Below are 113,211 nucleotides of genomic sequence, written 5' to 3'. Positions count from 1 at the left end.
ACGAGCTCGACATCCCCTTCGACACGATGCGGGTCAAGCTCGGCGGCGGCGACAACGGCCACAACGGGCTCCGGTCGCTGCGCGGCTCCCTCGGCACCGGCGACTTCTACCGCGTCCGGGTCGGCATCGGCCGGCCGCCGGGGCGGCAGGACGTCGCCGACTACGTGCTGTCGAACTTCAACGCGACCGAGCGCAAGGAGCTCCCGTTCGTGGTCGACCAGGCCGCCGACGCGGTCGAGTCGCTCGTCCTCGACGGCCTGGAGAAGACCCAGCAGCGGTTCAACTCCTGACCCGCACGGCTCAGCGTTGGCCCACCGTCGGCGGCGGGTGGTGGATCTGGGTCTCCAGCTCCATCAGGTGGCCGAACGCCGCGACCGCCGCGAGCTGCGAGTTCACGTCCAGCTTGCGCAGCACCGCCTTCACCTGGCTGCGCACCGTCGTCGGCGACACCTCGAAGATCGCCGCGATCCGGGCGACCGAGTCGCCGTCGTACAGCAGGCGGAGCACCTCCCGCTCCCGCGGGGTGAGCGAGCGGACGCGCTCCTGGAGCTCCTGGCGCTCGGCGTACACCCTCCGCCACGACGCGCGCAGCTCCTCGGCGTCCTCCGGCGGCTCGACCTCGCCGCGGGCGGCGGCCGCCAGCACCTCGTGTACGACGGCCAGCGGGGTGTCGCTGGTGAGGACCGTCCGCGCGCCGAACTCGAGCGCCGCCCCCCACAGGGGGCCGCGCGCCGCACCGGTGAGCATCACCCACGGCACGCGTAGCGAGCTCATCACCGAGGCGACGCCGCGGACGCGCGGCCAGCGGTCGAGGTCGCTGATCATCAGGCCGACGTCGAACCGACGGGCCCCTGAGACACGGGGGCCGGGGACCTGGTCCCCGGCCCAGCGCAGGATCGACACCGAGAGTCCGCGGTCGTTCAGTGCGGCCCGGACCGCCTCACAGACCAGCGACTGGTCCGAGGCCACGGCGACGCGCAGCCGAGCGGATTCCACCGCCATCTCCCTCTCCCGACTCCGCAGGATCGCGGTCCCCAGGCCAACCCCACCGACATGCTCCCTACGCCGGAGCGGGCTCGTCTTCACACCGCAGATCTTCGATTGGGGCGCCATTCGGTGATCTGGTAGGACGTCCAACCTCACCGAATTCGGGGAGGGCAGCCGGCGCCGGTCACGCCCGATCGTGTGGACTAGATCAGGGACCTCCGGCCCGTGATGCTCATCAAGTTTCGGTATACGGTCCCCAGCATTCGGTAACGGTTCTCGGGTGCTTAATACGTTCCCGATCACTGATAACCGACGCGATCAGGGGACGGTCCAACGGGCCGTTTTCGGGGGGAAACGGGGCTTTCGGGGAGCCTCGCAGGCAGGGAAGCTGCCCCTGGTCGCCTCGTCCTGGGAGCACGAGTGACAACTCCATCTTCATCACGCCTGCGCTGGAGCTGGAAAGGCGCAGCGCTGGCACTACTGGTCTCTGTCTCACCCACGATCTTTCAGGTGGTGACGGGGCACAACGACGTGCAGGCCGCCACCACCGCGTCGGACGGTCTCACGATCGCCCCGGCCTCCATCGTGGTCGCAGTCTGCCTCTACACGGTGTGGCGGATCTCCTCCGCCACGTCCCCCACCTGGATCGTCGCCGGCGGCGCCCTTCTCGGCGTCCAGTCGGTCAGCATCGCGGCGCTCCAGGTCGCCCATCCGCACCACACCGCCGCCCAGCACGCCTGGATGGCGCTGGCCGACCTGCTGGTGCTCGCCACCATCCTCGGTCTGCGCTGGCTGGTGTGCCGACCGGCTCTCCGACACCGCAACGCCTTCGCGATCGGCGCCGCCGCAGGACTCGCCGTCGGGACGCTGCGGGTCGTCGCGGTCTCCCGCCTGCCGCATCTCGAGCCGACCCTCCCCTACCGGGTGCTCGTCGCGGTCGTCGGGATCTCGCTGGCCGGCACGCTGTGCTGGCTGCTGCTCCGGGCGGCGCCGCTCCCGCTCGTCGTACGCGAACGGCTCGTCGCCGGAGTCCTGCTCCTCACCGCGAGCCACACGGTCACCAACCTCGACGGCGCGGTGCGCGACCCGCTCAACTCCTCGGTCGCGCTGGCCTGCTCCGTGGTCGGCTCGATGGCGTTCCTCGGGGCAGGCATCGGCCTGCTGCGTCGCTCGCTCACCGCCGAGGTCCGGCTCACCCGTTCGCTCCGGACGCGGCTGGAGCTGGTCGAGGAGGACCAGCGCCGCCACCGGGCGCGCATGCACGAGATCGAGTCGATGATGGCCGGGATCATCTCGGCCAGCGAGCTCCTCAGGGATCCGGCGCGGGTACCCGCCGACCGGCGCGCTCACCTCGAGGAGATGATCCACGACGAGCTCGGCCGGCTGGAGCGGCTGCTGCGCCGGCAGCGCGCCGCGCAGCCGACGGTGCCGCTGCCGCGGATGCCGGAAGAGGCCACGGTCGACCTCGACCGTACGCTCCGTCACCTCGCGCTGGCCCACGAGGCCAAGGGGACGACGGTGCGGTGGCTGCCGAGCGGGCGCCGCGTGAGCGGCCATCCCGACGACATCACCGAGGTGCTCAACATCCTGCTGGACAACGCCGCCAGGCACGGTGACGCGGCCGCCTCCGTGTCGGTGCAGGAGGCGCCGCACGCCGTCGAGATCCTGGTCTCCGACAACGGGCCGGGCATCGCGCCGGAGATCCGTGAGCAGCTCTTCCAGTGGGGCGCCCGCGGCCCGTCGTCGCCGGGCCAGGGGATCGGCCTGCACATCGCCAAGGACCTCGTCACGAAGGCCGGCGGCTACCTGAACGTTCGCGACCCGGAACCCGACACGACCGAGCGGCCCGCGGGCGCGACGTTCGTGATCGGCCTGCCGAGACCGGAGGCCGGCGATGGCGTCCTCGCGTAGCCAGGTCAGGGTCGTCATCGTCGAGGACCACGTCCTCTTCGCGGAGTCGCTCGAGCTGGCGCTCTCCGTCGAGGGGTACGACGTCCGGCGGCTGACCCTGCCGACGGAGCCCTGCTCCCCGGGGACGCTGGTCGCGGGCATCCTGCGCCAGCACCCGCGGATCGTGCTGCTCGACTTCGACCTGGGACGGTTCGGCGACGGCGTACGCCTCGTCGAGCCGCTGGCCAAGGTCGGCACCGACGTCGTCGTCGTGACGGCGGCGACCGACGAGGCCCGGTGGGGTCAGGCGCTGCGGCACGGCGCACGGACCGTGCTCTCCAAGTCGCAGCCGCTCAACGACATCCTCGGCACGGTGCGCCGCCTCAACCAGGGGCTCAGCGTGCTCGACGTCCACGAGCGGGAGAAGCTCATCCGCCTGTGGCACCAGCGACGTCATGAGATCGCCGACCTCCAGACCAAGATCGACCTGCTCACCGCGCGCGAGTCGCAGGTGCTCGGCCATCTCATGCGCGGCCGGACCGTGCACGAGATCGCCACCTCGAGCGTCGTCTCGGAGGCGACCGTGCGCACCCAGGTCAAGGCCATCCTCGCCAAGCTCGAGGTGTCGTCGCAGATCGCCGCCGTCGGTCTCGCGCACCGGCTCGGCTGGAAGTCACCGGTCGCCTGAAGGCTTCCCCTGGGGCCCGGACCAGCTCGGCTGGTCCGGGCCCCTCCGTCGTCTCCCGGTGATCCGATCCGTCTGGTCCACTCGTCGCGCTGTTTAGCCGATTTGCGGCATGCCGTCGGGCGCCGTCTCCAGCACCCTTGAGGGGGCGTCGGCCGGGGGGCATGACGCGAAGGCCCGAGCAGATCGGAGGGCCGCTCATGACGACGGTCGCGGTCCGGACCGGCTCGGGTCCCGCACGCACGGTCCTCACGGGCTGGCGGAGCGGGCGCGGTGTCGTCGCGCTGACCGCCCTGCTCGACGTCGGCGCGGTCATGCTCCTGGCGCTGTACCTCGTCGACATCTCCCCGCTCCGCTCGGTCACGGCTGCGCTGCTGTGGGCGGCGGTGCTGCAGGCCACGGTGCCGAGCAGGGTCGGCGACGTCCACACCGCGGTGACCGGCGTCGGCCGGGGCATCGCCGTCGCCGGCCTGGGCTGCTGGGTCGGCGGGGCGATGTTCCACCTCCCGATCCCGGAACGGCGGCTCGTGTTGCTGCTCGCCTGTGCGGCGGTCGCCTCGCTGCTCGTCCGGCTCACCGTCGGCCGGGCGGCCGCGCCGCTCGGCGTCCTCGTCGTCGGGGGCGCGGAGGACCGCGAGCTGCTCGCCGAGGAGCTCGCGCTGCTGAGCGGCGGCCGGCTCGTCCCGCTCGGGCACTGCGAGCCCGTCGACGCCGCCGGCGCCCTGGCCGACCTGCGGCCCGACGCCGTCCTCGTCGTACCCGGGCCCACGCTCGGCGGCCGGCTCGTCCAGCGGCTCACCTGGGAGCTCGAGGCCCACGGCGTACCCCTGCTCGTCGGGACGCGGCTCCACGACGTCGCCCCCGCGCGTACGGCGGCGCTGCGACTCGGGCAGCTCGGCCTGCTCCACGTCGCCCATCCCCGGCACGCCGGCGTGCGACGGGCCGTGAAGTCGCTCTGGGAGCGTACGGCGGCCGCGCTCGCGCTCCTCCTGCTCACCCCGCTCCTGCTCGTGGTCGCCGTCGCGATCCGGCTCGACTCGCCCGGCCCGTCCCTCTTCCGGCAGACCCGGGTCGGCCGCGCCGGGCAGCCGTTCACGATGCTGAAGTTCCGCACCATGTGCGCCGACGCCGAGGCCCGGCTGGCCGAGCTCCAGGCCCGCCCGGACCACGTCCTCTTCAAGCTCGAGCGGGACCCGCGGGTGACCCGGGTGGGGCGGCTGCTGCGGCGGTACTCCCTTGACGAGCTGCCCCAGCTCGTCAACGTCGTACGCGGCGAGATGGCGCTCGTCGGCCCGCGTCCCGCACTGCCGCTCGAGCTCGACAAGTACGACGAGGACCCGCTCCGCCGGCTCGCCGTCACCCCCGGCCTCACCGGCCTGTGGCAGGTCTCCGGCCGCTCCGACCTCTCCTGGGAGGACTCGGTCAGGCTCGACCTCGACTACGTCGACAACTGGTCACTGGGCCTCGACCTCGCCATCCTGCTCCGCACCGTCGGCGCCGTACTCCGCCACCACGGCGCCTACTGACGTTGATTCGGGGGTTCGGACCCGTCGAGTCGGGGGTTCGGACCCGTCGAGTCGGGGATTCTGGTCGGGTCGACCCGACCACAACCCCGGACTGGACCGGTCACAACCCCGGACTCGACCGGTCACAACCCCGGACTCAACGGGCGAGGAGGCCGGCAGCGGCGAGGTCGTCGGCGGCGCGACGGATCGCGGAGAACGGCAGCCCGGCGCGGTCGGCGATGTCGAGCAGCGCGGTGCGGCCGTCGGAGTAGGCGAGCGTCCACAGCATCGCCATGACGGCGTCGGAGGCGGACTTCCCGCCGGTGGTGGGGTAGAGCCCGTAGGCGCCGAGCCGCGGCTCGCCGTACGGCTTGAGGTTGGTGTACGCCGCGTCGTGCTCGAGCACCTCGACGATCTCCTGCAGCGCCGTGAGCGCCTCGAGGAGGTGGTCGTCGGTGACGAGGGTGAGGTCGTCGGCTGAGGTGTGGTACTCCGGGTACTCCCCGTGCGGCGTCCGCGACAGCCGCCCCGCCGGCAGGTCGAAGCCGAGGGCGTTGAACTGCCGCTCGTCGTAGCCGTACGGCGAGTAGTCGCGCAGCTCGCCGCCGTGCGCGCGGACGACGTGGGCGGCCGCGCGGTCGACGGGCCGGTCCCCGTGGCGGGTGCGCTTGTAGACGAGCGGCCCCGGTCCCCCGAGGCCGGTGAGGACGAGCACGTGGTCGAGCCGCGGGAGGACGTCCGCGCTCTGCGAGAGCCAGGTGATCGAGCCGATCGTGCCGGGTGCGAAGAGGAGCCGGAACGCGTGCCGGCGGGGCTGCTCGGCGAGCCATCCGGCCAGCTCGATCGCCACGGTCAGGCCGGCGAGGTTGTCGTTGGCGAGCGAGGGGTGGCAGACGTGGCTCGTCACCAGGATCTCCCGGTCGCCGGGGCCGTCGGTGGCGGGCAGCACGAGCTCGCCGTACGTCAGCTCGCCGGGCTCCAGCGTCGTGTCGACGACGACGTCGAACGGTCCGTCGCCGAGGTCGTCGTACGCCCGCTGGGAGAGGCTGAAGCCCCAGTCGCGGCTGTAGTACGACGTCCGGTAGGGGATCCAGTCCGGGTGCTCCGGCAGGGTGTGGAGGTGCGGCTCCAGCTCCCCGCGCGTCAGCCGGCCCCTGAACGGCACGCTGTAGCTCACCAGGTGGAGGGTGTGGTCGGCGAGGTCGACGACCCGCCTCCCCGACGGGTCGGTGATGTGGGCCTCGCGGACGTTCCACTCCTCCGGCACCGTCCAGTCGTACGCCGGGGTGCCGGAGGGCACGCCCTTCACCTCGAGCGGCAGCGGGACGGGCGCGGTCTCGGCGAGGATCGCGAGGGTCTCGCGTACGCCGTCGCCGGTGATGCTGCGGCAGATCGGGTAGAGCCGCTCCATCCGCTCCCGCAGGCGCTCGGCGAGGTCGCTCATCGCCGCTCAGCGCATCCGGAGCAGGTCGTCCATCCGGCCGGACGTCTGCAGCTCGTTGATCCGCTCGAGCCGGACGAAGGTGTGCTCGAACTCCGCGGTGGTGAGGCCACGCTCGGCCATGTGGCCGGCGAGCTCGTCGATGCCCCGCGGCACCGTCCAGGCCGGCCGGAAGTCCGGCAGCACGCGGTGGATCTTCTCGAACGAGACCTGGTAGTTCCGGGTGTCCGCCGACGCGCCCGGCGCGAACGTGACCGGGCAGCCGAACTTCGCAGCCACCGCCTCCGCGATCGTCCGGATCTGGACGACGTCCTCGTCCCGCCCGACGTTGAACGCCTGGTCGTGGACCGCCTCGCGCGGCGCGGCCAGCACGCACTCCATGGCGAGCGAGATGTCGGCGATGTGGACCAGCGGCCGCCACGGGGTGCCGTCGCTCTGCAGCCGCACCTCGCCCTGCGTGTGGGCGACTCCCGACAGGTTGTTGACCACGATGTCGGCGCGCAGGCGCGGGCTGGAGCCGTACGCCGTCGCGTTGCGCATGTACGTCGGCGAGAACGAGTCGTCGGCGAGCTTGGAGAGCAGCTTCTCGGCGAGGATCTTGGACTCGCCGTACGGCGTCACCGGGTTGGTCTCCCCGGTCTCGTCGACCGGCTCGTCGCCCGCGGCGCCGTACAGCGAGCAGGACGACGCGAAGACGAACCTGCCCACGCCTGCGGCCTTCGCCATCTGGGCGACGTGCTCGGCGCCGTACGCGTTGACGGAGTAGGTCGCCTCCGGGTTCAGGTGGCCGACCGGGTCGTTGGAGATGGCGGCGAGCTGTACGACGGCGTCGAAGCCGCGCAGGTCGTCGACCGTCACGTCGCGCACGTCGCCCGTGCGCGAGTCGTAGTCGGGTGCGTAGCGGCCGAAGTCGCAGCCGTCGTACCAGCCGGCATCGAGCCCGACCACCTCGTGGCCGGCCGCGAGCAGGCGGGGGACGAAGACGGCGCCGATGTAGCCGCGGTCGCCGGTGACGAGGATCTTCATCTGGTTCTCCTAGAGGGCGACGAGCACCTTGCTCGCGTAGTAGGCCTCGGCGTACCGGCTGCGGCACTCCATGCCGCGCACCCGCATGAGGCCGAGGAACAGCTCGTCGTCCCACCAGTCGTGGGCGTGCTGGCTCGGGAAGCTCCGGTTGAGCAGGTCGACCTTGGCGTTCGCGGTGTCGGCGTCGAGCGGGACGTAGTGCGTGGGCGCGGCCATGTCGCCGTCCCACTTCGGGATCTCGTAGTGCAGTACCAGCGCGTCCCGCCAGACCGTCGGCACGAGCGTGCCGACGAGGCGGTGGTCCTGGTGCGCGTCGTCGACCCGCGGCGCGAGGACGAGACCCGGGCGGCACTCGGCGGCGAGCGCCTCGAGGGTGTCCTTGACCTCGTTCCAGTGGTCGGGGAGCCGGCCGTCGGGAAGGCCCGCGAAGTGGGTCTTCACGCCGGTGTGGATCTCCTCCAGCGCGGTGGTCGACTCGGCCACCCGGTCGGGCGTGCCGGTGAGCACCATGGTGGTCAGCCTGAGCTCCGGACGGGTCGCGAGGCGCAACAAGGTGCCGCCGCACCCGATCTCGATGTCGTCGGGGTGGGCGCCGAGGCACAGCACGTCGAGCGGGCCGTCCGGGAGCTGCAGGCCGAGCATGGTCATGACGCTACGAAGCGGACCGGGCCGGGTGGGCGGTACGCCGGCGGCGTACCCAACCTTGGGGAGTCGGCCCCCACCCGGGATCAATGGCCCTAGCCTCCGCGCGCGCACGGGGCGACAGTGCAGGTCATGCGTCCTGCCGATGCCGTACGCCGAGCCCGCGCCGCCGCGACCGCGGCGGCCGTGGGCGCGCTCGCCGTGGCCCTGGCCGGCTGCGGCGCGGACGCCGACTCCGCCCCCGGCACCCCGTCGCCGGGGGCGCCGGTCAGCACCGGCGCCGCGACCACGGCCGGCTCGGGAGGAGGCGGCGGCGCGCCGGCGTACGGCGCCGGGAAGCCCGCCAAGGTGTGCGGCTCGGCGCTCACCCGCGGGCCCGCCACGGCGCCCGCGGGTGCGGTCGTGGTCGGCACCGGGCAGCGGCTCGACGAGGTCGTGGACGCGCACCCGGCGGGGACGACGTACTACCTCACCGGCGGGCGCCACACCCTCGCCGCCGGCGCCTACCGGCAGGTGCAGCCGAAGGACGGCGACGTCTTCGTCGGGGCGCCCGGGGCGGTGCTCGACGGGCGGCAGGACAACCTCTACGCGTTCGGAGGGCAGGCGAGCGGGGTCACGATCCGGACGCTGACGGTGCAGGGGTTCGGCGGCAAGCTGGACAACCGGGACGAGGGGGTCGTCAACCACGACACCGCGCCCGGGTGGCGCCTCGAGGGCGTGACGCTGCGGCGCAACGGCGGTGCCGGCGTCATGCTCGGCTCGCACAGCGTGGTGAGGGACAGCTGCCTGGTGCGCAACGGGCAGTACGGCTTCAGCGCCTACGCGCCCGGCGGCGTCCGCGACGTCACGCTGGTGCACAACGAGATCGCCTTCAACGACACCGCCGACTGGGAGAGGCGGATCGAGGGCTGCGGCTGCACGGGTGGCGGGAAGTTCTGGGCCACCGCCGGCGCCGTCGTACGCGACAACTACGTCCACGACAACCGCGGCGCCGGGCTGTGGGCCGACACCAACGACACCGGGTTCCTCGTCACCGGCAACACGATCACCGACAACGCCGGCTCCGGGATGATGTACGAGACGTCGTACAACGCCCGCATCACCCGCAACACCTTCGCCCGCAACGCGCTCGTCGCCGGGCCGGGCGCGAGCTTCCCGCAGCCGGCGCTCTACCTCTCCGAGTCGGGCGCCGACCCGCGCGCTGGGCGCCGGTTCGGCTCCGAGCTGCTGGTGTCCGGCAACCTCTTCGAGGACAACTGGTCCGGCGTGATCCTGTGGGAGAACGCCGACCGCTTCGCCGGCTCGCCCGCCAACACCTCCTCCGGCGCGACGACGCTGGTCAACCCGAAGGTCGCGACCGAGGCGGCCTGCTCGACGCCGGCGACGGTCAAGACGAAGCCGTACGTCGACGACTGTCGCTGGAAGACCCAGCACGTCCGCGTCACCGGCAACCGCTTCGTCCTGCACCGCGCGAAGATCGAGGGCTGTACGACGAGGTCGCTGTGCGGCATCAACGGCGTCTTCTCGCAGTGGGGCACCTACCCCGCCTGGTCACCGTTCAAGGGCGACATTGTCGAGGACGCCATCACCTTCAAGCAGGGCAACCGCTTCACGAGGAACGCGTACGTCGGCCCGTGGCGCTTCATGGCCCACGAGCTCGGCCAGCAGGTCAGCTGGGCGCAGTGGCGCGCCGCGCCGTACGGCCAGGACAGCGGCAGCAGCCTGAAGCGGTGACGCCGCCCAGGGCCCGGGCGGCGGTGGATCTGCAACCGTTGTCCGCTCGGGATCGGTTGCTGAGGCACCGCTGCAGGCGCCGGAGCCGGGACAGCGGTGAGCCTGCAACCATCCTCGCCCGAGGTTCGGTTGCAGGCTCACCGCTGCCGGGTCGGGCGGCTCAGCAGGGTGCCGGCGACGGCACGTCGATCGGGACGATCGGGCGACCCTTGTCGACCGGCTTGTCGCGCCAGAGCGCCCAGGGGGAGATGCCGCGGCGGTAGAGGCTCTCCAGCTCGGTGCGCTCCTTGAGGGTGTCCATGGGGGCCCAGAAGCCGGCGTACGGGAAGGCGCGCATGCGCCCGTCGCGGGCGGCCTTGATGCAGCCGTCCATGACGAGGTCGTCGCCCTCCTCGAGGTAGTCGAAGATGCCCTGGCGGAGGACGAAGTAGCCGCCGTTGATGGAGTACGGCATGTCGGCCGCCGGGATGAGGCCGCGGACGTTGCCGGAGTCGTCCATGTCGACGACGTGGAAGGAGTCCTGCGGCTTGACCGCGAGGAACTGACCGACCGCGTCGGTCGACTCCAGCGCGTCGACGAGCTGGTCCATGGGAGCGTCGGTGAGGACGTCGCCGTAGTTGGCGAGGAAGACCTCGTCGCCCTCGAGGTAGGGCCGGACGCGGCGCAGCCGTTCGCCGATGGCGGTGTCCATGCCGGTGTCGATGAACGTGATCGTCCAGTCGCTGATGTCGGTGTCCAGCATGTCGACGTGCTGTCCGCCCTTGGTGAGGACGAAGTCGTTGGACGCGGTCTCGCGGTAGGTCAGGAAGTAGTCCTTCACCGCCTGGGCGCCGTAGCCGAGGCAGAGGATGAACTCGGTGTGCCCGAAGTGGGCGTAGTAGCGCATGATGTGCCACAGCACCGGGCGGGTGCCGATCGGCATCATCGGCTTGGGCAGCGTGCTGTTGTCGGCACGCATCCGCATGCCGAGGCCGCCGCAGAAGAGAACGACCTTCATGTCAGGCTCCTTGGATGATCTCGAGGTGCGGCAGGGCGACGACGAGCTTGCCGCCCCACTCGCTGACGTAGGACAGCTGCGCGGTGATCTCCTTGCGGAGGTTCCACGGCAGGATCAGGACGTAGTCGGGGCGCGCCGAGACGAGCGCGCTCTCGTCGTGGATCGGGATGTGCGTGCCGGGCAGGAACTTCCCGTGCTTGATCGGGTTCCGGTCGACGGTGAAGAGCAGCAGGTCGCTGCGGATGCCGCAGTAGTTGAGGAGCGTGTTGCCCTTGCCCGGGGCGCCGTACGCCGCGACCAGGCTGCCCTCGCGGTCGCACTGGATCAGGAAGTCGACGAGCGCGTTGCGGACCTGCTCGACGCTGTGGGCGAACCCGGCGTGGCCGGCGAGCGTGTGCAGCCCCGCCCGGGCCTCGTCGTCGAGCACCTTCTCGACCCGCGCGGACGGCTCCGGCGCGTGCTCGGTCGGCACCGACCAGGTGCGCAGCGAGCCGCCGTGGGAGGCGAGCTCGTCGACGTCGACCACCGTCAGCCCGGCGGCGGCGAGGACCCGCTGGGTGGTGAGCAGGCTCAGGTAGGAGTAGTGCTCGTGGTAGATCGTGTCGAACTCGTTGCCCTCGATCAGCCGCAGCAGGTGCGGGATCTCGATCGAGACCACGCCGTGCTTCCCGGGGGCGTCCGCGACCAGCGCCCGCAGCCCCTTGGCGAAGTCGACGATGTCCGGCACGTGCGCGAAGACGTTGTTGGCGACGACGAGATCGGCCTTGCCGTACTTCTCCGCGATCTTCGTCCCGGTCTCCTCGCCGAGGAACATCACCTCGGTGTCGATGCCCTTCGCGATCGCCGCGGCGGCCACGTTGCCCGCCGGCTCGATGCCGAGGCTGCGGATGCCCCGCCTGACCGTGTGCTGGAGGAGGTAGCCGTCGTTGCTCGCCACCTCGACCACGAAGCTGTCCTGGTCGAGGCCGCGCTTCTCGATCGCCTTCTCCACGAACGCCTCGGCGTGCTTGACCCAGGAGTCGGAGTAGGAGCTGAAGTAGGCGTAGTCGCTGAAGATGTCCTCCGCCGCGATGTACGACGGCAGCTGGACCAGCAGGCACTGCGGGCACACCCGCACGTGCAGCGGGTAGAACGTCTCGCCCTGGTCGAGCTGGTCCGCCGCGAGGTAGCTCTCGCACGGCGGCGACATCCCCAGGTCCACGAAGGTGTGGGTGAGCTCGGCGCCGCACAGGCGGCACAGCGGGTACGACGGATTGGTCGTCGGGTTGGACACGGTTCCCCCTCGTTCGGTCGACACCACGAGGGTCCGCGTCGTACGCCGGGGGGCGGTGCCGCGCCGGGGCCTTTTGCCCCATTTGGGTGAGCGGCCTCTCCGGGCGCCCCATCGGGGTCCGGACTCGGCAACGGTGGACCCATGCACGTCGCCACCACCGCGATCCCGGGCCTGCTCACCTTCGAGCCGGAGCCGCACCACGACGTCCGCGGGTTCTTCAGCAGGACCTTCGACGCGGACGTGGCGAGGGCGGTCGGCATCGTCCCCGAGCGGTTCGTCCAGGACAGCCTGTCGCGCTCCGCGCGGGGCGTCGTACGCGGGCTGCACCTGCGGGTCGGCCGCGGCGAGGCGAAGCTGGTGCGGTGCTCGTCGGGCGCCGTGTACGACGTGGTCGTCGACCTGCGGCCCGGCTCGCCGGCGTACCGCACGTGGGTCTCGTTCGAGCTCTCCGGCGACCGGCAGAACTCGATCTACGTGCCGCCGGGCTGCGCGCACGGGTTCCAGGCGCTGACCGACCCGGCCGACACGTCGTACCGCATCGACCGGCCGCACGACCCGAGCGAGGACCTGACGATCGCGTACGACGACCCGGCGCTGGCCATCCCGTGGCCGCTGGAGGTCAGCGCGATGTCGGAGAACGACCGCGCCGCGCGGCCGCTCGCCGAGCTGGAGGACCGGCTCGCCGGGGTGCTGGCGCCGACGCCCGTCGCGGGCTGACCGGGGCTGCCGGGACCGTGCTGCGGATCGGGGGAGTCGTCGCGCTGGGCGCGGTCGACGTCGTGCTCGGCGCTGCGCTGCTGGTCGCCGACGGCACGCTGGACCGGCCCGACCGGGCGGTTCTCGACGCCCTCGACCCTCACCTGGAGTGGACCTGGCGGCAGATCACCGGCGACGTGGTCGTCGAGCTGCTGCAGCCGGTCGTGACCGGCGGGCTGCTGGTGCTGCTGGCCGTGCTCGCGACCCGACGTACGGGCCGCCGGGCGGGGCTCCTGCACGCGCTCGGGATGGTCGCTGCCGTGACGGTCCCGCTGTTCGTGCTCAAGACGGTGATCGACCGGCCGCCGGTGAGCGGCCACGGCAGCAGCTTCCCGTCAGGCCACGAGGCGTCGCTGATCGCCTACCTCGGGACGCTCGCCCGCAGCCGTACGACGCGGGCCGGCCGCCTGGCCGCCGCGCGGCTCGTCGCCGTGCTCGCGGCGGCCATGGCGGTCGCGCTGGTGGTCACCGGCACTCACTGGCTCAGCGACGTCATCGGCGGAGCCGCACTGGGGTCGGCAGCTCTTCTCGCGGTGCCGGCGCCGCCGGTCCCGCTGCTGCCGGAGCGGCTGCGCCGTCCCCGCCGGCGGCGTGCAGGTGGAGCAGGTCCGGACGAGGGTGCGCCTTCGCCGCGACGCCGTACACGATCGAGTACGGCGGAACGTCCTTCGTGACGACCGAGTTGGCGCCGACGAGGCTGCCACGGCCGATGCGTACGCCGGACCCGACGAAGACGTTCATCCCGAGCCAGACGTGGTCCTCGATGATCGTCGGCCCCTTCACCCGCATGCCCTGCTCGAGCGACGGCTTGTCGGGGTCGCTGACCACGTGGTCGGCGTCGGTGATGTAGCTGCCCTGGCCGATGATCGTGTGGTCGCCGATGACGACGAGCTGCTCGGCGCCGACGGTGACGTTGCGGTTCATCCCGACGCCCTCGCCCAGCAGGATGCGGGCGCCCGCGTTGCCGCGGACGGTGATGCGGCCGTCGAAGATGCAGTCCCTGCCGATGACGAGGCTGCCGTCGCGGAGCATGTCGAGGACGTTGCCGTCGAGCGCGTAGCGCATGTGCACGCCGCGGCGGAACATCGCCCAGTGCAGCCTCAGCTTCCGCCACGGCAGGGTGTCGCGGTGGCGGAGCCGGTGGTGGGCCATCCGGCGGAGGGTGGTCTTGCCGGGCCAGATCTTGCCGGTCGGCGTGACGTACGGCGAGTACTCACCGACGTCGGGTGTCTTGTCATTCATGAGGGCTTCCTCCTCGGCGGGTCAGGAGCGCGTCGGAGAGTCGCGCCCACTGGTCGTCCAGCGCCTCCTGGAGGCGCCGGCACGTCTCTTTCATCCGGGGTTCGTCCGCTTCCTCGACGACACGCTCGATCTGCGTGCGGAGGAGCGCGGGGTCGACGGCGTCGAGCCGCTGGCTCACCCCGGTCAGCCCGAACCTGGCGAGCAGGTCGGCGGCCTTCGGCGCGTAGCCGAGCGACACGGTCGGGCGGCAGGTCGCCAGCCCGGCGACGAGGGTGTGGAAGCGCGCGGCCACGACCACCTCGGCCTGGGCCGTCTCCGCCATCACCCCGGCGAGCGTGGTCGCGGGGGAGACGGTCGGTCGTGGGACGTCATGCATGTGGGGACCACCCGCCGTGCGGGTCGCATGACGTCCCACGAGTCCAGCGACCCGCTCGGCCACGGGTCGGTCGGCGTCGTCACCGGTGACCAGGGTGACCGTGCGGCCCTCCTCGAGCAGGCCTCGGCAGAAGTCGGCCATCGCGGCCTCGAACCGGGCGAGCACCGCCGGGCCGCGGTCGGGGGTGTCCGGCCCGCCGTAGTACGCCATCACCCCGACCACCACGTGGCCGGGACGGACCGGGCCCGCCGCCGGGGTCGGCAGGCCGAACACCAGGTCTGCGGCGACGTCCACCCGGCGTCGTACGCCGAGGGTGCGGACGGCCTGCCGCGAGCGCTCGTCGCGCACGCTCACGACGTGGGCGAGCCGGGCGGTCCAGCGGTGGAAGAACCGGGTGACCGGCTCCTTCGCGACCTCCGCGCCGATGTTGAGCAGGGCGAGCCTGCGGCCGCGCAGGCGGCAGCAGACGGCGAGGACGAAGAGCCAGTACGGCAGCCCCCAGGGCGGCAGCTGCAGTCCGGACTCCAGCGTGCCCGAGCCGGGCACGACGACCGCGTCGGTGCGGCCGACGGCCCGGAAGATGCGCGGGATGTCGAGCAGCCGGCCGCCTGCCTTCATGGCCGTCACCAGCAGGCTGCCCGAGGCGAGGTCGCGGCGGTAGCTCATGATCCTCGTCGCCGGGATGCCGTGGGTCCGGGTGACCTCCGCGGGGTCCACGCACAGGGCGCTGAGCGCGACGCCGTTGCGGTCCGCCCAGGCGTGCAGCGCCTCCAGCGATGCCTCGTTGCCCTGGTTGCCGATGCCCAGGTAGCCGAAGGCCGTCACCCGGACGGCTCGACCAGCATCCCGGGCGCGGACTGCGGGATCGATGCTCTGGGCGGCGCGCGCCCGGCGGCCGCGAGGGTCGACGCGGGAGAGGAGCCAGCCGGCGAGGGCACGGAGGCAGCGGGCCTTCTCGAGCGGGCCGATGGGGGCGTCGCGTACGGCGAGCAGCAGGCCGCCGACGTACTCCGCGTAGAGCCGGGGCATCGGGTGGAGCCACCGGTTGGCGCGGCGCGGGTCGAGGCCGGCGGCGCGAGCGCGACGGCTGGTGGCCCGCTCGCCGCGGCCGGGGTGGTCGCGGCGGTGGTAGAGCACCTCGGGCAGGTGCTGGAAGCGGCCCTGCAGGGCGAGCGAGGCGACCATCACCCGGTCGGGCTGGTGGTAGCCGCCGAGCGGACGGATCCGACGGAACGTCTCGGTCCGGCCGACGGCGTAGAAGTCGTTGCCGCCCGACTCGAGCAGCACGCTGCGGAAGCGGTCGGAGGGACGCGACGCGGCGGTGTCGAGGAGGTACGCCGGCTCGGCGATGACCCGCCCCTCCTCGTCGATGAACCCGTCAGCGGAGTGGACGAGCGCGAGCCCCGGGTCCGCCTCGAGCACGTCGAGGCAGCGCTCGTAGAGCGTCGGGGCGTAGCGGTCGTCGTCGGAGGCATACGCGAAGTAGCGGCCGCGCGCGAGCGCGAGCACGGCGTTGTGGTTGCCGGCCGCGCCGAGGTTGACCGGCTGCCGGACGTACCTGACCCGCGGGTCCCTGGCGGCGTACGACTGCGCGATCTCACCGGTCCGGTCGGTCGAGGCGTTGTCGGAGACGATCACCTCGAGGTCGGTGAAGGTCTGGGCGAGCAGGTCGTCGAGCGCCTGGGCGAGGAACCGCTCGCCGTTGTACGTCGGCAGGCCGATGCTCAGGGTGGGCGCAGGAGTGGGTGCCGTGGTGGCTGTGCTCATGACGCCACCCCCGCGGGCTCGGGCGCGGGAGCGGGTACGACGGCGGGCCGCTCCCGGATCGCACGCCGCAGCTGCCACCACCAGACCGCTACCGCGATGGCGGACCCGACGGCGTAGCCCCAGGCCGACCCCTGGGCACCGCCCGCCCAGGCGCCGAGGCCGCCGCCGACGACGTACAGCGCCGAGCCGGTGAGCTGGGCGAGGAGGCTGCGCTTGGCGACGCCCATGGCGCGCAGGCCGGTCGTCGCGCCGCCCGAGAGACAGCCGAGGCAGACCACGATCGTGCCGGGCAGGATGAGGGCGGCGACGCCGTGCCAGGTGTCGCCGAGGGCGAGCCGGCCGAGACCGAGCGGCAGCACGATCAGCATCGCGATGCCCCACACGGCCGCCAGGGCGGCCTGCCCGGCGCCGAGCAGGAGGCAGAACCGGGCCATCAGCCCGGGCCTCTTGGTGAGGACGTGGTTGGCCTCGGGGACCGCCACCTGCGAGATGCCCATGAGCACCACGAGGAAGGGGCCCATCAGGATCTCGGCGGCCCTGAGCTGGCCGACCGCGACGACCCCGGCGGCGACGCCGACGAAGACGAGCCGCAGCTGCCGCGAGGAGCCGATCGCGAGGTTCTCGACCAGGTAGCGCCCGCCGAGGTGGAGGTGGTCGCGCAGCCACGGTCCGGCAGCGCGCGGCTGCGGCACGATCCCGGTCAGCGCCAGCCCGACGCCGGCGGCGACCGCCGCCGAGGCCCCGAAGACCCCGAGGCAGGTCGCGTCGGTCTCGGTGCCCGTGGCGACGAGGGCGAGGAGGCCGCCGATCAGCAGCCCGGTCCACACCAGGTCCACGAGGATCGCCCGGTCGCCGCGGCCGATGCAGAAGAACGCGAACCGCCAGGCGTCCTGCAGCATCAGCAGCGGCAGGCCGACCCCGAGCACCATGAAGCCGGTACCGAGCGGGCCGGGCAGGGCGAGCCCCGCGACGACGCAGACCAAGCCGGCCACGCAGCCGACCGCCGCCGCGGTCGCCGTCGCGGCGGCGACCGCCGGCCGCCACTGCTCGCGCGGCGCGTTGCTGAACCGCACCATCAGGGTGTCGGTCGCCAGACCCCGTGAGGCGTTCAGCACGACGGCGTACGTCACGAAGGCGAGGCTGAAGACGCCGAAGTCGTGCGGGCCGAGCTCCCGCGCCACCACGAGGCTGACGGCGAAGTTGCTGATGCTGGAGACGGCCTGGTCGGCCACGCCCCAGCCGAGGCGGCGTACGAGTCGCATCCTCATCGGGCGGCACCTGCCCTTTCCCTGAGCTGGTTGTCGAGACCTGTGTGGAGGCGGATCGCCGTGTCGTACGCCGCCAGGAGCTGCTCGAGGTGGGCGGCAGGGGCGAACCGCTCGGCGTGGGTGGCACGGGCGCGGTGGCCGAGGTCGAGGTAGCGCTGCGGCGTGCTGTCGACCTCGGCGAGCACCCGGGCGAGGTCGCGGTGGTCCTCGGCGCGGTAGAGCGTCCCGTCGACGCCGTCGGTGACGATCTCGGGGAAGGACCCCCGCGCGGGCGCGATCGGAGCGACGCCGGCGGCCATCGCCTCGATCGCGACCAGGCCGAAGGTCTCCTCCCACTGCGAGGGCACCACGGCGGCGGTGGCCCGGGCGAGCAGTGTGTGGGCCTCCTCGGGGCGGACGGTCCCCAGCAGCTGGACCGAGTCATGGCGGCGCGCCCAGCGGCGTACGGCGGGCTCGAGCGGGCCGCTGCCCGCGATGACCAGCCGCAGCCGGGACGCCGGGTGGACCGCCCGGAACGCGTCCCACGCGTGGGTGAGGAACCGGGCGCCCTTGGGGGCGTCGAGGCGGCTCAGGCTGACCACGGTGTGGTCCCGCTCGACCGGCACCGACTGCAGCGGAGCGGCCACGAAGTTGTGCACCACCCGCACACGCTCCGGCGGGAGCCGCAGCCCCGCGAGCAGGTCGCGCTGGGAGGCCGAGATGCAGAGGTACGCCGCCACGTGGGTGCGCCACAGCTCCCGGTTGGCCAGCAGACCGGCGGCGATCGGCAGGGTGGCCGCGCGCGAGCCGCGGTAGCAGCCGTGGGAGACCGCGGGGGCGACGCTGCCGTCGGCGCAGTCGTGGCAGGGCCGGCCGTCGCGGAAGAAGTCCCCCGATGCGCACAGCAGCTTGTAGTTGTGCAGCGTCGCCACGACCGGTACGCCGGCGTCACGGCAGGCCAGCAGGACCGACGGGCTGAGCAGCGGGAAGGTGTTGTGGACGTGCACCACGTCGGGGCGCCTGGCCCGCAGCACACCGGCGAGCTCCAGGCGCACGGACGGGTCGTGCACGCTCGTCAGCGGCAGCACCGCCTTGCGGGCCGCGGAGAAGCCGGCGATGTCGTCGCTGTGCCGCTCGAAGGCCGCCACGTGGTGACCGGCCTCCCGCAGCAGGGCCGCCTCGCGGTCGACGACCTGGTTCTCCCCGCTGGGCGCCTGCGACCGGTAGCGCCCGTGGACCTGCAGGATCCGCAACGACCTCATGACACGGCCTCCCGTGGTGGTGCGCTGCTGAGCAGCGAAGCGGCGATGGTGAGCTCGAGGAGGTACGACGACGGTGCGGACAGTCCGGTCTCGGTGATCGACGAGACGATCACGAAGACGACGAGGAACGCGCCGATCGCGCGCTGCGGGCCGCGGACGTGGGTCGCCACCATGAGCATCAGGACCAGCAGGAACGTCCCCTCCACGACCATCCCGAACCAGCCGGCGTCGAGGTAGGTGGCCACCCAGTTGCTGTCGATCGGGAGCCCGTTGAAGGACATGTTCGACATCCCGGAGCCGAACAGGTCGTGCAGGGCCGTGCGCTGCTGCGCGAACACCATGTCCCAGACCTTGGTGCGGCCGGTGAGCTGCCCGATGTTCTGCTCCGACTGGCCGCGCAGCAGCCAGTCGGTGATCCGGGACGCGAAGACGGTGGCGCCGAGGACGCCGATCAGCAGCCCGGTCGCGGAGACCTTCCTCATCCGCGCCTGCGACAGGAACACCGTGGCACCCGCGACCAGCAGGGCGACGAGCAGCGCGAGCAGCGCCGTACGCGTGTGGCTGAGCAGGAGCACCGGCCCGGCCACGACGACCGTGACCAGCGCCGTCCGGGTCGACGTCAGCCGGCAGGCCCAGCCGAGGAAGGTCACCCCGAGGAGGACCGCCGAGTAGTGCCCGACCTGGGTGGCCGGGATCGGCCAGATCACGCCCGACAGCCGTCCGTCGAACGAGCGAGCCGTGCCGGGCGCGGCCACGAGCCCGAGGACGACGCTGCCGACGATCACGCGCAGCGCGAGAAGGTGGCCGCGCAGCAGCGTCAGGTCGCGCCGGCCGAACCAGGGCGTCAGCAGCCAGAGCGTCGCGACGAAGACCGCGAACCGGCAGGCCCGGAAGATCGCACCGGAGACGTACGTCGCCGAGAACGCCCCCGCCAGTCCCGCGATCGGCAGCAGCGAGAGCAGCATCAGGAACAGGCTGGTCCGCACCGTACCCCGGTGGTTGGCGAGCAGCGCGAGCCCGAACCCCGCGACCAGCGCCCCCTGGTTGACCAGCTGGGCCGCCGGCCGCGGGATCGGCAGGATCGTCGTCGCGCCGAGGAACGGCAGGACGTTGAGGAACAGCATCCCCCAGGCCAGCAGGACGAGCACCGGCACCCGGTCGGGGCGTACGCCGGCGGCGGACCGGCCAGGGAGGACCCGGTCGACCAGCCAGCGGCTGACGGCGCCGGGCGCGGTGCCGATCGCCGAGCCGGTTGCCGGGCCGGTTGCCGGGCCGACCGCGGTGTCGGCCCGACGGCGCTCGGGGACGAGGGTGCTCATGTCGTCTCCGAGGCGACTTCCCGAACGCGCCCGTCCGCGGACGCCTCGTCATCCTCCGGCTCGCCCTCGGCCGACTCCTCGGACGACTTCTCGGCAGTTGGCTGCGGCGCGGACTCGACCATCGGCTCGGACTCCGGCTCGGACTCCGGCTCGGACTCCGGCTCGGACTCCGCGGCAGGGTGCTCACCCTCGGGCTCCCCGGCCGCTGCGTCGGCCGTGTCGTGGCGCCGGCGGGCGCCCTCGACCCCCCGTCGCCCGGTCGTCTCGTCGGTGCCGTCGGTGCCGGCGAGCAGTGCGCCGACCAGCGTGAGGCCGGCGGACTGGAGCAGCTCGGCGGACGACCGCAGCCGCTCGGCGCTGGTGCGCCCGGCGGTCACGAGCAGCAGCGCCCGCTCGCCCCAGGAGCCGAGCTCGTCCACCCCGGCGTCGAGGCCGAGCTGCCCCACGGTGAGGACCACGTCGGCGTCGTCCCAGCCCTCCGGCGGCGGGGCGTCGAGCAGGTCCGGGTCGAGCGGGCCGCGGGCGAGGACTCCCTCGGGCCTGACGACCTTCACCGCCGACTCCGTGAGCCGGCGGCCGAGCCGCCCCCGCTGGGTGAGGTCGACGACGAGCACCGACTTGCCGGCGCCGGCCATGGCGGTCGCCGCGGCAGCGGCGACCCGGTCAGCCGCCCGCGCCGTACGCCGGTCGCCGACCGGCGTGAGGAGGGTCAGCAGCCTCGAGGCACCGGGCTCGCTGAGCGTGGCGACCACGCCGCGGGCCAGAACCTCGTCGGCCCGCTGCTGCGAGCCGCGCCTGAGCAGCGAGGCGCCGCCGGCGGCGTACGACACCGGGGCGTCGAGGGCGAGCGCGATCTCCTCGCGGCGGCGGAGCCTGGTCGTCGTCAGCGCGTGCAGCAGCACGAGGCCGACCCCGAGGAACCCGCCGGCCACCAGCCCGGTCGCCGCGGTGAGCAGCACCTGCTTCGGCCGGGACTGCTCCACCAGGCCGGCCGGGTCGACCGCCTTGCTCGCGGCGAGCACCGACTCGATGCTGTCCTCGGTGTCGTTGATCTTCCCCTGCACGTCGCTGACCTGCGCCTGCGCCGACTCACGCTGCTGGAGGATGCCGCTGGCTCGCTCCTGCTGGCTGGCGCTGTCGCTGTTCTTGATCAGGTCGTACTCGTGGGTGTAGCCGTCGATGTTCTCCTGCAGCGCGGCGATCTGCTCCTTGTAGTTGGCGATCAGGTAGTCGGGCTGCTGGCGCATCGTCTCGGCGCGGAAGTCCAGGAACACCTTCGCCACCACCGTGGCCCGGTTGACGGCAGCCTCCTCGGTGGGCCCGGTCACCCGGACCCGGAGCAGGTCGGGGGTGAGGATCGTCCCGGAGACACCGGCCTGCAGGTCCTGCCACTTCAGTCCGAGCTGGGAGGCTGCGCGCTGGGCGACGGTGTTGCTGTCGAGGATGCCCAGGTCGGTCTGCATGGCCGAGGACGGGTCCTGACCCTCGGTGTGGTCGAGGTGCAGCACCGCGGCGGCGACCGGCTCGGGCGGCGAGGCGACGGCGTACCCGCCGCCGAGCAGGAGCCCGGCGATCCCGAAGCCGATCCAGGTACGCCGCCGGCGGCGCAGGGCGCCACGGAGGTACTGCAGGCTCGCGAAGACCGCCGGCGAGCTGTTCGCCTCGGTCGACGCGTCCACCGGGGTCTCGTCCAGTCTCCAGCTCATCGGCCGTGCCTTCCGTGCGTCGTGCCGAACCCGATCGAGGTGACGCCCGTGAGACGGGCCGGCAGCGCGAGCTGCTCGGACCGGTCCTGCTGGGTGATCCGTCCGGTGGTGTGGTCGAGGTCGTCGGGGTCGGCGACAACGACGCCGTCGATCCGCAGCCCGGCGTCGTCGGCGGCCATGGCCGTGCGGGCCAGCTCCTCGGCGGTCGCGGCACCGGCCGAGAGCACGAGCAGCGTGGCGTCCGTCGGCGGTGGTGCGCCCAGCGTCGGTGCCTCCCGGTCGAGCACGACGAGCGAGACGTTCAGGTCGCCGTGGCCGGGCTCGCCGACGTCGAGGCCGCGGCGCAGCTCGGCGCCGTCGCTCTGCCGCAGCGCCGCCCACAGCGCGGTGGCCGACGGCTGCCGCTGGGCGGGCACGATCCTGGTGTGCAGCCCCGTGCTGGCGGCGTACGACGCCGTCTGCGCCGCCACCGCGAGCGCACCCGGGTCGTCGGCGAGGGTCAGCAGGGTGAGGTCGAGCGGTCCGTCCGACGACGACGTCTCCAGGGCCCGCCGCAGCACCTGCCGCAGCGCCCAGGCGTCGGTCGCCTCCGGCTTGTAGTTCGTGAGCAGCCCGGTCCAGCCGGTCACCGTGTGAGGCACCCGGCTGCGCACCGAGGCGACGACGGTGCTGCCGGTCGCGTCGGCGATCGCGTCGCGCGGCCGGAGCCGCTTGTCGCGCCCGGCGAGCAGGGCCACGAGCAGCGCGGCGACGATCAGCGCGAAGCCGGCTCCGCCGAGCCCGTACAGCGCGTTCTGGGTCACCTCGTCGGGCTCGGTCGCGGCGGAGGCGGGCTGGATCAGCTGCGCCGTCGCGTTCTCGCCGGCGAGGTCGGTGAGCTCCTGGTCGATCTCGTTGAGCCGCGAAACCGAGTCGGCCATGTCCGTGGCGAGCGTGCCGCGAAGGGTGGAGTCCCGGAGCTGCTGTGCGCCTGTCTCGCCCCTGATCCGGGTCGCCACGCTCTGCCGCTCCTTGGACAGCTGGTCGTAGTTCGCCTGCTCCCGCTGCTTGCGCTCGAGGATCCGCTTCTGCTTGTTGGCGATCGTCGAGCTGCTGCCCTTCTGGATGTAGTCGATCTCGGCCTGGGCGGCCGCCTTGGCGACGGCGCGGGCGAGATCGGGATCCTCGGAGTGGGCGGTGTACTCGATGATGTTGTCGCCCGGCGTGCTCACCGAGACCAGCCCGCCGACCTGGCCGGCGGTCATGGTGGGGCTGAGCTGCGCGCCCGCCGCGCCGAGGACGATGTCGCTGCCGGCGACGCGGGCCTCGGTCGCCGGGTCGCGGTTCACGAGCTGGCCGCCCGCGTCCTGCTGCGGCAGGAGCACCTGGCTGCTGCTGCTGTAGGTCGTCGGCTGGACCGACGACGCGTACGTGACCCCGGCGGCCGCGCCGAGCAGCGCGGCGCCGACCAGGGCCAGACGATAACGACGCAGAGCCCCGATGCTCTGGCGTACGTCGATGACTTGCTCACCCATGGACGGGTCCCCTTCCCTCCTTGGTGGTGTGCCGACCGTGCCGCCGGCGCATGGTCTGTGCGTTCCCGTCGGCCCCGTCCTCCGTGTCCGGGAGGAACGTGAGCGCCGTGGTGATCTCGCGCGGGCCGGTGATCAGGCCCGTGCCGACGAGGACGGTGGTCGGTACGCGGGTGCCGAAGCGGGGCGAGTACCACCCCAGGACCGGGTCGGTCTCGCCGCGCCGGGTGGACCAGGCGAGGTCGGCGTCGAGCCGCACGGTCGCGCGGCCGCCGGGCCAGGCGAGGACCGCGAGGTCGCCCGAGAGCGTCGCGCGCACGGTCGGGCCGAGGTGCAGGAGCAGGCGTACGGCGTGCTGCCGGCCGTCCTCGGGCGTCAGCAGGTCCACCAGCCTGACCCGCTCCTCCTCGGCGCACAGCGACACCATCCGGTCGTGGCGTACGCCGGCGTACCCCTCGTGGTGGGCGACCCAGGTCCGGATCCCGCCGGTCCTCTCGTCGGCGAGCAGCGCGTCGACCGCCGACCGCGCGGACCGGGTCCACAGGAAGGGCCCGCCGGAGGTCGACTGGTCGAGGCCGTCGACCTCGACGGTGCTGTGCGCGGCGGTGGAGCGGAAGTACGACCGCCACTCCGGCTCGCCGTGGTAGCAGTAGGTGCCCGGGTCGGCGAGCACGTCGACCCCGTCGTACCTCACCTCGACCGACAGCGCGTCAGCGTGGGCGTGCGCCGCCATCGAGCCGAAGCCGTGCGGCCCGCCGTCGCAGCGCACCCAGATCTCCGGGCGCTCACCGCGCGGGGTCCTCAGGATCGCGGCGCCCGCCTCGGCGAACAGGTCCGGTCGGGTCGCCGGGCGGCCGCACCGCGGTCCGCCGTCGGTGAGCGCGCCGACGGCGACGGAGAGGACCGTCGGGGCGGTCGGCGGCCACCAGTCCAGCGCGCCGACGTACGCCGCGCCGGCGGCCAGCAGCTGCGCCCAGGCCTCCTCGGGACCGTCGTCGTCGATCTCACCGTCGACGACGAGCGCCCGGCCCTCGTCGCCGTCGCCCTGGCGCGGCGGCCGGCCGGTGGCGTCCGGGAGGGCGGCGGCGATGTCGAGCATGGTGGTGAGCAGCGCGACGGTCTCCTCGTCGAGCGGGTGGCCGGAGGCCTCGGCCTCGACGGCGGCGACGAGCCCGAGCTCGGCGACGAAGCGGTGGTAGTCGGTCGCGAGTTCGCGGTTCAGTCCGCACTCGAACGTGTTGGCGCGCAGGGCCGCGGACAGCCGCTCGGCGGCGTCGGCGCGCCACTCCTCGCTCTCGGCGAACCACGGGAACGCGCAGGCCGCGGCCAGCCGTCCGGCCTGCTCGGCGACGAGGTGGTTGTTGGCGGAGGAGCCGGTGCTGCGGAAGGACGACAGCCAGCGCTGGTGCCACCACAGCTGCCGCAGGGTCAGCTCGTCGTCCTCGAAGAAGAGGCTCACGCCGGGCCAGTCGTCGAGCAGCCGGCGCACCCACGCCCAGCTGATCAGCCGTACGCCGAGCTCGATCCCGCTGGTCCAGTGGATCCCCGAGAGGTAGGGGTTGGCGCGCATCCAGCTGCGCAGTTGCGTGGCCGCCGCGGCGGCGTACGCCGGTTCGCGGGTGACCCACCACGCGGCCGCGAGGACGGTGAGCTGGTGGTGCCGGGAGAGCTCCCAGACCTGCTTGACGTTGCCGGTGACCGACTCGTCGCGGTGGTCGATGCGGAAGCAGTAGGTGTCCTGCGGCGCGCGCCGGCCCGTCACCGGGTCGAGGAACCAGTCGGGGACTGCGCTGTCCTCGCGTACGACGCCGAGCACCTCCCACTCGCCGGCGAGGACCCGGTCGGCGGCGGTGACCACCGCGGCCCGGGCCTCGGGCGGCACCAGGTCGGCGGTGCCGGGGGGCAGCGGCCGTGGCGCGGGGCGCTCCTGGCGGGTGCCGCGCGGACGGGCCGGCAGGACGGTCCGCAGCGGGTCGCCGTCGGCGAGCGGGCGCACCCGGGCGCCCTGCCACGCGACCTTGCGGCCCGCGTCGGCGGTCCGGGCGGCGACCTCGGCCGGGCTCATCCGGCCGAGGCGGCGCAGGTACCACCCCGCGCCGCGGCTCACGACCGTCCGCCCCTCAGCTCGGTCCTGCCCGGGCGGTCCCCGGCGAGGGTGGCCCGCGTGGTCGCGACCAGCGAGTCGAGGGAGACCGGCATGGCTCCGCCGCCGCGGACCGCCTCCACGAAGGCCACGAGCTCGGCGCGCTGACCCTTGTCCTGGCCGCGCAGGCTGCGGTGTGCGTCCTTCTTGCGGCCGTTCCAGATGGTGACCCGGGTGAAGTTGTCCAGCCTCGCGTTGCCGCCCCCGCCGGTGACGTCGATCGTCTCCTTCGGGAACCGGCTGCTGCCGCCCTCGAGGTAGCTGACCAGCCCGACCGAGCCGTCGGCGTACTCCAGCGTGACGTGCCGGTCGCCGGCGCCCTCCGCACCGACCAGCCCGGTCACGGCGACGGGGTCGGCGCCCACCAGCGCGCTGACGGTGTCGACGAAGTGGCCGCCCTCGCCGGCCCAGCGGCTACCCTCGCGGTCGGCGTCGCGGTACCAGCTGTCGGCACCGAGGGTGCCGGCGTTGACGAGGTAGCGCACGTGCTTCGGCCCGCGGCCGAGACCGTCCCGCAGCTGCCGGACGAGCGGCGCGAACCGCCGGTTGAAGCCGACCATCACCCGGTCGTTGCCGGTCGCCGCGACGGTCTCCAGGATCGCGGCCACCTCGTCCTCGCTGAGCGCGAGCGGCTTCTCGACGAAGACCGCCTTGCCGGCCTCGAGCGCCCGGCGTACGAACGCGGCGTGCGAGTGGTGCCTGGTGACGACGAAGACCGCGTCGATCTCCGGGCTCGCGAGCACCTCCTCCGCGTCGGTCGTGGTGTGCGCGAAGCCGAAGCTGCGCTGGGCGTTCGCGGCCGAGAGCGAGCGGGTGGTCGCGACCGTGTGGAGGTACGCCGCGTCGCCCAGCTGCGCCAGGTGCGGCAGCAGCATCGAGCTCGCGTAGCTGCCCGCGCCGACGAAGCCGATCCGGACGGCGCCCTCGGCGCGACCACCCGGGGAGGGGTGACCGGTCGGGATGGTCGAGCCCCGCCTGGTCTCGACGATCCCGACCGGTTGCTGGCCGTCCGGGTCACCGGTGTGGGGGAGGTCGGTGACCCGGACGAGTTCGGAGGTGCTGGGGTAGTCGAAGAGGAATCCGACCCCCCTCAGGTCGCCCGTGCGCAGCCGCTCGTAAACCTCGGCGGCGTCGGCGACCGGGTGGACGCCGTCGACGAGGCTGGCGACCTCGAGCGACTCGGCGGCGATCAGGTCGAGGAAGCAGGCCAGGTTGCGGCGCTCGGTCCAGCGCACGTAGCCGGCGGGGTAGTCGACCCCGTCGAGCTCGTAGCGGTCGTCGTACCGGCCGGGGCCGTAGGACCGCGAGAACCTGACGTCGAGCTCCTTCTCGTAGTAGTCGTTCCACGGCAGGTCGAGCCGGGTCTTGCCGATGTCGACGACCTTGGCGCGGTCGCGGGCCAGCTTGACGGCCAGCTCGACGGGTCCGTTGGTGTGGCCGCCGGCGGCGAGGAAGACGGCATCGGCGCCGGCGGTTCCGGGCGCGGCGAGGCCGGCGAGGGCCTCCTCGAGCCGTGCGACGCCCTCCTCGTCCGGTCCGGCGGCGAGTACGGCGCCGGCCTTCTCGGCCAGCCGGCAGCGGTCGGGGACGGTGTCGACGCCGACGACGCGTACGCCGGCGGCGACGAGCAGCCGGACGACCAGCTGGCCGACCAGGCCCAGCCCGATGACGCACGCGGTCTCGCCGAGCTGGGGCTCGCCCCGGCGTACGCCCTGCATCGCGATGGCACCGACGGTGGCGAAGGCGGCGTGCTCGGGGGCGACCCCGGCCGGCACCTTGACGCACAGGTTGGTCGGGACCCAGTTGACCTCGGCGTGCAGCGCGAACTCGTTGCCGGCGCAGGCGACCAGGTCGCCGACCGCGAACTCCTCGGCGCCCGCCCCGACCTCGACGACCACCCCGGAGAGCGAGTAGCCGAGCGGAGTGTAGGAGTCGAGCTTGCCCATCGCCTTGCGGTACGCCGCCATCGGGCCCTGCTGGGCGACCGAGTCGAGCACCTTGCGGACCTGGTCCGGGCGGGCCTTGGCCTTGCCGATCAGGGAGAGCCTGGCCTCGGAGACCTTCATCAGCTCGGTGCCCGTGGAGATCAGCGAATAGAGCGAGCGGACGAGGACGCCGCCGGGGCGGCAGGCCGGCTCGGGGACGTCGAGGACGCTGAGCTCGCCGGTCTTGTAGTTCTGCGCGACATGCTTCACGAGGAGACTCCTGCGGTGCGGATCTGGCGGTACCAGAGCTCGAGCGACAGCAGCTGCCACAGCTGCTTGCTGGTGTCGCGGCGGCTGGTGCGCTGGTCGGTGACGAGCCGGTGGACGGCGTCCGCCCTCAGGAATCCGGAGCTCACCAACTCACCCCCGACCAGCACGTCGTCGAGCTGCTCGCGCAGGTCGTGGGTGACCCAGGCGCGCAGCGGGGCGCCGAAGGACGCCTTGGGACGGTCGATGATCTCGGCGGGGATCCAGGCGCGGGCGGCGTCCTTGAGCGCCGCCTTCTGCGTCCGGCCCCGGACCTTGTCGCGACCCTTCATCGCGAAGGCGGCGGCGAAGACCTCGCGGTCGACGAACGGCACCCGCACCTCGGTGGAGGCGGCCATGCTCGCGCGGTCGGTGTAGGTCAGGTTGAGCCCCTGCATGAACAGCCGCGCGTCGGCGAGGCACATCCGGTTGACCGCCTCGTCGTCGCCGTCGAAGGCGGCCGGGTGGTCGGCGTACGTCGCGGCGTGCTCGTCGAGCAGGGCATCGACGCTCGCGCCGAGGTCGGGGTCGACCAGTCCGCGCAGCTCGCTGCCGTCGTACAGCGTGTAAGAGCGGCGGAAGGCCTCCTCCTCGGCGAGGTCGGCGAAGCTGCAGAACCGCTGCGCCCAGCGGACGGTGCGCAGGCCGCGACCGCCGGCGGCGACGGGGAGCGCGTCGACCGTACGGCGTACGCCGCGGCGCAACGGCGCTGGCGCGCGACGGTAGCGGGCGGCGATCAGGCAGGCGAGGTGCTTGCGGTAGCCGCCGAAGAGCTCGTCGGCGCCCATCCCGGAGAGGAGCACCTTGACGCCGGCGTCGCGGGCGGCCTCGCACATGAGGAAGGTGTTGATCGCGGCCGGGTCGCCGATCGGCTCGTCGAGGACCTCCACCATCCGCGGCAGCATCTGGGTGACGTCGGGGTGGAGCTCGATCTCGTGCAGCCTGATGCCGAGGTGGTCGGCGAGCCGGCGGGCGTAGAAGGCGTCGTCGGGCATCGCCTCGAGCCGCTGGTCGGCGGCGCGGAACGCGATCGTCCAGGCCTCGATCGAGGGGTCCTGGTCGTGCGCGAGCGCGGTCACGATGCTCGAGTCGAGGCCGCCGGAGAGGAACGAGGCGACGGGTACGTCGGCGACGAGGTGCGCGATCACCGACTCCTCGATCACGGCGCGCAGGTCGGGCGTGGCGGAGGCCGCCGCCCTCGCCGCCTCCTCGACCGGGTCCCAGAAGACGCCGCGCTCGGTGCGGCCGTCGGCGTGGTGGGTCTCCCAGGTGCCGGCGGGCAGCTGGCTGACGCCCTGCAGCGAGCAGTGCTGCGGCGGCACCCAGTAGTAGAGGATCGAGGCGACCATCGACGCGGGGTCGACGCGCAGCTCCTCGCCGACGGCGGTGGCGAGCGCCTTCAGCTCGGAGGCGAAGACCACGCCCTCGCCGCGCGGGAGCACGTAGAGCGGCTTGATCCCGAGGCCGTCGCGGGCGAGCGTGACCGAGCCGGCCCGCTCGTCGTACACCGCGAGCGCGAACATCCCGCGGAAGCGCGCCAGCGCCGCCGGGCCCCAGGCCCGCCAGGCCTCGAGCACGACCTCCGTGTCGGAGGTCGTCGTGAAGGCGACACCGCGGCCCTCGAGCTCGGCGCGCAGCGCGCGGAAGTTGTAGAGCTCGCCGTTGTAGACCAGCGCCAGCCCGTCCCGGCAGAACGGCTGGTCGGCGCCCGCGGTCGGGTCGATGATCGAGAGCCGCCGGTGGCCGAGCACCATCGCCGCGCGCGGCGTCACCAGCTCGACGACGCCGCCCGCGTCCGGCCCGCGGTGGGCCAGCCGCTCGGTCATGGCCGTCACCAGCTGCTTGCCGTCCTGCTGCTGGAACGCCCCCGCCACTCCGCACATCGGTCAGCCCACCGACCGCTCGCTGGTCGAGCGCCCATCGCTGGTCGAGCGCCCATCGTTGGCCGAGCCGCGAGCGCCAGCGAGCGCGTCGAGACCAACACAGTCGGCTCTCTTGGTCTCGACACCGGTGACTTCGTCCCCGGGCTCGACCAACGTAGGCCGCCGTACGACGCCGCAGAGCTCGTCGAAGACCCGGACGTACGCCGGCGCCTGGTGCTCCCAGGCCAGCTCGTCCTCCACCCTCTGCCGGCCGCGCTTGCCCATCAGGGCGCGCTGCTCGGGGTCGTCGACGAGCGCGACGAGCGCCTCGGCGTACGCCGCGACCGGGTCGGCGGCGCGCGGGTCCGCGTAGACGGCGGAGCAGCCGGCCGAGACCCGGGTCTCCACGAGGTCGAAGGCGACGACCGGGAGGCCGAAGGCGAGGTACTCCATCGTCTTGTTCATCGTCGAGACATCGTTGAGCGGGTTGAGCGGGTCGGGGGAGAGGCCGACGTCGGCGGTGGAGAGCGCGGTGGCGAGATACTCGTCGCTGACCCGCCCCGGCAGGTGCACGAAGTCGGCGAGGCCGCGCCGGTCGCGCTCCGCGACCAGCTCGTCGTGGCAGTCGCCGGAGCCCATCAGCTCGAAGGAGATGTCGTTGCGTCCCATCGTGCGGACGATGTGGTCGACCGCCCGGATGACGACGTCGACGCCGTCCTGCGGTCCCATGACGCCGACGTACGCCGCGAGGTGGGCGCGCCCGCGCCGCAGCGCCGGGTCGGGGTCGACCGCCTTGAGCTTGTCGGGGTCGGGACCGGTGCGTACGACGGTGACCTCCGAGGCCTTCTTTCCGCCGCGCTCGCGGGCGACGGCGGCGTACGACTCGTTGGTGGAGACCACCCGGTCGGCCGTGCGGAAGGTCGCCCGCTCCAGCGCCTCGAGGCCGCGCAAGGGAAGGGCGGGGCCGTCGGGGAAGCGGGAGCGGTAGAGCTCGGGGCACAGGTCGTGGTGGTCGAACACGAACCGGGTGCCGTCGCGGCGCCACAGCCGCCGCGCGATGGGTGCGAAGATGTCCGGCGGGTTGCAGGCCTGCATCACGGAGAACCGGCCGCCGCGGCGGGCCCGGCGGACCATCTGGTCGGTGGCGAGGAAGGACCAGGCGTACTCCAGCGCGTAGCCGGCCGCGCCGCCGCCGGGTGCGTAGCCGGGGTAGGCGAGGACGGTGATGCCGTCGAGGTCGGTGCGGCCGGTGCGGGTGCCGTGGCCGGCGGGGCAGACGACGGTCACGTCGTAGCCGTGGTCGCGGAGCGTCTGCGCCTCGAGCCAGACCCGGCGGTCGAAGGGGACCGGCAGGTTCTGGACGATCAGCAGGACCCGGTTGGCGTGCCTGGTCACCAGCCCACCCCCGCGTAGCCGGCCAGCCGCTCGACGTCGCGGCCGAGACGGCCGACGAGGTCGATGACGTACGGCGGCGCGCCGGCCAGCAGGGCGCTGACCGCGACCGGGTCGGTCGAGGAGACGAGCGCGACCTCGCTGCAGCCCAGCGCCTCCTCCGGCGTGGCGGCGAGGATCCGGGACAGGTGCGGCAGCCGCTGCTGGACGTGCAGCAGGTTGGCGCCGACCAGCCGGTCGGGGTTGATGATCGGGTCCCAGATGCGGACCTCGAAGCCCTTGCCGATGAGCCGCTCGGCGACCTCGACGTACGGGCTCTCGCGCAGGTCGTCGGTGTCGGGCTTGAAGCTGAGCCCGAGCAGCGCCACCGACCGCGCGCCGGTGTCGATCACCCGCTCGACGACGTCCCGGATCACCAGGTCGTTGGTCAGCGCGGTCCCGGCCAGCAGCGGCGCGTCCACGCCGCTGGTGCGGGCGAGGTGCTGGAGCGAGCGGAGGTCCTTGGGGAGGCAGCTGCCGCCGTACGCGAAGCCGGGGCGGAGGTACGTCGGCGCGATGTTCAGCTTGGTGTCGTGGACGAAGACCTCCATCACCTCGCGGCTGTCGACGCCGTAGCCGCGGAAGACCCGGGCCAGCTCGTTCGCGAAGGAGACCTTGGTGGCGTGGAAGGCGTTGCAGGCGTACTTCAGGGCCTCCGCGGTCGGGACGCTCACGTGGTGGATGTCGGTGACCGGGTTCTCGACGGCGAACGCGAAGAGCTCGTCGAGCTGGCCGCGGGTGCGGGCGGAGTCGGTGCCGACCACGACGTACGGCGGCTCGAAGAAGTCGTTCACCGCGCAGCCCTCGCGGAGGAACTCCGGCACCATCGCGGTGCCGACGCTCCAGCCGGAGATCTCGGCGGCGAAGACCGGTGCGACGCGCTCGGAGCCGGTGCCCGGCGGGACGGTCGACCGGATGACGACCGAGTGGTGGCCGGCCCGCGGTGGACTGACGGTCCACATCACCGCGCGGATGTCGGCGAGGACCCGGTCGAGGTGGGCGAGCTCGGTCTGCCCGTGGGCGCCGGACGGCGTACCCACGCAGATGAGCGAGACATCGGCCTGGTGCAGCGCCGCGGCGGCCGAGGTCGTCGCCCACAGTCGGCCGGCGGCGAGGCCGTCGGCGATGAGCTGCTCGATGCCCGGCTCGACGACGGGACTGCGCCCCTCGGTCAGCGCGGTCACCTTGTCGCGGTCGACATCGACCCCGACGACCTCGTGACCACAGCTCGCGAGCCCCGCGGCCGTCACCGTGCCGACGTAGCCGAGACCGAAGACAGCGACCTTCATCTGGTCCTCCCCCACAGTGTTCCGTTTGAGTTGCGAGCACCAAGGTCGCGTGCCGGGAGGGGCGATCCCGGGCGCTGCCCGGAGCGATCCCCCAAAGTGGGGAGCGGCGTCGGTGACCTAGGGTGTGCGCCGTGACCTTCGAGCCCGGGACCCCCACGGACGACGTCCTCGCCGACGACCACCTGCTCGCCGCCTGGCTGGCCGAGACCGCCGGGTGGCGGCTGCTCGAGGTGCGCGGCGAGGGGCTCGAGGGGAAGGCGCTCAAGGACGCCGGCGACCTGGCGGCCCACACGCTGCTGATGGAGCTCGTGGCGGCGTACCGCCCCGACGACGGCGTGCTCTCCGAGGAGGGCAAGGACTCCAAGGAGCGGCTCGGCAAGGACCGGGTCTGGATCATCGACCCGCTCGACGGCACCCGGGAGTTCTCCGAGCCGCCGCGCGATGACTGGGCGGTCCACGTGGCGCTGTGGGAGTCGGTCGACGGCGGCCGGCTCACCGCCGGCGCTGTCGCCCAGCCGGCGCTGGCCGGGACCGACCAGCAGAGCACCTTCCACACCGGCAACCCGCCGGTCGTCCCCGGCCTCGACGGTCTCGAGCACCGGGCCGGCCTGCCGCCGCGGATCGCCGTCTCCCGCAGCCGCCCGCCCGCCTTCGTCGCGTCGCTCGCCGAGGAGCTCGGCGCCGAGCTGGTGCCGATGGGCTCGGCCGGCGTCAAGATGATCTCGGTGGTCCGCGACATCACCGACGCCTACGTGCACGCGGGCGGTCAGTACGAGTGGGACTCCGCCGCCCCCGTGGCCGTCGCCGCGGCCGCCGGCCTCTTCACCTCACGCATCGACGGCTCGCCGCTGCGCTACAACCAGGACGACGTCTACCTGCCCGACGTCGTCGTCTGCCGCCCCGAGCTCGCCGAGCCGATCCTCAGCTTCATCTCCGAGCACGGCATCGAGTGATCCAGGCTGTGTGATCCGGGACGGGGCCGGGTCCGGCCGCGGTCAGGCGCGGCCGATGACGCCCCGCTCGGCGAGGCCGGCGAGCGCGGAGGAGTCGTAGCCGAGCTCGCCGAGGACGAGGTCGGTGTGCTCCCCGAGGGCGGGCACGGGACCCATCGGCAGCTCGACGTCGTGGAAGATCATCGGCGGCAGCAGCGCGTCGAGCGGGCCGACGGGGCTGTCGACGCTGCGCCAGCGGTCGCGGGTGGAGAGCTGCTCGTGGGCCACGACGCCGGCCATCTCGTTGACCTGGGCGGCGGGTACGCCGGCCGCGGCGAGCCGCTCCTCGAGCTCGGCGGTCGCGAACCGCTGGGTCTCGGTGCCGATCAGCTCGTCGCACTCTGCGCGGTTCGCGACCCGCAGGACGTTGGTGGCCAGCCGCGGGTGGTCGGCGAGGTCGGGCCGATCGAGCACGTCGGTGACCAGGGCCCGCCAGCCGCGGTCGTTCTGGACGCCGATCAGGATCTGGCCGTCCTTGGTCGGGTAGGCGTCGTACGGCGCGATCGAGGCGTGCGACAGCCCCATCCGGGCGACCTGCTTGCCGCCGTACAGCCGCATGTAGAGCTGGTGGCCGAGCCACTCGACGGTGGCGTCGAACATCGACACGTCGATCGCGCCGCCACGCCCGGTGCGCTCCCGGCGGAAGAGCGCCGCGAGCACCGCCTGCGAGACGTAGACGCCGGCGGCGATGTCGGAGGTCGGGATGCCGGTCTTCGTGGGCGTCTCGGGCGTGCCGGTGACGGAGATGAGGCCCGACTCGGCCTGGATGAGCATGTCGTACGCCTTGCGGTCGCGCAGCGGGCCCGAGGTGCCGTAGCCGGTGATGCTCGCGACGACGAGGCTGGGGTGCTCGGCGACGAGGTCGTCGGGGCCGAGGCCGAGCCGCTCGGCGGCGCCGGGTGCGGCGTTCTGGACGAAGACGTCGGCGGAGGCGACCAGCCGGCGGGCCGCCTCGCGGCCCTCGGCCGACTTGAGGTCGAGGGCGACCGACTGCTTGCCCCGGTTGAGCCACACGAAGTGGCTCGCCATCCCGCGCACCTCGCCGTCGTAGTGCCGGGCGAAGTCCCCCTCGCCGACGCGCTCGAGCTTGATCACCCGGGCCCCGAGGTCGGCGAGGTGGCGGGTGGCGAGCGGCGCCGCGACCGCCTGCTCCAGCGCGACCACCGTGATGCCGTCGAGGGGGAGCGATGTGAGGGCGGTCATACCGAGCAGCATCGCGGCCCAGTGGCCGGGCCGTCCAATAGCAACGCCCGCAGAGACCGTTCGGCGGTGCCTATCCGAGATTCACAGCCCCGTCACAGCCGCTGGTTCGGTGGTGAGGTTAGGCTCGCCTTCGTGACCCAGACCGAACCTGCCGCCAGGCGTACGAAGCCACAGACCCACCTCGTCGTGACCGCCACTGAGCGGCTCACCCCCGGGATGGTCCGGGTGCGGTTCCGCTCGGAGGACCTGAGCGCCTTCGCGGACAGCGTCTTCACCGACCGCTACGTGAAGCTGGTCTTCGAGACCCCCGACGGGCCGGTCGTGCGCACCTACACCGCGCTGGAGCCCGACGTCGAGCAGGGGACGCTCGCGATCGACTTCGTCGTCCACGGTGACGGCGACGGCATCGCAGCGCCCTGGGCGGCGCAGGCGACGCCCGGTGACACGCTCGCAGCGCGCGGTCCGGGCGGCGCCTACGCTCCCGACCCCTCCGCCGACTGGCACCTCTTCGCCGGCGACGAGTCCGGGCTGCCCGCGATCCGCGCCGCCCTCGCCGCACTGCCGCCGGAAGCGGCGGGGTACGCCGTCCTGGACGTCCCCGGACCCGACCACGAGCAGGAGCTCGCGGCGCCCGCGGGCGTCGAGGTGCGCTGGGTCCACACCGGCACCGACAGCCACCACGCCATGGAGACGGCCACGGGCGCGGAGCCGGAGCTCCTCGCCGTCGTACGCTCCCTCCCGTGGCGCGACGGCCGGGTCCACGCGTTCGTCCACGGCGAGGCGCAGGTCGTCATGCACGGCATCAGGCCCTACCTGCTCAAGGAGCGCGGCCTCCCGCGTGAGGACGTCTCCATCTCCGGATACTGGCGCCGGGGCCGAACCGAGGAGGGCTTCCGGAACTGGAAGCGGGAGCTCGCCGCCGCGGAGGGGTGAGCCTCAGGTCCCGTTCACGGAGAAGTGCTCCCAGTCCTTCTTCGTGTGCCAGTCGCCGCCCCAGCCCCAGCCGACGCTCGCGAACGCGCGCGTGACAGCGTCGCCCGGATGGATCATGCCCGGCTTGTCCTGGTCGCGGTCGACGTACGCCGACGCCAGCTCCGGCAGGACCCGGTCGCCGTCGACGTACGGGTTCTGGAAGGGGTCGACGTCGATCGCGAGCCCGTAGGCGTGCTGGGAGTACGACGTCGTGCCGATCGCAGGCCGGCAGTTGAAGGCGCCGGTGTTGTTGCCGTCGCCGGTCGGCGGCGCGTCCCGCTCGGCCTTCGTGGTGATGTGCATCTGCTCGAGCGGGAAGCGGGCGGCGTACAGCTGCCGGAAGACCTCGACCACGTCGTCGGCCACGCTGCTGTTGACCAGCAGCTCACCGGTGTGGCGGCGGTCGTCGAAGCCCCAGAACGTCAGCCGGATCCAGGACAGCTGCGACGCCTTCACCGGGCAGCCCTCCGCCCAGGTCGAGCGGGCGATCACGTCGGCCGGCGCCCGCTCGACGCGGCTCGCGAAGCCTGACCCGGGCAGCTCCGCGATCTGGTCGGGCAGGGTGAACCGGCGGTTGCGCAGCGCCGCTGGCGTCGGCTCGACCCTGCCGTAGCCGTCGGCGTCCCTCGGGAGCACCCGGGTTCCGAGCCAGTCCGGCGGGTAGGTGCCCAGCGCCGGCGTACCGCTGCTCGACGGGGCGCTCGACGGGCTCTCGCTCGGCGTGCTGCTGGGTGTCGTGCTCGGGCTCGTCGGGCTCGTCGGGCTCGTCGGGCTCCCGGTCGCCGTCCCGGTGATCGTCGCGCTGCTGCTCGGGCCGGCTGACGGCTCGCCTCCGCAGGCGGCGAGGAGGCTGAGCGCGAGGGGTACGACGAGCAGCGGCCTGAGCACGCCCCCATTGAACCCGCCGGATCGAGCACCGACACCCGGCCGTGTCACTCACGGCGGGAGTCGGCGTCGACCTCCAGGACGCCGCTCAGGCCGGCGAGCGACGCCGCCAGCTCCGCGAGCGAGCCGCGGCCCTGCACCTCCATCCACAGGCGTACGACGCCGGGGACGTCGCCCTCCTCCGTGCGGGCGTGCTTCGTGGTGAGGTGGCTGACGGCGAACCCCCGCGTCGTGCACTCCGCGATCACCTCGCGCAGGACGCCGCGACCGTCCTCGTAGCCGAGCGCCAGCCCGGCTGGGGCCAGCCGCGAGCCGGGGAGCCGGCGTACGAGCGCCGTGTAGCCGGGTACGGCGACGAAGTAGAGCGCCGTCGTCGCGACGGCGAGCACCGGCAGCCCACCGCCTGCCGCGGACCCGACCGCCGCCGTGAGCCAGACCGAGGCCGCGGTCGTCAGCCCCGAGACGACGTCGCGGCGTACGAAGATCAGGCCGCCGCCGATGAACCCGATCCCGCTCACGATCTGCGCGGCGACCCGGGACGGGTCGAGCACGACCCCGTCGCCGAGGACGTCGGTGAACGCGTACTTCGACACGAGCATGAACAGCGCCGCCCCCACGCCCACCAGCGTGTGCGTGCGGAGCCCGGCGGCCTTCTGGCGCAGCTCGCGCTCCAGGCCGATGCAGGTCGACAGCACCAGCGCCAGGCCGAGCTCGCCGAGCTGCAGCCAGCCCTGGCCGGTGGGCTCGCCGATCGTCAACAGCTCCATCCCGCTCACCCTAGTCCGGCGGCCAGTCGCCCCCGTCCCAGTCGGGGTAGCGGTCCTGGCCGACAACACTCCGCGACGACGATCTGTGGATGACTCCGGCAGACGGCCGGGCTGTCCGCGGTCGGTCGTAGAATCGAGGTCGCCACCCCCGGTTCGTTCCCGAACGGGGGCTCTCGTGTTGCGTCCACCCCTCATCTTCCGGAGTCACCCGTGCAGCTCTCCGCCCTCGCCGACCACGTCCTCGCCGAGCCCACGCTCGCGGGTGTGCTCACCGATGCCGAAGGCGGGCGGGTGCTCGCCCTCGACGTCACCGGCCCCGAGGCGCTGCGTCCCTTTCTGGTCACCGGGCTCGTGCGCAAGCAGCGCACCGTCCTGGCGGTCACCGCGACCAGCCGCGAGGCCGAGGACCTGGTCAGCGACCTGACCGACCTGGTCGGCGCCGACACCGTCGCCTACTACCCGAGCTGGGAGACGCTGCCCCACGAGCGGCTGAGCCCGCGCAGCGACACCGTCGGCCGCCGGCTCGCCGTCCTCCGCCGGCTGCGCCACCCCGACGCTCACGGTCACGGCGAGCTGAAGGTCGTCGTCGCACCGGTCCGCAGCGTGCTCCAACCGCAGGTGAAGGGGCTCGGCGACCTCGAGCCCGTGGAGCTCGTCCCCCGCCAGGAGGCCCGCCTCGACGACGTCGTACGCCGGCTGGCGGATGCCGCCTACAGCCGGGTCGACCTCGTGGAGAAGCGCGGTGAGTTCGCCGTCCGCGGCGGCATCGTCGACGTCTTCCCACCGACGGAGGAGCACCCGCTGCGGGTGGAGTTCTGGGGCGACGAGGTCGACGAGATCCGCCGGTTCGCGGTGGCCGACCAGCGCGCGATCACCGGCGAGCACGGCGCCGTCGAACGGCTCTGGGCGCCGCCGTGCCGCGAGCTGCTGCTCACCGACGAGGTCCGCGCCCGCGCCAAGAAGCTCGGCGAGGACCACCCCACGCTGATCGAGCTGACCGACAAGATCGCCGCCGGCATCGCGGTGGAGGGGATGGAGTCGCTCTCGCCGGTGCTCGTCGACGAGATGGAGCTCCTGCTCGACCTGATGCCCGAGGACACCCACGTCCTGGTCCTCGACCCCGAGCGCGTGCGCCGGCGTGCCCACGACCTGGTCGCGACGAGCGAGGAGTTCCTGGGTGCGAGCTGGGCGGCGGCCGCGGGCGGCGGCGAGGCCCCGATCGACCTCGGCGCGGCGTCCTACCGCGAGCTCGCCGACGTCCGCGCCCATGCCATCGCTGCCGGGCTGCCGTGGTGGTCGGTGAGCCCGTTCGGCCTCGACGAGGAGGAGCAGGCCGCCCGCTCGCCGTACGACGAGCCGGAGCCGGCGACCGCCGAGGTCGACGTGGCGGGCGTGCCGACCCGCAAGGTGCCCATGCAGCCGGCCACCGCCTACCGCGGTGACGTCGACCGGGCGATCAAGGAGCTCGCGCAGTGGCGCGAGGACGGCTACCGCGTGGTCATCGTCCAGCCCGCGCACGGCCCCGCGCAGCGCAGCGTCGAGGCGCTCGGCGAGCACGACGTCCCGGCCAGGCTGGCGCCGACGGGCGCGACCGACGACGGCTCGGAGCCGTGGGCCCCGGAGGTCAACGTCGTCACGGTCGTGCAGGCGTGCCTGATCCACGGCTTCGTCGACGACTCCACCCGGCTCGCCGTACTCACCGGCGAGGACATCTCCTCCTCAGTTGTCTCCACCCGCGACATGGTCCGTATGCCCGCGCGGCGCAAAAGGCAAGTCGACCCGCTGGAGCTGAAGCCGGGCGACTACGTCGTCCACGAGCAGCACGGCGTCGGTCGGTTCGTGGAGATGCGCCAGCGCGAGGTGCAGGGCGCGACTCGCGAATATCTGGTGCTCGAGTACGGCGCCTCGAAGCGCGGCGCGCCGCCCGACCGGCTCTACGTACCGGCCGACGCGCTCGACCAGGTCACCCGCTACGTCGGCGGCGAGCAGCCCAGCCTCGACCGGCTCGGCGGCTCCGACTGGCAGAAGCGGAAGTCCCGCGCCCGGAAGGCGGTCCGCGAGATCGCCGCCGAGCTGATCAAGCTGTACGCCGCGCGCCAGGCGACCAAGGGCTACCAGTTCGGTCCGGACACCCCGTGGCAGCGCGAGCTCGAGGACGCCTTCCCCTACCAGGAGACCGCCGACCAGCTCACCACCGTCGACGAGGTGAAGGTCGACATGATGCAGCCGGTGCCGATGGACCGGCTGATCTGCGGCGACGTCGGTTACGGCAAGACCGAGATCGCCGTCCGCGCGGCGTTCAAGGCGGTCCAGGACGGCAAGCAGGTCGCGGTCCTCGTGCCGACGACGCTCCTCGTCACCCAGCACCTCTCCACCTTCGTCGAGCGGATGTCCGGCTTCCCGGTCACGCTCCGGGGACTCTCGCGGTTCCAGACCGACAAGGAGGCCCGCGAGGTCATGGAGGGCCTCGCCGACGGCTCGATCGACATCGTGGTCGGCACCCACCGGCTGCTCAACCACGACATCCGCTTCAAGGACCTCGGCCTGATCATCGTCGACGAGGAGCAGCGCTTCGGCGTCGAGCACAAGGAGGCGATGAAGCGGCTGCGCACCTCCGTCGACGTCCTCGCCATGTCGGCGACGCCGATCCCGCGCACGCTCGAGATGGCGATCACCGGCATCCGCGAGATGTCGACGATCACGACCCCACCGGAGGAGCGCCACCCCGTGCTGACCTACGTCGGGGCCTACGAGGACCGCCAGGTCGTCGCCGCGATCCGGCGCGAGCTCCTGCGCGAGGGCCAGGTCTTCTACATCCACAACCGGGTGCAGTCCATCGAGAAGGCCGCCGCCCGCATCCGCGAGCTGGTCCCGGAGGCGCGGGTCGCGACGGCCCACGGGCAGATGCACGAGCGCCAGCTCGAGCAGGTCATGCTCGACTTCTGGGAGAAGCGCTTCGACGTCCTCGTCTGCACCACGCTGGTCGAGTCCGGCCTCGACGTCTCCAACGCCAACACCATGATCATCGAGCGGGCCGACACGCTCGGCCTCTCCCAGCTCCACCAGCTGCGCGGCCGGGTCGGCCGCTCGCGCGAGCGGGCCTATGGCTACTTCCTCTATCCGGCCGAGAAGCCGCTCACCGAGACCGCCCACGAGCGGCTCGCCACCCTCGCCCAGCACTCCGACCTCGGGGGCGGCATGGCGATCGCGATGAAGGACCTCGAGATCCGCGGCGCCGGCAACCTGCTCGGCGGCGAGCAGTCCGGCCACATCGCCGACGTCGGCTTCGACCTCTACGTCAGGCTCGTCGGCGAGGCGGTCAACGACTTCAAGGCAGGTCCGGACGGCGCCGAGCCGGAGCTCGGCGAAGTCCGCATCGAGCTCCCCGTCGACGCCCACCTGCCGCACGACTACATCCCCTCGGAGCGGCTGCGGCTCGAGATCTACAAGCGGCTCGCCGAGGTCCGCTCCGACGATGACGTCGACGCGATCAACGAGGAGCTCATCGACCGCTACGGCGAGCCGCCGCAGGAGGTCTCCTCCCTGCTGCTCGTCGCCCGGTTCCGCGCCCGTGCCCGCCAGGCCGGGGTGAGCGAGGTGACGCTCGCCGGCAAGAACGTCAGGTTCTACCCGGTGCAGCTGCCCGACTCCCGCGTCGTACGCCTCCAGCGGCTCTACCCCAAGTCGCTGGTCAAGACGCAGCTCGACTCGATCCTCGTGCCGCGGCCGGTGTCCTCCGGCTTCCCCGCCAAGCCGCTGGACGGCGTCGCCCTGCTCGAGTGGGCGCGCCAGGTCCTCGACGCGGTCGTCGACCCGAAGGAGGCGACGGTCTGAGGCTGCCGCCGGACCGCCTCTGACAGGATCGGAGCATGACGATGGAGGCCTTCGGTGAGGAGTCGTTCGGCGAGGACCCGTCCAGCGACGACCTGGCGCGCTGGGACACCCAGCCGGGCTGGCTGTCGGACGGCGAGCTCGCGGAGACCCGGGGACGGGTGCCGATCCTGTACGTCGAGGCGGTCCCCGTCCGGATGGACCCCGACGGCCAGGTGAGCGAGGTCGGGCTGCTGCTGCGCGGATCGCCGACGACCGGCACCATCACCCGCTCGCTGGTGTCCGGCCGGGTGCTCCACGGCGAGCGTCTCCGCGACGCGCTCATGCGCAACCTCGAGAAGGACCTCGGCCCGACGGCGTTCCCGGTCCTCCCGCTGTCGACCGTGCCGGCGGCGGTCGCGGAGTACTTCCCCTGGCCCGGCGAGCGCCTCCACGACCCGCGGCAGCACGCCGTGTCGCTGGCCTACGTCGTACCCGTCTCCGGGGAGTGCCAGCCGCGGCAGGACGCCCTCGAGCTGACCTGGATGACACCGGCCGAGGCCGTGTCCGACGGTGTCGCCGCGGAGATGGAGGGCGGCCGTGGCGCGCTCCTGCGTCAGCTGCTCCACCATGTCGGGGCGCTGGACTGATGGCGGACGACCGGGCGGACGACCGGGCTGACGCGGGCCGCGCGTCGGGGGAGGGGCTCGTCGACTTCCTGGCGATGATGCGCCTCATGCGCGAGCGGTGCGCGTGGAAGGCGTCGCAGACCCACGGAACGCTGGCCCGCTTCCTCCGCGAGGAGTCCGAGGAGGTCCTCGAGGCGATCGACGAGGGCGAGGCCACCGGCGACTGGGCGCACCTCGAGGAGGAGCTCGGCGACCTGCTGCTGCAGATCTACTTCCACGCCGCGATCGCCGAGGAGGCCGACGAGTTCACCATGGACGACGTCATCGCAGGCCTGGCCGCGAAGATGCGCCGCCGCAACCCGCACGTCTTCGGCCCCGGGGCCGACGCGGCCTACGAGTCCGGCCGCCGCTACACCATCGAGGAGGTCGAGGAGCTCTGGCAGGCCGCGAAGGCCGCCGAGCGGGAGTGACCGCCGGTCGGCGCATGTGCATGCTCGGACCGCTCCGAGCCGGGTTGTGACAGCGTCGGACGCCGCCTCCGACACGCGCAGCGGAGGTGGCGGAACGTCCTTCGTCGTCGCGTTTGCGCAGGTCAGCGCAGCCTCCGGCAATTAGTTGGTGGCGTTGCTCTGCGCCTCTTCGCTTAAGTGGAGCAGATAAGTACGGTTAGCGCTGTGATCGACACTTCCCGCTCGGAGCAGGCGCTCGTCCCCGGCCCGTGCACTGAGCCCGAGGCCCCCTCCCGCAGGCGTGCCGACCGGGCGCGTCAGGTGGCCGACGTGCTCCGCCTGCAGATCATCCACGGACTGGTCCCCGACCAGACCCTGCCCAGCGAGACCGAGCTCGCGGCGGACTTCGGCGTATCGCGCAACACGGTCCGCGAGGCGCTCGACCTGCTGCGCAGCGACGGGCTCGTCGCGCGGACCCCAGGCGTCGGCACCGTCGTGGTCGGCACCAGGTACCTGCACGGGCTGGACCGTCTCCAGGGACTGGCCGAGACCCTGCGCGGCCACGGCACGGTGATGAACGAGGTGCGTGTCGCCGGCGTCGTCCCGGCGCCCGCGGCGGTGGCGGCCCGCCTCCGCCTGGCGGCCGGGTCGCAGGTCGTCTACCTCGAGCGCCGCCGGTTCGCCGACGGACTGCCGATCTCGCTCGACCTGACGTATCTCGTCCCCGATCTCGGCGAGCCCCTCCTCGACTGCGATCTCGCCGGGCAGGACGTGTTCGCCCTGCTGGAGACGACCGCAGGCGTGCCGCTCGGCCACGCCGAGATGACGCTGGAGGCGACCAGTGCCGACCGTCACTCGGCCGCGTTGCTGCAGGTCCCGAGCGGCGCTCCGCTGCTGCTGCTCGAGCGGCTCACCCATCTCGCCGACGGCCGACCGGTCGATCTCGAGTACGTCCGCCTCCGGGGCGACCGCATCTCGATGCGTGGGTCGCTCGCCCGCGGCCCGGCCGACGCGCCCTGTCCCGTCACCTTCCACCGAACCGACCAGGAGCTCTCATGACCCAGCCCGCCTCGCGCAAGGCCCTCTGCCACGACGGCGCCCCGCCCGCGCATCCGCCCATGGTCATGACGCGCATGGAGGTGCCGGTCGCCATCGACGAGGCGCTCTGCATCGAGGGCTGCAACCTCTGCGTCGAGGTGTGTCCGCTCGACGCGCTCGCGATCGATCCGGAGACCAACAAGGCCTACATGCAGGTCGACGAGTGCTGGTACTGCGGCCCCTGCGCCGACCGCTGTCCGACCGGTGCGGTCACGGTCAACATCCCCTACCTCCTGCGCTGAGCCCAACAGCCCGCGCCGTACACACCCGACAGGAGATCAACGCATGACGACGACGCAGAGCCCGCAGACCACGACGGGGGTGCCGGACCTCCGCGAGCGTCGTGAGCTGCGTTGCGACGTCCTGGTCATCGGCGGGGGAACGGCCGGGACGATGGCCGCCATCACGGCGGCCGAGTCGGGCGCCGACGTACTCCTCATGGAGAAGGCACACGTCCGTCACTCCGGCGCCCTCGCGATGGGGATGGACGGCGTCAACAACGCGGTGATCCCCGGCAAGGCGGAGCCGGACGACTACGTCGCCGAGATCACCCGGGCCAACGACGGCATCGTCAACCAGGGGACCGTCCGGCAGACCGCGACCCGCGGGTTCGACATGGTGCAACGCCTGGAGAAGTACGGCGTCAAGTTCGAGAAGGACGAGTACGGCGACTACCACGTACGCCGCGTGCACCGCTCGGGCAGCTACGTGCTGCCCATGCCGGAGGGCAAGGACGTCAAGAAGGTCCTCTACCGGGTGATGCGCCGGCGCGAGATCCGGGAGCGGCTGACGATCCTCAACCGGGTCATGCCCGTCCGCGTGCTCACCCAGAACGGCCGTGCGGTGGGCGCGGCGGGGTTCGACACCCGGTCGGGCGACTTCGTGGTCGTCCGGGCGGGCGCCGTCATCCTCGCCACGGGCGCGTGCGGCCGGCTCGGGCTGCCGGCCAGCGGCTACCTCTACGGCACCTATGAGAATCCGACGAACGCCGGCGACGGCTACGCGATGGCCTACCACGCCGGCGCCGAGCTGAGCGGGATCGAGTGCTTCCAGATCAACCCGCTGATCAAGGACTACAACGGCCCCGCGTGCGCCTACGTGGCCAACCCGTTCGGGGGCTACCAGGTCAACGCCGAGGGCGACCGCTTCGTCGACTGCGACTACTGGTCGGGGCAGATGATGGCGGAGGTCAAGAACGAGATCGAGTCGGCCCGGGGGCCGATCTACCTCAAGCTCACCCACCTGCCCGACGAGACGATCTCCGAGCTCGAGGGCATCCTGCACCACACCGAGCGACCCACCCGGGGCACCTTCCACGCCGGGCGCGGTCATGACTACCGCACCCACGACGTCGAGATGCACATCTCCGAGATCGGCCTCTGCGGCGGCCACTCCTCCTCGGGGGTGTGGGTGGACGAGAACGCCCAGACCACGGTCCCCGGCCTGTACGCCGCCGGCGACCTCGCCTGCGTGCCGCACAACTACATGATCGGGGCGTTCGTCTTCGGCGACCTGGCCGGAGCCCACGCCAGCGCCCACCTGGTCGAGCCGCCGGAGGAGCTGCCCGAGGAGCAGCTGCGGGCGGCCCACGAGCTGGTCTACCGTCCGCTCCGCAACCCGGATGGGCCGACCCAGGCGCAGGTGGAGTACAAGCTGCGCCGGTTCGTCAACGACTACGTCGCGCCGCCGAAGACGGCGCGGAAGCTCGAGCTCGCGGTCGAGACGTTCACCCGCATGGCGGCCGAGCTCGGCCGGATGAGTGCCCGCACGCCCCACGAGCTGATGCGCTGCGCGGAGGTCTCCTTCATCCGCGACTGTGCCGAGCTCGCCGCGCGCAGCTCGCTGGTCCGGGAGGAGAGCCGGTGGGGCCTCTACCACGCCCGCGCCGACCTGCCGGCCCGCAACGACGAGGAGTGGTTCTTCCACCTCAACGTCCGCCGTCGCGAGGACGGTCGGATGGAGTTCCTGCGCCGTCCCGTGGCGGCCTACGTCGTCCCGGTGGACGACGTCGCGATCCCGGCGGGAGCCCCGAGTGACGTCGCGGTGCTGGCCGTGATCGACGCGAGCACGGAGACCGCCATCGCGGCGCGGGCGGACGCGGCGCCGAGCGCGGCGCGGGTGAGCTCCCCGCGGATGCTCGAGCTGCTCACGCTGGCGGAGAGCGCGCCGGGTCTCGACGAGATGCAGCCCTTCCTGGCCGATGAGGACGCCGACGTACGGCGGGCGGCGGTGGCCACCTTGACCGAGGTCGTTCCTGCTGGTGTCGGCCCGGCGCTGGTGGCGCTGCTCGAGGACACTGACGAGAAGGTCCGTGCCGCGGCGGCAGCGGCGGTACGCGAGCTGGTGGAGGTGCTGCCGGCCGACGACGCGATGCGCACGGCGCTCGTGGGGAGGGCGACGGCGGACGACCCGCGCTCGCGCGTCGCGGTGCTCGACGTCCTGCGGTCACTGCGGCTCGGCGGCCGCGCGGTCTTCGTCGCGGGCGCCGCGGATCCGCACTCCGACGTACGCCGCCAAGCAGTGGCCGGACTCGTGTCGCTGGACGACGTGTCGGGTGTCGCCACGCTGGCCGCCGACCCTGCCCGCGAGGTGAGGGTCGCGGTCGCCCACGGGCTCGGCACCATCGGCCTCGACGACGCGCGGGCCCATCTCGTGGGTCTCGCCGGAGACGCCGAACCCCTGGTCCGGGCCGCGGCGCTGGAGGCGGCGGCCGGCCTGGGCTCCCCTGGAGAGCTGGTCGACCTGTGTCTCGCGGCCCTGGCGTCGCCACACTGGCAAGAGCGCGTCGGCGCCGTACGCGGCCTTGCCGGCTCGACCGCGCCCAGCGCCACCGACGGCCTGATCTCCGCCGTCGAGGACCACCATGCGGACGTGCGCAAGGCGGCGGTGATCGGCCTGGAGAGCCGCGGGGGATCCGCGGTCCGGGAGGCGCTCGAGCGCGCGCTCAAGGACACCGACGCCGACGTGCGCGGCTATGCCCGCCGCGCGCTGCGCTCCTGAGGGGCCGCTACATGCGCCGAGTCGGCGCTACTGCGCACGCTCGGGTGTGCAGTAGCGCCGACTCAGGTGCCTGGGCGGCGCCGTGGCGCCGACTCGGCGTCTCAGGCTCAGGCGAACTTGACGGCGGTCTCGGCGTCGACGCGCGGGAGCCGGTCGAACCAGGGGTTCTCGCCCGGGTGGCCGATGTTGACGACCATGAGGGTCGTCCAGTCGCCCTCGGGGAAGAACTCCTTGTCGATGCCGTCCTTGTCGTAGCCGGCCATCGGGCCGGCGGCGAGGCCCGCGGCGCGGGTCGCCAGGATGAAGGCACCGGCCTGCAGCGCGGCGGAGAAGTTGCCGGCGCCGTGGCGGGCGTCCTCGTCGGCGGCGAAGTAGTCCTTCATCTCCGGACGGATCGGGAAAACGGTGGGGATCTGCTCGTGCCAGTTCTTGTCGTACGCGACGATGGCGGTCACCGGAGCGGCGGCGGTCTTGTCGCGGTTGCCCTCGGCCATGTGGGGGAGCAGGCGCTCCTTGCCCTCCTGGGTGCGCACGAAGACGACACGCATCGGCTGGGTGTTGGCCATGGTCGGCGTCCAGCGGGTGAGCTCCCAGATGTCGCGGAGCTCGTCGTCGGAGACCGGGGTGTCGGCGAACGTGTTGGACGTGCGGGCACCGGTGAAGACGATCTGGCGGCCGCGCTCGTCGAGCTTCTCGAGGGTGATGGTGTCGGTCATGCCGCTGCTAACTCCTGGGCGACTAGGGATATTCCGGCTACTTCGGAAATAAAAGTAACACCAGGAAACGATGGCGACCAAGGTACGATCGGCGCATGGCCAGCAGCAGTGACACCCGTCACGAGCCCACCACTTGCAACGCCGCGCTGACCCGGGCCTTCGGCTTCCTGGGCAAGCGGTGGAACGGCGTGCTGCTCGCCACCCTGACCGGCGGGCCCCTCGGGTTCGCCGAGCTCAAGCGCGGCGTGCACGGGATCAGCGACTCGATGCTCTCCGAGCGGCTCACCGAGCTGTCGCTGGCCGGCCTGGTGGAGCGTACGGTCGACCCCGGCCCGCCCGTCGCCGTGCACTACGAGCTCACCGCGGCCGGCAAGGCGCTGATGCCTGCGCTCGAGGCGATCGGCGAGTGGGCCGACCAGAACCTCCCTGCCGCCGAGTGCCCGGCGGACTGACATCGGCCCACCCCCGTGCGGGAGCGGGCCGATGTCGTACGCCGGGCACCGGACTCGTCAGCGACCGAAGATCCGCCCTGCCGGCCCGAGCCGCAGGAAGACGGTCTCGCCGGTGGCGTCGGAGAGCCCGTCGTTGTCGGTCACGGCGTACACCTTCTTGTCCGCGCCGATCGTGAGCCCCTCGAGCTTCTCCTGGGTCCAGCCGTGCGGAGCCCGGAGCGCCGGGAGCACGTCGTACGCCAGGTGCTTGGTGAGCGGAGCCGTGATCGGGTCGGAGCCGGTGACGCCGTGCTTCGGTACGTCGACGGTGTAGACCCGCTTGATGCGGGCGGTGGTGCCGTTCTGCTTGTCACGCTCGATCACCGCGAGCGTGTCGGTGTCGACCGCGGTGATCTCGGACAGCCCGAGCCAGTCACCGCTGACCGAGGTCGACTCGAGCGGGTAGCCGAACCACTCCCACTGGCCGGTCGCCGGGGTGTAGCGGCCGATCCGGGCGACGTGGCCCTCGAGCTCCTGCAGCTGGGAGTTGGAGACCGTCGGGTCGACCCACAGCGGCCGCTGCGCGGCGACGTACACCTGCTCGTTCCGTCCGCTCCCGACCGCCGTGACGCCCTCGAGGCCCCAGCTCTTGATGTGCGACGAGATCTCGGCAGGCAGCGGGACGCTCTGCAGGATCCGCCCGGTCGAGGAGAGACGCAGCAGGGCGTTCTCGGCCCCCGTGGCGCCCTCGTCGGCGGCCCAGAACCCACCCTGCGGGCGAGCGAAGATGCCCTCGATGTCGATCGAGCCGTCGTCGATCACGGCGCCGTCCGCGTCCTTCACCTCGAGTACGTCCGTGATCCGCGCCGGCGTCCTCGACGTCTCGACGGTGTAGATCCGTCCGGTGGCGTACGCGACGTCGCTGGCGGCGTACAGCTCGTGCGGCCTGCCCGGCACCGCGCTGAGCGCGCCTAGGGCGCCCCAGCCGATCGGGAACCCGTCCTTGCCGGTCGCCGACTCGATCGTCGGGAAGCTCGCCGCGGACGTGCCGAGCCGGTAGACGCTCACCGACGCCCGCACGAGCGCGTCCGCGTCGTCCTCCTCGGAGGAGACGACGAAGAGGTTCCGCTTCGGGATCGGCAGCAGCCCCTCCGGCCCGTTGGTCGCGGGCAGCACCTGCTCGAAGGCCGGCTTGCGCGGGTTCGTCATGTCGTACACCGCGACGAAGTTGCTGCGCTCGGACCCGACGAAGGCGTACGGCGTCCCGCCGATCACGTCGTAGGCCAGGCCCTCCGGCTCGGTGCCCTTGTTGTCCGCCCGGTCGTTGTTGAACAGGCCGTACTTCACGGCCAGCTTCTCGTAGCTGTTCCCGGCGTCCCAGACGACCTTGCCGGTGGCCGCGTCGAAGACCGTCCAGCCACGGGTGCCGCCCTTCCAGTCGCCCTCGTTCGCGGTGGCGACCAGCCCGTTGCCGACCCACTGGATCGCGTCCGGCTCCCGCGGCAGGTCGATCGTGTCGTCCGGGTCGAAGAGGCCGTCGTCGGTGGTGTCGATGCCGGGTACGACGTCGTTGCCGGCGCTCCACACGTGCTGGATCTTCTTCGACCGAAGGTCGATGACGACCACGCCGTTGTTCTCCTGCAGGGTCAGCGCGAGCTGGTCCCGGTCGTTGATGTCGACGTACTCCGGCTCGGCGTCCTCCGGGGTGTCGAGGCCGGCGAGCGTGTCGGCGTCGAGCGTGACCGGGCTCGCGGTCCAGTCGGCCGGGTCGGCGCTGGCGAGGTCGATGACCTGCACGAAGCCGGAGGGCGCCTGCGGAAGGTCGCCCAGGTCGCCGTCGCTGCAGTCGCTGTCCTCGACGTCGTCGGGGTCGACGGTGATCGTCGCGCCGTCCTTGCAGGCGAGCTCGTTGCGCTGGTTCTCCATCGCGATCGCGGCGTACTTCCCGTCCGGGCTGATCGCGATCGAGTCCGGCTGGCCGCCGAGGTCGATCGAGGCGACCTCGGTGTGCGGGGAGGCGAGCGTGACGACGTCGAGGCGGCCCGCGCGGGTCCCGCTGCCGGAGCCGTCGTCGGGGTACGTGCTGTCGTCCACCACGACCAGTGCGACGTCGCCCGCGCTCGACGGGACGATCGACACCGACGTGGGGGAGCCGCCCTTGCCGCCCGAGACGTCGAAGGTACCGAGACCCTTCGGGTCGCCCGGGTCGCTGATGTCGAGGAAGCCGATCCGGCCACCGGCTGCGTCGGTGTAGGCCACGGTCTTCCCGTCGGGCGAGGCAGCGGAGATCTCGGCGACCGTCGGGTCGGCCGGGTCCACGCCGTCGGGGACGTTCTGGAAGACCGGGTACGTCGCCAGCCGGCTGAAGACGGAGGCCGGGCCGTGGGCCTGGCTGCTCGTCCCGTGCTGGGCGGTGGGGTGGTGCGGCGCCTGCTGGGCGGCCGCCGAGGGGAGCGGGAGTCCGAGCCCGCCGTACGAGATCGCACCCGCGGCGATGACCGCGAGCGTCGGACGAAGGTGCATGGGTGTTCCTCTCGGGGTGGAACTGCATCGGGGTGGCGTGGTCGCCGCCGAAACCCTCTTGATCCCGGGCGACGTCGGGGTGACCGGCAGGGGAGCCGTCGGTGAACGTCGGGTGCGCCCAAGGCCCCGGGATCCGGTGCGGCCGGGCGGGACTAGGCTGGCTCGCGCATCCGTCGACCAGCGCAAGGAGCACACAGTGGCAGCGATCGAAGCCGTCGGAGCCCGCGAGATCCTCGACTCGCGAGGCAACCCCACCGTCGAGGTCGAGGTCGTCCTGGAGGACGGCACCTTCGCCCGCGCGGCCGTCCCCAGCGGCGCGTCCACCGGCGCCTTCGAGGCCGTCGAGCTCCGCGACGGCGGCGACCGCTACGGCGGCAAGGGCGTCCACACCGCCGTCGACGCCGCCGAGCAGACCCTCGGCCCGGCGGTCGAGGGCATCGACGCCGACGACCAGCGCGCGGTCGACCAGGCGCTGCTCGAGGCCGACGGCACGCCCAACAAGGCCCAGCTCGGCGCCAACGCGATCCTCGGCATCTCCCTGGCCGTGGCGAAGGCCGCTGCCGCCAGCGCCGGCCTCCCGCTCTACCGGTACGTCGGCGGGCCGAACGCCCACCTGCTGCCGGTGCCGATGATGAACATCCTCAACGGCGGGGCGCACGCCGACACCAACGTCGACATCCAGGAGTTCATGATCGCGCCGGTGGGGGCGCCGACGTTCAAGGACGCGCTCCGCTCGGGGGCCGAGGTCTACCACGCCCTGAAGGCGGTGCTGAAGGCCCGCGGCCTCTCCACGGGCGTCGGCGACGAGGGCGGCTTCGCCCCCGACCTCGAGCACAACCGCGCCGCGCTCGACCTGATCGGCGAGGCCGTCGGCAAGGCCGGCTACGAGCTCGGCAAGGACGTCGTCCTCGCCCTCGACGTCGCCGCGAGCGAGTTCTTCGGCGACGGCGTCTACACCTTCGAGGGAAGCAAGAAGAGCGCCGCCGAGATGACCGCCTACTACGAGGAGCTCGTCTCGGCGTACCCCATCGTCTCCATCGAGGACCCGCTCGACGAGGAGGACTGGGACGGCTGGAAGACCGTCACCGACCAGCTCGGCGGCAAGATCCAGATCGTCGGCGACGACCTCTTCGTCACCAACGTCGAGCGGCTCTCCCGCGGCATCGCGGGCGGTCAGGCCAACGCCCTGCTCGTCAAGGTCAACCAGATCGGCTCGCTCACCGAGACCCTCGACTCCGTCGACCTCGCCCACCGCAGCGGCTTCCGGTGCATGATGAGCCACCGCTCCGGCGAGACCGAGGACACCACGATCGCCGACCTCGCTGTGGCCACCAACTGCGGCCAGATCAAGACCGGTGCGCCGGCGCGGTCGGAGCGGGTCGCGAAGTACAACCAGCTCCTCCGCATCGAGGACGAGCTCGCCGAGTCCGCGCGGTACGCCGGGCTGGGCGCGTTCCCCCGCTACCAGGGCTGACGGCGATCGCAGCCCGCGGTGGGTGGGCAGGCGACTCGCGTGCGCATTAGCGCCGAGTCGGCGGGCCCGTCGGCGAGAATCGGGCACGTGGCTGACCAGCGTCGTACCTCCTCCCGGCTCGGCCGGCTCGCCCGGCGCGGACCCCGCGGCCGCCGCGGCCCGGGTCGGGTCGGGCGGCTCGGCAGGGTCCAGCGCACCGACACCGCCGAGCGGGCCGCCGTCGCCGCCCCGCGGCTGCGGCAGCGGCCGACCGGGCGGCTCGCGATCCTGGTCGTCGTGCTCGCGGTGCTGGTGGTGTCGTACGCCTCCTCGCTCAAGGCCTACCTGCAGCAGCGGCACGACATGGACGCCCTCCAGCAGGAGATCGCCCAGCGGCAGAAGTCGATCGACGACCTGCAGGAGCAGAAGGACCGCTGGAAGGACCCGGCCTACGTCGAGCAGCAGGCCCGCGAGCGGTTCGGCTACGTCATGCCCGGCGACATCTCCTACGTCGCCCTCGACGCGAACGGCAACCGGATCCAGCCCACCTCGAAGCTCGGGAAGCCGTCGGCCGTGGGCGAGCCGACCAAGCCGACCGCCTGGTGGACCGACGCCTGGGGCTCCGTCGAGCTCGCCGGCAACCCGCCGAAGCAGGGCACCGGTCCGGCGACGACGATCAAACCCGACCAGAAGGAGTAAGCGTGATCGATCCCGCTGACGAGGCGGCGATCGCGGCACAGCTGGGACGGCCCCCGCGCGGCATCGCGGGCATCGGTCACCGGTGCCCGTGCTCCCTGCCCGACGTGGTCACCACCGAGCCGCGGCTCCCCGACGGCACGCCGTTCCCGACCACCTTCTATCTCACCTGCCCGCGCGCCGCCTCGCGGATCGGCACGCTCGAGGGGTCGGGCGTGATGCGGGAGATGCAGGACCGGCTCGCCCAGGACCCCGAGCTCGCCGCCGCCTACCGGCGCGCCCACGACGCCTACCTCGGGGCCCGCTACGAGCTGGGCGACGTCCCGGAGATCCACGGCGTCTCGGCCGGAGGCATGCCCGACCGGGTGAAGTGCCTCCACGTGCTCGCGGCCCAGGCGCTCGCCCAGGGCCACGGCGCCAACCCGCTGGGCGATGAGGTGCTCGAGCGGCTCGGCGAGTGGTGGAGCAGCGGCCCGTGCGTCGACCTCGAGCTCGAGGACGAAGAGCAGTGACCCTTCGAGACGGGCGCGGGGCGCCCTCCTCGGGGACCGGCCGGAAGGTCGCGTCGATCGACTGCGGCACCAACACCATCAAGCTCCTCATCGGCGAGCGGACCGAGGACGGGCTCGACGTCGAGGCCCGCGAGATGCGCTACGTCCGGCTCGGCCAGGGCGTCGACCGCACCGGGGTCCTCGCCGACGAGGCGCTGGCGCGGACGTTCGACGCGATCGACGAGTACGCCGCGATGATCCGCGACCACGGCGTCGAGAGGGTCCGCTTCGTCGCGACCTCCGCGTCGCGGGATGCGCGCAACGCCGACGTGTTCGTCGCCGGCGTACGCGACCGGCTCGGGCTGGAGCCCGAGGTCGTCTCCGGTGCCGAGGAGGCCGCGCTGGCGTACGCCGGCTCCGTGCGCAACCTCCGCGCCGCGCCCGACCTGCCCGTGCTGGTCGTCGACGTCGGCGGCGGGTCCACCGAGCTCATCGAGGGGAACGCCCTCGACGCCGGACCCGACGTGGCCGACTCGATGGACATCGGCTCGGTCCGGCTCCACGAGCGCCACCTGCGCTCCGACCCGCCGACGATGGCCGAGGTGGACGCCTGCGTGCGCGACATCGAGGAGCACCTCAGCGCCTCGCCGGTGACGGTGGAGTCGGCCGCGACGGTGGTCGGCGTCGCCGGCACCGTGACGCAGCTGGCGGCCGGGCTGCTCGAGCTGACGGCGTACTCCCGCGAGGCCATCGACCAGGCCGAGTTCCCCGTCGCCGACGTCAACGCGCTCGTCGACCGGCTGGTCCGGATGACCGTCGACGAGCGTCGCGCGCTGCCGTGGATGCACCCCGGTCGAGCCGACGTCATCGCCGCCGGGGGACTGATACTGTCGCGCATCCTGAGGCGCGCCAGCGTCGACCGCCTCATCGTGTCGGAGTCCGACATCCTCGACGGAATCGCCTGGTCCATAACAGACTGAGGCCCACCAACGTCTCTGGGAAAGGCTCAACGTGAAGAAGCTGATCCTCCTTGCCCTCGCCGCCGCCGGCATCGGCGTCCTGGTCAAGAACAAGTCCGAGCAGCTCAAGTCGGGCGCCGCGAGGGTGACGAGCGACCCGCGCGTGCAGTCGGCGCTCGCCACCGCCTCGGAGAAGACCGCCCCGCTGAAGGAGAAGGCCGCGCCGTACGCCGAGGCGGTCAAGGAGAAGGCCGGCCCGTACGCCGAGACGCTGAAGGAGAAGGCCGCCCCGGTCGCCGACACGCTGAAGGAGAAGGCGGGCCCGTACGCCGACACGGTCAAGGAGAAGGTCGGCGCCGCCACGACCGCTGCCCAGGAGAAGCTCCACAAGACCGAGGACCTCACCCCGCCCGACGTGCCGACGGAGGCCGCCGAGGAGGTCAAGGCGGAGGACCCCGTCTCCGCTCCGGAGTACTCCGGCGACCCGCTCACCGACCCGCTGCCGGAGGAGCCGACCGAGGAGAAGCCGGCCGAGAACTGAGCCCACAGCCGGGCCGCGGACCGGGCAGGAGTACGCCGGCGCGGCGCCCGGACCTCACAATGTCCGGGTGACGACCCACGCCATCACCGTCCTGGGCCACGACCGGCCCGGCATCATCGCCGAGACCACCGGACGCCTCGCCGACCTCGGGCTCAACCTCGAGGACTCCTCGATGACGCGGCTGCGCGGACACTTCGCGATGACGCTGGTCTGCGCCGGCGAGGCCGACAGCGAGACGATCGCGGAGACGCTCGCCCCGCTCTCCGCCGACGGCACGCTCACCGTCAGCGTCTTCGGGCTCCCCGACGAGGAGGCGGCCGAGGAGCAGGGGTCGCCGTACGTCCTCGCGGTCCACGGCGGCGACCGCCCCGGCATCGTCGCGTCGGTCGTCGGCGAGGTCGCGGCGGTGGGCGGCAACATCACCGACCTGACCACCCGGCTGTCGGGCGGGCTCTACGTCCTCGTGGCCGAGATCGACCTGCCGGCCGGCACCGACGTCCCCGTGCTCGAGGAGGCGATCGGCCGCGTCGCGCGCTCGCTCGGCGTCGACGCCACGCTGCGCCCCGCCGACAGCGACGAGCTGTGACGCTGAACGAGCGGGTCGCCGCCTGGACCGAGGCGGAGCTGGGCGTCGAGGGGCGGGTCCTCGACGTCGTACGCGCGCCCGACCCGGTCCTCTCCGAGCCCGGGGCCGAGGTCGACCCGACCGCGGCGGAGACCGTCCGGCTGGCGGCCGACCTGGTGGCCACGATGCGGGTCTCGCCCGGCTGCGTCGGGCTGGCCGCCGGTCAGGTCGGGGTCTCGGCGCGGGTCTTCTGCGTCGACGTCTCCGACCACCCGAAGGCGCGCACGCAGCACGGCACCTTCGTCCTCTGCAACGCGGAGGTGGTGGCCGCGTCACGCAACGAGCGGGCCCGCGAGGGCTGCATGAGCGTCCCCGACCTCACCGGCGACGTGAAGCGGGCCGGCCGGCTGACGGTCCGCGGCTACCTCCCGGGCACGGGGGAGGAGGTCACGATCGCCACCGACGCGTTCGAGGCGCGCTGTCTCCAGCACGAGATCGACCACACCGACGGCCTGCTCTTCCTCGACCGGGTCGCCGGTGCCCACGCGGTCTACCAGCGCAAGACCTATCGGTAGCGTCAGAGCCCAGCCCCGGTATCCCAATCGGCAGAGGAAGGCGCCTTAAAAGCGCCGCAGTGTGGGTTCGAGTCCCACCCGGGGCACTCATCAGCCGATCGAACAGGCTTTTGCATCGGCTCCCTCTGCAACTCACAGCGAGTCTTCAGCCACGTCGGGAACGTCTGTGGATGAGGTGTCGTTGACTCGGGTGAGCGGTGCCTAAGATGGCGCCGTCCGGCGAACCGTCAGAGCGACGGTGCCATTCGGCCTTTGAGGGCAAGGCCTCCAAGGAGGAGACCACCATGCAGAGCAACAACCCGGTGTTCCGCAACTCCGAGGGTTTCAGCAAGGCGTCCTACAACGCCTACGGCAACCCGACGTACGCCGGCAACGGCACTGCCTACCCGGGCTACGGCCAGGCGGGCTACACCGACCCGAGCTCCTGGTCTGTCGGCGGTCCCGCCGCGCCCGGCTACGCGCCGGCGCAGGAGCGGATGACGATCGACTCGGTCGTGCAGAAGGGTGCCATCAGCATCGTGCTGGTGGTCCTCGCCGCGGCCGCGACCTGGCTGCTCACCCCCGACGTCCGCAGCGGCGTCGACCTCGGCCCGCTCTCCAGCGCGCTGGTGCTCGGCGGCGGCGTCGCCTTCGTCCTGTCGCTGGTCAACTCGTTCAAGCGATCGGTCAGCCCGGCGCTGGTGGTGCTCTTCGCGATCGCCGAGGGCGTCTCGATCGGCGCGTTCAGCAAGCTGATCGACGGCTACTACGGCGGCGGGCTGGTCGTGCAGGCCGTGCTCGGCACGTTCGCCGCGTTCGCGGGCACGCTCGCGGCCTACAAGTTCCTCGACATCAAGGTCGGCAACAAGTTCCGCACCTTCGTCGTGGCCGCCGTCTTCGGCATGGTCGGGCTGAGCCTGCTCGAGCTGGTGCTCGGGCTGTTCGGCGCCAGCTTCGGGCTCTTCGGTCTCGGCGGCATCGGGATCTTCACCGCGATCGCCGGCCTCGTGCTCGGCGTCTTCATGCTGATCCTCGACTTCGACATGGTCGAGAACGGCGTCGCCAACGGGCTCCCCGAGCAGGAGTCCTGGCGGGCGGCGTTCGCGATCACCGTCAGCCTGGTCTGGATCTACACCAACCTGCTCCGCCTGCTGGCCATCCTGCAGCAGGACTAGCTGCTGCCTGTCTCCGACGGCGGTGGCTCAGCACCCGTCCTGTCCTCCGACGCGGTTGCCGGCGCACCGCTGGGGGCCTCGACCTCGCCGTGCTCCTGGCTGCGGAAGTGGCGCACGCTGACCCAGAGGCGGCGCAGTCGGCCGCGCGGGCGTGGGGCCGGGTCGAGCTCGGTGCCCGGCCGGTTGACCGCGTGCAGCGCGGCGGCGGCGATCGGGATGATCCGACGACCGCGGTAGGTCTCGAGGACGGCCTCCTCGTCGCCGATCACGCCGAGGACGGCAAGCGTGGGCGGGAGCAGGACCTCGGCCAGCGCGGCGTAGCCGGCCGCGGAGGGGTGGAACTTGTCGGCGCCGAAGAAGAACGCCGGCTCGGCCTTGAACTCGTCGCCGAGGATGTCGGCCAGCGACACGGTGTGACCGCCGGCGCGGACGACGTGGAAGGTCTGGCCGGCCGCGATCCGGCGGGACCAGGCGCGGACGACCTGGCGCAGCGGCGGCAGCACCGGCTTGACGGTGCCGAGGTCGGGGCAGGTGCCGACGAGGGCGCGTACGCCGTTGTCCTGCAGCCGCCTGACCGCCTCCACGAGGTGGCTGACCGAGACGCTCGGCCGGACCCGGTTGATCACGTCGTTGGCGCCGACCAGGATCACCGCGACGTCGGCCTCGGCGGCGATCGCCTGCTCGACCTGCGGGTGCAGGTCGGCCGAGCGCGCGCCGACGACCGAGAGGTCGTGCAGCCGCACCGGGCGGCCGGCCTTCTCCGAGACGCCGGTGGCCAGGATCGCGCCCGGGGTGTCCTCGACCCGCTCCATGCCGTAGCCGGCCGCACTCGAGTCGCCGAGCAGCGCGAGCTGCACCGGTCGGCCGGGATGCCGGGCGCCGTACCACCCCGACGGGTTAGGGGCGTGGTCGAGCTGGACCGCGTGCACCGCCCGGTCGGCGAGGAGGCCCTCCGCAACCAGCACGCCGAGCAGACCCGCGCCGCCGAGGACGATCCCGCCGCCGGCGTACACCCCACTTCGAAACGCGTCTGCCTTCCTCACGCGACCACTCTACGGAGCCGCTCACGGGCGGCTCGCAGGCCCTAGTCTGGCCCTGTGGAGTATGTGAATTCGCTCATCGACCTGATCGGCGACACCCCGCTACTGAGGCTGCGGCGCTCGCTCGACGAGCTCGGTGCGGCGGAGGGGCCGCTGGTGCTCGCGAAGATCGAGTACCTCAACCCGGGCGGGTCGGTGAAGGACCGGATCGCGACCCGGATGGTCGAGGCCGCCGAGGCCTCCGGCGAGCTCCGGCCCGGCGGCACGATCGTCGAGCCGACCTCGGGCAACACTGGCGTCGGGCTCGCGATGGTGGCGCAGGAGAAGGGCTACCGCTGCATCTTCGTCTGCCCCGACAAGGTGAGCGAGGACAAGCGCAACGTCCTGAAGGCGTACGGCGCCGAGGTGGTCGTCTGCCCGACGGCCGTCCCCCCGGAGCACCCGGACAGCTACTACAACGTCTCCGACCGGCTGGCGAGCGAGCCCGGCGCATGGAAGCCGGACCAGTACTCCAACCCGGAGAACCCCCGCTCCCACTACGAGACCACCGGCCCCGAGATCTGGCGGCAGACCGAGGGCCGGGTCACCCACGTCGTCGCCGGCGTCGGCACCGGCGGCACGATCAGCGGCATCGGCCGCTACCTGAAGGAACAGAACTCCGAGGTCCAGATCATCGGCGCCGACCCCGAGGGATCCGTCTACTCCGGCGGCAGCGGGCGGCCCTACCTCGTCGAGGGGGTCGGTGAGGACTTCTGGCCGACGACGTACGACCGCGGCATCGCCGACCGCATCATCGCCGTCTCCGACGCCGACTCGTTCACGTTCACCCGCCGGCTCGCGCGCGAGGAGGCGCTCCTCGTCGGCGGCTCGAGCGGCATGGCGGCGTACGCCGCGAAGCAGCTCGCGCAGGAGCTGGCCGCCGAGGGCCGCACGGACGCCGTCATCGTCGTCCTGCTCCCGGACTCCGGGCGCGGCTACCTGACCAAGGTGTTCAACGACGCGTGGCTGGCGCAGTACGGCTTCGCCACCGGCCAGGCCTCGACCCAGACCGTCGGCGACGTGCTTCGCGGCAAGCGCGGCACGATCCCGGACCTGGTCCACACCCACCCCGGCGAGACGATCGCGGAGGCGGTCCACATCCTGCGGGAGTACGGCGTCAGCCAGATGCCCGTGGTGAGGGCGGAGCCGCCCATCGTGGCCGCCGAGGTGGCCGGCTCGGTCTCCGAGCGCACCCTCCTCGACGCGCTGTTCACCGGCAAGGCGCGGCTGACCGACTCGGTCGAGCAGCACATGTCGCCGCCGCTGCCGACGATCGGCGCGACCGAGGACGCGAGTGCGGCGGCGGGCGTGCTGGAGAGCTCCGACGCGCTGCTCGTCCACGAGGACGGCAAGCCGGTCGGGGTGCTGACCCGGCAGGACCTGCTGGGCTACCTGACCGGGGCCTGAGCCGAGCCCCTCCACCGAAGGGAGAGACCGCGCATGAGCGCTGCGACCGAGACCGCACTGGGCATCCTCGACGAGGGCGAGGACGCTCTGCACGGCACCGTCCTCGTCGGCGTCGACGGGTCGAGCGCCGGCGACGCCGCGATCAGGTACGCCGCCGACGTCTGCACCCGCAACGACGCCGAGCTCTGGCTCGCCCACGTCGTGACCGGCTACAGCACGCTGGTGCCCACGGCCGTCGAGGGGCTCGAGGAGGCCGGGCAGGCGGTGCTGGCCCAGGCGATGGCGCTCGCCACCAGCCTCCTCGACCCGTCCCGGGTGCGCGGCGACCTGCTCCACGGCCAGCGCCAGGCGGCGCTGCTGGAGGCGGCCAAGGGGGCGCGGCTCGTCGTCCTCGGCTTCCAGCCGCACTCGAGCCTGGAGCGGCTCGTCACCGGCTCGACCACCACAGCGCTCGCCGCGGGCGCGCGCTGCCCGGTCGCCGTCGTCCCCGACGGCTGGACCGGCAACGACCACCACGTCGTCGGGGTGGGGGTCAAGACCATCGAGACGGCCGCCCCGCTGCTCCGGACCGCTCTCGGCATCGCCCGCAAGCGCGGCGCGACGCTGCGCGTCCTGCACACCTGGCACCTCTCCACGACGGCGTACGACGCGCTCCTGCTGCCCGACCAGCTCGACACCGAGGGGTGGAGCGCCGACATGCGCGCGGCGCTGGAGGAGTCGATCGCGCCGGTGCTCGCCGACTACCCCGACGTGAAGACCGAGCTCACCGTCATCGAGCGGCATCCGGCGGTCGGGCTGGAGGTCCTCGCCGAGGGTGCCGACCTGCTCGTCATCGCCCGCCGCGCGCGGCTCTTCCCCCGCGGCCACTTGGGCGGTACGGCGCGCGCGATGCTGCGCGAGGTGCCGTGCCCGGTGCTCGTCGTACCCCCGTCGGCGGACGCCGAACCGGACCCGCTGGTCTGAGTCCGGGGCGGTCCGCGGGACCTCGGTCCTGTGACCAAAGAGACCAAAGTGCCCCCTGCGAAGGCCCTCGGGCCTGGCACCCGGTTTTACATCACGAGATAGTGGCTGTCGTGGACAGCGTTCTGGACCTCGCACGGTGGCAGTTCGGGATCACCACCGTCTACCACTTCTTCTTCGTCCCGCTCACGATCGGGCTCAGCCTCCTAGTCGCCATCATGGAGACCATCTGGCTCCGCACCCGCAAGCAGGAGTGGCTGCGGCTGACGAAGTTCTTCGGGAAGCTCTTCCTGATCAACATCGCCATGGGCGTGGTCACCGGCATCGTGCAGGAGTTCCAGTTCGGGATGAACTGGTCGGACTACTCCCGCTTCGTCGGCGACATCTTCGGCGCCCCGCTCGCGGTGGAGGCGCTGCTCGCGTTCTTCCTCGAGTCGACCTTCCTCGGGCTGTGGATCTTCGGCTGGGACAAGCTGCCGAGGTCGCTGCACGCGGGCTGCATGTGGATCGTCCACATCGGGACGCTGGCGTCGTCGTGGTTCATCCTCGCGGCGAACTCCTGGATGCAGCACCCGGTCGGCTACCACTTCGACAAGGCCACCGGTCGCGCGGAGCTCGACGACTTCTGGGCCGTCATGTTCAACAAGGTCCAGCTCGGCACCTTCCCGCACGTCATCCTCGCGGCGTACATGACCGGGGCGGCGTTCATCCTCGGCATCTCCGCGGTCCTCTACGTGAAGAAGGCGGAGGCCGACCGGTCGATGTACCGCGGCGGCATGCGCTTCGCGGCCTGGGTGATGGTCGTCGCCGGGATCGGCGTCGGCATCTCCGGCGACGTGCAGGGCAAGATCATGACCGACGTACAGCCGATGAAGATGGCCGCGGCCGAGGCGCTCTGGGACACCTCCGACACCTGCGCGCCGTTCTCGATCCTGACCATCGGCACCCGCGACGGGAAGCACAAGAAGTGGGCCCTCGAGGTGCCCTGCGTCCTGTCCTTCCTCGCGACCGGCCACACCGACCAGCGGGTGCAGGGGATCTACAACCTGCAGAAGGAGTACCGCGAGAGGTACGGCGCCGACACCTCCTCCACGACGTTCTCCTCCGGCGACTACACGCCGATCATCCCGATCACCTACTGGAGCTTCCGCTGGATGATGGGCCTCGGCGTGGTCGGCGCCCTCGTCGGGCTGGGGCTGCTGTGGCTCACCCGCAAGAACAAGGCCCCGACCGCCCGCTGGTTCGCGGTGGTCGCGATCGCCTCGCCGGTGATGGTCCTGCTCGGAAACTCGGTGGGCTGGATCTTCACCGAGATGGGCCGGCAGCCGTGGGTGGTCTTCGGGCTGCTGACGACGAGCCAGGGCGTCTCGCCGGGAGTCAGCGCGGCCGAGGTCTGGATCTCGCTGGTCGGCTTCACACTCGTCTACCTCGTCCTCGCGGTCGTCGAGGTCGGCCTGCTCGTCCGCTTCGTCAAGAAGGGCGCCGACCCGTTCGTCGAGCCGCCCACCCCGAAGTGGCGCGAGTCCGACGAGGACCGCGACAAGCCGCTCACCTTCGCGTACTGAGGAGACCGCCATGGAGCTCACCACCGTCTGGTTCTGCCTCATCGCGATCCTCTGGATGGGCTACTTCGTCCTCGAGGGGTTCGACTTCGGCGTCGGCATGCTGCTGCCGATCCTGGCCCGCGACGAGCGCGAGCGGCGGGTCATGATCAACACCATCGGCCCGGTCTGGGACGGCAACGAGGTGTGGGTGCTGACCGCCGGCGGCGCGACGTTCGCCGCCTTCCCGGAGTGGTACGCCACCCTCTTCTCGGGCTTCTACCTGCCGCTGTTCCTGATCCTGATCGCCCTCATCGTGCGGGGCGTGTCGTTCGAGTACCGCCACCAGCGGCCGGGCGCCACCTGGGCCGGCTGGTGGGACCGCGCGGTCATCGTCGGGTCGTTCGTGCCGGCGCTGCTGTGGGGCGTGGCCTTCGCCAACATCGTGTACGGCGTGCCGATCGACGGTGACAAGGAGTTCACCGGCAACCTGCTGACCCTCCTGCACCCGTTCGGCCTGCTCGGCGGGCTCGTGACGCTCGGCCTCTTCCTCACCCACGGCGCGATGTTCGTGGCGCTCAAGACCGATGGCGACATCCGCCACCGGGCCCGGGCGCTCGCCGTGCGTGTCGGCGTCGTGGCCGCCGTACTCGCCGTGGTCTTCCTGGTCTGGACACAGGTGCACACCGGTGACCTGGCCACGGCGATCATCTTCGCCGTCGCGGCGGTCGCCCTCGTGGCCGGCCTGGGGGCGGCGCTCAAGGCGCGCGAGGGCTGGGCGTTCCTCGGGACCTTCTTCGCGATCGCGCTCGCCGTGGCGGGGCTTTTCGTGGCGCTCTTCCCCGACGTGATGCCCTCGACCACGTCACCCGACTTCTCGCTGACGACGGAGAGCGCCTCGGCCACCGGCTACACGCTGACGGTGATGACGATCATCGCGGCGATCTTCACCCCGTGCGTGCTGGCCTACCAGGCGTGGACGTACTGGGTCTTCCGCAAGCGGATCGCCGTCCACCACATCCCGACCGAGGAGCTCGAGGAGGAGGGCCACAAGGACCACACCGGGATCGACCCCGACCCCGGCGGCGTGGTGGCCTGAGGCCCGCGGATGAGACCGACCGACCCACGGCTGCGGCGTCAGCTGGCGCCGGCGCGGCGGCCGCTCGCCGTCACCGTGGCCGCCGGTCTGGCCGGCAGCCTGCTCCTCATCGCGCAGGCGTACGCCGTCACCGAGCTCCTGCTCGCCGCGCTCGGCGGCTCGGGGCGCGGGGCGGTGGGGGCCTGGGCGCTCGTCGTGGTCGCCGTGTTCGCGGGCCGCGGGATCGCCGGGTGGGTCGGCGACGTCGCCGCCGCGCGCGCCGCGGGGCTGGTGGGCGCGGACCTGCGGCGGCGGGTCGTGGGGGCGCTGCTGCGCGGACGGGGTGCGTCGGGCCCGTCGGGGTCTCTCTCGGTCCTCGCGACCCGCGGCGTCACGGCGGCCGAGCCGTACCTGACGCGCTACGTGCCGGCGCTGGTGCTCGCCGGCGTACTCCCGTTCCTGGTGCTCGTCGCCATCGCGGTCCTCGACCCGATGAGCGGGCTGATCGTGCTCGCCACGCTGCCGCTGATCCCCGTCTTCGGGATCCTCGTCGGCCTCGCGACGCGCGACCGGGCGGAGTCCCAGTGGCGGGCGATGTCGACGCTCTCCGGGCACTTCCTCGACGTCGTACGCGGCCTGCCGACCCTCGTCGCCTTCCGGCGTGCGGAGGCGCAGTCCGCGACGATCCGGGCGGTCACCGAGCGCTACCGCGTGCGCACGCTCCAGACCCTGCGGATCGCGTTCGCCTCCTCGGCGATCCTCGAGCTCGTCGCGACCATCTCCGTCGCCCTGGTCGCCGTCACCGTCGGCATCCGGCTCGCCGACGGCCATCTCTCGCTCGAGAAGGCGCTGATCGTCCTGCTGCTCGCCCCGGAGGCGTACTGGCCGCTGCGCCGTGTCGGTACCGAGTTCCACGCCGCCGCCGAGGGCGTCGCCACCTTCGAGGCCGCCGCCGACCTGGAGATCCCGTCGAGTCGGGAGTCGTGGCCCGTCGAGTCGGGGGTTGTGACCCCTCTCGTCGTCAGCGACCTCTCCGTGACGTACGCCGGCCGGACCTGGCCCGCGCTCGCGCCGGTGTCCGCGGAGATCCCGGCCCGCGGCGTCACCGCGATCACCGGCCCGAGCGGCTGCGGGAAGTCGACGCTGCTCGCCGCGGTCGCCGGGCTCGTCGAGCCGACCGAGGGCTCGGTGCGCATCGGCGCGCGGAAGGCCGCCGACGACGCCGCCTGGCAGTCGGCGTTCGCCTGGGTGCCGCAGCGGCCGGTGTTCGTCCGCGGCACCGTCGCGGACAACCTCCGCCTCGCCGCGCCCGACGCCACCGACGAGAGGCTCTGGGCGGCGCTCGGCGAGGTGGCGCTGGCGCGTCGCGTCTCCGAGCTGCCCGCAGGGCTGGACACCGACCTCGCCGAGGACGGCGCCTCGCTCTCGGCGGGCGAGCGGGCCCGGCTCGCGCTCGCCCGGGCCGTGCTCGCCGACCGTCCGTGGGTGCTTCTCGACGAGCCGACCGCCCACCTCGACGCGGTCACCGAACAGGTCATCGCGGACACGGTCGTCGCCCTGGGGCGGTCGCGTGGCGTCGTACTCGTCGCCCACAAGCAGGCCCTCGTCGCGCTCGCCGACCGGGTGCTCGGGCTGGAGCCGCCGGAGGTGGTCGACGAGCCACAACCCCCGACTCGACGAGCCACAACCCCCGACTCGACGAGCCACAAGCCCCGACTCGACGAGCCACAAGCCCCGACTCGACGGGGGCGGCTGTGGTGGGCGGCGGTGCTCGGCGGGCTCGCGACGGCGAGCGGGGTGGCGCTGACGGCGCTGGCCGGGTGGCTGATCGTGAAGGCGTCGTACCACCCGGTGATCCTCACGCTGCTCGTCGCGATGGTCGGGGTGCGGACGTTCGGGCTGGCGCGGCCGGGTCTGCGGTACGTCGAGCGGCTGCGGTCCCACGACGCGGCGCTACGGCTGCTGGCCGAGGCGCGGGTGAAGGTGTACGACGCGCTGGTGCCGCTCGTCCCCGGGGCGCTGCCGCGGCGGCGCGGGGACCTGCTGGCCAGCGTGGTGGACGACGTCGACTGCGTCCTCGACGAGGAGCTCCGGGTGCGGCTGCCGGTCCGCAGCTTCGCGATCGCGGCGGCGATGGCGACGGTGGTCGCGGCGCTGCTGGCACCGGTCGCCGGGGCCGTCGTGGGCGGCTGCTGCGTGGTCGGCGGCGCGGCCGCCTTCGTGCTCGCCCGGCGCGGTGCCACGCGCGCGGAGGGCACGCTCGTCGCGACCCGGGCCGAGATCTCCGACGCCGTCGTGGAGGCCGCGCAGGCCGCGACGGAGCTGCGGATGTGGCAGGCGGACACGGGGGTACTGGTGAGGATGGACCAGCTCAGCCTCCGCTCCGCCGCCGCGGCCACGACGGCCGCCCGCTGGCTCGGCGCGGCCCGCGCCGTCGTACTCCTGACTGCCGGGCTCGGCGTCGCCGCGGTCGTCTGGCTGCTCCGCGACGACGTCGCGGCGGGGACGCTCTCGGGGCCGCTGCTGGCGCTGCTCGCGCTCCTCCCGCTCGCGCTCGCCGAGGGGGCCGCCACCGTCGCCGACGCCGGCGGCACCCGAGCGCGCACCGTGGCCGCGGCCGGCCGGCTCGCCGATCTGACCGGGCGCGAGCCCGCCGTCAGGGAGCCGCACGCCGCGGGCCCGGCACCCGTCGACACGACCGTCGCCGCGACGGCCCTGAGCGCCGACCGGGGCGGCCGCGAGGTGCTCGACGGCCTCGACCTCACGCTCGTCCGCGGCGAGCGGGTCGCGGTGGTCGGCGCGTCGGGCTCGGGCAAGAGCACGCTCGCGGCGCTGCTGCTGCGCTTCCTCGACCCCGCCCGCGGTGCGGTGACGCTCGGCGGCCGGCCGCTGGACGAGCTCGCCCTCGCCGACGTACGCCGCCGGGTCGGCCTCGTCGACGACGACCCGCACGTCTTCGCCTCCACCCTGGTCGAGAACGTCCGCCTCGCCCGCCCGGAGGCCACCGACCCCGAGGTCGAGGCGGTCCTGCGCCGCGCCCACCTCGGCGACTGGCTCGACGCCCTGCCCGACGGTCTGCACACCCGTCTCGGTGACGGCGCTGCCGGCGTCTCCGGCGGCGAGCGGGCGCGGCTGGCCGTCGCGCGGTCGCTGCTCGCCGACCAGCCGGTGCTCGTACTCGACGAGCCGGTCGCGCATCTCGACACGAGTACCGCCGAACAGGTGGCGAGGGAGGTCCTGACCGGCGAGGATGGGCGCAGCATCGTCTGGATGTCCCATGCCGAGACCGGCCTGGAGCTAGCAGATCGGGTGGTGAGCCTCGACAGGAGGGGGGTCTCACAGTGAGTACCGCCGTCACTGTCTACCTGCTCGACGACCACGAGGTCGTGCGCGCGGGGCTCCGCACCCTGCTCGACACCCATGACGGCCTCCACGTCGTGGGTGAGGGCGGCACCGCCGCCGAGGCGCTCGTCGACCTGCCGAGGCTGCAGCCGGACGTCGCCGTACTCGACGCCCGTCTGCCCGACGGCTCGGGCATCGAGGTGTGCCGCGAGGTGCGGGCCAACCACCCGAAGATCGCCGCGCTCATCCTCACCTCGTACGACGACGACGAGGCGCTCTTCTCGGCGATCATGGCCGGCGCGGCGGGCTACGTGCTCAAGGACATCCGCGGCAACGACCTCGTCTCCGCGATCCGGGTGGTCGCCTCCGGCAGCTCGCTGATCGACCCCTCGCTCACGACGCGCGTCCTGGAGCGGGTCCGCAACCCGCAGTCGGTCGCGCCCGAGCTGGCCGCCCTGACGCCCCAGGAGCAGCGGCTGCTCGCGCTCATCGCCGAGGGCCTGACCAACCGCCAGATCGCCGACCGGATGTTCCTGGCGGAGAAGACGGTCAAGAACTACGTCTCCAGCATCCTGTCCAAGCTCGGGGTGGAGAGGCGGACGCAGGCGGCGCTGCTCGCCGACAAGCTCCTCCGCCGGCCGGACCGCCCCGACTAGTCGCCGCGGTCAGACGAGCGGCACCCGCCACACGAACGAGGTGCCGTGCGGCTCCCGCGCGGAGACGGTGAAGGACCCGGAGAGCTGCTGGGCGCGGCAGCGGACGTTGCGCAGCCCGCTCTCCGGCACCGTGCCGTCGATCCCGACGCCGTCGTCGCGCACCGTCAGCACCACCTCCCCCTCGTCGACGCACAGCTCGATCTCGGCCGCGCGCGCCATCGCGTGTCGGGCGAGGTTCGACACGCCCTCGCGCAGGACCGGCAGCAGGTGGGCGCGGACGTGCTCGGGCACGACCGTGTCGACCGGCCCGAGCATGCGTACGACGGGCGTGAAGCCCAGTCCGCCGACGTACTCCCGCACGACGCCGCGCACCTCCGCCCGCAGTGAGCCCTCGGCGTGGGTGTGGAGCTCGAAGATCGAGCTGCGGATGTCCTTGATGGTGAGGTCGAGGGCGTCGACCGCCTCCGTGAGCCGTTCCCCGACCTCGGGGTCGGTCGTGCGCTGCCCGAGGGCCTGGAGCTGCAGGCCGGTCGCGAAGAGTCGCTGGATGACCACGTCGTGCAGGTCGCGCGCGATCCGCTCGCGGTCCGTGAGCACCGCCAGGTCGGCGCGGTCCTCGACCGCATGGACGCGGTCGAGCACGAGCGCCGCCTGGTCGGCGAAGCGGATCCACAGCGCGCGCTCGTCCTCGCCGGAGAACACCATCGGCCGGTCGAGGAACACGCAGATGGCCGCCCGTCCGGCCAGTGCCGACCTGAGGGGTACGACGTCGGCGTACAGCCCCTCGACCTCGTGCTCGCACACGCCGTCGAGGACCAGCGGCAGCAGATCGTCGAGGGCGAGGGTGCCGGCCCGCACGCGCTCCTCGTCGACAGGCTCGGCCGCCATCGCGGCGACCGGGCCGTGCTCGTCCCGGCTGAGGACGGAGACGGCGCGGGCGCGGGTGACGTCGCGGACCGCGGTGCAGATCCGGGCCAGCGCGGTCCGGTGGTCGAGCGGCGGGCGTAGTGCCTCGTTGATCTCGGCGGTGGCCTCGAGCCACTGCCGGCGACGCTCGCTGAGGCCGTAGGCGCGGGCGCTCTCGATCATGTGGCCGGCCGCGGCGGCGAGCGCCGTCACCAGGGTCTCGTCGAGGTCGCCGAACTCCGCGCCGCCGGCCTTCTCGGTGAGGTAGAGGTTGCCGAAGACCGTGTCCCGCACCCGCACCGGGACCCCGAGGAACGAGCGCATCGGCGGGTGCCCCGCCGGGAAGCCGTGGACGGCGGGATGCTCACTCAGGTCGGCGAGCCGCAGCGGGCGCGGGTCGTCGATGACGAGGCGCAGGATCCCGCGGCCGAGCGCACGCTCCGCGATGCCGGCGTGCACGTCGGCGTCGATCCCGTGGGTGATCAGGTCGCCGAGACTGCCGTCCTTGCCGATCACCCCGAGCGCGCCGTACCTCGCCCCGGTGAGCTCGCACGCGGACCTGGTGATGCGGTGCAGCACGCTCCGCAGGTCGAGGTCGCCGGACATCGCGATCACGGCGTCCAAGAGCGCCTGCGAGTGCGGGTCGAGCGGCAGGTTCCGGGTGGTCACGATCCGAGTGTGGACCCAAACCAGTGAGATCGGGGAACGCGGACGCACGGAGGCGTAACGCGCCCGTCACCCACGGGTTGGGTCGCGGCGTAGCGTGAAGGACGTGACAGAAGCCTCCAACGCTCCCATCACCAGATCTGCCACCGGGGGCACTCCCGGATCCGCTCCCACCATCACCACCGTCGGAGAGCTGCGCGCCTCCGGCCACGTCCAGAAGCCGCTGCGCACCGAGCTGCGCGACAACCTCCTCGCGAGGCTCGCGGCCGGCGAGGATCCCTGGCCGGGGCTCCACGGATTCGAGAACACCGTCGTCCCGCAGCTCGAGCGCGCCCTGATCGCCGGCCACGACGTCGTACTCCTCGGCGAGCGCGGCCAGGGCAAGACCCGGCTCCTCCGCACGCTCGTCGGGCTGCTCGACGAGTGGACCCCGGTGATCGCCGGCTCCGAGCTCGGCGAGCACCCGTATGACCCGATCACCCACGAGTCCCGCCGCCGCGCCGTCGAGCTCGGCGACAACCTGCCGGTGGCGTGGAAGCACCGCTCGGAGAGGTACGCCGAGAAGCTCGCCACGCCTGACACCAGCGTTGCCGACCTCATCGGCGACGTCGACCCGATGAAGGTGGCGGAGGGCCGCTCGCTGGGCGACCCGGAGACGATCCACTTCGGCCTCATCCCGCGCTCGCACCGCGGGATCGTCGCGATCAACGAGCTGCCCGACCTGGCCGAGCGGATCCAGGTCGCGATGCTCAACGTGATGGAGGAGCGCGACATCCAGATCCGCGGCTACGTGCTGCGGCTGCCGCTCGACGTGCTCGTCGTCGCCTCCGCCAACCCGGAGGACTACACCAACCGCGGCCGGATCATCACCCCGCTCAAGGACCGGTTCGGCGCCGAGATCCGCACCCACTACCCGCTCGAGCTCGAGGCCGAGATGGCGGTCATCCGGCAGGAGGCGCACCTCGTCGCCGACGTACCCGACCACCTTCTCGAGGTCCTCGCCCGATTCACCCGCAACCTGCGCGACTCCTCCGCCGTCGACCAGCGCTCCGGGGTCTCCGCGCGCTTCTCGATCGCGGGCGCGGAGACGGTCGCCGCGGCTGCGCTGCACCGCGCCACGGTCCAGGGGGAGGACGCCGCGGTCGCCCGCGTCGTCGACCTCGAGACCGCCGTCGACGTGCTCGGCGGAAAGATCGAGTTCGAGTCCGGGGAGGAGGGCCGCGAGCAGGAGATCCTCACCCACCTGCTGCGGACCGCGCTCGCGGAGACGGTGCGGAGCCACTTCCGCGGCCTCGACTTCGCCCTCCTCGTCGACGCGATCGAGGACGGCCGGATGATCACGACCGGCTCGCAGATGGCCGCGCGCGACTTCCTCGCCGGCCTGCCGGTGCTCGGCGAGTCGGAGCTGTACGACGAGGTCTGTGACCGGCTGGGCGCGAGCAACGACGGCCAGCGGGCCGGTGCCATCGAGCTCGCGCTCGAGGGGCTCTACCTCGCGCGCAGGATCGGCAAGGACTCCGCCGGCGGCGAGACGGTCTACGGATGAGGTCGACACCATGAGCAGGTACAAGCGCTACGAGGGCGGCGACCCGCTCGCCCCGCCCGTGGACCTGGCCGAGGCGCTCGACGCCATCGGCGAGGACGTCATGGCCGGCTACAGCCCCGAGCGGGCGATGCGGGAGTTCCTGCGCCGCGGAGGGCGCGAACAGACGGGTCTCGACGACCTCGCCCGCCGGGTCGCCGAGCGTCGCCGCGACCTGCTCCAGCGGCACAACCTGGACGGCACGATGCAGCAGGTCCGCGAGCTGCTCGACAAGGCCGTCCTCGAGGAGCGCAAGCAGCTCGCCCGCGACGTCGAGATGGACGACTCCGACCGCGCCTTCCGGGAGATGCGGCTCGACGCCGCATGGCCTCTTGGGGGCGCGCCCAACACCGCCGCGGCGGTGACCGAGCTGTCGTCGTACGACTGGCAGAGCCGGGAGGCCCGCGAGGCCTACGAGGAGATCAAGGACCTGCTCGGTCGCGAGCTGCTCGACCAGCGCTTCGCCGGGATGAAGGACGCCCTCGAGAACGCCACCGACGAGGACCGCGCCCGCGTCCAGGACATGCTCTCCGACCTCAACCAGCTGCTCGAGAAGCACCGGCTGGGCGAAGACACCCCGGAGGACTTCCAGGAGTTCATGGACAAGCACGGGGACTTCTTCCCGGAGAACCCCCAGGACGTCGACGAGCTGCTCGACTCGCTCGCCCAGCGGTCCGCGGCGGCCCAGCGGATGCTCAACTCGATGTCACCGGAGCAGCGCGAGGAGCTCATGCAGCTCTCCGCGCAGGCGTTCGGGTCGCCGGAGCTCATGGACCAGCTCGCCCAGCTCGACTCCAACCTGCAGGCGCTGCGCCCCGGGGAGGACTGGGGCGGGTCCGAGCAGTTCGAGGGCCAGGAGGGGCTCGGCCTCGGTGACGGCACCGGCGTGCTCCAGGACCTCTCCGAGCTCGACCAGCTCTCCGAGCAGCTCCAGCAGTCGTACGCCGGCAGCCGGCTCGACGACGTCGACCTCGACGCCCTCGCCCGGCAGCTGGGCGAGCAGGCCGCGGTCGACGCCCGCACCCTCCAGCGGATCGAGCAGGCGCTGCGCGAGTCCGGCACGCTCAAGCGCGGCTCGGACGGCGACCTGCGGCTCACCCCGAAGGCGATGCGGCAGCTCGGCAGGTCGCTCCTGCGCGACGTCGCCGAGCGCCTCTCGGGGCGCCAGGGGCAGCGCGAGCTGCGCCGCGCCGGCGCCGCCGGCGACCTGTCCGGCGCGAGCCGGCCCTGGGCGTTCGGCGACACGGAGCCGTGGGACGTGCCGCGGACCATCACCAACGCGGTCGTCCGCGAGGTCGGCGAGGGCTCGGGGGTCGTACGCGGGGTCGGAGAGCGTTCGGTGGTTGAGGAGGGCGCCCCGCGCCCGTCTCGAAACCACGGCGTCCGCCTCACCGTCGACGACATCGAGGTCCAGGAGACCGAGGCGCGCACCCAGGCCGCCGTGGCGCTGCTCGTCGACACGTCGTTCTCGATGGCGATGGACGGCCGCTGGGTCCCGATGAAGCGGACGGCGCTGGCGCTCCACACGCTGATCAAGAGCCGGTTCCGCGGCGACCACCTGCAGCTCATCGGCTTCGGCCGGCACGCCGAGGTGATGGAGATCGAGCAGCTCACCGCGCTCGACGCGATGTGGGACAAGGGCACCAACCTCCACCACGCGCTGCTGCTCGCCAACCGGCACTTCCGCAAGCACCCCAACGCCCAGCCGGTGCTGCTCATCGTCACCGACGGCGAGCCGACCGCCCACCTCGAGCCGGACGGCGAGGTGTGGTTCTCCTATCCGCCGCACCCGCTCACCATCGCCAACGCCGTCCAGGAGCTCGACAACGCCCGTCGGATCGGCGCCCAGACCACGTTCTTCCGGCTCGGCGAGGACCCCGGGCTGGCCCGCTTCGTGGACTCGATGGCGCGCCGGGTCGAGGGTCGCGTCGTTGCGCCGGAGCTCGACGATCTCGGCGCCGCCGTCGTCGGGTCCTACCTCGGCGATCGCGCTCCCTGGGGCGGTGGCGGGTCGTCGTACGGCGACTTCTTCGGCACCCGTGGCTGGTGGGCGGGGTAGGTCGTCGCGTCGGGGTAGTCCGGGACGTTCCGGTCGGTTACTCGCGAGTAGACCGACCGTTTCGTCCCGGACTACCCCGCCGGGCGCGCGGCACACGGCGCGCCCTCAGAACTCGGCGGTGATCTGCGCCAGCCGGAACTGGTTGCCCGAGGGGTCGCGGAAGCCGCAGTCGATGCCGTACGGGCGCTGCTCGGGCTTCTCGACGAACTCGACGCCGCGGGCGGAAAGCTCCTCGTAGTCGCGCTGCACGTCGTCGGTCACGAAGAAGGCGGAGCCGGCGATGCCCTGCGCCATGACCTTCTCGATCAGGTCGTGCTGCTCCTGGCTGAAGACCGGGGCTCCCGGGATCTCCATGAGGACCATCTCGATGTCGGGCTGGTCCTTGGGGCCCACGGTCAGCCAGCGGAAGCCGGGCATCTCGGGGAAGGAGGCGTCCGAGCGGAGCTCGAAGCCGACCTTGTCGGTCCAGAAGGCCAGCGCCTCGGCCTGGTCGTGGACCCAGAGGTGGATGGTGGAGATGGTGATGCTCATGGTGATGCTCCTTCGGGTGGTCCGGTGTGTTCCGGTGTCGAAGGAGACGCTAGGGACGGCGCCGGGGCCGCGTCTTCTCGAAAAGTGCGGTGCTCCGGTCGCGCGTACTTCCGTACGACGCAGCTCGGCAGCGGGAAGCGGCCGGGCACCGGAGGGAAGGCGGCGCGGTAGTCGGCCGGCGTACGACCGAACATCCGCTTGAAGCTGGTCGTGAAGCTGCCGACGCTGGCGAGGCCGACCTCCATGCAGATGTCGGCGACGGAGTGGTCGGTGTTGCGCAGCAGCGCCGCCGCTCGCTCGAGCCGGCGGGTGAGCAGGTAGCCGTGCGGTGTCACCCCGAACGCGGCGCGGAAGGCGCGGGTGAAGTGTGCCTGGCTCAGCCCCGCCGCGGCGGCCAGGTCCGTGACGCCGATCTGCTCGGTGTAGCGAGCGTCGGCGAGGTCCCTGGCACGGAGGAGGTGGCGCTCGATCGGCAGGCTGGCCACGGGCCGAGTATCGCGCACCTCGAGCCCGTCAGGGCGTCTCGACCGGCCCGACGTACGGTTCTCCGGTGAGCGATCCGTCCCTGGGCATCTTCGCGTTGCTCGGGCTGGCGGGGCTGGCGGCCGGGTTCGTGGACGCGGTGGTCGGGGGCGGCGGGCTGGTCCAGCTGCCGGCGCTGCTGCTCGGACTGCCGGGCGCGACGCCGGTCAACGTGCTCGCGACCAACAAGCTGGCGGGCATCTGCGGGACCTCGACGAGCGCGGTGACCTACTACCGCCGGGTCGGCCCGGACCCGCGTACCTTCGTCCCGCTCACCGTGCTCGCGTTCGGCGGCAGCGCGCTGGGCGCGGTCGCGGCCTCCCACCTGCCGTCGTCGGCGTTCTCGCCGATCATCCTCGCCGCGCTCGTCCTGGTCGGCGGCTGGGTGCTCCTCCGGCCGACCCTCGGCGCGGCGACGGCGCTCCGCTTCTCCGGCCACCGGCACACGCTCGCCGCGATGGGGGTCGGCGTCGTGGTCGGCTTCTACGACGGCGCGCTCGGCCCGGGCACTGGGTCGTTCCTGGTCATCGGACTGGTCGGCCTGCTCGGCTACAGCTTCCTGGAGGCCTCCGCGAAGGCCCGGATCGCCAACGTCGCCACCAACCTCGCTGCGCTCGTCGTCTTCGTGCCGCAGGGCGCCGTCGTCTGGAAGGTCGGCGTGGTGATGGGCTTCTGCAACCTGGTCGGCGGCTACCTCGGTGCACGTACGGCGGTCGCCCGCGGCACTCGCTTCGTCAGGATCTTCTTCATCCTGGTCGTGTCCGGGTTCGTCGTCAGGATCGGCGGAGAGGTGGCCGGGCTGTGGTGACGGCGGCGGACGGGACGAGCTACCTCACGATCGCGCGCGACGGCGAGGTCGAGATCGAGGACCGGCGGTCCCGGTTCCGCTGCACCCTCGAGCGGGTCGAGGACGAGGACGCCGCCCGGGCGCTGGTCGAGCGGCTCCGCAAGCAGCACTGGGACGCCCGCCACCACTGCTCCGCGTTCGTCATCGGCCCGCCGCCACAGCCGGTCGAGCGCTCCAACGACGACGGCGAGCCGGCCGGCACCGCCGGCGCACCGATGCTCGAGGTGCTGCGAGGCTACGACGGCGCCGGCGTCTCCGACGTCGCGGCGGTCGTGACCCGCTGGTTCGGCGGCACGCTGCTCGGCGCCGGGGGCCTCGTGCGCGCCTACTCCGACGCCGTACGCACGGCGCTCGACGAGGTCGGCACCCTTCGCCGCGAACTGGTCCGCGAGCACACCCTCACCGTCGCCTACGACGTCGCCGGCCGCCTCGAGACCGACCTGCGGTCCGCCGGCGTCGCCGTCCTCCACCGGACGTACGCCGCCGGGGCGACCTTCCTCCTCGGGACGCCGCCCGCCGCCGAGCCACGGCTGCGCTCGCTCGTCGCGGAGCTCACGGCCGGCGCCGCGCAGCTCGTCCCGGTCGGGGAGCGCTGGGTCGACCGTCCGTGACCGGACTCCGGCGTACGCTCGCCCCATGAGCATCCCGGTGGACCTGAGCGGACTCGACGCGGCGGTGAAGGAGTACGCCGCCGGCTACCTCGTCACCGTCTCCGACGAGGGCACCGCCAAGATCGTGACCGTCGAGCCGAGCGTGACCGACGGCGTCGTCCGCGTCGCGGACCCCGGCAACGGGTCGCGCCGCAACGCCGCCGCCAACCCGAGGGTCACGCTGGTCTTCCCGCCGCGCGAGGAGAAGGGCTTCACCCTGCTCGTCGACGGCACCGCCGCGGTCGAGGGCGACGACGTCACCGTCGTGCCCACCTGGGCGGTCCTGCACCGGCCGGCGATGCACGCCGACGGCCCGCCCCCGCCGCTGCCGGTCTCCGGCGGCACCGCCTGCGGCAACGACTGCCGGCCGGTGGGGTGAGACGGCTCTTGCCCGCCCGTTGCGCTGGGTAGCGTGAGGTCCGTGGCGGAGACACGGACAGAGGAGACGAAGGAACAGACCGAGCGAGCCACGCTGACCCAGCGCTACCGGGCGGCGTACGCCAAGCTGCCGCCGGGGCTCCAGCTGACCGGGCTGATGCTGTGGATGCCGGTCTTCTTCATCTGTCTGTTCTGCTTCTGCTACATCAACGCCTTCCACGCGCCCACCATCAAGGACGCCCCGGTGGCGGTCGTCGGCGAGCCGAGCACGGTCACCCAGCTCGAGCGGACGACCGGGACGATGTTCGCCTACCACGAGGTCCCCGACCGCGCGGCCGCCGACGAGCTGGTCCGCGACGGCGACGACATCGGCGCGCTCGACCTCAGCGACCCCGCCAGGCCGGCCCTGGTCGTCGCCAGCGCGCACTCCTACCAGGCCGCCAACGTCGCCAAGCAGATCCTCACGCCGGTCTACGCCGCCCAGAAGCAGACCCTCACCGTCGAGGACCTCGCCCCGCTGCCGGCGCACGACTCCTACGGCATGACGACGATGTACATGACGCTGTCCTGGTGCATGGGCGGCTACATGCTCGCGATGTTCATCGGCCTGATGGGGGCGCCGCTGAGGCACCGCACCCGGGTCGCGGTCATCCTCATCGGCGCCGCCGGGCTCTCCTTCCTCGCCAACCTGCTGGCCGGACCGGTGATCGGCGCTGTCCACGGCCACTTCCTCCAGCTCTGGGGGATCGCCTACCTCTGGATGGTCGCGATCGGGCTCGCCGTCAACGGGCTGTCGTACTTCTTCGGCCGCTTCATCGCCGCCCCCGCGGTCCTGGTCTTCCTGTTCCTCTCCATCCCGTCCTCGGGGGCGGCGTACCCGGCGTTCATGCTGCCGACGTTCTTCGAGAGGCTGCAGCCGTACGTGGTCGGCTTCGGCATGACCGAGATGATCAAGCGCACGCTGTACGACGTCGGCGAGGGCTACGGGAAGGGCTTCCTGCTCCTCGGCTGCTACGCCGTCGCCGGCGTCGTGCTGATGCTCGTCGGCAAGCCGTGGCGCCAGCGCCGCGAGATCGGTCGCATCCTCGCCGGCCGTACGACGATGTTCATGGACGCCCAGGGCGCCGCCCGGGAGGCGGGCATCGAGGAGCGCGAGCGGGTGCTGGCGAAGTACGGCGAGCGGGCCCACGAGCTGGCCGTCGCCGCGGAGGACGAGGACCGGCTCGCCACCGACGTGATGGTCACCGGAGGTCGGCCGATCGACGGAATCGAGCGCGACGAGAACGGCCCCCGGCATTAGGTTGACGGTCATGACGGAGGAGACCCGGACCGACCCGCCCCTGCGTGCCGACGAGGCCACGACGCTGCGGGCGTTCCTCGACTACCACCGCGACACGTTCCGGTGGAAGTGCGACGGCCTCACCCAGGAGCAGCTCAACACTCCGCTGCCGCCCTCCGACATGACCCTCGGCGGGATGATGAAGCACCTCGCCGTGGTCGAGTCCGACTGGCTCTCGGTGATGCTGCTCGGTGGCCACCTGATCGCCCCGTTCGACACCGTCGACTGGGAGGCCGACGACGACTGGGAGTGGCACTCCGCCGCGCACGACACCCCCGAGGAGCTGCGGGAGATCTTCGACCGGTCCGTCGCCGCCTCGGACCGGATCATCGAGGACGCGCTCGACTCGGCCCACGGCCTCGACCTGCTGTCGGTGAGGGAGTCGCGCCGGGGAGAGGGCAGGTTCGGCCTGCGCTGGATCCTGGTCCACCTGATCGAGGAGTACGCCCGCCACAACGGCCACGCCGACCTGATCCGGGAGTCGATCGACGGCCTCACCGGGGAGTGAGCCGGGGCCGGCGAAGGCCGGTTCCGTGGGCGGGTTTGGGAGACTGGGTGCGTGACCGACGTACGCCAGACGCCTGTGAACCTCCCCGACGGCTGGACCGCCCGGGGGCCCGAGCTCGAGGATCTGCCCCGGCTCGTCGCCCTGCGAGCAGCCGACAAGCAACCCTTCACCGGGTCGTCCTCGGTCGACGAGGAGGCGGTCGAGTCGGAGATCGCGGGGCTCAAGTCGTGGACCAGGCGGCAGCAGGTCGCGGTCGACCCCGACGGCGTCGTACGCGCCTGGGCGACGGTGCACGACCGCGCCGCCGGCCGGACGATGGTGCACCTGTACGTCGACCGCTCGGCCGACCGCGCCGGCCAGGTCGCAGCCGGGCTCTACGACTGGATGGAGGACCGTGCGAAGGCGATCGCCCGGATGCGCGGGCTGAAGGGCACCCAGCTCGACGCCAGCCCGTTCGCCGAGGACACCGTTCAGCGCGACTGGCTGACCGCCGCGGGCTACACGAAGGTGCGGACCTGGCTGCAGATGACCCGGCCGGTCTCCCCCGACGAGGGGACGCCGGGGGTGCTGCCCGAGCCGCGGGCCGGTGTCACCGTCCGCCAGGTCGGGACCCACGAGAACGGCCTGCCGGTCGCCGCCGACCTGCGGATGGTCCACCAGATGCTCGAGGAGTCGTTCGCCGACCACTTCAACTCCTACCGGGAGAGCTTCCCCGAGTTCGTGCAGCGGCTGCGTGAGGACCCCGGCCACCGCTGGGACCACTGGTGGCTCGCGTTCGTCGACGACCCCGAGACGGGCGCAGCGCTGCCCGCCGGTGCGCTGGTGGCCTCGATGCTGCAGCCCGGCGCGGCCGGCAAGGAGGGCAGCTACGTCGAGTACATCGGCGTCAACCGCCGTGCCCGTGGCCGCGGCGTCGCCAAGTCGCTCCTCTTCGCCGTCATCAAGGACGTCGCCGAGCGCGGCGGCGACCGGGTCGGCCTCGAGGTGGACGCCGACAGCCCCACCGGTGCCGACGGGCTCTACACCTCGCTCGGCTGGGCGACCGACTACGTGACCGAGTCCTGGCACAGGGACATCACCACCGGCTGACGGGCCGTCCGGATGGACCTGCGCTACCAGCTCGCGATCGTGACCGGCGCCGGCTCCGGTCTCGGCCGGGAGATCGCCGTCGCGCTGTCCCGCCTCGGCGTCGCTGTGCTCGCGGCGGACCGGGACGCCGACGCGGCCGACGACACCGCGCGGATGGCGCGCGAGGCCCGCGTCGCGGCATGGGCGATGCGCGTCGACCTCACCGACGACGTGGAGCTGCGGCTGCTCGCCGGGCGCGCCCGCGACCTCGGCGGCGCCGACCTGCTCGTCAACAACGCCGGCGGCTGGACGCCCGGCCCGGCCCAGTATCCCGACGCCCCGGCCGAGGCCTGGTCACGCACCCTCGACCTCAACCTGCGTACGCCGATGCTGCTCACCCAGCTCTTCCTGGAGGGGCTGGCCGAGCGTCGGGGACGGCGTACGACGGCGGCGGTGGTCAACATCGCCTCCGACGCCGCGCTGCGGGAGGGGGCCTACGGCTCGCCGGAGTACGCCGCGGCGAAGGCCGGGCTGATCAGGTTCACCACCGCGATGGCCGGTGAGCGAGCCGCCCGCGTCACCGCCGTCGTCCCGGGCTGGATCGGGCTGCCCCGCGCCCACGAGCAGTGGGCGGCGCTCGACGCGCAGGAGCGCGCCGGCCTGCCCCCGCTGATCCCGCCCGCCGAGGTGGTCCGGGCGGTCGTGGACCTGCTGGCCCACGGCCCCGGCGGCCGGGTCGTCGAGCTCGTCGGAGGCTGCCAGCCGCGGGTCCTGGCCTGAGGCCCGTGACCTCTTTAAGGGATTCCTTGATGAGGTCGGCCCGATCCGGGCTCGGGTCGCCGGAACGGGCGTATGGTGCAGTGACCGGCGCCACATGGGGGGTGCCGTGAGTCCCGGAGGCAGACGTGCAGGTGCCCGCGCCGATCGAGTATGCGCGTGCGACGAGCCTCGACCACGCGCTCGGTCTGCTGGAGCGCCTCGGCGGCGAGGCCCGCGTCATCGCCGGCGGCCACAGCCTGCTGCCGATGATGAAGCTGCGGCTCGCCAACCCGGAGTACCTCGTCGACCTCAACGACCTCCACGACGAGCTCGGCTACATCCGCGACGAACCGGGCAACGGCGGCGGCGTCGTCCGGATCGGCGCGCTGACCCGCCACCGCGAGCTGCTCGAGTCCGACCTGCTCGCCGCGCTCTTCCCGATCTTCCGCGACGCCGAGTCCGTCATCGCCGACCCGCCCGTCCGCAACCGCGGGACGCTCGGCGGCTCGCTGTGCCAGGCCGACCCGTCCGAGGACCTCTCCTCGGTGTGCACCGTGCTCGGCGCGAGCTGCGTCGTCCGCGGCCGCAGCGGGAGACGGGTGGTCACGATGGAGGAGTTCTACCGGGGCCCGTACGAGACGGCCGTCGGTCCGGCCGAGATCCTCACCGAGATCCGCATCCCCGTACGCCCCGGCGGTGGCAGCGCCTACGCCAAGGTCCACCGCCGGGCCGGCGACTGGGCGGTCGTCGCCGCCGGCGCCGCGGTCTGGCTGACCGGGCCGCCCGAGGAGCCGGTCATCGTCGACGCCCGCAGCGGCCTGGCCGCCGTCGGGCCGAACACCACCGGGATCGCCGAGATCTCCGCGACGCTCACCGGCCGGCCGCCCGACGAGGAGGCGTTCGCGCTCGCTGCCGAGATCGCCGCCCGGTCCTGCGCGCCGGTCACCGACGCACGCGGCAGCGCCGACTACAAGCGGCACCTCGCCGCGGAGCTCACCCGGCGTACGCTCCGGACCGCCACCGAACGGGCCCGCCTCGCCGCGGCGGCCGACCGCCCCGGCGCGAGCGGTGACCGGGGGTGAGCGGCGTGGAGGTGGCCCTGACCGTCAACGGCGAGTACGTCGTCCGCGACGTCGAGGCGCGGCTGCTGCTCGTCCACCTCCTGCGTGACGTGCTCGGGCTGACCGGCACCCACTGGGGCTGCGACACCTCCAACTGCGGGTCCTGCGTCGTGCTCATGGACGACGAGCCGGTGAAGTCCTGCACCGTCCTCGCCGCCATGGCCTCCGGCCACGACGTACGCACCGTCGAGAGCCTCGAGGTCGACGGCGTCCTCGACCCGGTGCAGCGCGGGTTCATCGAGTGCCACGGGCTGCAGTGCGGCTTCTGCACACCCGGGATGCTGATGTCCGCCCGCGCCCTCCTGGATCGCAACCCCGACCCCACCGACCACGAGATCCGCGAGGCGATCTCCGGCCAGATCTGCCGGTGCACCGGCTACGCCAGCATCGTCCGCGCGGTCCGGTGGGCCGCCGAGCACCGGTCCGCGGGTCAGGAGGCGCTGCGGTGACCGTCATGGAGACGCGCGGCCCGATGGGTCACGGCCGGATGCTGCGCAAGGAGGACCGCCGGTTCGTGCGCGGTCTGGGCCGCTACGTCGACGACCTGCAGCTGCCTGGGATGCTCCACTGCGCGGTGCTCCGCAGCCCGGTGGCACATGCCCGGATCGTCTCGATCGACACCACCGCCGCCGAGATGCACCCGAAGGTGAAGGCGGTCGTGACCGGGGCGGACCTCGAGGAGCGCGGGCTGGCGTGGATGCCGACGCTGTCCGGCGACTACCAGGCGGTGCTGGCCACCGACAAGGTGCGGTTCCAGGGCCAGGAGGTCGCGTTCGTCGTGGCCGAGGACCGCTACGCGGCCCGGGACGCGCTCGAGCTCATCGAGGTGGAGTACGACGTGCTCGAGCCGGTCGTCGACGTACGGCGTGCGCTCGATCCGGACGCGCCGCTCGTCCGCGACGACGTGCCCGGCAGGTCCGACAACCACTGCTTCGACTGGGAGACCGGCGACGCCGCCGCGACCGAGGCCGTCTTCGAGCGCGCCGAGGTCACCATCGAGCAGGAGATCGTCTTCCCGCGGGTCCATCCCGCGCCGCTGGAGACCTGCGGCGCGGTCGCGGACTACGACCGGGTCGAGGAGCGGCTCACGCTGTGGGCCACCACCCAGGCGCCGCACGCCCACCGCACCCTGTACGCGATGTCCACCGGGCTGCCCGAGCACAAGATCCGGGTGATCTCGCCCGACATCGGCGGCGGCTTCGGCAACAAGGTGCCGATCTACCCCGGCTACATCTGCGCCATCGTCGGCTCGATGGTCACCGGCCGGCCGGTGAAGTGGGTCGAGGACCGCACCGAGAACCTCACGGCGGGCTGCTTCGCCCGCGACTACGTCATGACCGGCGAGATCGCCGCCACCCGCGAGGGACGGATCCTCGCGATCCGCAGCCACGTGCTCGCCGACCACGGCGCGTTCAACGGTGCGGCTGCGCCGCGGAAGTTCCCCGGCGGCTTCTTCGGCGTCTTCACCGGCTCCTACGACCTCGAGGCGGCGTACTGCCGGATGACCGCCGTCCACACCACCAAGGCGCCCGGCGGCGTGGCGTACTCCTGCTCCTTCCGGATCGCTGAGGCGGTCTACCTCGTCGAGCGGATGGTCGACCTGCTCGCCGACGAGCTCGGCATCGACCCGGTCGAGCTGCGGCTGCGCAACTTCATCAGGCCCGACCAGTTCCCGTACCAGTCGAAGACCGGTTGGCTCTACGACTCCGGCGACTACGCCGCCGCCATGAACGAGGCCCTCCGGATCGCCGGGTACGACGACCTGCGACGCGAGCAGGCCGAGCGGCGCGCCCGCGCCGGGGAGATCGGGCAGAGCCTGATGGGGATCGGGGTGAGCTTCTTCACCGAGGCGGTCGGCGCCGGCCCGCGCAAGGACATGGACATGGCCGGGATCGGGATGGCCGACGGCTGCGAGCTCACCGTCCACCCGACCGGCAAGGCGGTCGTCCGGCTCGCCGTCCAGACCCAGGGACAGGGACACGAGACCACGTTCGCCCAGATGGTCGCCGAGGAGATCGGCATCCATCCCGACGACATCGAGGTCGTGCACGGTGACACCGAGCTGACGCCGTACGGCCTCGGGACCTACGGCTCCCGCTCGACGCCGGTCTCCGGCGCCGCCGCCGTGCTCGTCACCCGGAAGGTCCGCGAGAAGGCCAGGCTCATCGCCGCGCACCTGCTCGAGGTGGACCCCGACGAGCTGGAGTGGACCAAGGGCCGCTTCGACGTCCGCGGCATCCCCGGCGCCGGGCTGACGATCCAGGAGGTCGCGAAGGCGGCGTACGGCGCCGACGAGCTGCCGCAGGGCGTCGAGAGCGGCCTCGCGGCGCAGCTGACCTACAACCCGGAGAACCTGACCTACCCGTTCGGGGCCTACATCTGCGTCGTCGACGTGGACCCGGGCACCGCGCAGGTGAAGGTACGCCGCTTCGTCGCCGTCGACGACTGCGGCACCCGGATCAACGAGATGATCGTGGAGGGGCAGATCCACGGCGGACTGACCGACGGTGTCGGGATGGCGCTGATGGAGCACATCGGCTTCGACTCCGACGGGAACTGCCTCGGCGGCTCCCTGATGGACTACCTGATCCCCACGGCGCTGGAGGTGCCCGACTGGGAGACCGGCACGACGGTCACCCCGTCGCCCCACCACCCGATCGGCGCGAAGGGCGTGGGGGAGTCGGCGACCGTCGGGTCGCCGCCCGCGGTGGTCAACGCGGTCATCGACGCGCTCGAGCCCTTCGGGGTGAGGCACGCCGACATGCCGCTGACCCCGTCTCGGGTGTGGGAGGCGATGCAGGGGAGGGCGGTGCCGCCGTTCTGATGACCCCCAGCCCCGAGGAGCACCCTGCATGACACCCACCCAGCTGCGCGCCTTCGCGACCGTCGTACGCCTCGGCTCCGTGAAGGCCGCCGCGCGCAGCCTCGGCGTCTCCGAGGCGGCCGTCTCCCTTCACGTGGGCCAGCTGCGCAAGGAGCTCGGCGACCAGCTCTTCACGCGTACGTCGGCCGGGCTGGCCTTCACGCCCGGCGGGCTCCGCCTCGCCAGCCGGGCGGTCGAGCTCCTCGGCCTGCAGGACCGCACCGTCCTCGAGGTCCGCGAGGCCGGCATCGGCCGCCGTCTGCTGCGGCTCGGCGCCGGCAGCCTCTTCGCGGAGCATGCCGCCCCGGGCCTGATCGGCCTCTTCGCCGACCGGGCCGAGGATCTCGACGTGGAGCTCAGCATCCACCGCGCCGGCGACTTCGAGCAGCTGCTCCTCACCCGCACCCTCGACGCCACGATCGGCCCCCGGCCGCCGAGCAGCGACCCCGGCATCCGCACCGTCCACTTCCTCAACTACCAGGTCTGGGCGCTGGCGGCCCCCGGCCACCCGGTGCTCCGCGGCGTACCCGGTGTGGCCGCGCTCCGCGACCAGACCTGGCTGCTCGGCCCGTCCGCCGCCGAGGACTCCGGCGTCGTCCCCGCGATGCTGCACCGTCTCGGCGTACCCGAGGAGCGGCAGCAGATCTTCCAGTCCCACGCCGCCGCGCTCGAGGAGGCCAAGCGCGGCCGCGGCGTCACCCTCGCTCTCTCCTTCGCCGCCCAGCCCGACGTCGTCGCCGGCGCGCTCGTCCGGATCCCCGGCCGCCTCGGCGGCGCCCAGGGCGCCTGGAACCTCTCCCTCCTCGCCGGGCAGCAGGCCACCCCCGCCGCCGAGGAGATGGCCCGCTTCATCACCACCCCCCGCGCCACCCAGGCCATGCTCCGCGGCCGTGCCGTCATCCACGGCCGATTCAAGCCTGCCGTCCACGTGACGCTGTGGTCCTGACCGCCGACCCGGCGGTCGACGTCGGCGGTCGATAAGGGATCTATTGACCGGCCGTTGTCGACGCTTGTGATCGGGAGCACAGTCACGAGCATGGGCAACCCGCGCATGGCCGAGCTGTTCGCTCACGCACCCAAGGAGGGGAAGAGCCCGACGGTCTTCGCCTTCCCCCAGCTCGTGGAGTTCCTCGGAGTCGCCGGCCAGCCGGTGCGGGGCCCGTGGCCGCCGCACCAGCAGGCCCGGCCGGATCCCGACGAGATCGAGTCGCTGCCGGTCGCCGTACCGGATCCGGAAGGCAGGTGAGGGCCCGGTGTATCCCGCTCGCTTCCGCTACGAGGCGCCGCCCACGCTCGACGAGGCGATCGAGCTTCTCCACGACGGCGCGGGCGAGGCGAAGGTGCTCGCCGGGGGACAGAGCCTGGTGCCGCTGCTGAAGCTCCGCTTCGCCGCACCCGAGCTGCTCGTCGACATCAACAGCCTGGCCGAGCTCTCCTACCACCGGATCGAGCCCGACGGCACCATCCGCGTGGGCGCGCTCTGCCGGCACGCCGACCTCGAGCGGTCGAGCGACCTCGCGGCCCGGCAGCCCACGATGGCCGCCGCGGCACCGCTCATCGCCGACCCCGTGGTTCGCACCCGCGGCACGCTCGTCGGCTCGCTCTGCCACGCGGACCCGCAGGGCGACTGGGCGGCGGTGGCGACAGCGCTCGGCGGCCGCGTCGTCGCCCAGGGGCCCGCCGGCCGGCGGGAGATCCCGGTGACCGAGTTCGTGACGGGCCCGTTCCAGACCACCCTCGCGTACGACGAGGTGGCGGTCGAGGCGGTGATGCCGGCTCCCGCCCCCGGGGCGGAGGTGCGGGGCGGGTTCCTCAAGCTGGAGCGCCGGGTCGGCGACTTCGCCACGGCCGGCGCAGCCGTGTCGGTGGAGCTCGCCGGCGGCCGGGTGGTCCGGGCCGGGGTCGCGCTCACCGGTGTCGGCAGCCGCACGCTGCACGCGGCCGATGCCGAGGCGGCGCTCGTCGGCACCGAGCTCGACGAGCGTGCCATCGAGCACGCCGCCGACCTCGCCGCCGGGATCGCCGAGCCGAGCTCGGACCACCGCGGCAGCGCCGACTACAAGCGCCACGTCGTCCACACGTTCGTCACCCGGATCCTGACCCGGGTCGCCCACCAGGGGCCGGAGCAGCTGCAGAGGAGCGTCGCCTGATGACCAGTCTCTTCGAGGAGGTCACCGAGTCCGAGGGGCCGGAGGTACCCGTTCGCCGCGTCACCATCACCGTCAACGGCGGGAGGCGGACCGCCGACATCGAGCCCCGGCTGCTGCTGGCCCACCTGCTCCGCCAGGGGCTGCGGCTGACCGGCACCCACACCGGCTGCGACACCACCAACTGCGGTGCGTGCACGGTCCTGTTCGACGGCCGGCCGGTCAAGAGCTGCACCATGCTGGCCGTCCAGGCCGACGGCCACGAGGTCACCACGGTCGAGGGGCTCTCCAGCTCCGAGCAGCTCAGCCCGGTCCAGGAGGGCTTCAAGCAGGAGCACGGCCTGCAGTGCGGCTTCTGCACCCCGGGGATGATGATCGCCGCCACCGCCCTGCTGGCCGAGAACCCCGATCCGACCGAGGACGAGATCCGGTTCGCCCTCTCCGGCAACCTGTGCCGCTGCACCGGCTACCAGAACATCGTGAAGTCGGTCCTGTGGGCGGCGAGGAGGACGCGAGGTGAGCAGGCGTGACCACGACCGCGGAGCCGACACCCACCCCGGGCGCGGCCGGGCCTAACCGGCCGGACCCGCTCGACGAGATCAAGATCGGCGGCATGGGCGCCAGCCGGCGCCGGGTCGAGGACAACCGGTTCGTCCGGGGCAGGGGCAACTACATCGACGACATCGTGCTGCCCGGGATGCTCCACATGGAGATCCTGCGCAGCCCGCTGGCGCACGCCCGGATCCGCAGCATCGACACCTCGAAGGCGTGGGACATCCCCGGCGTACGCCTCGTGCTGACCGGCGAGATGATGGCCAGCCGCAACCTGGCCTGGATGCCGACGCTGTCGTACGACACCCAGGCCGTCCTCGCCACCGACAAGGTGCGGTTCCAGGGGCAGGAGGTCGCGGCGGTCATCGCCGACGACCCCTACATCGCGAAGGACGCGTGCGAGGCGATCATCGTGGACTACGAGCCGCTGCCGGTCATCGTGAACCCCGAGCAGGCGCAGGCGCCCGACGCGCCGGTCATCCGCGACGACAAGCTCAACCAGCACGACAACACCTGCTTCACCTGGGAGGTCGGGGACAGGGCCGGCACCGAGGCGGCGTTCGCGCAGGCCGACGTGGTGTCGCGGATCACGATGCACTACCCGCGCAGCCACCCCAGCCCGCTCGAGTGCTGCGGCTCCGTCGCCGACTTCGACCGGGCGACCGGGAAGCTGACCGTCTACATGACGACCCAGGCACCGCACATCGTGCGGGCCGCGGTCGCGCTCATCGCCGAGCTGCCCGAGCACATGATCCGGATCGTCTCGCCGGACCTCGGTGGCGGCTTCGGCAACAAGGTGCCGGTCTATCCGGGCTACGTCGTCTCGATCCTGGCCTCCATCCTGCTCGAGCGGCCGGTCAAGTGGATCGAGGACCGGACCGGCAACCTGTCGAGCACCGGCTTCGGCCGCGACATCTACCTCGACGGTGAGATGGCGCTGCGACGGGACGGCCGCATCCTCGGCGTACGCATGCGGACCACGTCCGACCACGGCGCCTTCTTCGCCGACGCCCAGCCGAGCAAGTTCAAGATCGGACTGATGCACTCGGCGTTCGCGGCGTACGACATCCCCTACGCGCACCTCGAGGCCACGGGCGTCTACACGAACAAGGCCCCCGGCGGGGTCGCCTACCGGTGCTCGTTCCGGGTCACCGAGGCGATGTTCTTCCAGGAGCGGATGGTGCAGGCCGCCGCCGACGACCTCGGGATGGACCAGGCGGAGTTCCGCCGGATCAACCTGGTGAAGGACGACGACTTCCCGCACCGGACGCCGTACGGCTTCCTCACCGACTCCGGCCAGTACGAGAAGTGCCTGCAGACAGCCCTCGACGCGATCGGGTACGACGACTTCCGGCGCGAGCAGGAGGAGGCGCGCAAGCACGGCCGGCTCCTCGGGCTGGGGATCTCGACGATGACCGAGCCGCTCGGGGCCGGCAACAGCCGGGAGTACGACATCCTCGGGATCAAGATGTTCGACTCCGCCGAGCTGCGGGTCCACCTGACCGGCAAGGCGATCCTGCGCACCGGCGCGCGCTCGCAGGGTCAGGGCCACGAGACGACCTGGGCGCAGATCGTCGCCCACGAGCTCGGCCTGCCCGCCGACGACGTCGTGGTGGAGGAGGGCGACACCGACACCGCGCCGTTCGGGATGGGCACCTACGCCTCCCGGTCGACCCCGGTCGCGGGCGCCGCCGTCGCGATGGCGGCGCGCAAGGTGCGCGCGAAGGCGCGCAAGATCGCCGCCTACCTGCTGGAGGTCTCCGAGGAGGACGTCGAGTGGGAGCTCGGCCGCTTCCACGTGCGGTCGGCGCCGGAGCGCGGGGTCACCATCCAGGAGTGCGCGATGGCGGCGTACGCCAACATGCCCGACGGCCTCGAGCCGGGTCTGGAGGCCAACGCCTACTACGACCCGCCCAACCTGACGTGGCCGTTCGCCGCGTACGTCTGCACGGTCGAGGTCGACCCCGCCACCGGCGTGTGGGACGTGCTGCGGTTCGTGGCCGTCGACGACTGCGGGGTGCGGATCAACCCGATGGTCGTCGAGGGACAGATCATGGGCGGCCTGACCGAGGCGTACGCGATGGCCTCGATGCAGTTCATCACCTTCGACGCCGACGGCAACTGCATCGGCTCGAACTTCATGGACTACCTGCTGCCGACCGCGTGGGAGACCCCGGGCTTCGAGCTGCACGAGGTCGTCACGCCCTGCCCGCACCACCCGCTCGGCGCCAAGGGGATCGGCGAGTGCGCGACGGTCGGCGGCCCGGCGGCCTACGTCAACGCGGTCATGGACGCCCTGAAGCCGTACGGCGTACGCAACATCGACATGCCGCTGCTGCCCGACCGTGTCTACGGGGCGATCACGCAGCGGCACGACGTGTCCGGGGCGCCGCCGGTGAGGAGCGACGCGTGAGCGGGGAGTCGCGATGAGCGCGTACGACGCCGAGGGCTGGAGCGTCCTGGAGCGGGCCCGCGAGCTGGCGGAGGCGGGCGAGGCGGTCGCGCTCGCGACGGTCGTGTGGCGGCAGGGTCCCTCGTCGGGCCACCAGGGCTCGCGCGCGATCGTCACCGCCGAGGGTCGAGTCGAGGGCTGGATCGGTGGCGCCTGCGCCGAGCCGGTGGTGCTCCGCGAGGCACGCGACGTGATCGGGTCGGGCGAGCCGCGGCTGCTCTACCTCGGGACCGGGTCCGGCGACGAGCCGACGGTCCCCGAGGGCGCGACGTACGTCTCGATGTCGTGCCAGAGCGAGGGCGCGCTGCAGATCTTCGTCGAGCCGGTGCTGCCGGTGACCGACCTGGTCGTGGTGGGGCGGACGCCGATGGTGGCGACGCTGGCCGACCTCGCCGCGGCGATCGGGTGGCGGGCGCGGGCCGTCGACACGCCCGACCTGCCCTCGACGCCGCTCGCCAGACACTCGATCGTCGTCGTGGCCACGCAGGGCCACGACGACGAGGACGCCGTCCGCTGGGCGCTGGAGTCCCTGCCCGACGGGCCGGCGTTCGTGGGTCTGGTCGCCTCCCGGAAGCGCGGCGACGCCGTCCTCGGCTACCTCGCCGACCGCGGCGTCGACCCGGAGCTGCTCCGGCGGGTGCACAACCCGGTCGGTCTCGACCTCGGCCACACCACCCACGCCGAGATCGCCGTCGCCGTCCTCGCCCAGCTCGTCCAGCTGAGGGCCGCGGGCGCCCTGCGGCCGGCCACCGGGCCGTCGCGGACGGAGGAGGCCCTCGACCCCGTCTGCCACATGAGCGTCCCCGCCGACGACAGCCACTGGCCCCTCGAGCGGGACGGGTCGACGTACTACTTCTGCTGCCCCGGCTGCCACGACCGCTTCGCCGAGGACCCGACGGCGTACCTGGTCCCGACGGGCTCGACCACGGAGGAGTGACGATGCTGATCCGGAACACCATCGAGGTCCGCCAGCCGGTGGAGAGGGTGTGGGAGTTCTTCGGCGACGTGCCGCAGGTCGCCGCCTGTCTGCCGGGGGCGACGCTCGACCAGGACCTCGGCGACGACACGTACGCCGGCAAGGTCGGCATCCGGATGGGACCGGTGAGGCTGTCCTTCGACGGCAAGGCCCACATCCTCTCCCGCGACGACGCGACCAAGACGATGGTGATCGACGGCGCCGGCTCCGCGGAGGGCGGCCGTGGCAACGCCGCGATGCAGCTGACCGCTGCGCTGGCGCCGGTCGGCAGCAGCGACACCCGGGTCGGGCTCGACATGGACCTGCAGCTCTCGGGCGCCGCCGCGCAGTACGGCCGCGGGATGGTCAACGACGTCACCAAGGTGCTGATGGGCCAGTTCGCGACCAACATGCAGCGCCGGCTCGATGCCCTCGCGCGCGGCGAGGACGTGTCCGCGCTCGGCGCGGAGTCCGCTGGCGGCCTCGGCATCGCTCTCCAGGCGACGCGGATGGCGCTCGCCCGGGTCTTCCGCCGCTTCTTCCTGCCCTACCAGCCCGCCGCCTGAGGAGGCCCGCGATGACACAGACCGAAGCGAAGCGGAGGTCGCGATGACGCTGTGGTGGATAGGTAATGCGCTCCTTCTGGTTGCCGTCGTACCCGTCCTCGTCGCCCTGCTCAACCGCGTCCTCGCGGCGCTGGAGCGGATCCGCGGCGCGGCCGACGAGATCCTCGCCGGCGGAGGCAGGCTGGCCGGCGAGCTGGAGCACACGCCCGACCTGCTGGCGACCACCGGCAGGACCGTTCACGACGTCTCCGCCGGCGCCGTCCGGTACGCCGGCTCCGTCGCGAAGCTGCTGGACTAGAGGAGGTACGCCATGCCTGCTGCCGCCATCGTCACGATCGTCCTCGGGGCGCTGATCGTCGCCGCCGCCGCGCTCGGCCTGGTCCGGGTCATCGGCCACCTGATGGCCGTGACGCGGACCCTCGACGGGGTGATCGGCGGCGTACGCGCCGTCGCCGCCCGGACCGCGCCGGTCCCGGCCTCGGTGGCGTACGTCAACGACGAGCTGAAGCCGGTCCGCGACTTCTGCGAGGGGATATAGACCATGTCGACCGGATGGATCATCGGCTTCGTCGTCTTCGCCGTGGTCGTGCTCGCGGTCGTCGCGCTCGTCCTGCCGATCCTGCGGCTGGCCCATCGCATCGGCGACCAGGCGGCGGCGATCGACGACTCGCTGCAGGACTCGGTCGCCAACACCGCCGGCCTCGCCGGCCTGCGCACCACCATCGACCACGCCGGGGTGATCGTCGCGGGGCTGGCCCGCGGCCGGGCCCGGCTCGGAGGCTGACATGCAGTCCCACGTCGTACCCCTTGCCCTCTCCCACGCCGACAGGACCGCCTGGTGGGTCGCGATCGTCGTCGGCTTCGTGGTCGTGCTCGCCGTGGCCGGGCTGCTGACGGTGCTGGTCCTCGAGGTCCGCACCATCGAGCGCCGGGTCACCGCGGTCCGCGACACCCTGGCCCAGGCGAAGGCGAACACCGCCGACACGGCGCTCATCGGCCGGACCGCGGCCGGTGTCGAGGCGGTGCTCGCCGAGGGGCTCCAGCACCACCTGTTCCTCGGCCGCGTCCTGGGGAAGGTCCGCTCATGACACTCCTCGTCGTCCTCACCGTCGTCGACATCGCGCTGCTCGTGGCCGGGCTCGCGGCGTACCTGTGGATCGTCGGCGGCCAGCTCACCCGCGTCGCCGACCTCCTCGAGGAGTGCCGCGACATCGTCGACGGCATCGCCGCCGACGCCGAGGCGGTCGAGCCCGGCCTCGAGCACATCAACCGCACCGGCGGCGTCGTCGCCGGCGCGCTGCCGCTGCTCTACGGCATGGCCGAGGGAATCGTCACCGGCGTCACGTACGACGCCGCCGCCGCGCACGCTCCGCGCCAGCCCGCGACCCCGGCGATGGGCCGGCGCCGCTCCCGCCTGCACGACGGCGTCGGCTACGCCCCGGACGGCGAGACGCTCGCGGGCACCCACCGGGCCTGAGGCCGACCGAGCTGCTCACGGATCCCGCCTGGTCGTGAGCGGGCCGGTGGTCGGCGCGGAGTAGGAGCCGATCCACTCCTCCTTCCACGCCGGGCCGTAGCGCTCGTCGTTGCAGCCCGGGCGATAGACGGAGAGCAGCTCGCGGACGACCTCCTCGCGGTAGCGCGGCGTGGCGCCGGGTGGATCGTGGACGGCGACGTGGACGGCCCACTTCGAGCCGGCGCGCCGGACCCAGCAGGGCGCGGCGGGGTGGCGCAGTCCGAGCCCGGACAGGTCCTCGGAGGCACCCGCGTAGATGACGGCGTACCTCTCCGGGTGCCGCTCGGCTTCGGGCCTGATGAGGATCGCGAAGACCCCCGGGCCGGCGGGTGGTGTCCAGCCGGCGAGGATCCGCGGCCCCTCGAACGAGTAGCCCGCGAGCGACCCGAGCCGGATCACGCGCGTCTCATCCCAGCCCCGAGACGGCGCCGGCGAACACCGTGAGGTCGGCCAGGTCCCGCGCCGGCAGCACCGCGTCGACGTACGGCGCGGCGACCTGCAGCCCGAGCGCCCGCGGCTCGCCGGTGTGGGGCGTCAGCCAGATGATCCGGTGGCACTGCCGCGACAGCCGCTGCATCGCGTGCTCGAGGAGCTCCGGGTCGCCGCGGTCGAGCCCGTCGGAGCAGATGACGACGATCCCGCCGCGGGCGATGCCGCGCCGGCCCCAGTCGCTGACGAAGGTCTCGAGCGAGTCCCCGATCCGGGTGCCGCCGTCGAAGTCCAGGACCGCGTGCGCGGCGCGGTCCAGGGCGTCATCGGTACGGCGGTGGCGCAGCTCCCGGGTGATCCGGGTGAGCCGGGTGCCGAAGCAGAACGCCTCCACCCGCGCCGTCGAGCGGTACGCCACGTGGGCGAACTGCAGCAGCGCACGGGAGTGGTCGGCCATCGACCCGGACACGTCGAGCAGCAGCGTCAGCGGCCGCTGCCGGAGCCGGCGGTGGCGGAGGTAGAGCCGGGCCGGCTCGCCGTGCGCGCGCATCGTCTCGCGGACCGTCCGGCGCAGGTCGGGCCGCCGGCCACGGCCGGGCTCGGTGCGCCGGGTGCGTCGCCGCGGGGGAGCGAGCCGGATGGTGCGCATGATCCTGCGCAGCGCGACCACCTCCTCCGGCGTGCACGCCGAGAACGACTTGTGCTTGAGCGTGTCCGCGTCCGAGGCGACCAGGCCGAGGAGCGCCTCGCGGCCCTGCTCGTCGCGCGCGGGTCCGGGCTCGGTCTCGGGCATGGCGAGCGTCGCGCGCGCCTCCGCGCGCTGCCGGCGGGTGTAGGGCGCCCGCTCGTCCGGCGGGAGGTCCTCGTCGAGGAAGTAGCGCAGGAAGGTGTCGTGGTACGCCGGCAGCTGCTCCCGGCGGGTCACCAGCGTCGACCGGCCGGCCCAGTACATGTCGAGCAGGTCCGCCGGGTCGAGCTCGCCGGCCGCCGCGCAGAAGGTCACCACGTCACCCGTGCCGACCGGAAGCCCCGCGTCGCGCAGCGCGTGGCCGAAGCCGACGAGCGTCGGGGTGAGCATCAGCCGCCCGCCACGAGCCGGTCGAGGTCGCTCCGGACGGCCTCCAGGTCGTCGTACTCCTTGATCACCGCGCCCAGCGTGTCCTCGACCGTCTCGGGGTCGAGCTCGGTGGCCCCGACCACGTCGAGGCTGCGCACCCAGTCGATCGTCTCGGCGACACCGGGCGGCTTGGCGAGCTCCATCTCCCGCAGTCGCTGGACCGCTGCCACCACCTTCCGGGCCAGCGTCTCGTCGACCCCAGGCACCCGCGCGCGGACGATCTCGAGCTCGCGCTCGGCCGAGGGGTAGCCGACCCAGTGGTAGAGACACCGCCGCTTGAGGGCGTCGTGGAGCTCGCGGGTCCGGTTGGAGGTGAGTACGACGAGCGGCGGGCGCTCCGCTGCGACCGTGCCGATCTCGGGGATGGTGATCGCGAAGTCGGAGAGCAGCTCGAGGAGGAAGGCCTCGAACTCGTCGTCCGCGCGGTCGACCTCGTCGACGAGCAGGACGGCGCAATCGCCGGCGCGGACCGCCTGCAGCAGTGGCCGCTCGACGAGGAAGCGCGGCCCGAAGAGCGCGTCGACGGAGGTCTCGTCGGCGAGGTCGGCCTCGGAGAGCGCGCGGATCTGCAGCATCTGCCTGGCGTAGTCCCACTCGTAGAGCGCCTGGCTGGTGTCGATGCCCTCGTAGCACTGCAGCCGCACGAGCCGCCGACCGAGGACCCGGGCGAGCGCCTTGGCGACCTCGGTCTTCCCGACGCCCACCTCGCCCTCGAGCAGCACCGGCCGGTCGAGCGTGAGGCCGATGTAGAGGGCTGTCGCGAGCCCTCGGTCGGCGAGGTAGCCACCGCGTCGCAGGGTCTCGGTCAGCTCCGGGACCGAGCCGACCGCCGGTGTGCTCACCCCGGCGCGTCCGGCCCGAGCACGAGGTCGCGGATGGTCTCGGCGTCGCCGGCGAGCTTGCCCTCCTCGGCGAGGCGCTCGCGCCACGCCGCGCGCAGGTCGGTGCCGGGCTCGGCCATGCCGTCGAAGCTGACGTGGCGCATGTTGCGGCAGGTCTTCCCCGGTCCGCAGTCGTCGAGCGCCGTACGGCCTCCGGCCTGGTCGGGGTCCACCTGCCAGACCTTGCGGAGCACGCCCTTGGTCTCGTCGCTCATCGCACGCACCTCCTCACCGTCGACTGTAGGCGCGCTCGGGCGCCGCCGACGCCGCCGGTTAAGGGATGTGTTGACGAGACCTCACCGCGATCGCCTCGGCCACGACGGAGACCGCGACCTCACCCGGGCTCGCGGCGCCGATGTCGAGACCCGCCGGACCGTGAACGCGGGAGAGGTCGGTGAAGCCGCGGTCGGCGAGCCAGCGGGCGCGGGCCTCCTGCATCCGACGCGACCCGAGTGCGCCGATGTAGCCGGCGTCGCTGTCGAGCGCCTCGGCGAGCACGGTGCCGGCCGCGTCGAGGTCGTGGCTCATCACGACGACCAGGTCGTCGGGCGTGAGTCCGGCGGCGAGCCCGGCGACGGTGGCGACATCGCCGCGCTGCACGCTCCAGCCGACGGCGCCGGCCACCGCAGCGACTGCGTCCGCGATCGGGCCGGAGCCGAGCAGCGCCAGCCGCGGCACGGGGCAGAGCACCGTGATGACGCCCTCGTCCGTGCGGAGGCTCGCGCTGGCGCCCCGGGCGATCAGGTCCATCGCGGCCCGCCCGCCGCGCTCGTCCGGCCCGGCGTCGTACGCCGTCACGCCGACCGCGCGCTCGCCGTCCAGCCGGGTCAGGAGGCAGACGGGCTCCCGGGCCACGAGCCGCTTCCAGAGGTCGTCGGGGAGGGTGTCGGCGGGTACGACGAGGCAGCTCACGCTGCTGCCCCGACGGCCCATGGCCCTCGTGTCGAGGGGAGTCAGGTCGAGGGTGGTGAGCCGCGCGCCACCCGCCTCGGCCAGCCGGTCGTCGAGCGCGCCGCCGAGCAGGCTGCCCAGCCGTCCGCCGCCCGGGGTCAGCCCGACCGCCTCGGTCGGGCCGGGAGCGGGCTCGAGGTCGGAGTCGACCACCCAGGCGACGTCGACCCGGGTTCCTGCTCTCAGGCAGGCAGCGACGGCGACGGCGATGTCATACATCCCACCCAGCGTAGGCGGCAGCGCCGGCCCGGGCCGGGCCGATCAAGGGATCCCTTGACCGGCTCCTCGTGACGCTCACGTGACATTCGATGTCGGGCGGATGTCGCATTCGGCCCCCGTGAGACCAGCCCCTTGACCGGCCTCCGGAGCCGCACGAGACTCCGGACATGGGCGACCCCGGCACCGTGGTCGCGGCGGCACTCACCGCCGTCGCGACGGGCTACTGCGTGGTGCGGTGCCTGCTGCCACGGATCCGGTGCAGCGACGCGGCCCACGACGGCCCCTGGGTCGACCTGTGGCACGTCGTCATGGGTGCAGCAATGGTCGTGATGCTGCTGTGGCCGGTCCGCGGGCACGCCGCGCTGGTGCAGGTGGCGGCGTTCGCGCTCGGCGCCCTGTGGTTCGCCTGCTCGGCGCTCGCGCTGCGGTGGGCCGGCGGCCGGGTGAGGCTGGCCGCGACCTCCGCGGTGATGGCGCTCATGCTCGTCCCCGCCGCCTGGGCCGGTCCGGCATCGGCCGCCGAGCCGATGGGCGAGATGGCCGGGATGGCCGGGATGGACATGCCCGGCATGGCGCACTCGGGTGGCGACGCCGCGATGGTGATGCCGCCCGCATGGCTCGGCCTCGTCCTGCTCGGCGTCACGACCGCCGTGATCGTCGAGGCGGTCCTCGCCGGGCTGCGCGACCGGCGGCCCGGGGCGCGACTGGGCGCCGCCTGCGAGGTCGTGATGACCGGCTCGATGGCCTACATGGCGCTGCTCGCGCTCTGAGATCGCGGACATCGCCCGGATATCGCCTCGCAGTCCGGCGTCGGCGTCGCTAGTGTCGCCGCTCGTGCACATCCGCGAGGCGACGGCCGAGGACTGGCCGCAGATCTTCCCGTTCTTCTCCGAGATCGTGGCCGCGGGTGAGACCTACGCCTATCCCGACGGGCTCTCCTCCGACGGGGCGCGCGAGCTGTGGATGCAGGACCACGTGGTCGTCGCCGTGGACGGCGACACCGTCCTCGGCAGCGCCAAGATGGGCCCGAACCGGCCCGGCCGGGGGAGCCACGTCGGCACGGCGTCGTTCATGGTCTCGCCGACCGCGCGAGGACGCGGGGTCGGCCGCGCGCTCGGCGAGCACTGCATCGCCTGGCACCGCGAGCAGGGCTTCCGGGCGATCCAGTTCAACGCCGTCGTGGAGACCAACACCGGAGCCGTACGCCTGTGGCGCTCGCTCGGGTTCGAGATCGTCGGGACCGTCCCCGAGGCGTTCCTGTCACGCGAGCACGGGTACGTCGGGCTGCACGTGATGCACCTGCCGCTCGGCTGAGAGAGTCAGGCGGCGGTCTCCGGGAACGGGATGCCGGTGTTCGCGTGGCAGCGGTACCCGTTGGGGACCCGGTCGAGGTACTGCTGGTGGTAGGGCTCGGCCGGATAGAAGGTCGGCACCGGGCGGATCTCGGTGGTGATCTCCCCGTAGCCGCGCCGGGCGATCTCCTCGCCGTACACCTTCGTCAGCTCGCGGGCGACCTGCTCCTGCTCGGGGCTGGCGTAGTAGATCGCCGAGCGGTACTGCGTGCCGACGTCGTTTCCCTGCCGCATGCCCTGCGTCGGGTCGTGGACCTCGAAGAACCGCTTGACGAGCTCGGCGTACGACACCTTGCTCGGGTCGAAGACGACGCGCACGGCCTCGGTGTGGTTGGTGAGACCGCTGCAGACCTCCTCGTACGTCGGGTTCGGGGTGGTGCCGCCCTGGTAGCCGACCGCCGTCGCGTAGACGCCGGGCACCTGCCAGAACATCTCCTCGGCGCCCCAGAAGCAGCCGAGCCCGAAGTAGGCGACCTCGAAGCCCTCCGGCGCGGTGCCGTCGGCGGGGTCGGCGAGCAGCGGCGTGCCCAGCACGCGGTGCTTGGCGGGCAGGTCGAAGAGGACGTCGTCGCGACCGGGCAGGGTGCGGTCGTCGGGGAAGAGTTGGTTGGGTCGGCCGAACATGAGTACCTCCTGGATGCCGTGGCACCAGTCTGCAACAACACTGGTGACTCGGACGTTCCCGGCGGGGCCGGTCCGGGCCGATCTGGGGCCGATCCGAAGCGGAGCGATTGGACGTTCCGGTTCGAGCGCGGTTGGGTAAAGAAGTCGCCTGTCGTCTACCTGGAGTTCACCTGATGTTGTCCTTGCCCTTCGTCCTCGCGGATCTCGTCGCCGTCGTCGCGCTGGTCGCGGTGTTCTGGTGGCGCAACGGGCGCCGCGAGCTCGTCGTGGCGTACCTGACCGTCAACATCGGCGTGCTCGCCGTCACCGGGGCACTCGCCAACAGCACCATCGGCGCCGGGCTCGGACTGGGCCTGTTCGGCATCCTCTCGATCATCAGGCTCCGGTCGGAGGAGCTGTCCCAGCGCGAGGTCGCGTACTACTTCGCCAACCTCGCCCTCGGGCTCGTCGCCGGGCTCGACGTCTCCCCGGCGTGGCTGGGCATCGCGCTCATGGCGCTGGTCGTCGTGGCGGTCGTCGTCGGCGACCACCCCCGGGTCTCACCGCGCTCCGCGAGCCAGGAGATCCTCCTCGACCGGGCCCAGCTCGACCGCCGCAGGCTCGTGCCCCAGCTGGAGACGATGCTCGGTGCCCGGGTGGTCTCCGTCGACGTCCTGCGCGTGGACATCGTCAACGACACCACGCTGGTCCGGGTCCGCGTCGCCCCCCAGCAGGGCACGCCGGCGAGGGCGGCGCGGGAGACTCCGACGGACGTGGCCGGGAGCGGGGCGGAGCGGGCCGTCGACGCGCAGGCGGGGCCGGTACGTTGACCGCGACCGTCGCCGAGCTCCCGGTCGAGCACCTCGGCGCGGTCGGTCTCGAGGAGCTGGTCGACGAGGCGGCACTGCTCACCCGCGTCGACCGGAAGTACGTCGTCCCGGCGCGCGACGTGCCCGGCCTCGTCGAGGGGCTGCCGGCGGGGACGAGGGTGCTGGAGATCGGGCCGCTGCGGTCGTTCCGCTACTCCTCGACCTACCTGGACACGCCCGAGCTGGCGAGCTTCCATGCCGCCGGCCGCGGCCGGCGGCGCCGGTGGAAGGTCCGGACCCGCACCTACGTCGACACCGACGCCACCTTCCTCGAGGTGAAGACCCAGGGCGGCCGCGGCACGACCGTCAAGGAGCGCATCCCCCACGTCGACCCGGCCGGGAGACGGTCCGGTCCGGTGCTGACGCCCGAGGGAGCGGCGTACGTCGGCGACCAGCTCGGCCCGGAGCTGACGGCGCGGCTGCGGCCCACGCTCGTGACGACGTACGACCGAACGACCTTCCTCGCCGCGAGCGGTGCGCGGGCGACGGTCGATCTCCGGCTCGGCTTCTGGTCGCTCCTCCACGGCGGCCGGCGGGAGTTCCCCGAGATCGCAGTCGTGGAGACCAAGTCGGGCTCGCGGCCCTCCGAGGTCGACCGGCTGCTGTGGCGTCGTGGGCACCGGCCGGCGTCGATCTCGAAGTACGGCGTCGGGCTCGCCGCACTCCACCCCGAGCTGCCCCGGCTGAAGTGGCACCGCGTCCTCCAGCGTCACCTCGGCGTCCCGCGCCGTAGGCTCGCCACGTGAGCGAGCAGGAGCAGACGCAGAAGTCGGGCTTCGAGACCCGGGCGATCCACGCGGGCTACGAGCCGGACCCGACGACGGGGGCGGTGATCCCGCCGATCTTCGCCACCAGCACCTACAAGCAGGACGGCGTGGGCGGGCTGCGCGGGGGCTATGAGTACAGCCGCTCCGGCAACCCCACCCGCACCGCGCTCGAGGGGGCGTTGGCCGCGGTGGAGGAGGGCGAGCGCGCGTTCGCGTTCGCGTCCGGGCTGGCGGCGGAGGACACGCTGATCCGCAGCCTGCTGACGCCGGGCGACCACGTGGTCATCCCGGACGACGCCTACGGCGGCACCTTCCGCCTCGTCGACAAGGTCGAGCAGCCGTGGGGGATCGACTACAGCGCGGCGCCCGTCGACGACGCCGAGCGGATCGCCGCGGCCATCCGGCCCGGGCAGACGAAGCTGATCTGGCTGGAGACCCCCACCAACCCGCTGCTCAACGTCGGCGACATCGCCGCGATCGCCCGACTGGCCCACGACGCCGGGGCGCTGCTCGTCGTCGACAACACCTTCGCCAGCCCGTACCTGCAGCGCCCGCTGACCCTCGGCGCCGATGTGGTGGTGCACTCCACCACCAAGTACGTCGGCGGCCACTCCGACGTGGTCGGCGGGGCGCTCGTCTGCCGTGACCTCGACGTCGCCGAGCGGCTTGCCTTCCACCAGAACGCCATCGGCGGGGTGGCCGGGCCGTTCGACGCCTGGCTGACGCTGCGCGGGCTCAAGACGCTCGCCGTACGCATGGACAGGCACTGCGACAACGCCGAGCGGGTCGTCGACTTCCTCACCAGTCACCCGGGTGTCGGCGACGTGATCTACCCCGGCCTCGAGACCCATCCGGGCCACGAGGTGGCCCAGCGCCAGATGCACCGGTACGGCGGCATGGTCTCCTTCCGGGTCCACGGCGGCGAGGCCAAGGCGCTCGAGGTGTGCTCGCGGACCGAGGTCTTCACGCTCGGCGAGTCGCTCGGCGGCGTCGAGAGCCTCATCGAGCATCCCGGCCGGATGACCCACGCCTCCGTGGCCGGCACCGACCTCGAGGTGCCCGACGACCTCATCCGCCTCTCGGTCGGCATCGAGACCGCCGACGACCTGGTCGCCGACCTCGAGCGCGCCCTTGACTGACGCCTCCTCGGTGGTGTGCGTGGACTTCGGCTCCACCTGGACCAAGGCGCTCCACGTCGAGCCGGCCACCGGCGACGTCCTCGGCGTCGCGAGCGCGCCGACGACGCTGCCCGAGGTCATGGCGGCGTACGACGCCTGCCTGGCCTCCCTCGTCGAGCAGGACGGGCGGGCGGCGACCGCGCGGACCCTCGCCTGCTCCTCGGCCGGGGGCGGCCTGCGGATCGCCGTGGTCGGCAACGAGGAGCTGGTGACGGCCGAGGCCGGGCGCCGCGTCGCGCAGTCGAGCGGCGGCAAGGTGGTGGCCGTCGTCGCGATGGCCGGGGCCGACGGCTCCCGCGACCTGGCGAGGACGCTGGCGCAGACCCGCCCAGACGTCGTGCTCCTCACCGGCGGCACCGACGGCGGCAACAGCGAGGTGCTGCTGTCCGCGGCGAGGGCACTCGCCGACGTCGCGGCGGCCGGGGCCTGGGCCGGTCCCGTCGTGGTCGCCGGCAACGTCGAGGCGCAGGGCCAGGTGAGCGAGCTCCTCGACGGGCTCCCCCACGTGCTCGCCGACAACGTCGTGCCCAGGATCGGTGTCCTCGCTCCCGGGAGCGCCCGGGCGGCGGTCCGGGAGATGTTCCTCGAGCACGTGATCGGCGGGAAGGGGCTGAGCGCCCGGCCGGAGTTCGCCGAGATCGTCCGGGGAGCGACCCCCGACGTCGTACTCACCGGCGTGGAGGTGCTCGCAGAGCTGGTCGGCGACGTGGTCGTCGTGGACGTCGGCGGCGCGACGACCGACGTGCACAGCGTCGTACGACCGGATCCGGAGGAGCGTCGCGAGGAGGTCGTCGCGGTGACCCCGGTGACGCGCACGGTCGAGGCGGACCTCGGGATGCGGTGGTCGGCACCGACGACCGTCGAGGCCGCCGGGCTCGCCGACCTCGCATCGGCGGCGCAGCGGCGGCACGACGAGCCGGGCTGGCTCCCTGCCACCGAGGCCGAGCGCGACGACGAGGAGGCGCTCGCGCGGGCCGCCGTCGGCCTGGCGCTCCGGCGTCACGCCGGACGCTCCCAGGTCGTGGTCAGCCCCCACGGCCGGGTGGTCGAGCGCACCGGGGTCGACCTGCGCCGGGTCGGCCTGGTCGTCGGCTCCGGCGGTGTGCTCCGCCACGGCCGCGCCGGCGTCGCCGAGCGCGTCCTCGTCTGGCCGGACGAGCCGGGGTGGCAGCTCCCGCCGAGGGAGGGCGGCCTGCGCGTCGCGGTCGACGATCAGTACATCCTGGCCGCCGCCGGCCTGCTCGCCACGACACACCCGACCGCTGCGCGGGCGCTGGCGGGGCGGCTCGCCGCGCCGCCGGTAGCCTCGACCTCGTGAGCGAGGACGCTGCCGGACGCGCCGCGGCCGAGCCGCCCGAGGAGGAGCCGCGCGAGGACCACGGGGCCGACGACGAGTCCCGGGCCGACGACGAGCGGGTGACCGGGGAGCCGGTCGACGAGACCGACACCGCCGGTGCCGCTGGCGCCGACGGGCGGGACGGCCGCCGGACCGCGGGCCGGCCGCGCCGTGACCCGGCGCGGGCCGCCGCCGGCGAGAGCCTCGCGGTCCGGCTGTTCCAGCAGTGGAACCAGCTGCGCGAGGAGCGCCAGGAGCAGCTCGCCTCGCCGGTGCCGCTGAGCACGTCGCAGCCGCGCCGCTCGACCATCCCGTACGGCGTCGACCTGGCCGCCTCGTGGGCGTGGCGGTTCCTCGTCATCGTGGCCGCGGGCTACGTCCTGGTGCGCGCCCTCGGCTACCTCGAGCTGATCGTCGTACCGGTCGTGGTGGCGCTGCTCATCGCGGCGCTCGTCGTGCCCATCGTCGACGCCCTCCAGAGGATCGGGGTCCGCCGCAGCATCTCCGCACTCATCGTCGTGATCGGGGTGATCGCGGTGGTCGGCGCGATGCTCACCTTCGCCGGCCAGCAGGTGGCCTCGGGGGCGAGCGACCTCGCCCAGCAGGCCTCCCAGGGACTCGGAGAGATCCGCGACTGGCTGAAGACCGGCCCGCTGCACGCGAGCGAGAACCAGATCGACGACTGGATCAACCGGGCCCAGCAGTCGCTCGCCGACTGGGGCAGCGAGCAGGGCAAGAACCCCGTCTCCAAGGTGACCGAGGTCGGCGGCGTCGCCGCCGACGTCCTGGCCGGGATGTTCATCGTGCTGTTCTCGACGTACTTCTTCCTCGCCGAGGGCGCCGAGATCTGGTCCTGGGTCGTCCGGCTCACCCCGCGCGTGGCGCGTGACCGCGTCGACAGCTCCGGCCGCGTCGCCTGGATCTCGCTGACGCAGTTCACCCGGGCGACGGTGATCGTCGCCGCCGTCGACTCGGTCGGCATCATGATCGTGGCCGCGGTCCTCGGGGTCCCGTTCGTGGCGGCCATCGGTGTGCTGGTCTTCCTCGGCGCCTTCGTGCCGCTCATCGGCGCGACGATCGCCGGCACCGTCGCGGTCCTCGTCGCGCTCGTCGACCAAGGGCTGGTGACCGCGCTCATCATGCTGGGTGGTGTGATCCTCGTACAGCAGCTCGAGGCCCACGGGCTCCAGCCCTTCCTGATGGGACGCTGGGTCCGGGTCCATCCGCTGGCCGTGATCCTCGCGATCGCGACCGGTGTGCTGGTGGCCGGGGTCGCGGGCGCGCTGGTGGCGGTGCCGCTCGCGGCGGCGCTCAACGCCGTCGTCCAGCATCTGGCAGCCGAGGACGAGCTGCGCGAGGAAGAGGCCGAGCAGGTGACCGAGGAGGGACTCGAGAGTGGTTGAGGAAGTGCGTACGCCGGTGGAGCCGCTCTCGCCGGAGGACCTCGACGACGCCCGTGAGCTGCTGCGCGGCAACGCGGTGGTGACGCCGATCCAGACGTCGCGGTGGCTGACCGACCTGGTCGGCGCCCCGGTCGTCATGAAGTGCGAGAACCTCCAGCGCACCGGCTCGTTCAAGGCGCGCGGGGCGTACGTCCGCATCGCCCGCCTGCCCGACGAGCAGCGGGCGAAGGGCGTCGTCGCTGCCTCCGCCGGCAACCACGCGCAGGGCGTCGCGCTGGCCGCCCGCACGCTCGGCATCCACGCGACCGTCTTCATGCCGGAGGGCGCGCCGATCCCGAAGGAGAACGCCACCCGCGGCTACGGCGCCGACGTCGTCTTCGAGGGGCAGTACGTCGACCAGTGCCTCGACGGCGCGCGGGCGTACTCCGAGCGGACCGGCGCGGTGCTCATCCACCCCTTCGACCACCCCGACATCGTCGCCGGGCAGGGGACGCTGGGTCTCGAGGTGCTCGACCAGGTCCCCGACGTACGCACCATCGTCGTGCCGCTCGGCGGCGGTGGGCTGCTCGCGGGCGTCGCCCTCGCCGTCAAGCAGCGCCGTCCCGACGTGACGGTCGTCGGCGTCCAGGCCGAGGAGGCAGCGGCGTATCCGCCCTCGCTCGCCGCCGGCGAGCCGGTCCAGCTCGACAGCATGCCGACGATGGCCGACGGCATCGCCGTCGGCCGTCCGGGCGACGTCAACTTCCCGCTCATCCGCAGGTACGTCGACGAGATCAGGACCGTCTCGGAGGAGTCGATCTCCCGCGCGCTGCTCGCCCTCGTCGAGCGGGCCAAGCTGGTCGTGGAGCCCGCGGGCGTGGTCGGCGTCGCGGCGGTCCTCGACGAGCCCGGCTCCTTCCAGGGACCCGTCGCCGTCGTCCTCTCCGGCGGCAACATCGACCCGCTCCTGCTCGGCAAGGTCATCGGCCACGGGATGGCCGCCGCGGGCCGCTACCTGCCGCTCTCGGTCACCATCCCCGACCGGCCGGGCTCGCTGGCCCGGATGCTCGCCGAGATCGGGGAGCTCGGCGCCAACGTCGTCGAGGTCGTCCACGGGCGCACCAACCCGGCGCTCCGCCTCGACGAGGTCGAGGTCAAGCTCCAGCTCGAGACCCGCGGTGAGCCGCACGCGCAGAAGGTGCTCGAGCGGCTCCGCAGCAAGGGGTACGCCGCGGTCGGCCCCTGACGCCCGTCTGCTGCCGTCAGTCGCAGGTCAGCAGCGGTCCTGCCCAGTCGCCGTGGTCGCTGTTGTTGTCGCCTCCCGAGTCCTCGACGAGGGTGAGCCAGCGGGCTCCGGTCAGGTCGGCGGCGAGATGGGCGGCGGGGTCGTCGACCGTGACGACGCCGGAGTCGGCCGCCACGTCGTCGTCGGCGAGGATCCGGAAGGTGACCGAGCCGTTGGTGGTCTTCTCGTCGTCGATCCCGACGTCTGTCGTGAGCCGGGTGCAGCCTCCGCCGAGGAACCACCGGATCTCGCTGTCGGCGTGCGCCCCGATCCCCTTGTCGTAGACCACCCCGCCGATCGTGATCGGCCCGCCGTCGTGGGCGCCCTGCTCGCCGTTGCTGCGGTCGATCTCGGGCGGCCCCCAGCCGTTGGTCTCGCTGACCCACGCGACGTCCGACAGCGGTGTCGTCCCCGACGGCGGCAGCGTGGGAACGGTGACGGTCAGCGTCGTCCGGAGCGTCTCCCGCTGGTCCGGCTCGTCGCCCCAGCGGTACGCCGCCGTCACGGCGAGGTCGTAGTCGCCCGGCGCCGTGTCAGCCGGAGGCGTGACCGACCAGGTGGCGTCGAACGTGTCACCGGAGGAGACCTTGCCGGCCGTCCGCGGTCCCGGCGGTGCGACGGTCCAGCCATCGGGGGCGGTCACGCCGAGCGTGGCGTCGTGCAGCGAGTGCCGGCCCGCGTCCTCGAGCCTCGCCCGGACGGTCGTGGGGGACCCGGGCTCGGCGACGCCGTCGGCCGGGTCCGTGTCGGCGCTCAGCGCCGTCATCGGGGCGTACCGCCCGTGCCCCTTCAGCGACGAGACGCGGTACATCGCCGTCCCGTGCGCCGGCACGTGCGCGACGATCGTGCCCGCCGACTCCCGCTCGTCGCCGGACCACAGGTCGCGGGCGAGGAACGAGCGGCCCGACAGGCCGACGTCCTGTGCGGTGGTGCGGATCGTCTGCGCGCGGTCGCTCTCGTTGTAGAGCGCGACGGCCTCGTCGCCGTCGGCGAGCGGCTTGGCGAACACCATCGCACCGTCGGCGTCGCTCACGACGTCGGCCTGGACGCCGAGCGGGTCCTGGTCGACCGCGATCACGTCGCGGTTGCCGAGGATCCGCATCGTGGCGTCGTCGGCCTCGCGCAGGTCGGTGCCGATGATCAGCGGGGCGGCCATCATCGCCCAGAGCCCGAAGTGGGTGCGGTACTCAGTGTCCGTCATCCCGCCGTTGCCGACCTCGAGCATGTCCGGGTCGTTCCAGCCGCCCGGCCCGGCGTACGACGCCAACGGCGCGTTCTGGCGGATGATGCTCTTCAGGCTCGACCAGTTGTCCTGGATGTCGCCCGTCGTACGCCACAGGTGGCCGACGTCGGCGCCCCAGGTCCAGGGCTGGAGGTTGCCCCACTCGCACAGCGAGTAGACGATGTCGCGTCCGGTGGCCTCGAGTGCGTCGCGCATCGCCGAGTAGCGGGCGATGTAGCCCTGCTGTGTGTCGGGGTACTGCCCGTGGCTGCCGCAGTTGTCGTACTTCAGGTAGTCCACGCCCCAGTCGGCGAACGTCTGCGCGTCGACCGTCTCGTGGCCGAGGCTGCCCGGGTAGCCCGCGCAGGTGGTGCTGCCGGCGCTCTCGTAGATGCCGAGCCTCAGCCCGCGTGCGTGGACGTAGTCGGCGACCGCCGCGATCCCGTCCGGGAACTTCCCGGGGTCGGGCACGAGCCGCCCGGTCTCCGGGTCGCGCTCGTGGGTCATCCAGCAGTCGTCGATGTTGACGTACTCGTAGCCGGCGTCCTTCAGGCCGCTGCTGACGAACAGGTCGGCGGTCTGCTCGATGAGCTGCGCGTCGACGTTGCAGCCGAACGCGTTCCAGTCGTTGAAGCCCATCGGCGGCGTACGCGCCAGGCCGTCGTCGAGGGCGGCGGCCGGGGCCGCCGTGGCGAGGTCGACCGTGACGCCGCCGGCCAGCATCGCGGCGGCGAGCGACCCGGCGCCGAGGATCGAGGTGAGAACCCGCAGGACGCGCATCGCGACCTCCCGAGAAGGTAAAGAATGTGACGCCCGTCACATTAGAGAGCGGGCGACGGCGAGGGCAAGGCGTCCGCGCTTCTCGACGGTTCTCGTTCACCGACTCCGCGAGTTGTGGTTACCTTGTTAGACTGATCGTTCTGACGTCTCCACGAGGCCGTCGGCCCGAAGACGGGCAAGCCCGCGTGAGCGTCCATGGCGTCGGCCCACACGCTGAATCCATCCGGATTCCGGCCCGGGTACCCACCCCGCCGGCGTCCCGCACCATCCAGACACCAGGAGTTATCTCGCTATGACGCAGTCGACCGAGTCCAGCGCAGCCACCATCTGGCTCAGCAGGGGTGCCCTCGACAAGCTCACGGCCGAGCTCGAGTACCTCAAGGGGCCGCGCCGGCAGGAGATCGTCGGCGCCATCAGCGCTGCCCGCGACGAGGGTGACCTCAAGGAGAACGGCGGCTACCACGCCGCCCGCGAGGAGCAGGGCAAGCTCGAGGGCGAGATCGCCAAGCTGGAGCAGGTGCTGACCAAGGCCGACAGCACCGTCCCGGCGGACGACGGCGTCGTCGCCCCGGGCAAGGTCGTGACCTACAAGTTCGACGGCGATGACGACGACGAGGCCGAGACCTTCCTGCTCGCCTCCATCGAGATGAAGCCGTACGCCGGCGACCTCGACGTCTTCTCCCCGCAGGCGCCGGTCGGCGCCGCGCTGACCGGCGCGAAGGTCGGCGACACCGTCGAGTTCGAGGGCCCGACCGGCCGCACCATCAAGGTCCAGGTCCTCAAGGCGGTCCCGTTCGAGGACTGACCCACCGACCTGCACGACGCGACGACGTCGTACGAACTCCGGGCCCCGGCCGATCGGTCGGGGCCCGGAGTCGTCTCCGGTCCCTCTCCGGTCGGCTCCTGTCAGCGCGCGTCGTCCTGGCCCGGCGCGGTGCAGCCGTCCCAGTTCACTCGCGCGGCCTCGCGCTCGGTCTTGAACCTCACCGTCTGCCGGCCTGGCTCGGCCTCGAACTCCAGCCGTCCCACGACCAGGCTGTTGGCGTCGGTGGCCTCGACCGAGCAGGTCGGCGTGACCCCGTCGTCGTGGACCTTCACGACGACCGTCACGGACACCTCGTTCTGGCTCGTCGCCCGCCAGGTCTCCAGGCCCGAGGTCACCTTCGGGTGCAGGTTGACCCACAGCGCCCAGCCGAACCACGCGACGATCACGACGATCGCAAGGCCCAGGCCGACGAGCAGGAGCCGGGTGCTGCGCCGCGGCCCCCGGCCGTAGCGGTCGGCCAGCCGACGGGCGGCGACGGGGTCCTGCGAACTCACCCGCGAATCCTCGCACCTAGGATTGCGCCCATGCCGAACCACCCCCGCAAGGGCATGCGACTCATGCACGTCCACGCCCATCCCGACGACGAGTCCAGCAAGGGGGCGGCCACGACGGCGAAGTACGTCGCGGAGGGGGTCGACGTCCACGTCGTGACCTGCACGGGCGGCGAGCGGGGCTCGATCCTCAACCCGAAGATGGACCGCCCCGGGATCCTCGACAACATCCACGAGATCCGCCGCGAGGAGATGGCCCGCGCCCGTGACATCCTCGGCGTCACCCAGGACTGGCTCGGCTTCGTCGACTCCGGCTGGCCGGAGGGCGACCCGAAGCCGCCGCTGCCCGAGGGCTCGTTCGGGCTGGTGCCGCTGGACGAGGCGATCAAGCCGCTCGTCGCGCTGATCCGGAGCTTCCGGCCGCACGTGATGACGACGTACGACGAGCGCGGCGGCTATCCGCACCCCGACCACATCATGTGCCACCGGGTCAGCGTCGCCGCCTTCGAGGCGGCCGCCGACCCGGAGCGGCTCCCCGAGCTCGGCGAGCCGTGGCAGGTGCTCAAGCTCTACTACCACCACGCCTTCAACCGGCCGAAGACGCAGGCGCTCCACGACGCGATGCTGGAGCACGGCCTCGAGTCGCCGTACGCCGAGCGGCTGGAGAAGTGGAAGCCCGAGCCGGACTGGGACGCGCGGATCACCACCCGGGTGCCGTGCGCCGACTACTTCGGCGTACGCGACCAGGCGCTACTCGCCCACGCCACCCAGATCGACCCCGACGGAGCGTGGTTCGCGATCCCGCGGGAGATCCAGGAGCGGGTCTGGCCGACGGAGGACTACGAGCTGGTGACGAGCTTCGTGGACACCACCCTGCCGGAGGACGACCTGTTCGCGGGGATCGACGAGAGCGAGGCCGCCGGGGTCACCGTCGCCGGCGGGTGAGAGACTGGCGCCATGCAGTTCCCCGCGTTCCTCTGGCCGCTGGTCCTCCGGCTCGACGGCGTCAACCAGCAGCCCCCCAAGGACGACGACGTCGTCGCCGGGTGGATGGCCTTCGCGGTGTTCATCCTGCTCTGCGCCGCTGTCGCCTTCCTCGGCTGGAGCCTCACCCGGCAGTTCAAGAAGGTGCGGCGCGCCCAGGAGGAGGGGGTCTTCGGGGACGACGACAGGCCCGAGGCGCAGGAGCCGGGCACGGACTCCGACGGCGGGTCCGACGGCGGCTCGTCCGAGTCCGAGGAGCAGACCCAGCCGTAGCCGCTAGCGCTGCCGGACGACCCGGACGAGGCAGTCCCACGCGGTCCGGGTTCCCTCGTGGCCGTGCCCGTGGCCCGGGTTGTCGGCCACCGTGCGCTCGACCCGACCGGCGCGCACCACGCCGTACGTCGCGCCGAGGTGGTCCAGGTCGTCGAGCACGTCCTCGGCGGTCATGAGGACGGCCGGGTCCTGCGGCCCACCGGTGCCCTCGGCGAGGTTCGTGGAGTCGTGCGCGACCCAGAGCAGCGTGCCGCCGATCTCGAGGCTGTTCCAGGCACCGCTCACCGCGGCGCGCCGGGCCTCGGGGTCGAGCTGGAGATAGGCGACCAGGACCAGCCCGACCGGGAGCGGCGAGACCCAGCGGGTCGCGTCGGCGCAGACCCAGGTGATCGGCAGCCCGTCGGCCATGGCGGCGCCCTTGTCGAGGCCGACCTGCGCGAAGTCCACGGCGGTGACCCGCCACCCTCGCTTCGCCAGCCAGATGGCGTTGCGTCCCTCGCCGGTGGCCAGGTCGACGGCGGTGCCCGGCGACATGTGGGCGAGCTCGCGCTCGACGAACACGTTGGGCGTCAGCGACCAGACCGGGTCGCTGCCGGCGTACCTCTCGTTCCAGGCCTCGGCGTCCACGACGCACAGTGTGCACCGGCGGGACCTCGCTCCGGCGCCGGGTGCCCGGATGGCCGCGCTGTCGGTGGCGTCCGGCACGATGACGGGCTGTGTCGAGAACTGTGTCGCGGGGAGTACGCCGCCGGGCGGCCGCCACCGTCATCGGGCTCGTCCTCGGACTGCTGCTCGTCATCGCGGGGTGCGAGCAGGCCGGGCCGGGCTCGGAGTGGAGCCCACGGCCGGGCAGGTCGAGTGAGCCCGCGAGCCCGTCGAGCCCGGCCGCGGCGCGCCCGCCGGCGCTGAGGGCGCTCCAGCGGCTCCCGGCGAAGGGCCGGGCACCGATGACCGGCTACGACCGGGACCTGTTCGGCCAGGCGTGGTCGGACGACAACGACCAGCGGTGGGGCCACAACGGCTGCGACACCCGCAACGACGTGCTGCGGCGCGACCTGACCGACACGGTCATCGACCCCGACACCCACGGCTGCGTCGTGCTGAGCGGCGTCCTGCACGACCCCTACACCGGCCGGACGATCCGGTTCACCCGCGGCGTCACCACCAGCATCGAGGTGCAGGTCGACCACGCGGTCGCCCTGGCCGACGCCTGGGAGACCGGCGCGCAGCGCTGGTCCGCGGCGCGGCGCCAGGAGTTCGCCAACGACCCGCTCGAGCTCCTCGCCGTCGACGGCCCGACCAACGAGTCGAAGGGCGCCGGCGACGCCGCCACCTGGCTCCCGCCGAACAAGAGCTTCCGGTGCGCCTACGTCGCCCGCCAGATCGCCGTGAAGCGGAAATGGGGGCTCTGGGTCAAACCGGCAGAGCGGGACGCGATGACCCGGATCCTGCAGCGCTGCCCCGGCCAGCGCCTGCCCACTGCGGGCCAGCGTCCCTGACCCGCATGCCATTCGGCCCGATCGGATAACGCCGGCCTGTCAGCCGGCTGGGGAGGAACGACGCGATGGGTCTTCGCACCGTCATCGAGAACCGGCAGGGTGGTGCCCCGTGACAGAGACGCTCCTCCGAGCCGACGACGGCGGCTCGCGCGACCGACGGATCCGGCTGGGCCTGGCCGGGGTGGCGGTCCTCGCCGTCCTCCTGGTCGTCGGTCTGTCGTGGGCCAAGTGGCTGCCCTACGCCGAGAAGGTGCGCGACCTGGCGGCGAGCCGCTCCTGGTCCGGCTCGGCGCTCTTCCTCTCCGCGGGGCAGCCGGGCGACCTACCGTCGCTGGCGGGGGCCTGGGACTTCACCACCGACTACTTCACGGCCGTGTGGAAGGCGGCGGTGGTCGCGCTCGTCGTGGCCGCGGCGCTGGACAGCCTCGTGCCCCGACAGTGGACGACGCGGATGCTGACCCGGCGCACCATCCTCGGCCAGAGCTCCGTCGGCGCCCTGCTGTCCCTGCCGTGCATGATGTGCACCTGTTGCACCGCGCCGGTCGCGGTCGGCCTGCGTCGTCGCGGCGCACCGCTCGGAGCGACCCTCGCCTACTGGCTCGGCAATCCACTGCTGAACCCGGCCGTGATCGTCTTCCTGGCCCTCGTCCTCCCCTGGCAGTACGCCGCCGTGCGCGTGCTCCTCGGCGCGCTGCTGGTCGTAGGCGCGTCGGCGTACGTCGCCGGCCGTCTCGACGGCAGGTCGGTGGCGCCCGCCGACCCGGACGCCGTGACGGTTGAGGGCGACGCCCCGGTCACCTGGCGGGCGCTGCCGGTCCGGTTCCTGCGCTCGCTGGCCCGGTTCGCGCTGGTGCTCGTGCCTGAGTACGTCGTCGTGGTGCTGCTGACCGGGTGGCTCAGCGGCTGGCTCTCGGACTTCTCCGGCGCAGCGGCCCGGCTCGGCGTGGTGGCGGTGCTGACCGCGGCGGTCGTCGGCGCGCTCCTGGTGATCCCCACCGGCGGCGAGATCCCGGTCGTCGTCGCCGCGGTGGCCGCCGGCGCCGGCAGCGGAGTCGCCGGCGCCCTGCTCGTCACGCTGCCGGCGCTCAGCCTGCCGTCGATCGTGATGGTCGGCCGTGCCCTGTCGTGGAAGGCGACGGCGGCGATGGCCGGGACCGTGGTCGCCGGCGGCGTTCTCGCGGGCGGGCTGCTCGCCGTCCTGGTCTGACGCGGCGGCCGCTTGCCCCGGCGGCTGGCCGGGTACATCCCGAAGCACACAGGGCACACGCCGGGGACGACGAACACGGCAAGCACAGGAGCACACTGAGAACACCAGAGAGCACCCGGACGGAGGCGAGGCGATGGGAACCCGGTTACTGGAGGGGCTGGTGTGGTGGGCGGCGCTGCTCGCGGCGTACATCTTCCTCGTCTCGCCGCTCACCTGGGACGAGTGGGTTCTCGGTGCCGTGCTGTCAGCCGTGGTGAGCGCCGCGGCGATCGTCGCGACGGAGGGGTTCCGGCCGCCGGCGCCGCCGCGGCTGCGCTGGTGGCACCTGGTCCGGCTGCCGGTCGACCTCGTGAGGGACACCGGAGTGCTCGCGCGCGGCCTCGTCGCCCGCCGGCGCCACGTCGGCCGCAGCGGCACCGTCACGCTGCCCGAGGGCGACTCGCGCGGGGTGCGGGCCTACGCCGACCTGCTGCTGTCGTCGACGCCGGGCAGCTACGTCTTCGACGTGCGGCCGGGGGAGGGCCGCCCGGGCAGCGTGCGGGTGCACCGGATCGGCGGGCGCGCCGGTGTCGAGCGCGTCGTGGAGGACTGAGCGATGGTCGCCGCCGTCGCCCTCGTGCTCGTCGCCGTCGTCGTGCCGCTGTGCCTCGTCGAGGTCTTCCACGGCGACCCGCTGAGCCGCCTCGTAGCCCTCGAGGCGCTCGCCGTCGCCGCCACCCTGGAGCTGCTGCTCATGTCGCGCACCGCCGGCCGGAGCCCGTACGTCGACGTCGCGCTCGTCCTCGCCGTGCTGACCTTCGCCGGGTCGCTGGTGTTCGCGCGGTTCTGGGGGCGGGAGCTGTGAGCGCGCTGACCGTCGCCTCCGACGTGCTGCTCGTGGCCGGGGCGGCCGTCCTGCTGCTGGCCGCGGTCGGCCTGGTCGTACGCCGGGACACCCGCGACCGGATCCACTACGCAGCCCTGGCGGCGGTGGTCGGGGCGCCGATGATGGTCGTCGCCCTCGCGCTGACCGCCGGCGGAGTGCGCTCGGCCGTGAAGCTGCTGATCATCGGCGCGCTGCTCGCCGGCACCGGCCCGGCGCTCTCCACCGCCACGGGTCACGCGGTCGAGCGCGCCCGCGGCGACCGCGGGGAGGGGGCGGGCGGGTGAACGCCTGGATCCTCGGTGTGCTCCTCGTCCTGACGGCGGTCACCGCAACCGCCGTGGTACTGACCCGCGACCCGGGGCGGCAGGCGGCGGTGCTCTCGGCGTACGGCCTCGTGCTCGGGATGACGATGCTCGCGCTGGCCGCCCCCGACGTCGCGCTCTCGCAGATCGGGGTCGGCACCGCCGCCGTACCCCTCATCGTGGTCCTGGCCATCGCCCGCTGCGAGCGGGCGACGAACCGGAGCCGGGAACGCGGCGACAGGAGCGAGCCGCGATGAGGCGACAGCTGCCGCTCGTGCTCGGCGTGCTCGGCGGCGCCGCGCTCGCCGTGACGGGGTTCCGCGCCCTCGCCGCGCTGCCGGGCGCCGGGCACGTCCCGCACCCGTACGGCGAGCGCGCGGTCGCCGACGCCTTCCACCACGACACCGCGAACGCGGTCGTCGCGGTGACGCTGGACCAGCGCGGCTTCGACACCCTCGGCGAGGAGCTCATCCTGCTCGCCGCGGCGATCGGCACGGTGCTGCTGCTGCGCCGACTCACCGCGGAGGCGGAGGAGGACGCGCCGCACGAGTACGGCCCGGGGGAGATCTTCGAGGGGGTCCGGCTGGTGGGCTACGTGCTCCTGCCGGTGACCCTGCTCGTCGGGGGGTACGTCGTCCTGCACGGCCACCTCTCGCCGGGTGGCGGCTTCCAGGGCGGCACGGTGCTCGCCTCCGCGCTCTACCTCGCCTACCTCGCCGCCGACCATCGCACCCTCGAGCGGCTGCGGACCGCCGGGCTGCTGGACACCGCGGAGGGCCTCGGGGCCTTCGGCTACGTCGCGATCGGCCTGGCCGGCCTGGTCGCCGGGTCGGGCTTCCTCGCCGACTGGCTCCCGACCGGCACGGTCCGCGACCTGCGCTCGTCGGGGACGCTCCCGCTGCTCAACGTCAGCATCGCCGTCGAGGTCGGGGCGGCGTTCGTGCTCGTCGTCGCGAAGTTCCTCGAGCAGGCGATCCTGGTGCCGCGGGAGGAGGCGTCGTGACGCTCGACTGGCTGCCGTACGCCGTCGCCGGCTGGGTCTTCCTGGCCGGCTGCTACGGCCTGGTCACGAGCCGCCACCTCGTGCACACCGTCGTCTGCCTGAGCATCGTGCAGTCCTCGACGTACCTGCTGCTGCTCGCGATCGGCTGGACCCGCGGCGGCACGGCGCCGGTGTACGCCGACATCGGCCGGCACCGCAAGGTCGCCGACCCGGTCGTCCAGGCGATGACGCTGACCGACATCGTCGTCGGCGCCGCGGTCACCGCGCTGCTGCTGGCGCTCACGGTCCAGGTCGCCAAGCGGCGCGGCAGCGTCGACCCGCGCGAGCTGCGCTCGCTGGAGGAGGAGAGCCGGGAGGAGCGGGCCGGGTGAGCGGGCCCGCCGAGCAGCTGCCCGTCCTCCTGGTCGTCGTACCGCTCGCCGGCGGTGCGCTCCTGGCGGCGTTCGGCCACTGGCTGCCGCGGGTCGTGGCCGATGCCGCCGCGGCGGTCGTCGCCGCGGCCTGTGCGGGCGGCGCCGGCTGGCTCGCGGTCGCCGTGGGCGGTGGTCGGGCGGTGCAGTGGCTGGGCGGCTGGACGCCGACGACCGGTGGCGCCGGCCCGGCCGGGATCGCGCTGGTGGCCGACCGTACGGCGGCCGCGCTCGTGCTCGCGGCGGCCGTGCTCGTGCTCGCGGGACTGGTGTTCTCGTGGCGCTTCCTGGAGGAGGTCTCGGCGACGTACCACGCGCTGATGCTCGTCTTCCTCGCGGCCATGTCCGGCTTCGCCGTCGCCGGCGACCTCTTCGACGCGTTCGTGTGGTTCGAGCTGATGGGTGCGGCGGCGTACGCCCTCGCGGGGATGCGCGTCGAGGAGCCGCGCAGCGTCCACGCGGCACTGGAGTTCGGCGTCGTCAACACCCTCGGCGGCTCCCTCGCCCTGGTGGGCATCGCGCTCCTCTACGCCCGCACCGGCGAGCTCAACCTCGCGCTCGTCGGCGAGCGCCTCCGGGAGCAGCCGGCCGACGCGCTTGTCGGGCTGGCGTTCGCGCTGCTGCTGGTCGGGGCGCTGGTGAAGGCGGCCGCCGTGCCCTTCCACTTCTGGACCGCCGACGCCGAGGCCACCGCCCCGA

At 72.8% G+C, this 113,211-nt stretch carries 109 protein-coding genes, 1 tRNA gene and 1 pseudogene (2 of these 111 cut by a window edge); 75 read left to right on the top strand and 36 right to left on the bottom strand.

Features of this window, described 5'->3' with window-relative positions; all coding sequences use genetic code 11:
- Positions 1-290, top strand: partial view of an aminoacyl-tRNA hydrolase gene (pth, locus tag ABLE53_RS05225; RefSeq protein ID WP_348857636.1) — the 3' end only. It extends 313 nt beyond the left edge of the window; only the last 290 of its 603 coding nucleotides appear in the window; its start codon lies off the left edge, out of view; the stop codon is at positions 288-290.
- A gap of 10 nt (positions 291-300) precedes the next feature.
- Here pth and ABLE53_RS05220 read toward each other — a convergent pair whose 3' ends face one another.
- A complete protein-coding gene (locus ABLE53_RS05220; protein ID WP_348857635.1) occupies positions 301-1,002 on the bottom strand; it encodes a helix-turn-helix transcriptional regulator in 702 nt (233 codons plus the stop codon).
- Between the two features lie 495 nt (positions 1,003-1,497).
- Here ABLE53_RS05220 and ABLE53_RS05215 point away from each other — a divergent pair, with 495 nt between their 5' ends.
- The 3 genes from ABLE53_RS05215 to ABLE53_RS05205 all read left to right on the top strand — a co-directional run bounded on the left by ABLE53_RS05215 (position 1,498) and on the right by ABLE53_RS05205 (position 5,088).
- Positions 1,498-2,898 carry a sensor histidine kinase gene (locus ABLE53_RS05215; RefSeq protein WP_348857634.1) on the top strand — a complete coding sequence of 467 codons (1,401 nt, stop codon included), beginning with the start codon at positions 1,498-1,500 and terminating at the stop codon, positions 2,896-2,898.
- Positions 2,882-3,565, top strand: a complete 684-nt coding sequence (locus tag ABLE53_RS05210; protein ID WP_348857633.1) for a response regulator — start codon at positions 2,882-2,884, stop codon at positions 3,563-3,565. The genes ABLE53_RS05215 and ABLE53_RS05210 overlap by 17 nt, the downstream gene beginning before the upstream one ends.
- Before the next feature lie 161 nt (positions 3,566-3,726).
- Positions 3,727-5,088, top strand: a complete 1,362-nt coding sequence (locus ABLE53_RS05205; protein WP_348857632.1) for an exopolysaccharide biosynthesis polyprenyl glycosylphosphotransferase — start codon at positions 3,727-3,729, stop codon at positions 5,086-5,088.
- 136 nt (positions 5,089-5,224) lie between these two features.
- On the opposite strand, the gene ABLE53_RS05200 is transcribed toward ABLE53_RS05205, so the two are convergent.
- From ABLE53_RS05200 to ABLE53_RS05190, 3 genes are read right to left on the bottom strand one after another with little or no spacing between them, the layout of a single operon-like run.
- Positions 5,225-6,511: a DUF4910 domain-containing protein gene (locus ABLE53_RS05200; RefSeq protein ID WP_348857631.1), complete on the bottom strand. Its 1,287-nt coding sequence runs from the start codon at positions 6,509-6,511 to the stop codon at positions 5,225-5,227.
- 6 nt (positions 6,512-6,517) lie between these two features.
- The gene (locus ABLE53_RS05195; protein ID WP_348857630.1) at positions 6,518-7,534 is read right to left on the bottom strand and encodes an NAD-dependent epimerase/dehydratase family protein; all 1,017 of its coding nucleotides are present in this window, start codon (positions 7,532-7,534) and stop codon (positions 6,518-6,520) included.
- 9 nt (positions 7,535-7,543) lie between these two features.
- On the bottom strand, positions 7,544-8,176 hold the full coding sequence (locus tag ABLE53_RS05190) for a PIG-L deacetylase family protein (protein WP_348857629.1): 633 nt from the start codon (positions 8,174-8,176) through the stop codon (positions 7,544-7,546).
- 132 nt (positions 8,177-8,308) lie between these two features.
- On the opposite strand from ABLE53_RS05190, the gene ABLE53_RS05185 reads away from it, so the two are divergent.
- Entirely contained in the window at positions 8,309-9,910 is a 1,602-nt protein-coding gene (locus ABLE53_RS05185) for a right-handed parallel beta-helix repeat-containing protein (protein ID WP_348857628.1), read from the top strand.
- A 160-nt stretch (positions 9,911-10,070) separates the two neighbouring features.
- Here the strand turns inward: ABLE53_RS05185 and ABLE53_RS05180 are convergent, their stop codons facing one another.
- Positions 10,071-10,907, bottom strand: a complete 837-nt coding sequence (locus tag ABLE53_RS05180; RefSeq protein WP_348857626.1) for a sugar phosphate nucleotidyltransferase — start codon at positions 10,905-10,907, stop codon at positions 10,071-10,073.
- A gap of 1 nt (position 10,908) precedes the next feature.
- Positions 10,909-12,180 carry a class I SAM-dependent methyltransferase gene (locus tag ABLE53_RS05175; protein WP_348857625.1) on the bottom strand — a complete coding sequence of 424 codons (1,272 nt, stop codon included), beginning with the start codon at positions 12,178-12,180 and terminating at the stop codon, positions 10,909-10,911.
- Positions 12,181-12,321: 141 nt separating this feature from the next.
- Between ABLE53_RS05175 and rfbC the strand changes: the two genes are divergently transcribed.
- A complete protein-coding gene (rfbC, locus tag ABLE53_RS05170; protein WP_348857624.1) occupies positions 12,322-12,897 on the top strand; it encodes a dTDP-4-dehydrorhamnose 3,5-epimerase in 576 nt (191 codons plus the stop codon).
- Between the two features lie 287 nt (positions 12,898-13,184).
- Positions 13,185-13,610: a phosphatase PAP2 family protein gene (locus ABLE53_RS24770; protein ID WP_425474849.1), complete on the top strand. Its 426-nt coding sequence runs from the start codon at positions 13,185-13,187 to the stop codon at positions 13,608-13,610.
- On the opposite strand, the pseudogene ABLE53_RS24765 reads toward ABLE53_RS24770, so the two are convergent.
- The 12 genes and pseudogenes from ABLE53_RS24765 to ABLE53_RS05105 all read right to left on the bottom strand — a co-directional run.
- Positions 13,573-13,689 (bottom strand): annotated as a pseudogene (locus tag ABLE53_RS24765) (acyltransferase); the annotation flags it as partial. The gene ABLE53_RS24770 and the pseudogene ABLE53_RS24765 overlap by 38 nt on opposite strands.
- 481 nt (positions 13,690-14,170) lie before the next feature.
- The gene (locus ABLE53_RS05155; RefSeq protein WP_348857621.1) at positions 14,171-16,321 is read right to left on the bottom strand and encodes a glycosyltransferase; all 2,151 of its coding nucleotides are present in this window, start codon (positions 16,319-16,321) and stop codon (positions 14,171-14,173) included.
- On the bottom strand, positions 16,318-17,589 hold the full coding sequence (locus ABLE53_RS05150; protein ID WP_348857620.1) for an MATE family efflux transporter: 1,272 nt from the start codon (positions 17,587-17,589) through the stop codon (positions 16,318-16,320). The genes ABLE53_RS05155 and ABLE53_RS05150 overlap by 4 nt, the downstream gene beginning before the upstream one ends.
- Positions 17,586-18,830: a glycosyltransferase family 4 protein gene (locus ABLE53_RS05145; protein WP_348857619.1), complete on the bottom strand. Its 1,245-nt coding sequence runs from the start codon at positions 18,828-18,830 to the stop codon at positions 17,586-17,588. The genes ABLE53_RS05150 and ABLE53_RS05145 overlap by 4 nt, the downstream gene beginning before the upstream one ends.
- Positions 18,827-20,149 (bottom strand): hypothetical protein, encoded by a 1,323-nt coding sequence (locus tag ABLE53_RS05140; protein ID WP_348857617.1) that lies wholly within the window; start codon positions 20,147-20,149, stop codon positions 18,827-18,829. The genes ABLE53_RS05145 and ABLE53_RS05140 overlap by 4 nt, the downstream gene beginning before the upstream one ends.
- Positions 20,146-21,855 carry a GumC domain-containing protein gene (locus ABLE53_RS05135; protein ID WP_348857616.1) on the bottom strand — a complete coding sequence of 570 codons (1,710 nt, stop codon included), beginning with the start codon at positions 21,853-21,855 and terminating at the stop codon, positions 20,146-20,148. Before ABLE53_RS05135 ends, ABLE53_RS05140 begins: the two co-directional genes overlap by 4 nt.
- Entirely contained in the window at positions 21,852-23,369 is a 1,518-nt protein-coding gene (locus ABLE53_RS05130) for a hypothetical protein (protein WP_348857615.1), read from the bottom strand. The genes ABLE53_RS05135 and ABLE53_RS05130 overlap by 4 nt, the downstream gene beginning before the upstream one ends.
- Positions 23,362-25,473 carry a heparinase II/III family protein gene (locus ABLE53_RS05125; protein ID WP_348857614.1) on the bottom strand — a complete coding sequence of 704 codons (2,112 nt, stop codon included), beginning with the start codon at positions 25,471-25,473 and terminating at the stop codon, positions 23,362-23,364. The genes ABLE53_RS05130 and ABLE53_RS05125 overlap by 8 nt, the downstream gene beginning before the upstream one ends.
- Complete coding sequence (locus tag ABLE53_RS05120; protein WP_348857613.1) at positions 25,470-27,704, bottom strand: bi-domain-containing oxidoreductase; 2,235 nt, start codon at positions 27,702-27,704, stop codon at positions 25,470-25,472. The genes ABLE53_RS05125 and ABLE53_RS05120 overlap by 4 nt, the downstream gene beginning before the upstream one ends.
- Entirely contained in the window at positions 27,701-29,623 is a 1,923-nt protein-coding gene (asnB, locus tag ABLE53_RS05115; RefSeq protein ID WP_348857611.1) for an asparagine synthase (glutamine-hydrolyzing), read from the bottom strand. The genes ABLE53_RS05120 and asnB overlap by 4 nt, the downstream gene beginning before the upstream one ends.
- Before the next feature lie 3 nt (positions 29,624-29,626).
- Complete coding sequence (locus ABLE53_RS05110; protein WP_348857610.1) at positions 29,627-30,997, bottom strand: glycosyltransferase family 4 protein; 1,371 nt, start codon at positions 30,995-30,997, stop codon at positions 29,627-29,629.
- Positions 30,994-32,322 carry a nucleotide sugar dehydrogenase gene (locus ABLE53_RS05105; RefSeq protein WP_348857609.1) on the bottom strand — a complete coding sequence of 443 codons (1,329 nt, stop codon included), beginning with the start codon at positions 32,320-32,322 and terminating at the stop codon, positions 30,994-30,996. Before ABLE53_RS05105 ends, ABLE53_RS05110 begins: the two co-directional genes overlap by 4 nt.
- Positions 32,323-32,453: 131 nt before the next feature.
- On the opposite strand from ABLE53_RS05105, the gene ABLE53_RS05100 reads away from it, so the two are divergent.
- Entirely contained in the window at positions 32,454-33,275 is an 822-nt protein-coding gene (locus tag ABLE53_RS05100; RefSeq protein ID WP_348857608.1) for a 3'(2'),5'-bisphosphate nucleotidase CysQ, read from the top strand.
- A gap of 42 nt (positions 33,276-33,317) precedes the next feature.
- On the opposite strand, the gene ABLE53_RS05095 is transcribed toward ABLE53_RS05100, so the two are convergent.
- Positions 33,318-34,517 carry a CaiB/BaiF CoA transferase family protein gene (locus tag ABLE53_RS05095; protein WP_348857607.1) on the bottom strand — a complete coding sequence of 400 codons (1,200 nt, stop codon included), beginning with the start codon at positions 34,515-34,517 and terminating at the stop codon, positions 33,318-33,320.
- A 132-nt stretch (positions 34,518-34,649) separates the two neighbouring features.
- Here ABLE53_RS05095 and ABLE53_RS05090 point away from each other — a divergent pair, with 132 nt between their 5' ends.
- Positions 34,650-35,450 carry a siderophore-interacting protein gene (locus ABLE53_RS05090; RefSeq protein WP_348857606.1) on the top strand — a complete coding sequence of 267 codons (801 nt, stop codon included), beginning with the start codon at positions 34,650-34,652 and terminating at the stop codon, positions 35,448-35,450.
- A gap of 3 nt (positions 35,451-35,453) precedes the next feature.
- Here ABLE53_RS05090 and ABLE53_RS05085 read toward each other — a convergent pair whose 3' ends face one another.
- Positions 35,454-36,377 carry a M15 family metallopeptidase gene (locus ABLE53_RS05085; RefSeq protein ID WP_348857604.1) on the bottom strand — a complete coding sequence of 308 codons (924 nt, stop codon included), beginning with the start codon at positions 36,375-36,377 and terminating at the stop codon, positions 35,454-35,456.
- 44 nt (positions 36,378-36,421) lie between these two features.
- Positions 36,422-37,141, bottom strand: a complete 720-nt coding sequence (locus ABLE53_RS05080) for an MgtC/SapB family protein (RefSeq protein WP_348857603.1) — start codon at positions 37,139-37,141, stop codon at positions 36,422-36,424.
- A 210-nt stretch (positions 37,142-37,351) separates the two neighbouring features.
- Between ABLE53_RS05080 and mfd the strand changes: the two genes are divergently transcribed.
- From mfd to ABLE53_RS05050, 6 genes are all read left to right on the top strand, one after another.
- Positions 37,352-40,975 carry a transcription-repair coupling factor gene (gene mfd, locus ABLE53_RS05075; protein WP_348857602.1) on the top strand — a complete coding sequence of 1,208 codons (3,624 nt, stop codon included), beginning with the start codon at positions 37,352-37,354 and terminating at the stop codon, positions 40,973-40,975.
- A 35-nt stretch (positions 40,976-41,010) separates the two neighbouring features.
- Positions 41,011-41,601, top strand: coding sequence for an NUDIX hydrolase family protein (locus ABLE53_RS05070; RefSeq protein WP_348857601.1), 591 nt, complete (start codon positions 41,011-41,013; stop codon positions 41,599-41,601).
- Positions 41,601-42,050 carry a MazG nucleotide pyrophosphohydrolase domain-containing protein gene (locus ABLE53_RS05065; RefSeq protein ID WP_348857600.1) on the top strand — a complete coding sequence of 150 codons (450 nt, stop codon included), beginning with the start codon at positions 41,601-41,603 and terminating at the stop codon, positions 42,048-42,050. Before ABLE53_RS05070 ends, ABLE53_RS05065 begins: the two co-directional genes overlap by 1 nt.
- Positions 42,051-42,254: 204 nt before the next feature.
- Positions 42,255-43,088, top strand: coding sequence for a GntR family transcriptional regulator (locus ABLE53_RS05060; protein WP_348857599.1), 834 nt, complete (start codon positions 42,255-42,257; stop codon positions 43,086-43,088).
- Entirely contained in the window at positions 43,085-43,369 is a 285-nt protein-coding gene (locus ABLE53_RS05055) for a 4Fe-4S dicluster domain-containing protein (RefSeq protein ID WP_348857598.1), read from the top strand. The genes ABLE53_RS05060 and ABLE53_RS05055 overlap by 4 nt, the downstream gene beginning before the upstream one ends.
- A 43-nt stretch (positions 43,370-43,412) precedes the next feature.
- Positions 43,413-46,127, top strand: a complete 2,715-nt coding sequence (locus ABLE53_RS05050) for a fumarate reductase/succinate dehydrogenase flavoprotein subunit (RefSeq protein WP_348857597.1) — start codon at positions 43,413-43,415, stop codon at positions 46,125-46,127.
- A gap of 107 nt (positions 46,128-46,234) precedes the next feature.
- On the opposite strand, the gene ABLE53_RS05045 is transcribed toward ABLE53_RS05050, so the two are convergent.
- Positions 46,235-46,843 carry a malonic semialdehyde reductase gene (locus ABLE53_RS05045; RefSeq protein ID WP_348857596.1) on the bottom strand — a complete coding sequence of 203 codons (609 nt, stop codon included), beginning with the start codon at positions 46,841-46,843 and terminating at the stop codon, positions 46,235-46,237.
- Positions 46,844-46,938: 95 nt separating this feature from the next.
- Between ABLE53_RS05045 and ABLE53_RS05040 the strand changes: the two genes are divergently transcribed.
- Positions 46,939-47,295 carry a winged helix-turn-helix transcriptional regulator gene (locus tag ABLE53_RS05040; RefSeq protein ID WP_348857595.1) on the top strand — a complete coding sequence of 119 codons (357 nt, stop codon included), beginning with the start codon at positions 46,939-46,941 and terminating at the stop codon, positions 47,293-47,295.
- 57 nt (positions 47,296-47,352) lie between these two features.
- On the opposite strand, the gene ABLE53_RS05035 is transcribed toward ABLE53_RS05040, so the two are convergent.
- A complete protein-coding gene (locus tag ABLE53_RS05035) occupies positions 47,353-49,797 on the bottom strand; it encodes an esterase-like activity of phytase family protein (RefSeq protein WP_348857594.1) in 2,445 nt (814 codons plus the stop codon).
- Positions 49,798-49,993: 196 nt separating this feature from the next.
- Between ABLE53_RS05035 and eno the strand changes: the two genes are divergently transcribed.
- The 9 genes from eno (at position 49,994) to ABLE53_RS04990 (ending at position 56,231) form a co-directional block, all read left to right on the top strand.
- Complete coding sequence (gene eno / locus ABLE53_RS05030; RefSeq protein ID WP_348857593.1) at positions 49,994-51,271, top strand: phosphopyruvate hydratase; 1,278 nt, start codon at positions 49,994-49,996, stop codon at positions 51,269-51,271.
- 87 nt (positions 51,272-51,358) lie between these two features.
- Complete coding sequence (locus tag ABLE53_RS05025) at positions 51,359-51,949, top strand: FtsB family cell division protein (protein ID WP_348857592.1); 591 nt, start codon at positions 51,359-51,361, stop codon at positions 51,947-51,949.
- A gap of 2 nt (positions 51,950-51,951) precedes the next feature.
- Positions 51,952-52,458 (top strand): DUF501 domain-containing protein, encoded by a 507-nt coding sequence (locus tag ABLE53_RS05020; RefSeq protein WP_348857591.1) that lies wholly within the window; start codon positions 51,952-51,954, stop codon positions 52,456-52,458.
- The gene (locus ABLE53_RS05015; protein WP_348857590.1) at positions 52,455-53,417 is read left to right on the top strand and encodes a Ppx/GppA phosphatase family protein; all 963 of its coding nucleotides are present in this window, start codon (positions 52,455-52,457) and stop codon (positions 53,415-53,417) included. The genes ABLE53_RS05020 and ABLE53_RS05015 overlap by 4 nt, the downstream gene beginning before the upstream one ends.
- 31 nt (positions 53,418-53,448) lie before the next feature.
- Entirely contained in the window at positions 53,449-53,937 is a 489-nt protein-coding gene (locus ABLE53_RS05010; protein ID WP_348857589.1) for a hypothetical protein, read from the top strand.
- Positions 53,938-54,004: 67 nt separating this feature from the next.
- Positions 54,005-54,523, top strand: a complete 519-nt coding sequence (locus ABLE53_RS05005) for a glycine cleavage system transcriptional repressor (RefSeq protein ID WP_348857588.1) — start codon at positions 54,005-54,007, stop codon at positions 54,521-54,523.
- Positions 54,520-55,077: a peptide deformylase gene (gene def / locus ABLE53_RS05000; protein ID WP_348857587.1), complete on the top strand. Its 558-nt coding sequence runs from the start codon at positions 54,520-54,522 to the stop codon at positions 55,075-55,077. The genes ABLE53_RS05005 and def overlap by 4 nt, the downstream gene beginning before the upstream one ends.
- Positions 55,078-55,089: 12 nt before the next feature.
- Positions 55,090-55,163 (top strand) — tRNA-Leu (locus ABLE53_RS04995).
- Between the two features lie 198 nt (positions 55,164-55,361).
- The gene (locus ABLE53_RS04990; RefSeq protein ID WP_348857585.1) at positions 55,362-56,231 is read left to right on the top strand and encodes a Bax inhibitor-1/YccA family protein; all 870 of its coding nucleotides are present in this window, start codon (positions 55,362-55,364) and stop codon (positions 56,229-56,231) included.
- On the opposite strand, the gene ABLE53_RS04985 is transcribed toward ABLE53_RS04990, so the two are convergent.
- On the bottom strand, positions 56,228-57,274 hold the full coding sequence (locus tag ABLE53_RS04985; protein ID WP_348857584.1) for an SGNH/GDSL hydrolase family protein: 1,047 nt from the start codon (positions 57,272-57,274) through the stop codon (positions 56,228-56,230). The genes ABLE53_RS04990 and ABLE53_RS04985 overlap by 4 nt on opposite strands.
- A 54-nt stretch (positions 57,275-57,328) precedes the next feature.
- Between ABLE53_RS04985 and ABLE53_RS04980 the strand changes: the two genes are divergently transcribed.
- The 6 genes from ABLE53_RS04980 (at position 57,329) to ABLE53_RS04955 (ending at position 66,294) form a co-directional block, all read left to right on the top strand.
- Positions 57,329-58,717 (top strand): cystathionine beta-synthase, encoded by a 1,389-nt coding sequence (locus tag ABLE53_RS04980; RefSeq protein WP_348857583.1) that lies wholly within the window; start codon positions 57,329-57,331, stop codon positions 58,715-58,717.
- A gap of 33 nt (positions 58,718-58,750) precedes the next feature.
- Positions 58,751-59,680, top strand: a complete 930-nt coding sequence (locus ABLE53_RS04975) for a universal stress protein (protein ID WP_348857582.1) — start codon at positions 58,751-58,753, stop codon at positions 59,678-59,680.
- Positions 59,681-59,790: 110 nt separating this feature from the next.
- A complete protein-coding gene (locus tag ABLE53_RS04970) occupies positions 59,791-61,242 on the top strand; it encodes a cytochrome ubiquinol oxidase subunit I (RefSeq protein ID WP_348857581.1) in 1,452 nt (483 codons plus the stop codon).
- A 10-nt stretch (positions 61,243-61,252) separates the two neighbouring features.
- Positions 61,253-62,317 (top strand): cytochrome d ubiquinol oxidase subunit II, encoded by a 1,065-nt coding sequence (gene cydB, locus ABLE53_RS04965; RefSeq protein WP_348857579.1) that lies wholly within the window; start codon positions 61,253-61,255, stop codon positions 62,315-62,317.
- Positions 62,318-62,326: 9 nt separating this feature from the next.
- Positions 62,327-65,641, top strand: a complete 3,315-nt coding sequence (gene cydD / locus ABLE53_RS04960) for a thiol reductant ABC exporter subunit CydD (RefSeq protein WP_348857577.1) — start codon at positions 62,327-62,329, stop codon at positions 65,639-65,641.
- Entirely contained in the window at positions 65,638-66,294 is a 657-nt protein-coding gene (locus ABLE53_RS04955; protein ID WP_348857575.1) for a response regulator, read from the top strand. The genes cydD and ABLE53_RS04955 overlap by 4 nt, the downstream gene beginning before the upstream one ends.
- 9 nt (positions 66,295-66,303) lie before the next feature.
- Here the strand turns inward: ABLE53_RS04955 and ABLE53_RS04950 are convergent, their stop codons facing one another.
- Positions 66,304-67,869: a GAF domain-containing sensor histidine kinase gene (locus ABLE53_RS04950; RefSeq protein ID WP_348857574.1), complete on the bottom strand. Its 1,566-nt coding sequence runs from the start codon at positions 67,867-67,869 to the stop codon at positions 66,304-66,306.
- Between the two features lie 103 nt (positions 67,870-67,972).
- Here ABLE53_RS04950 and ABLE53_RS04945 point away from each other — a divergent pair, with 103 nt between their 5' ends.
- Positions 67,973-69,412 (top strand): magnesium chelatase ATPase subunit I, encoded by a 1,440-nt coding sequence (locus tag ABLE53_RS04945; RefSeq protein WP_425474838.1) that lies wholly within the window; start codon positions 67,973-67,975, stop codon positions 69,410-69,412.
- Between the two features lie 10 nt (positions 69,413-69,422).
- On the top strand, positions 69,423-71,507 hold the full coding sequence (locus ABLE53_RS04940) for a VWA domain-containing protein (RefSeq protein WP_348857573.1): 2,085 nt from the start codon (positions 69,423-69,425) through the stop codon (positions 71,505-71,507).
- Between the two features lie 105 nt (positions 71,508-71,612).
- Here ABLE53_RS04940 and ABLE53_RS04935 read toward each other — a convergent pair whose 3' ends face one another.
- Complete coding sequence (locus ABLE53_RS04935) at positions 71,613-72,038, bottom strand: VOC family protein (protein ID WP_348857572.1); 426 nt, start codon at positions 72,036-72,038, stop codon at positions 71,613-71,615.
- Positions 72,035-72,523 carry a helix-turn-helix domain-containing protein gene (locus ABLE53_RS04930; RefSeq protein ID WP_348857571.1) on the bottom strand — a complete coding sequence of 163 codons (489 nt, stop codon included), beginning with the start codon at positions 72,521-72,523 and terminating at the stop codon, positions 72,035-72,037. The genes ABLE53_RS04935 and ABLE53_RS04930 overlap by 4 nt, the downstream gene beginning before the upstream one ends.
- Positions 72,524-72,588: 65 nt before the next feature.
- On the opposite strand from ABLE53_RS04930, the gene ABLE53_RS04925 reads away from it, so the two are divergent.
- From ABLE53_RS04925 to ABLE53_RS04820, 22 genes are all read left to right on the top strand, one after another.
- On the top strand, positions 72,589-73,368 hold the full coding sequence (locus tag ABLE53_RS04925; protein WP_348857570.1) for a sulfite exporter TauE/SafE family protein: 780 nt from the start codon (positions 72,589-72,591) through the stop codon (positions 73,366-73,368).
- Complete coding sequence (locus ABLE53_RS04920) at positions 73,362-74,018, top strand: IMPACT family protein (RefSeq protein WP_348857569.1); 657 nt, start codon at positions 73,362-73,364, stop codon at positions 74,016-74,018. The genes ABLE53_RS04925 and ABLE53_RS04920 overlap by 7 nt, the downstream gene beginning before the upstream one ends.
- A 25-nt stretch (positions 74,019-74,043) precedes the next feature.
- Positions 74,044-74,436: a pyridoxamine 5'-phosphate oxidase family protein gene (locus ABLE53_RS04915; protein ID WP_348857568.1), complete on the top strand. Its 393-nt coding sequence runs from the start codon at positions 74,044-74,046 to the stop codon at positions 74,434-74,436.
- A gap of 42 nt (positions 74,437-74,478) precedes the next feature.
- A complete protein-coding gene (locus ABLE53_RS04910) occupies positions 74,479-75,735 on the top strand; it encodes an ABC transporter permease (RefSeq protein ID WP_348857567.1) in 1,257 nt (418 codons plus the stop codon).
- 10 nt (positions 75,736-75,745) lie between these two features.
- Complete coding sequence (locus ABLE53_RS04905; protein ID WP_348857566.1) at positions 75,746-76,282, top strand: DinB family protein; 537 nt, start codon at positions 75,746-75,748, stop codon at positions 76,280-76,282.
- 51 nt (positions 76,283-76,333) lie between these two features.
- Positions 76,334-77,371 carry a GNAT family N-acetyltransferase gene (locus tag ABLE53_RS04900; protein WP_348857565.1) on the top strand — a complete coding sequence of 346 codons (1,038 nt, stop codon included), beginning with the start codon at positions 76,334-76,336 and terminating at the stop codon, positions 77,369-77,371.
- 12 nt (positions 77,372-77,383) lie between these two features.
- Entirely contained in the window at positions 77,384-78,130 is a 747-nt protein-coding gene (locus tag ABLE53_RS04895; RefSeq protein WP_348857564.1) for an SDR family NAD(P)-dependent oxidoreductase, read from the top strand.
- Positions 78,131-78,255: 125 nt separating this feature from the next.
- A complete protein-coding gene (locus ABLE53_RS04890; protein ID WP_348857563.1) occupies positions 78,256-79,191 on the top strand; it encodes an FAD binding domain-containing protein in 936 nt (311 codons plus the stop codon).
- The gene (locus ABLE53_RS04885) at positions 79,188-79,679 is read left to right on the top strand and encodes a (2Fe-2S)-binding protein (protein ID WP_425474837.1); all 492 of its coding nucleotides are present in this window, start codon (positions 79,188-79,190) and stop codon (positions 79,677-79,679) included. The genes ABLE53_RS04890 and ABLE53_RS04885 overlap by 4 nt, the downstream gene beginning before the upstream one ends.
- A gap of 5 nt (positions 79,680-79,684) precedes the next feature.
- Positions 79,685-82,054, top strand: a complete 2,370-nt coding sequence (locus ABLE53_RS04880) for an aerobic carbon-monoxide dehydrogenase large subunit (protein WP_348857767.1) — start codon at positions 79,685-79,687, stop codon at positions 82,052-82,054.
- A gap of 28 nt (positions 82,055-82,082) precedes the next feature.
- Positions 82,083-83,039, top strand: a complete 957-nt coding sequence (locus ABLE53_RS04875; RefSeq protein WP_348857562.1) for a LysR family transcriptional regulator — start codon at positions 82,083-82,085, stop codon at positions 83,037-83,039.
- Positions 83,040-83,129: 90 nt separating this feature from the next.
- The gene (locus ABLE53_RS04870) at positions 83,130-83,339 is read left to right on the top strand and encodes a hypothetical protein (protein ID WP_348857561.1); all 210 of its coding nucleotides are present in this window, start codon (positions 83,130-83,132) and stop codon (positions 83,337-83,339) included.
- Positions 83,340-83,346: 7 nt separating this feature from the next.
- Positions 83,347-84,243: an FAD binding domain-containing protein gene (locus tag ABLE53_RS04865; protein ID WP_348857560.1), complete on the top strand. Its 897-nt coding sequence runs from the start codon at positions 83,347-83,349 to the stop codon at positions 84,241-84,243.
- Positions 84,243-84,770: a (2Fe-2S)-binding protein gene (locus tag ABLE53_RS04860; protein ID WP_348857559.1), complete on the top strand. Its 528-nt coding sequence runs from the start codon at positions 84,243-84,245 to the stop codon at positions 84,768-84,770. The genes ABLE53_RS04865 and ABLE53_RS04860 overlap by 1 nt, the downstream gene beginning before the upstream one ends.
- A complete protein-coding gene (locus ABLE53_RS04855) occupies positions 84,767-87,205 on the top strand; it encodes an aerobic carbon-monoxide dehydrogenase large subunit (protein ID WP_348857558.1) in 2,439 nt (812 codons plus the stop codon). The genes ABLE53_RS04860 and ABLE53_RS04855 overlap by 4 nt, the downstream gene beginning before the upstream one ends.
- Before the next feature lie 13 nt (positions 87,206-87,218).
- Positions 87,219-88,181, top strand: coding sequence for an XdhC family protein (locus ABLE53_RS04850; RefSeq protein WP_348857557.1), 963 nt, complete (start codon positions 87,219-87,221; stop codon positions 88,179-88,181).
- Between the two features lie 2 nt (positions 88,182-88,183).
- A complete protein-coding gene (locus ABLE53_RS04845; protein WP_348857556.1) occupies positions 88,184-88,765 on the top strand; it encodes an SRPBCC family protein in 582 nt (193 codons plus the stop codon).
- Between the two features lie 43 nt (positions 88,766-88,808).
- Complete coding sequence (locus ABLE53_RS04840) at positions 88,809-89,063, top strand: hypothetical protein (protein WP_348857555.1); 255 nt, start codon at positions 88,809-88,811, stop codon at positions 89,061-89,063.
- A 12-nt stretch (positions 89,064-89,075) separates the two neighbouring features.
- Complete coding sequence (locus ABLE53_RS04835) at positions 89,076-89,303, top strand: hypothetical protein (RefSeq protein WP_348857553.1); 228 nt, start codon at positions 89,076-89,078, stop codon at positions 89,301-89,303.
- Positions 89,304-89,306: 3 nt separating this feature from the next.
- The gene (locus ABLE53_RS04830; protein WP_348857552.1) at positions 89,307-89,549 is read left to right on the top strand and encodes a hypothetical protein; all 243 of its coding nucleotides are present in this window, start codon (positions 89,307-89,309) and stop codon (positions 89,547-89,549) included.
- Between the two features lies 1 nt (position 89,550).
- Complete coding sequence (locus ABLE53_RS04825; protein WP_348857551.1) at positions 89,551-89,853, top strand: hypothetical protein; 303 nt, start codon at positions 89,551-89,553, stop codon at positions 89,851-89,853.
- Complete coding sequence (locus ABLE53_RS04820; protein WP_348857550.1) at positions 89,850-90,242, top strand: hypothetical protein; 393 nt, start codon at positions 89,850-89,852, stop codon at positions 90,240-90,242. The genes ABLE53_RS04825 and ABLE53_RS04820 overlap by 4 nt, the downstream gene beginning before the upstream one ends.
- A 15-nt stretch (positions 90,243-90,257) precedes the next feature.
- On the opposite strand, the gene ABLE53_RS04815 is transcribed toward ABLE53_RS04820, so the two are convergent.
- From ABLE53_RS04815 to ABLE53_RS04795, 5 genes are read right to left on the bottom strand one after another with little or no spacing between them, the layout of a single operon-like run.
- On the bottom strand, positions 90,258-90,680 hold the full coding sequence (locus ABLE53_RS04815) for a hypothetical protein (protein ID WP_348857548.1): 423 nt from the start codon (positions 90,678-90,680) through the stop codon (positions 90,258-90,260).
- A gap of 7 nt (positions 90,681-90,687) precedes the next feature.
- Positions 90,688-91,788 (bottom strand): vWA domain-containing protein, encoded by a 1,101-nt coding sequence (locus ABLE53_RS04810; protein ID WP_348857546.1) that lies wholly within the window; start codon positions 91,786-91,788, stop codon positions 90,688-90,690.
- Complete coding sequence (locus ABLE53_RS04805; protein WP_348857545.1) at positions 91,788-92,669, bottom strand: AAA family ATPase; 882 nt, start codon at positions 92,667-92,669, stop codon at positions 91,788-91,790. Before ABLE53_RS04805 ends, ABLE53_RS04810 begins: the two co-directional genes overlap by 1 nt.
- Positions 92,666-92,923 carry a hypothetical protein gene (locus ABLE53_RS04800; RefSeq protein WP_348857544.1) on the bottom strand — a complete coding sequence of 86 codons (258 nt, stop codon included), beginning with the start codon at positions 92,921-92,923 and terminating at the stop codon, positions 92,666-92,668. Before ABLE53_RS04800 ends, ABLE53_RS04805 begins: the two co-directional genes overlap by 4 nt.
- Before the next feature lie 58 nt (positions 92,924-92,981).
- On the bottom strand, positions 92,982-93,878 hold the full coding sequence (locus ABLE53_RS04795; RefSeq protein WP_348857543.1) for an XdhC family protein: 897 nt from the start codon (positions 93,876-93,878) through the stop codon (positions 92,982-92,984).
- A 167-nt stretch (positions 93,879-94,045) separates the two neighbouring features.
- On the opposite strand from ABLE53_RS04795, the gene ABLE53_RS04790 reads away from it, so the two are divergent.
- Both ABLE53_RS04790 and ABLE53_RS04785 read left to right on the top strand, forming a co-directional pair.
- A complete protein-coding gene (locus ABLE53_RS04790) occupies positions 94,046-94,648 on the top strand; it encodes a DUF5134 domain-containing protein (protein WP_348857542.1) in 603 nt (200 codons plus the stop codon).
- A 64-nt stretch (positions 94,649-94,712) separates the two neighbouring features.
- The gene (locus ABLE53_RS04785) at positions 94,713-95,192 is read left to right on the top strand and encodes a GNAT family N-acetyltransferase (RefSeq protein ID WP_348857541.1); all 480 of its coding nucleotides are present in this window, start codon (positions 94,713-94,715) and stop codon (positions 95,190-95,192) included.
- 5 nt (positions 95,193-95,197) lie between these two features.
- Here ABLE53_RS04785 and msrA read toward each other — a convergent pair whose 3' ends face one another.
- On the bottom strand, positions 95,198-95,854 hold the full coding sequence (gene msrA, locus ABLE53_RS04780) for a peptide-methionine (S)-S-oxide reductase MsrA (protein WP_348857539.1): 657 nt from the start codon (positions 95,852-95,854) through the stop codon (positions 95,198-95,200).
- Positions 95,855-96,027: 173 nt separating this feature from the next.
- Here msrA and ABLE53_RS04775 point away from each other — a divergent pair, with 173 nt between their 5' ends.
- The 6 genes from ABLE53_RS04775 to ilvA are packed head-to-tail and all read left to right on the top strand — an operon-like array spanning position 96,028 to position 102,611.
- Entirely contained in the window at positions 96,028-96,663 is a 636-nt protein-coding gene (locus ABLE53_RS04775; protein ID WP_348857538.1) for a DUF4956 domain-containing protein, read from the top strand.
- Complete coding sequence (locus ABLE53_RS04770; RefSeq protein WP_348857537.1) at positions 96,660-97,448, top strand: polyphosphate polymerase domain-containing protein; 789 nt, start codon at positions 96,660-96,662, stop codon at positions 97,446-97,448. The genes ABLE53_RS04775 and ABLE53_RS04770 overlap by 4 nt, the downstream gene beginning before the upstream one ends.
- Entirely contained in the window at positions 97,445-98,608 is a 1,164-nt protein-coding gene (locus ABLE53_RS04765) for a cystathionine gamma-synthase (RefSeq protein WP_348857536.1), read from the top strand. The genes ABLE53_RS04770 and ABLE53_RS04765 overlap by 4 nt, the downstream gene beginning before the upstream one ends.
- Complete coding sequence (locus ABLE53_RS04760) at positions 98,601-99,965, top strand: glutamate mutase L (protein WP_348857535.1); 1,365 nt, start codon at positions 98,601-98,603, stop codon at positions 99,963-99,965. Before ABLE53_RS04765 ends, ABLE53_RS04760 begins: the two co-directional genes overlap by 8 nt.
- Positions 99,962-101,386 (top strand): AI-2E family transporter, encoded by a 1,425-nt coding sequence (locus ABLE53_RS04755; RefSeq protein ID WP_348857534.1) that lies wholly within the window; start codon positions 99,962-99,964, stop codon positions 101,384-101,386. Before ABLE53_RS04760 ends, ABLE53_RS04755 begins: the two co-directional genes overlap by 4 nt.
- Positions 101,379-102,611, top strand: coding sequence for a threonine ammonia-lyase (ilvA, locus tag ABLE53_RS04750; RefSeq protein WP_348857533.1), 1,233 nt, complete (start codon positions 101,379-101,381; stop codon positions 102,609-102,611). The genes ABLE53_RS04755 and ilvA overlap by 8 nt, the downstream gene beginning before the upstream one ends.
- Positions 102,612-102,627: 16 nt before the next feature.
- On the opposite strand, the gene ABLE53_RS04745 is transcribed toward ilvA, so the two are convergent.
- The gene (locus ABLE53_RS04745) at positions 102,628-104,652 is read right to left on the bottom strand and encodes an NPCBM/NEW2 domain-containing protein (protein WP_348857532.1); all 2,025 of its coding nucleotides are present in this window, start codon (positions 104,650-104,652) and stop codon (positions 102,628-102,630) included.
- 292 nt (positions 104,653-104,944) lie between these two features.
- On the opposite strand from ABLE53_RS04745, the gene greA reads away from it, so the two are divergent.
- A complete protein-coding gene (gene greA / locus ABLE53_RS04740; protein ID WP_348857531.1) occupies positions 104,945-105,457 on the top strand; it encodes a transcription elongation factor GreA in 513 nt (170 codons plus the stop codon).
- A 101-nt stretch (positions 105,458-105,558) separates the two neighbouring features.
- Here the strand turns inward: greA and ABLE53_RS04735 are convergent, their stop codons facing one another.
- Complete coding sequence (locus ABLE53_RS04735) at positions 105,559-105,972, bottom strand: DUF4307 domain-containing protein (RefSeq protein WP_348857529.1); 414 nt, start codon at positions 105,970-105,972, stop codon at positions 105,559-105,561.
- A 30-nt stretch (positions 105,973-106,002) separates the two neighbouring features.
- Between ABLE53_RS04735 and mca the strand changes: the two genes are divergently transcribed.
- A complete protein-coding gene (mca, locus tag ABLE53_RS04730; protein WP_348857528.1) occupies positions 106,003-106,914 on the top strand; it encodes a mycothiol conjugate amidase Mca in 912 nt (303 codons plus the stop codon).
- A gap of 12 nt (positions 106,915-106,926) precedes the next feature.
- Positions 106,927-107,226 carry a hypothetical protein gene (locus ABLE53_RS04725; protein ID WP_348857527.1) on the top strand — a complete coding sequence of 100 codons (300 nt, stop codon included), beginning with the start codon at positions 106,927-106,929 and terminating at the stop codon, positions 107,224-107,226.
- A 3-nt stretch (positions 107,227-107,229) separates the two neighbouring features.
- Here the strand turns inward: ABLE53_RS04725 and ABLE53_RS04720 are convergent, their stop codons facing one another.
- Positions 107,230-107,853 (bottom strand): class I SAM-dependent methyltransferase, encoded by a 624-nt coding sequence (locus ABLE53_RS04720; protein WP_348857526.1) that lies wholly within the window; start codon positions 107,851-107,853, stop codon positions 107,230-107,232.
- An 89-nt stretch (positions 107,854-107,942) separates the two neighbouring features.
- Here ABLE53_RS04720 and ABLE53_RS04715 point away from each other — a divergent pair, with 89 nt between their 5' ends.
- The 9 genes from ABLE53_RS04715 to ABLE53_RS04675 all read left to right on the top strand — a co-directional run.
- Positions 107,943-108,725 carry an HNH endonuclease family protein gene (locus ABLE53_RS04715; protein WP_348857524.1) on the top strand — a complete coding sequence of 261 codons (783 nt, stop codon included), beginning with the start codon at positions 107,943-107,945 and terminating at the stop codon, positions 108,723-108,725.
- Positions 108,726-108,834: 109 nt separating this feature from the next.
- On the top strand, positions 108,835-109,932 hold the full coding sequence (locus tag ABLE53_RS04710; protein WP_348857522.1) for a permease: 1,098 nt from the start codon (positions 108,835-108,837) through the stop codon (positions 109,930-109,932).
- Between the two features lie 133 nt (positions 109,933-110,065).
- The gene (locus ABLE53_RS04705) at positions 110,066-110,524 is read left to right on the top strand and encodes a hypothetical protein (protein WP_348857521.1); all 459 of its coding nucleotides are present in this window, start codon (positions 110,066-110,068) and stop codon (positions 110,522-110,524) included.
- A 3-nt stretch (positions 110,525-110,527) separates the two neighbouring features.
- Positions 110,528-110,776, top strand: a complete 249-nt coding sequence (locus ABLE53_RS04700) for an MrpF/PhaF family protein (protein WP_348857520.1) — start codon at positions 110,528-110,530, stop codon at positions 110,774-110,776.
- On the top strand, positions 110,773-111,081 hold the full coding sequence (locus ABLE53_RS04695; RefSeq protein WP_348857519.1) for a monovalent cation/H(+) antiporter subunit G: 309 nt from the start codon (positions 110,773-110,775) through the stop codon (positions 111,079-111,081). The genes ABLE53_RS04700 and ABLE53_RS04695 overlap by 4 nt, the downstream gene beginning before the upstream one ends.
- Positions 111,078-111,356, top strand: coding sequence for a Na(+)/H(+) antiporter subunit B (locus tag ABLE53_RS04690; RefSeq protein ID WP_348857518.1), 279 nt, complete (start codon positions 111,078-111,080; stop codon positions 111,354-111,356). The genes ABLE53_RS04695 and ABLE53_RS04690 overlap by 4 nt, the downstream gene beginning before the upstream one ends.
- Complete coding sequence (gene mbhE / locus ABLE53_RS04685) at positions 111,353-112,102, top strand: hydrogen gas-evolving membrane-bound hydrogenase subunit E (protein ID WP_348857517.1); 750 nt, start codon at positions 111,353-111,355, stop codon at positions 112,100-112,102. The genes ABLE53_RS04690 and mbhE overlap by 4 nt, the downstream gene beginning before the upstream one ends.
- Positions 112,099-112,473, top strand: coding sequence for a sodium:proton antiporter (locus ABLE53_RS04680; RefSeq protein WP_348857515.1), 375 nt, complete (start codon positions 112,099-112,101; stop codon positions 112,471-112,473). Before mbhE ends, ABLE53_RS04680 begins: the two co-directional genes overlap by 4 nt.
- Positions 112,470-113,211 carry the 5' end (the start) of a complex I subunit 5 family protein gene (locus ABLE53_RS04675; RefSeq protein WP_348857514.1) on the top strand. The gene runs 1,079 nt beyond the window's last position, so the window shows 742 of its 1,821 coding nt (coding positions 1-742); the start codon lies at positions 112,470-112,472; its stop codon lies beyond the right edge, outside the window. Before ABLE53_RS04680 ends, ABLE53_RS04675 begins: the two co-directional genes overlap by 4 nt.

Origin of the sequence: Nocardioides asiaticus (assembly GCF_040049175.1) — a bacterium.
Taxonomy (GTDB): domain Bacteria; phylum Actinomycetota; class Actinomycetes; order Propionibacteriales; family Nocardioidaceae; genus Nocardioides; species Nocardioides cheoyonin.
The sequence above is the reverse complement of the archived record's forward strand: the minus strand, read 5'-3'. Positions and strand labels throughout refer to the sequence as shown.

Excerpts from the sequence above, each read along its gene's own strand:
- ABLE53_RS05220 (WP_348857635.1), bottom strand. The coding sequence starts at position 1,002 with ATGGCGGTGGAATCCGCTCGGCTGCGCGTCGCCGTGGCCTCGGACCAG.
- ABLE53_RS05210 (WP_348857633.1), top strand. The coding sequence starts at position 2,882 with ATGGCGTCCTCGCGTAGCCAGGTCAGGGTCGTCATCGTCGAGGACCAC.
- ABLE53_RS05205 (WP_348857632.1), top strand. The coding sequence starts at position 3,727 with ATGACGCGAAGGCCCGAGCAGATCGGAGGGCCGCTCATGACGACGGTC.
- ABLE53_RS05200 (WP_348857631.1), bottom strand. The coding sequence starts at position 6,511 with ATGAGCGACCTCGCCGAGCGCCTGCGGGAGCGGATGGAGCGGCTCTAC.
- ABLE53_RS05195 (WP_348857630.1), bottom strand. The coding sequence starts at position 7,534 with ATGAAGATCCTCGTCACCGGCGACCGCGGCTACATCGGCGCCGTCTTC.
- ABLE53_RS05190 (WP_348857629.1), bottom strand. The coding sequence starts at position 8,176 with ATGCTCGGCCTGCAGCTCCCGGACGGCCCGCTCGACGTGCTGTGCCTC.
- ABLE53_RS05185 (WP_348857628.1), top strand. The coding sequence starts at position 8,309 with ATGCGTCCTGCCGATGCCGTACGCCGAGCCCGCGCCGCCGCGACCGCG.
- ABLE53_RS05180 (WP_348857626.1), bottom strand. The coding sequence starts at position 10,907 with ATGAAGGTCGTTCTCTTCTGCGGCGGCCTCGGCATGCGGATGCGTGCC.
- rfbC (WP_348857624.1), top strand. The coding sequence starts at position 12,322 with ATGCACGTCGCCACCACCGCGATCCCGGGCCTGCTCACCTTCGAGCCG.
- ABLE53_RS24770 (WP_425474849.1), top strand. The coding sequence starts at position 13,185 with ATGGTCGCTGCCGTGACGGTCCCGCTGTTCGTGCTCAAGACGGTGATC.
- ABLE53_RS05155 (WP_348857621.1), bottom strand. The coding sequence starts at position 16,321 with ATGAGCACAGCCACCACGGCACCCACTCCTGCGCCCACCCTGAGCATC.
- ABLE53_RS05150 (WP_348857620.1), bottom strand. The coding sequence starts at position 17,589 with ATGAGGATGCGACTCGTACGCCGCCTCGGCTGGGGCGTGGCCGACCAG.
- ABLE53_RS05145 (WP_348857619.1), bottom strand. The coding sequence starts at position 18,830 with ATGAGGTCGTTGCGGATCCTGCAGGTCCACGGGCGCTACCGGTCGCAG.
- ABLE53_RS05140 (WP_348857617.1), bottom strand. The coding sequence starts at position 20,149 with ATGAGCACCCTCGTCCCCGAGCGCCGTCGGGCCGACACCGCGGTCGGC.
- ABLE53_RS05135 (WP_348857616.1), bottom strand. The coding sequence starts at position 21,855 with ATGAGCTGGAGACTGGACGAGACCCCGGTGGACGCGTCGACCGAGGCG.
- ABLE53_RS05130 (WP_348857615.1), bottom strand. The coding sequence starts at position 23,369 with ATGGGTGAGCAAGTCATCGACGTACGCCAGAGCATCGGGGCTCTGCGT.
- asnB (WP_348857611.1), bottom strand. The coding sequence starts at position 29,623 with ATGTGCGGAGTGGCGGGGGCGTTCCAGCAGCAGGACGGCAAGCAGCTG.
- ABLE53_RS05105 (WP_348857609.1), bottom strand. The coding sequence starts at position 32,322 with ATGAAGGTCGCTGTCTTCGGTCTCGGCTACGTCGGCACGGTGACGGCC.
- ABLE53_RS05095 (WP_348857607.1), bottom strand. The coding sequence starts at position 34,517 with ATGACCGCCCTCACATCGCTCCCCCTCGACGGCATCACGGTGGTCGCG.
- ABLE53_RS05080 (WP_348857603.1), bottom strand. The coding sequence starts at position 37,141 with ATGGAGCTGTTGACGATCGGCGAGCCCACCGGCCAGGGCTGGCTGCAG.
- ABLE53_RS05070 (WP_348857601.1), top strand. The coding sequence starts at position 41,011 with ATGACGATGGAGGCCTTCGGTGAGGAGTCGTTCGGCGAGGACCCGTCC.
- ABLE53_RS05065 (WP_348857600.1), top strand. The coding sequence starts at position 41,601 with ATGGCGGACGACCGGGCGGACGACCGGGCTGACGCGGGCCGCGCGTCG.
- ABLE53_RS05055 (WP_348857598.1), top strand. The coding sequence starts at position 43,085 with ATGACCCAGCCCGCCTCGCGCAAGGCCCTCTGCCACGACGGCGCCCCG.
- ABLE53_RS05050 (WP_348857597.1), top strand. The coding sequence starts at position 43,413 with ATGACGACGACGCAGAGCCCGCAGACCACGACGGGGGTGCCGGACCTC.
- ABLE53_RS05045 (WP_348857596.1), bottom strand. The coding sequence starts at position 46,843 with ATGACCGACACCATCACCCTCGAGAAGCTCGACGAGCGCGGCCGCCAG.
- ABLE53_RS05040 (WP_348857595.1), top strand. The coding sequence starts at position 46,939 with ATGGCCAGCAGCAGTGACACCCGTCACGAGCCCACCACTTGCAACGCC.
- ABLE53_RS05035 (WP_348857594.1), bottom strand. The coding sequence starts at position 49,797 with ATGCACCTTCGTCCGACGCTCGCGGTCATCGCCGCGGGTGCGATCTCG.
- ABLE53_RS04990 (WP_348857585.1), top strand. The coding sequence starts at position 55,362 with ATGCAGAGCAACAACCCGGTGTTCCGCAACTCCGAGGGTTTCAGCAAG.
- ABLE53_RS04975 (WP_348857582.1), top strand. The coding sequence starts at position 58,751 with ATGAGCGCTGCGACCGAGACCGCACTGGGCATCCTCGACGAGGGCGAG.
- cydB (WP_348857579.1), top strand. The coding sequence starts at position 61,253 with ATGGAGCTCACCACCGTCTGGTTCTGCCTCATCGCGATCCTCTGGATG.
- cydD (WP_348857577.1), top strand. The coding sequence starts at position 62,327 with ATGAGACCGACCGACCCACGGCTGCGGCGTCAGCTGGCGCCGGCGCGG.
- ABLE53_RS04940 (WP_348857573.1), top strand. The coding sequence starts at position 69,423 with ATGAGCAGGTACAAGCGCTACGAGGGCGGCGACCCGCTCGCCCCGCCC.
- ABLE53_RS04935 (WP_348857572.1), bottom strand. The coding sequence starts at position 72,038 with ATGAGCATCACCATCTCCACCATCCACCTCTGGGTCCACGACCAGGCC.
- ABLE53_RS04915 (WP_348857568.1), top strand. The coding sequence starts at position 74,044 with ATGAGCATCCCGGTGGACCTGAGCGGACTCGACGCGGCGGTGAAGGAG.
- ABLE53_RS04905 (WP_348857566.1), top strand. The coding sequence starts at position 75,746 with ATGACGGAGGAGACCCGGACCGACCCGCCCCTGCGTGCCGACGAGGCC.
- ABLE53_RS04895 (WP_348857564.1), top strand. The coding sequence starts at position 77,384 with ATGGACCTGCGCTACCAGCTCGCGATCGTGACCGGCGCCGGCTCCGGT.
- ABLE53_RS04880 (WP_348857767.1), top strand. The coding sequence starts at position 79,685 with ATGGAGACGCGCGGCCCGATGGGTCACGGCCGGATGCTGCGCAAGGAG.
- ABLE53_RS04875 (WP_348857562.1), top strand. The coding sequence starts at position 82,083 with ATGACACCCACCCAGCTGCGCGCCTTCGCGACCGTCGTACGCCTCGGC.
- ABLE53_RS04870 (WP_348857561.1), top strand. The coding sequence starts at position 83,130 with ATGGGCAACCCGCGCATGGCCGAGCTGTTCGCTCACGCACCCAAGGAG.
- ABLE53_RS04860 (WP_348857559.1), top strand. The coding sequence starts at position 84,243 with ATGACCAGTCTCTTCGAGGAGGTCACCGAGTCCGAGGGGCCGGAGGTA.
- ABLE53_RS04850 (WP_348857557.1), top strand. The coding sequence starts at position 87,219 with ATGAGCGCGTACGACGCCGAGGGCTGGAGCGTCCTGGAGCGGGCCCGC.
- ABLE53_RS04845 (WP_348857556.1), top strand. The coding sequence starts at position 88,184 with ATGCTGATCCGGAACACCATCGAGGTCCGCCAGCCGGTGGAGAGGGTG.
- ABLE53_RS04840 (WP_348857555.1), top strand. The coding sequence starts at position 88,809 with ATGACGCTGTGGTGGATAGGTAATGCGCTCCTTCTGGTTGCCGTCGTA.
- ABLE53_RS04835 (WP_348857553.1), top strand. The coding sequence starts at position 89,076 with ATGCCTGCTGCCGCCATCGTCACGATCGTCCTCGGGGCGCTGATCGTC.
- ABLE53_RS04830 (WP_348857552.1), top strand. The coding sequence starts at position 89,307 with ATGTCGACCGGATGGATCATCGGCTTCGTCGTCTTCGCCGTGGTCGTG.
- ABLE53_RS04825 (WP_348857551.1), top strand. The coding sequence starts at position 89,551 with ATGCAGTCCCACGTCGTACCCCTTGCCCTCTCCCACGCCGACAGGACC.
- ABLE53_RS04820 (WP_348857550.1), top strand. The coding sequence starts at position 89,850 with ATGACACTCCTCGTCGTCCTCACCGTCGTCGACATCGCGCTGCTCGTG.
- ABLE53_RS04810 (WP_348857546.1), bottom strand. The coding sequence starts at position 91,788 with ATGCTCACCCCGACGCTCGTCGGCTTCGGCCACGCGCTGCGCGACGCG.
- ABLE53_RS04800 (WP_348857544.1), bottom strand. The coding sequence starts at position 92,923 with ATGAGCGACGAGACCAAGGGCGTGCTCCGCAAGGTCTGGCAGGTGGAC.
- ABLE53_RS04795 (WP_348857543.1), bottom strand. The coding sequence starts at position 93,878 with ATGTATGACATCGCCGTCGCCGTCGCTGCCTGCCTGAGAGCAGGAACC.
- ABLE53_RS04790 (WP_348857542.1), top strand. The coding sequence starts at position 94,046 with ATGGGCGACCCCGGCACCGTGGTCGCGGCGGCACTCACCGCCGTCGCG.
- msrA (WP_348857539.1), bottom strand. The coding sequence starts at position 95,854 with ATGTTCGGCCGACCCAACCAACTCTTCCCCGACGACCGCACCCTGCCC.
- ABLE53_RS04775 (WP_348857538.1), top strand. The coding sequence starts at position 96,028 with ATGTTGTCCTTGCCCTTCGTCCTCGCGGATCTCGTCGCCGTCGTCGCG.
- ABLE53_RS04745 (WP_348857532.1), bottom strand. The coding sequence starts at position 104,652 with ATGCGCGTCCTGCGGGTTCTCACCTCGATCCTCGGCGCCGGGTCGCTC.
- greA (WP_348857531.1), top strand. The coding sequence starts at position 104,945 with ATGACGCAGTCGACCGAGTCCAGCGCAGCCACCATCTGGCTCAGCAGG.
- mca (WP_348857528.1), top strand. The coding sequence starts at position 106,003 with ATGCCGAACCACCCCCGCAAGGGCATGCGACTCATGCACGTCCACGCC.
- ABLE53_RS04725 (WP_348857527.1), top strand. The coding sequence starts at position 106,927 with ATGCAGTTCCCCGCGTTCCTCTGGCCGCTGGTCCTCCGGCTCGACGGC.
- ABLE53_RS04705 (WP_348857521.1), top strand. The coding sequence starts at position 110,066 with ATGGGAACCCGGTTACTGGAGGGGCTGGTGTGGTGGGCGGCGCTGCTC.
- ABLE53_RS04700 (WP_348857520.1), top strand. The coding sequence starts at position 110,528 with ATGGTCGCCGCCGTCGCCCTCGTGCTCGTCGCCGTCGTCGTGCCGCTG.
- mbhE (WP_348857517.1), top strand. The coding sequence starts at position 111,353 with ATGAGGCGACAGCTGCCGCTCGTGCTCGGCGTGCTCGGCGGCGCCGCG.